The sequence below is a fragment of the Streptosporangium pseudovulgare genome, from assembly GCF_014648055.1.
Classification (GTDB): domain Bacteria; phylum Actinomycetota; class Actinomycetes; order Streptosporangiales; family Streptosporangiaceae; genus Streptosporangium; species Streptosporangium pseudovulgare.
Map to the genome: position 1 here is coordinate 225336 of NZ_BMQJ01000010.1, position 98960 is coordinate 324295.

Annotated in this window: 82 protein-coding genes and 1 tRNA gene (1 of these 83 only partly in view); 60 read left to right on the top strand and 23 right to left on the bottom strand. The window is 72.9% G+C overall.

Going from position 1 to position 98960, the window contains the following annotated elements:
- Both IEZ10_RS21055 and IEZ10_RS21060 read right to left on the bottom strand, forming a co-directional pair.
- Positions 1-222: the 5' end (the start) of an LVIVD repeat-containing protein gene (locus tag IEZ10_RS21055; RefSeq protein WP_189248204.1), read on the bottom strand. 1185 nt of this gene lie to the left of the window's left edge; the window shows 222 of its 1407 coding nt (coding positions 1-222); the start codon lies at positions 220-222; its stop codon lies beyond the left edge, outside the window.
- Between the two features lie 155 nt (positions 223-377).
- Positions 378-794 (bottom strand): SsgA family sporulation/cell division regulator, encoded by a 417-nt coding sequence (locus IEZ10_RS21060; protein WP_179827758.1) that lies wholly within the window; start codon positions 792-794, stop codon positions 378-380.
- A 460-nt stretch (positions 795-1254) separates the two neighbouring features.
- Between IEZ10_RS21060 and IEZ10_RS21065 the strand changes: the two genes are divergently transcribed.
- Positions 1255-1326: transfer RNA gene (locus IEZ10_RS21065), tRNA-Val, on the top strand.
- A 67-nt stretch (positions 1327-1393) separates the two neighbouring features.
- Here the strand turns inward: IEZ10_RS21065 and IEZ10_RS21070 are convergent.
- Positions 1394-1579 (bottom strand): site-specific integrase, encoded by a 186-nt coding sequence (locus tag IEZ10_RS21070; protein ID WP_189248205.1) that lies wholly within the window; start codon positions 1577-1579, stop codon positions 1394-1396.
- A gap of 174 nt (positions 1580-1753) precedes the next feature.
- Here IEZ10_RS21070 and IEZ10_RS21075 point away from each other — a divergent pair, with 174 nt between their 5' ends.
- A complete protein-coding gene (locus IEZ10_RS21075) occupies positions 1754-5284 on the top strand; it encodes a S8 family peptidase (protein ID WP_189248206.1) in 3531 nt (1176 codons plus the stop codon).
- Between the two features lie 4 nt (positions 5285-5288).
- Here the strand turns inward: IEZ10_RS21075 and IEZ10_RS21080 are convergent, their stop codons facing one another.
- Both IEZ10_RS21080 and IEZ10_RS21085 read right to left on the bottom strand, forming a co-directional pair.
- The gene (locus tag IEZ10_RS21080) at positions 5289-6251 is read right to left on the bottom strand and encodes a helix-turn-helix domain-containing protein (RefSeq protein ID WP_189248297.1); all 963 of its coding nucleotides are present in this window, start codon (positions 6249-6251) and stop codon (positions 5289-5291) included.
- Positions 6252-6276: 25 nt separating this feature from the next.
- Positions 6277-6441, bottom strand: coding sequence for a hypothetical protein (locus IEZ10_RS21085; RefSeq protein ID WP_189248207.1), 165 nt, complete (start codon positions 6439-6441; stop codon positions 6277-6279).
- A gap of 60 nt (positions 6442-6501) precedes the next feature.
- On the opposite strand from IEZ10_RS21085, the gene IEZ10_RS21090 reads away from it, so the two are divergent.
- A complete protein-coding gene (locus IEZ10_RS21090) occupies positions 6502-8763 on the top strand; it encodes a catalase (RefSeq protein ID WP_189248208.1) in 2262 nt (753 codons plus the stop codon).
- A 125-nt stretch (positions 8764-8888) separates the two neighbouring features.
- On the opposite strand, the gene IEZ10_RS21095 is transcribed toward IEZ10_RS21090, so the two are convergent.
- From IEZ10_RS21095 to IEZ10_RS21105, 3 genes are all read right to left on the bottom strand, one after another.
- On the bottom strand, positions 8889-9224 hold the full coding sequence (locus IEZ10_RS21095; RefSeq protein ID WP_189248209.1) for a hypothetical protein: 336 nt from the start codon (positions 9222-9224) through the stop codon (positions 8889-8891).
- Positions 9225-9431: 207 nt separating this feature from the next.
- Complete coding sequence (locus IEZ10_RS21100; protein ID WP_189248210.1) at positions 9432-10760, bottom strand: NAD(P)/FAD-dependent oxidoreductase; 1329 nt, start codon at positions 10758-10760, stop codon at positions 9432-9434.
- Positions 10761-11315: 555 nt separating this feature from the next.
- A complete protein-coding gene (locus IEZ10_RS21105) occupies positions 11316-14222 on the bottom strand; it encodes an AfsR/SARP family transcriptional regulator (protein ID WP_189248211.1) in 2907 nt (968 codons plus the stop codon).
- Between the two features lie 324 nt (positions 14223-14546).
- Here IEZ10_RS21105 and IEZ10_RS21110 point away from each other — a divergent pair, with 324 nt between their 5' ends.
- Positions 14547-15791: a serine hydrolase domain-containing protein gene (locus IEZ10_RS21110; RefSeq protein WP_189248212.1), complete on the top strand. Its 1245-nt coding sequence runs from the start codon at positions 14547-14549 to the stop codon at positions 15789-15791.
- Between the two features lie 48 nt (positions 15792-15839).
- On the opposite strand, the gene IEZ10_RS21115 is transcribed toward IEZ10_RS21110, so the two are convergent.
- Complete coding sequence (locus IEZ10_RS21115; RefSeq protein ID WP_189248213.1) at positions 15840-16838, bottom strand: LacI family DNA-binding transcriptional regulator; 999 nt, start codon at positions 16836-16838, stop codon at positions 15840-15842.
- A 165-nt stretch (positions 16839-17003) separates the two neighbouring features.
- Positions 17004-18530, bottom strand: coding sequence for an alpha-N-arabinofuranosidase (locus IEZ10_RS21120; protein WP_189248214.1), 1527 nt, complete (start codon positions 18528-18530; stop codon positions 17004-17006).
- A 328-nt stretch (positions 18531-18858) separates the two neighbouring features.
- Here IEZ10_RS21120 and IEZ10_RS21125 point away from each other — a divergent pair, with 328 nt between their 5' ends.
- Together IEZ10_RS21125 and IEZ10_RS21130 are read left to right on the top strand one after the other, a co-directional pair.
- Positions 18859-19500: a ThuA domain-containing protein gene (locus tag IEZ10_RS21125; RefSeq protein ID WP_229811477.1), complete on the top strand. Its 642-nt coding sequence runs from the start codon at positions 18859-18861 to the stop codon at positions 19498-19500.
- Between the two features lie 162 nt (positions 19501-19662).
- Positions 19663-20562 carry a TIGR03564 family F420-dependent LLM class oxidoreductase gene (locus tag IEZ10_RS21130; protein WP_189248216.1) on the top strand — a complete coding sequence of 300 codons (900 nt, stop codon included), beginning with the start codon at positions 19663-19665 and terminating at the stop codon, positions 20560-20562.
- Positions 20563-20679: 117 nt separating this feature from the next.
- Here IEZ10_RS21130 and IEZ10_RS21135 read toward each other — a convergent pair whose 3' ends face one another.
- On the bottom strand, positions 20680-23193 hold the full coding sequence (locus IEZ10_RS21135; RefSeq protein ID WP_189248217.1) for an FtsX family ABC transporter permease: 2514 nt from the start codon (positions 23191-23193) through the stop codon (positions 20680-20682).
- Positions 23187-24011: an ABC transporter ATP-binding protein gene (locus tag IEZ10_RS21140; RefSeq protein ID WP_189248218.1), complete on the bottom strand. Its 825-nt coding sequence runs from the start codon at positions 24009-24011 to the stop codon at positions 23187-23189. Before IEZ10_RS21140 ends, IEZ10_RS21135 begins: the two co-directional genes overlap by 7 nt.
- Before the next feature lie 108 nt (positions 24012-24119).
- Between IEZ10_RS21140 and IEZ10_RS21145 the strand changes: the two genes are divergently transcribed.
- Both IEZ10_RS21145 and IEZ10_RS21150 read left to right on the top strand, forming a co-directional pair.
- Entirely contained in the window at positions 24120-25451 is a 1332-nt protein-coding gene (locus IEZ10_RS21145) for a sensor histidine kinase (RefSeq protein ID WP_229811478.1), read from the top strand.
- Between the two features lie 172 nt (positions 25452-25623).
- The gene (locus tag IEZ10_RS21150) at positions 25624-26253 is read left to right on the top strand and encodes a response regulator (protein ID WP_189248219.1); all 630 of its coding nucleotides are present in this window, start codon (positions 25624-25626) and stop codon (positions 26251-26253) included.
- 129 nt (positions 26254-26382) lie between these two features.
- Here the strand turns inward: IEZ10_RS21150 and IEZ10_RS21155 are convergent, their stop codons facing one another.
- Complete coding sequence (locus IEZ10_RS21155) at positions 26383-26976, bottom strand: phosphatase PAP2 family protein (RefSeq protein WP_229811479.1); 594 nt, start codon at positions 26974-26976, stop codon at positions 26383-26385.
- Positions 26977-26981: 5 nt separating this feature from the next.
- Positions 26982-27959 (bottom strand): 2,3,4,5-tetrahydropyridine-2,6-dicarboxylate N-succinyltransferase, encoded by a 978-nt coding sequence (dapD, locus tag IEZ10_RS21160; protein WP_189248220.1) that lies wholly within the window; start codon positions 27957-27959, stop codon positions 26982-26984.
- 256 nt (positions 27960-28215) lie between these two features.
- Between dapD and thrS the strand changes: the two genes are divergently transcribed.
- The gene (gene thrS / locus IEZ10_RS21165) at positions 28216-30189 is read left to right on the top strand and encodes a threonine--tRNA ligase (RefSeq protein ID WP_189248221.1); all 1974 of its coding nucleotides are present in this window, start codon (positions 28216-28218) and stop codon (positions 30187-30189) included.
- 176 nt (positions 30190-30365) lie between these two features.
- Positions 30366-30917, top strand: a complete 552-nt coding sequence (locus tag IEZ10_RS21170) for an HIT family protein (protein WP_229811480.1) — start codon at positions 30366-30368, stop codon at positions 30915-30917.
- Here the strand turns inward: IEZ10_RS21170 and IEZ10_RS21175 are convergent.
- The 3 genes from IEZ10_RS21175 to IEZ10_RS21185 form a co-directional block, all read right to left on the bottom strand.
- Entirely contained in the window at positions 30860-32983 is a 2124-nt protein-coding gene (locus IEZ10_RS21175) for a hypothetical protein (RefSeq protein ID WP_189248222.1), read from the bottom strand. The two genes, IEZ10_RS21170 and IEZ10_RS21175, sit on opposite strands and share 58 nt — an antisense overlap.
- 96 nt (positions 32984-33079) lie before the next feature.
- Entirely contained in the window at positions 33080-34711 is a 1632-nt protein-coding gene (locus IEZ10_RS21180; RefSeq protein WP_189248223.1) for a glycoside hydrolase family 10-like protein, read from the bottom strand.
- 234 nt (positions 34712-34945) lie between these two features.
- A complete protein-coding gene (locus tag IEZ10_RS21185; protein WP_189248224.1) occupies positions 34946-37078 on the bottom strand; it encodes an elongation factor G-like protein EF-G2 in 2133 nt (710 codons plus the stop codon).
- A gap of 196 nt (positions 37079-37274) precedes the next feature.
- On the opposite strand from IEZ10_RS21185, the gene pgsA reads away from it, so the two are divergent.
- From pgsA to IEZ10_RS21290, 21 genes are all read left to right on the top strand, one after another.
- Positions 37275-37892: a phosphatidylinositol phosphate synthase gene (gene pgsA, locus IEZ10_RS21190; protein ID WP_189248225.1), complete on the top strand. Its 618-nt coding sequence runs from the start codon at positions 37275-37277 to the stop codon at positions 37890-37892.
- Between the two features lie 10 nt (positions 37893-37902).
- Positions 37903-38817 carry a phosphatidylinositol mannoside acyltransferase gene (locus IEZ10_RS21195; protein WP_189248226.1) on the top strand — a complete coding sequence of 305 codons (915 nt, stop codon included), beginning with the start codon at positions 37903-37905 and terminating at the stop codon, positions 38815-38817.
- Between the two features lie 103 nt (positions 38818-38920).
- Positions 38921-40048, top strand: coding sequence for a glycosyltransferase family 4 protein (locus tag IEZ10_RS21200; RefSeq protein ID WP_189248227.1), 1128 nt, complete (start codon positions 38921-38923; stop codon positions 40046-40048).
- Entirely contained in the window at positions 40045-40584 is a 540-nt protein-coding gene (locus tag IEZ10_RS21205) for a LemA family protein (protein ID WP_189248228.1), read from the top strand. The genes IEZ10_RS21200 and IEZ10_RS21205 overlap by 4 nt, the downstream gene beginning before the upstream one ends.
- A 175-nt stretch (positions 40585-40759) precedes the next feature.
- Positions 40760-41776, top strand: a complete 1017-nt coding sequence (locus IEZ10_RS21210) for a DUF3048 domain-containing protein (protein WP_189248229.1) — start codon at positions 40760-40762, stop codon at positions 41774-41776.
- Positions 41777-41948: 172 nt separating this feature from the next.
- Complete coding sequence (pdxS, locus tag IEZ10_RS21215) at positions 41949-42863, top strand: pyridoxal 5'-phosphate synthase lyase subunit PdxS (protein ID WP_179827788.1); 915 nt, start codon at positions 41949-41951, stop codon at positions 42861-42863.
- A 128-nt stretch (positions 42864-42991) separates the two neighbouring features.
- Complete coding sequence (locus IEZ10_RS21220; protein ID WP_189248230.1) at positions 42992-44692, top strand: alkaline phosphatase D family protein; 1701 nt, start codon at positions 42992-42994, stop codon at positions 44690-44692.
- A gap of 114 nt (positions 44693-44806) precedes the next feature.
- Positions 44807-45223: a MarR family winged helix-turn-helix transcriptional regulator gene (locus tag IEZ10_RS21225; protein ID WP_179827792.1), complete on the top strand. Its 417-nt coding sequence runs from the start codon at positions 44807-44809 to the stop codon at positions 45221-45223.
- A 138-nt stretch (positions 45224-45361) separates the two neighbouring features.
- A complete protein-coding gene (locus IEZ10_RS21230; RefSeq protein ID WP_189248231.1) occupies positions 45362-46579 on the top strand; it encodes an MFS transporter in 1218 nt (405 codons plus the stop codon).
- Between the two features lie 172 nt (positions 46580-46751).
- Positions 46752-47342 (top strand): pyridoxal 5'-phosphate synthase glutaminase subunit PdxT, encoded by a 591-nt coding sequence (gene pdxT / locus IEZ10_RS21235; protein ID WP_189248232.1) that lies wholly within the window; start codon positions 46752-46754, stop codon positions 47340-47342.
- Positions 47343-47345: 3 nt separating this feature from the next.
- Complete coding sequence (locus IEZ10_RS21240; protein ID WP_179827797.1) at positions 47346-48098, top strand: YebC/PmpR family DNA-binding transcriptional regulator; 753 nt, start codon at positions 47346-47348, stop codon at positions 48096-48098.
- A gap of 310 nt (positions 48099-48408) precedes the next feature.
- The gene (locus IEZ10_RS21245) at positions 48409-49770 is read left to right on the top strand and encodes a cation:proton antiporter (RefSeq protein ID WP_189248233.1); all 1362 of its coding nucleotides are present in this window, start codon (positions 48409-48411) and stop codon (positions 49768-49770) included.
- 68 nt (positions 49771-49838) lie between these two features.
- Complete coding sequence (locus IEZ10_RS21250) at positions 49839-50996, top strand: GNAT family N-acetyltransferase (protein ID WP_189248234.1); 1158 nt, start codon at positions 49839-49841, stop codon at positions 50994-50996.
- 158 nt (positions 50997-51154) lie between these two features.
- Positions 51155-51748 (top strand): crossover junction endodeoxyribonuclease RuvC, encoded by a 594-nt coding sequence (ruvC, locus tag IEZ10_RS21255; RefSeq protein ID WP_189248300.1) that lies wholly within the window; start codon positions 51155-51157, stop codon positions 51746-51748.
- Positions 51745-52365: a Holliday junction branch migration protein RuvA gene (gene ruvA, locus IEZ10_RS21260; RefSeq protein ID WP_189248235.1), complete on the top strand. Its 621-nt coding sequence runs from the start codon at positions 51745-51747 to the stop codon at positions 52363-52365. The genes ruvC and ruvA overlap by 4 nt, the downstream gene beginning before the upstream one ends.
- A gap of 13 nt (positions 52366-52378) precedes the next feature.
- A complete protein-coding gene (ruvB, locus tag IEZ10_RS21265) occupies positions 52379-53443 on the top strand; it encodes a Holliday junction branch migration DNA helicase RuvB (protein WP_189248236.1) in 1065 nt (354 codons plus the stop codon).
- Between the two features lie 227 nt (positions 53444-53670).
- Complete coding sequence (yajC, locus tag IEZ10_RS21270) at positions 53671-54045, top strand: preprotein translocase subunit YajC (RefSeq protein WP_189248237.1); 375 nt, start codon at positions 53671-53673, stop codon at positions 54043-54045.
- An 84-nt stretch (positions 54046-54129) separates the two neighbouring features.
- A complete protein-coding gene (gene secD / locus IEZ10_RS21275) occupies positions 54130-55956 on the top strand; it encodes a protein translocase subunit SecD (RefSeq protein WP_189248238.1) in 1827 nt (608 codons plus the stop codon).
- Positions 55956-57011: a protein translocase subunit SecF gene (secF, locus tag IEZ10_RS21280; RefSeq protein ID WP_189248239.1), complete on the top strand. Its 1056-nt coding sequence runs from the start codon at positions 55956-55958 to the stop codon at positions 57009-57011. Before secD ends, secF begins: the two co-directional genes overlap by 1 nt.
- A gap of 65 nt (positions 57012-57076) precedes the next feature.
- Entirely contained in the window at positions 57077-57595 is a 519-nt protein-coding gene (locus tag IEZ10_RS21285; RefSeq protein WP_189248240.1) for an adenine phosphoribosyltransferase, read from the top strand.
- A gap of 238 nt (positions 57596-57833) precedes the next feature.
- On the top strand, positions 57834-60032 hold the full coding sequence (locus IEZ10_RS21290) for a RelA/SpoT family protein (protein ID WP_189248241.1): 2199 nt from the start codon (positions 57834-57836) through the stop codon (positions 60030-60032).
- A gap of 194 nt (positions 60033-60226) precedes the next feature.
- Here IEZ10_RS21290 and IEZ10_RS21295 read toward each other — a convergent pair whose 3' ends face one another.
- Both IEZ10_RS21295 and IEZ10_RS21300 read right to left on the bottom strand, forming a co-directional pair.
- Positions 60227-61477, bottom strand: coding sequence for a DUF349 domain-containing protein (locus IEZ10_RS21295; protein ID WP_189248242.1), 1251 nt, complete (start codon positions 61475-61477; stop codon positions 60227-60229).
- Positions 61478-61515: 38 nt separating this feature from the next.
- Positions 61516-62379, bottom strand: a complete 864-nt coding sequence (locus IEZ10_RS21300; protein WP_189248243.1) for a peptidylprolyl isomerase — start codon at positions 62377-62379, stop codon at positions 61516-61518.
- 148 nt (positions 62380-62527) lie between these two features.
- Here IEZ10_RS21300 and IEZ10_RS21305 point away from each other — a divergent pair, with 148 nt between their 5' ends.
- Genes IEZ10_RS21305 through aspS form a run of 3 tightly spaced genes read left to right on the top strand, consistent with a single transcriptional unit; the run spans position 62528 to position 66243 of the window.
- Entirely contained in the window at positions 62528-63241 is a 714-nt protein-coding gene (locus tag IEZ10_RS21305; RefSeq protein WP_189248244.1) for an MBL fold metallo-hydrolase, read from the top strand.
- 3 nt (positions 63242-63244) lie between these two features.
- Complete coding sequence (gene hisS / locus IEZ10_RS21310; RefSeq protein ID WP_189248245.1) at positions 63245-64510, top strand: histidine--tRNA ligase; 1266 nt, start codon at positions 63245-63247, stop codon at positions 64508-64510.
- Positions 64507-66243, top strand: a complete 1737-nt coding sequence (aspS, locus tag IEZ10_RS21315) for an aspartate--tRNA ligase (protein WP_189248246.1) — start codon at positions 64507-64509, stop codon at positions 66241-66243. The genes hisS and aspS overlap by 4 nt, the downstream gene beginning before the upstream one ends.
- A 407-nt stretch (positions 66244-66650) precedes the next feature.
- Here the strand turns inward: aspS and IEZ10_RS21320 are convergent, their stop codons facing one another.
- Positions 66651-67520, bottom strand: a complete 870-nt coding sequence (locus IEZ10_RS21320; RefSeq protein ID WP_189248247.1) for a peptidylprolyl isomerase — start codon at positions 67518-67520, stop codon at positions 66651-66653.
- A 249-nt stretch (positions 67521-67769) separates the two neighbouring features.
- On the opposite strand from IEZ10_RS21320, the gene IEZ10_RS21325 reads away from it, so the two are divergent.
- The 17 genes from IEZ10_RS21325 to IEZ10_RS21405 all read left to right on the top strand — a co-directional run bounded on the left by IEZ10_RS21325 (position 67770) and on the right by IEZ10_RS21405 (position 84622).
- Positions 67770-68264 carry a DUF2231 domain-containing protein gene (locus IEZ10_RS21325; protein WP_189248248.1) on the top strand — a complete coding sequence of 165 codons (495 nt, stop codon included), beginning with the start codon at positions 67770-67772 and terminating at the stop codon, positions 68262-68264.
- A gap of 89 nt (positions 68265-68353) precedes the next feature.
- Positions 68354-69664 carry a replication-associated recombination protein A gene (locus IEZ10_RS21330; RefSeq protein WP_189248249.1) on the top strand — a complete coding sequence of 437 codons (1311 nt, stop codon included), beginning with the start codon at positions 68354-68356 and terminating at the stop codon, positions 69662-69664.
- Positions 69665-69788: 124 nt separating this feature from the next.
- Positions 69789-70184, top strand: coding sequence for a DUF948 domain-containing protein (locus tag IEZ10_RS21335; RefSeq protein ID WP_189248250.1), 396 nt, complete (start codon positions 69789-69791; stop codon positions 70182-70184).
- Entirely contained in the window at positions 70181-70435 is a 255-nt protein-coding gene (locus IEZ10_RS21340; RefSeq protein ID WP_179827830.1) for a hypothetical protein, read from the top strand. Before IEZ10_RS21335 ends, IEZ10_RS21340 begins: the two co-directional genes overlap by 4 nt.
- Position 70436: 1 nt before the next feature.
- The gene (alaS, locus tag IEZ10_RS21345) at positions 70437-73109 is read left to right on the top strand and encodes an alanine--tRNA ligase (RefSeq protein ID WP_189248251.1); all 2673 of its coding nucleotides are present in this window, start codon (positions 70437-70439) and stop codon (positions 73107-73109) included.
- Between the two features lie 51 nt (positions 73110-73160).
- Entirely contained in the window at positions 73161-73658 is a 498-nt protein-coding gene (gene ruvX, locus IEZ10_RS21350) for a Holliday junction resolvase RuvX (protein ID WP_189248252.1), read from the top strand.
- A complete protein-coding gene (mltG, locus tag IEZ10_RS21355) occupies positions 73655-74689 on the top strand; it encodes an endolytic transglycosylase MltG (protein ID WP_229811482.1) in 1035 nt (344 codons plus the stop codon). Before ruvX ends, mltG (IEZ10_RS21355) begins: the two co-directional genes overlap by 4 nt.
- 163 nt (positions 74690-74852) lie before the next feature.
- Positions 74853-75998 carry an endolytic transglycosylase MltG gene (mltG, locus tag IEZ10_RS21360; RefSeq protein ID WP_189248253.1) on the top strand — a complete coding sequence of 382 codons (1146 nt, stop codon included), beginning with the start codon at positions 74853-74855 and terminating at the stop codon, positions 75996-75998.
- A complete protein-coding gene (locus IEZ10_RS21365; protein ID WP_189248254.1) occupies positions 75995-76837 on the top strand; it encodes a shikimate dehydrogenase in 843 nt (280 codons plus the stop codon). The genes mltG (IEZ10_RS21360) and IEZ10_RS21365 overlap by 4 nt, the downstream gene beginning before the upstream one ends.
- Before the next feature lie 311 nt (positions 76838-77148).
- Complete coding sequence (gene infC / locus IEZ10_RS21370) at positions 77149-77790, top strand: translation initiation factor IF-3 (protein WP_229811483.1); 642 nt, start codon at positions 77149-77151, stop codon at positions 77788-77790.
- Between the two features lie 130 nt (positions 77791-77920).
- The gene (rpmI, locus tag IEZ10_RS21375) at positions 77921-78115 is read left to right on the top strand and encodes a 50S ribosomal protein L35 (RefSeq protein ID WP_068924211.1); all 195 of its coding nucleotides are present in this window, start codon (positions 77921-77923) and stop codon (positions 78113-78115) included.
- Between the two features lie 24 nt (positions 78116-78139).
- Entirely contained in the window at positions 78140-78523 is a 384-nt protein-coding gene (rplT, locus tag IEZ10_RS21380; RefSeq protein ID WP_189248256.1) for a 50S ribosomal protein L20, read from the top strand.
- Positions 78524-78641: 118 nt separating this feature from the next.
- Positions 78642-79472: a TrmH family RNA methyltransferase gene (locus IEZ10_RS21385; protein WP_189248257.1), complete on the top strand. Its 831-nt coding sequence runs from the start codon at positions 78642-78644 to the stop codon at positions 79470-79472.
- Positions 79473-79523: 51 nt separating this feature from the next.
- Positions 79524-80606 (top strand): sensor histidine kinase, encoded by a 1083-nt coding sequence (locus IEZ10_RS21390; protein ID WP_189248258.1) that lies wholly within the window; start codon positions 79524-79526, stop codon positions 80604-80606.
- A 71-nt stretch (positions 80607-80677) separates the two neighbouring features.
- Positions 80678-81775, top strand: coding sequence for a phenylalanine--tRNA ligase subunit alpha (pheS, locus tag IEZ10_RS21395; protein ID WP_179827843.1), 1098 nt, complete (start codon positions 80678-80680; stop codon positions 81773-81775).
- Entirely contained in the window at positions 81775-84291 is a 2517-nt protein-coding gene (gene pheT, locus IEZ10_RS21400; protein ID WP_189248259.1) for a phenylalanine--tRNA ligase subunit beta, read from the top strand. Before pheS ends, pheT begins: the two co-directional genes overlap by 1 nt.
- An 85-nt stretch (positions 84292-84376) precedes the next feature.
- Positions 84377-84622: a hypothetical protein gene (locus tag IEZ10_RS21405; protein ID WP_189248260.1), complete on the top strand. Its 246-nt coding sequence runs from the start codon at positions 84377-84379 to the stop codon at positions 84620-84622.
- 151 nt (positions 84623-84773) lie between these two features.
- Here the strand turns inward: IEZ10_RS21405 and IEZ10_RS21410 are convergent, their stop codons facing one another.
- The 3 genes from IEZ10_RS21410 to IEZ10_RS21420 all read right to left on the bottom strand — a co-directional run bounded on the left by IEZ10_RS21410 (position 84774) and on the right by IEZ10_RS21420 (position 88483).
- Positions 84774-85352 carry a Uma2 family endonuclease gene (locus IEZ10_RS21410; protein WP_189248302.1) on the bottom strand — a complete coding sequence of 193 codons (579 nt, stop codon included), beginning with the start codon at positions 85350-85352 and terminating at the stop codon, positions 84774-84776.
- Positions 85353-85449: 97 nt separating this feature from the next.
- Entirely contained in the window at positions 85450-86703 is a 1254-nt protein-coding gene (locus IEZ10_RS21415; RefSeq protein ID WP_189248261.1) for an MFS transporter, read from the bottom strand.
- Positions 86704-86824: 121 nt separating this feature from the next.
- On the bottom strand, positions 86825-88483 hold the full coding sequence (locus IEZ10_RS21420) for a class I adenylate-forming enzyme family protein (RefSeq protein WP_189248262.1): 1659 nt from the start codon (positions 88481-88483) through the stop codon (positions 86825-86827).
- Positions 88484-88728: 245 nt separating this feature from the next.
- Here IEZ10_RS21420 and argC point away from each other — a divergent pair, with 245 nt between their 5' ends.
- The 9 genes from argC to tyrS all read left to right on the top strand — a co-directional run bounded on the left by argC (position 88729) and on the right by tyrS (position 98371).
- Positions 88729-89751, top strand: coding sequence for an N-acetyl-gamma-glutamyl-phosphate reductase (gene argC / locus IEZ10_RS21425; RefSeq protein WP_189248263.1), 1023 nt, complete (start codon positions 88729-88731; stop codon positions 89749-89751).
- Complete coding sequence (argJ, locus tag IEZ10_RS21430) at positions 89748-90902, top strand: bifunctional glutamate N-acetyltransferase/amino-acid acetyltransferase ArgJ (protein WP_189248264.1); 1155 nt, start codon at positions 89748-89750, stop codon at positions 90900-90902. Before argC ends, argJ begins: the two co-directional genes overlap by 4 nt.
- Positions 90899-91846, top strand: coding sequence for an acetylglutamate kinase (argB, locus tag IEZ10_RS21435; protein WP_189248265.1), 948 nt, complete (start codon positions 90899-90901; stop codon positions 91844-91846). Before argJ ends, argB begins: the two co-directional genes overlap by 4 nt.
- 56 nt (positions 91847-91902) lie before the next feature.
- Positions 91903-93048, top strand: coding sequence for an acetylornithine transaminase (locus tag IEZ10_RS21440; RefSeq protein WP_189248303.1), 1146 nt, complete (start codon positions 91903-91905; stop codon positions 93046-93048).
- Positions 93045-94064, top strand: a complete 1020-nt coding sequence (gene argF, locus IEZ10_RS21445) for an ornithine carbamoyltransferase (protein WP_189248266.1) — start codon at positions 93045-93047, stop codon at positions 94062-94064. Before IEZ10_RS21440 ends, argF begins: the two co-directional genes overlap by 4 nt.
- Positions 94061-94567 (top strand): arginine repressor, encoded by a 507-nt coding sequence (locus IEZ10_RS21450; protein WP_189248267.1) that lies wholly within the window; start codon positions 94061-94063, stop codon positions 94565-94567. Before argF ends, IEZ10_RS21450 begins: the two co-directional genes overlap by 4 nt.
- 294 nt (positions 94568-94861) lie before the next feature.
- A complete protein-coding gene (argH, locus tag IEZ10_RS21455) occupies positions 94862-96280 on the top strand; it encodes an argininosuccinate lyase (protein WP_229811484.1) in 1419 nt (472 codons plus the stop codon).
- Positions 96280-96927 (top strand): DNA-3-methyladenine glycosylase, encoded by a 648-nt coding sequence (locus IEZ10_RS21460; protein WP_189248268.1) that lies wholly within the window; start codon positions 96280-96282, stop codon positions 96925-96927. Before argH ends, IEZ10_RS21460 begins: the two co-directional genes overlap by 1 nt.
- 172 nt (positions 96928-97099) lie before the next feature.
- Positions 97100-98371, top strand: a complete 1272-nt coding sequence (tyrS, locus tag IEZ10_RS21465; protein WP_189248269.1) for a tyrosine--tRNA ligase — start codon at positions 97100-97102, stop codon at positions 98369-98371.
- Positions 98372-98960 lie beyond the last annotated feature (589 nt).

The following is a 98960-nucleotide window of genomic DNA, read 5'->3' on the forward strand; positions in this document are numbered from 1 at the left end:
GGGGCCGTCGAACGGCGCCGCGGGCGGGACGTTGGCCACGTGGGTGACGTTGGGACTGTGCGCCACATCCTCGGCCGCCGGGCCGCCGGGGGTCCGCGCCGGCGAGGCGGCCCGGGATCCCCCGGGAGTCGCGGACTCCGCGTGTTCCGCGGGTTCGGGGCCGGCGGCGCATCCCGCCGCGAGCAGGAGGGCGGTCAGTCCCAGTACCACGGTCGATCGCACGGGGTCCCCATCATGTCGGCGGCCTTCGCCCCATTATGGGAGCAGCACGCCGTACGTGGAGATCGCAACGGAAGCCGTACGTCGCATGCCGTACGCGGGGCCCGACGCGCCCGCCGTCGTTGCGGCGGGCGTCGGACGGCGTCGGGTGAAGAGGTTCAGGAACTCCAGAGCATGTTGCTGAGCTCGGCGTCGAGATCCATGAAGTCGGCCTCCCGGCCGGCCGGCACGAGTTCGTAGGTGCGGTGCAGGAACTCCGTCAGCGGAGCCAGCGGCACCTCGAACAGGGCCTGTCCGAACGGGGAGGTGAGGCTGATGTGCAGGGTGCGCTCGCCGTCGGCGCGCGCGGGCCACACCTGGACGTCGCCGTCGCCGACGCGCCTTACGATGCCCACGGTCAGCAACTCGCGGGCGAAGATCCACTCGACCGGTTCGTCGTTTCCCACATGGAATGCCATTCTGATCGCGTACGGGTCATCGGCTGTGTAGCTGAGACCGGCGAGCAGGGGGACGGTGGTACGGTCGGGGACCACAAGCCGAAGGCCAAGCTCGGCGGAGACGGTGGAGCTGTTCATCGTCAGCCAAACCTTTTTCGTCGTAGGTCCCCTCTGCGGGGCTTTCACTGCTCTGGCGGACTGTGTCCCGAGCTATGACGCGGAACAAAGAAACCTGTAGGAAAGATTCCGCCTCCAGGCCCTTCTGTAACACACATCACAGCGCGACATTTGGGCCTCTACCTGGCTAAACATCTCCAACAGGGCCATATTTACAAGGGTTTTGCGTATCGTTTTGGTCACCGTCGACTCCCTGGACGGGGCGTCTCGGGCATAGGGGGTCAGCCTGGGCTGGTTCAGTGCTTCTTCGGACTAGGACGATGCTATGACACCGTAGCCCCCCGGTGGACGCATCCTCCGATCTTTGGGCGGTCATCGTGTCGCCCTCGCGATCACCCGGCGCCCCCGGGGCTCGCTTCGCGAGAACGCCGGGAGTGCTGTATGGTTTTCCACGTCGGCACCGCAAGGCGCCGGACAGGGCGGGCGATTAGCTCAGCGGGAGAGCGCTTCGTTCACACCGAAGAGGTCACTGGTTCGATCCCAGTATCGCCCACCGGCTCAGAGGCCGCTTCCCAATCGGGAAGCGGCCTTTTTGATCTTCTGCGTGACCGACCGGGTGACTACGTCCCGCCGTCACCCCTCGGGAAGACGCGATCCATCGCCTCGGCGCCCTCCGGCGGCACCGGCCGGAGCTGCCTGCGATAGACCGTCTCGGTCACGGTCGTGCTCCCGTGGCCGACCAGGCGCGAGATGCTCTCCAGGGGCACCCCGCCGTCGAGCGGCGGCGACAGGAAGCCGTGCCGCATCTCCCGGGAACCCACTCGCCCGCCGGGATCACGAGTCGCTGACGCGCGGGCGGATCCGCCCGGTGTCGCAATCGCGACATGGCGGACAAACGGCACGTGTGACACCTGGCGCACCAGGCATCCCATCACCCACTCTCGTGCTCACTAGTTGTTGCTACGAGAGGTTTCACCCCCATGCACTGGTCCGCCCATGTGACGGTGGCAGGAGTCACCACCGCCGCCCTGTTGAGCCCTCCGTTACCCGCGGCCGCGGCCGAGCCCGCCGGCGGGAGCGTCCACCGGGTCACGCTGATCACCGGGGACGTGGTGACCGTCAGGCAGGCCGAACAGGGCAGGCACACGGTCGAGGTGAAGCCGGGGCCGGGCCGTGAGCGGATGGCGTTCCACACCACCGAGGAGAACGGCGAGCTGCGGGTCCTGCCCAAGGACATCATCCCCTTCCTGGCGGCCAAGCGGCTGGACCCGAGCCTGTTCTCGGTCACCCGGCTGATCGCCCAGGGGTACGACGACGCGAAGACGGACAAGCTGCCGCTGCTGTTCCTCTACGACGGCTCCGCGCCGAAGAGCGCGACCGCGCCCGAGCTGGAGAGCGTGAACGGCCGGGTCGTCGCCGCCGACAAGCGCACGATCGGTCAGCTGTGGAAGTCGCTCGACGAGCAGCGGGCCACGCTGTCGCAGGGCGTGACGCAGATCTGGCTGGACGCCAAGGTCAAGGCCACGCTCGACCACAGCGTGCCGCAGGTGGGTGCGCCGGAGGCGTGGCGGGCCGGGTTCGACGGCAAGGGCGTCAAGGTCGCCGTGCTGGACAGCGGCGTCGACGCCACCCACCCCGACCTGGCCGGACGCGTCAAGCAGACCAAGGCGTTCACCGGCGAGCCGAGCGTCCAGGACGGCAACGGGCACGGCACCCACGTGGCCGCCACCATCGCGGGCGGCGACGGCAGGAAGGGCGTCGCCCCCGGTGTCGAGCTGATGGTCGGCAAGGTGCTCGGCGACGACGGCTCGGGCACCCTGTCCAGCGCCATCGAGGGCATGGAGTGGGCCGTCGCCGAAGGCGCGTCGGTGATCAACATGAGCTTCGGCGGCGGCGCCACGGACGGCACCGACCCGCTCAGCGTCGCCGTCGACACCCTCACCGAGCGCACCGGCGCCCTGTTCGTGGTCGCGGCGGGGAACGACGGCTCGGCCTACTCCATCGGCACTCCCGGCGCGGCGACCTCGGCGCTGACCGTCGGCGCGGTCGACGGCAAGGACGCGCTCGCGGAGTTCTCCAGCCGGGGCCCGCGCCTGGACGACGCGCCCAAGCCCGACCTCACCGCCCCTGGCGTGGCCATCGTCGCGGCCCGCGCCACGGGCACCGCCATGGGCGATCCGGTCGACGAGCGCTACACGGCCGCGTCCGGCACCTCGATGGCCACACCGCACGTGGCCGGGGCCGCCGCGATCGTCAAGCAGCGCCACCCCGACTGGACGGCGAAGCAGATCAAGGACGCGCTGGTCGGCTCGGCCAAGCCCATCGCCGGTCAGCAGATCGACGACGCCGGCGCGGGCCGCCTGGACGTGGCCCGCGCGGTGCGCCAGGGCGTGACCGCGACCGGCGTGGTCGACCTCGGCAAGCACCAGCAGGGCGAGGGCCCGGCCACGGCCGAGGGCACGATCACCTACACCAACGGCACGGCCGCCCCGGTCACGCTGGAGCTGGCCGGCACGCTCGACGGGGCCGAGCTCAGCGCCAAGACCGTGACGGTCGCGGCGGGCGGCACCGCCGACGTCAAGGTCACGGTGGACCTGGCCACGCTCTCCTTCGGCCGGTACGGCGGGCTGGTCACCGCCACGGCGGGCGCGGAGCAGGTGCACACCACGCTGGCGCTGACCTGGAAGGGACCGCAGCACACGGTCCGCTTCACCGCCATCGACGCCGCGGGCGAGCCGACCGGCGCCGACACGCTGTCGATGTTCGGCGCGTCGCAGCAGGACGACGTCTTCACCTGGCTGCCCGAGGAAGGGCTGACCGTGGAGGTGTCCGAGGGCACCTACATGACGCAGTCGCTCAACCTGGGCGGCGGCTGGGGCCGGATGCACCCGCGTGACGGCATGGTCGTCATCCCCGAGCTCAAGGTCGACCGCGACCTGGACGTGGTGCTCGACTTCCGCAAGACCACCCCGGTGACCATCAAGACCAGGGAACCCGCCGAGCAGGTGGGCATCTACACCTACTTCACCTATCGCGCGTTCGGCTCGCGCAAGATCTCCCAGGGCGTCATGAACTTCGACGTCATCGAGGGGCTCAACGTCTCACCGACCCAGCCGGTGCGTGACGGCTCGTTCGAGTTCGCGTCGCGCTGGCAGCTCGTCGCGCCGAAGCTCACCGCCCGCGTGCCCGGTACGGCGCAGCCGTACCCGATGGGGTTCCTGGGCGGGTCGCCGGGCGTGGAGGGGCGGCACATGTGGCGGCTCGCCGACGGGGCGGCCGGGTCCAAGGGCAAGGCCGCGGTCATCCGCAGCGAGGACATCGACTGGGCCGACCCGTCCGCGGCCGCGATCAAGGCGGGAGCGGTCGCCGTGATCCTGGTGCTGTCCCCTGACGACGCATTCGGGCGTGGCTGGAAGCCGGTCGGCGCCGACCTGCCGATCCCGGCGCTGGTGGTCGCCGGCGACGACGGTCAGCGCATGCTGGAGCGGATGAAGAAGGGCAACGCGAAGCTCGAGGTCACGGGGATGATGAACTCGCCCTACCTCTACGACGTCATGCAGGTCTCCGATGGCCGCGTGCCGGACAAGATCGTGTACGAGGTGAACGACAGCAACACCGCACGTGTTGACACGACATATGCCGACAACGGGGGCTTCGCCTGGGCCAAGGAACAGCGCTTCGGCTGGCGTCCGTGGCAGTCGTACTCGCTCGGCCAGCAGATGGAGACCCAGCGGATCGTCAAGACCCCGCTGCGCCGCACCGAGTACGTCAGCGCCAACGGCTCCTTCTGGCAGCACCTCGTCAACCACCAGTACGTCTGGGACGAGATGGGCCGGCTGCTCGACGGTATGACCGAGCAGCCGCGCACCTACCGGCCCGGCGCGCGGACCAGCGAGAGCTGGCACGCCCCGGTGGTCCGCCCGGCGATCCCCGCCTGGATCACGCCCTCCACCCGGGAGGGCGACACGATGGAGATCCGGATCCCCGAGTTCGTGGACTCCTCCGGCCACGTCTCCCGCGCGGGCGTCGACAACGACACCGCGTCGGCCCGGTTCTTCCGCGACGGCACGCTGGTGGCGGAGCGCGACGCGGCCTGGGGCGCGTTCCCCGCGTCGCCGCGGGAGGCCGCCTACCGGCTGGAGCTGTCCACCAAGCGCACCTCGGACGAGTGGACCACGGCGACCGCGACCGAGACGGCCTGGACGTTCCGCTCCAAGCCCGGCGATCGGGTGCTGCCGCTGCTGCAGGTCGACTATGACGTGCGCCCGGAACGCCCTGGTCTGGTGGGCTTCGCCGTACGGCATCAGGAGGGCGTGAGCGGGGCGCGCGCGAAGGACCTGAAGCTGGAGCTGTCGTACGACGACGGCGCGACGTGGCGCGAGCAGCCGGTGATCGCGCTCGGCGGCGGACGCTACAACGCGATCGTCCTGCGCCCGCACCCGTCGCTGCGGGTCACCGCCACCGACTCGGCCGGCAACACGGTCAAGCAGACGGTGATCAGGGCCTACTGATCGGTCAGAGCCAGTTCTCGCGGGCGGCGTGCCAGGCCAGTTGCATCCGGGTCTGCGCACCCGCCCGCTCCATCAGGTAGGCGATCCTGCGCTGCACCGTACGGTGCGAGATCTTGAGCTGGGTGGCGATCGACTTGTCCGGGACACCCGCGACCAGCAGCGACAGCAGGTAGAGATGGTCGGCGTCGAGCGAACTGCCCGGGCTGGTGAGGCTGATCGGGGTGGCCCGCTCCCACAGGCTCTCGAACAGCGCCTTGAGGGCGTCGAGCAGGCTGCTGGGCCTGATCAGCGCGGCGGTGAGCTGGGTCAGGCCGTCGGTGTGCTGGATGAGCGGGAGCACCCCGAGCTCGCCGTCCGCGATGATCATCCGCACCGGCAGGGCGGGCAGCGCGCGAGCCTGCTCTCCCAGCGTGATGCCGTCGGCGAGGTTGACCAGCATGCCGGGCTCCTCCAGCAACGCCCCTTCGTAGATGACGCGGTAGCCGACGCCGCGCCGCAGCGCCGCGAGCTCCTCGCTGTTCTCCTGCGAGGTCATCGCCACGTGCCCGGCCCGGCAGAAGCTGAGCACCTCGTGCCGGGCGCCGTCCTGCAGCAGCCGGAGCTGCTCGCGCAGCGCCGTGCGGCTGGTGATCACCTCGATGAGCTGCGCCGCCTCGCGGCGCCGCGCGTGTGCGAGATACTCCCCCGTGAGCTGCTCCATGGCCTGCCGCGCCCGGTCGACCTCGGCCTGCCGCCGGTGCAGCCGGGCCGCGAGCGCGACGTCGGGAGCGACCGCCGTGAACCGGCCGGGATCTCCCGGCACGGCTCGCGCCAGCCCCTTGGCCAGCAACGAGCCGAGCGCCTGCCGCGCGACCTCGGCTGCCACGCCCAGTTCCTCGGCCAGGGCGTCGGGCTCGACCTCGGTGGTTCTGACCAGCAGCCGGTAGGCGGCTTCCTCCTCCGCGCCCAGCCCCGCCGCGCTCAGCATGTGCCGCACACGACCCGATCCAGATTCACCCGGCCATTGTAGAGAGGAGCCGCCAGGTGATGATCGGGTCGGTGATGGCGGCGTCCCCGGCCGGCGGGAACGCCTCGCCGAGGATGAGCGCCGGCGTGCAGTCCTCCTCGAACGGAGGATCTCCGGCCGGGCGCCTCGCGGCCCCGCCCGGACGTTTCACTCGCTTACCCGCGGGTAAGGCGCGCTGACCTGCTCTTATAGCTCGGGGAGGAACTGTCGCATGGATGCCAGCAAGCCCGCCAAGGCGGTCAAGGATGTTGTGAAGAACGCCGCCGAGAAGGTGGCCGACGCTCTGATGCCGGATGTCCCCGGCTCGCCGGGCAGCGCCCCGCCGACCGTGGAGGAGCCGACGACGCCGCGCGACCCGTTGCCGCCGAAGAAGGAACAGGGGGCTCCCGCGACCGTCACGCCGACCGGGGCGGAGACCGGCGCGCCCACCACGTCGAAGGGTCAGCAGGGCGCCTACCTCACCACCGCGCAGGGCGCGCGGCTGCGCGACACCGACCACTCGCTGAAGGCCGGTGAGCGCGGCCCGACCCTGCTGCAGGACCACCATCTGCGCGAGAAGATCACCCACTTCGACCACGAGCGCATCCCCGAGCGCGTCGTCCACGCCCGGGGCGCCGGCGCCCACGGCGTGTTCGAGGCCTACGGCACCGCCGAGGCGGTGACCAGGGCCGGTTTCCTCAAGAAGGGGCGGAAGACCGACGTCTTCGTACGGTTCTCCACCGTCCTCGGCTCGCGCGGATCGGCCGACACCGTCCGCGACACCCGCGGCTTCGCGACGAAGTTCTACACCGACGAGGGCACCTTCGACCTCGTCGCCAACAACATCCCGGTCTTCTTCATCCAGGACGGCATCAAGTTCCCCGACGTCATCCACGCCGGCAAGCCGCACCCGGACCGGGAGATCCCGCAGGCGCAGAGCGCGCACGACACGTTCTGGGACTTCGTCTCCCTGCACACCGAGGCGCAGCACCACACCATGTGGAACATGTCCGACCGCGGTATCCCGCGCTCCTTCCGGATGATGGAGGGCTTCGGCGTCCACACCTTCCGGCTGGTCAACGACGCCGGGGAGACGGTGCTGGTCAAGTTCCACTGGAAGCCCAAGCTCGGCGTGCACTCCCTGACCTGGGAGGAGGCGCAGATGCTCGGCGGCATGGACCCCGACTTCCACCGCCGCGACCTCTACGACGCGATCGAGGCCGGCGCCCACCCCGAGTGGGAGCTCGGCATCCAGGTGTTCCCCGACACCCCGGACGAGACCTTCGAGGGCATCGACCTGCTCGACCCGACCAAGATCGTGCCGGAGGAGCTCGCGCCGGTGCAGCCGATCGGGAGGATGACGCTCAACCGGACGCCCACGAACTTCTTCGCCGAGGTCGAGCAGGTCGCCTTCCACGTCGGCCATCTGCCGCCGGGCATCGACGTCACCAACGACCCGCTGCTGCAGGTGCGGCTGTTCTCCTACGTCGACACGCAGATCACGCGGCTGGGCGGTCCGAACTTCGCGCAGATCCCGGTCAACCGGCCGCGCTGCCCGGTCAACGACATGCTCCGGGACGGCTTCCACCAGCACGCCGTCCACGCCGGGGTCGCGCCGTACCGGCCGAACTCCCTCGACGGCGGCAACCCGTTCGTCGCGAGCGACGGTGAGCACGCGTTCGTCGACGTGCCGGTCCAGGTCGCCCAGGCGCGCAAGGTCCGCGCCAACCCCGTGTCCTTCGACGACCACTTCAGCCAGGTCCGCCTGTTCTGGCGGAGCATGTCGCCGGTGGAGAAGGAGCACATCATCCGCGCCTACACCTTCGAGCTGGGCAAGTGCTACGAGCAGGCGATCAAGGAGCGCCAGCTCCAGTGCCTGGCGAACATCGACCCGGTTCTCTGCCGGGAGGTCGCCACCGGGCTGGGCCTGCCCGCGCCGGAGCCGACGCTGCCGATCACCGACCCGGCGCCCAGCCCCGCGCTCTCGCAGGTGGGCGGGGAGTGGCCGGCCGACGGCCGCATCGTCGGCGTCGTCGTCGACGACGACGCCGACCTCGACGGCGTGCGCGAGCTGCGCGCGGCCGTGTTCGCCGCCGGCATGGTGCCGCTGCTGATCGCCCCGCACGGCGGCATGGTGGGGGACATGCCCGTGCAGCGGACCTTCGCCACCGCCCGGTCGATCGAGTTCGACGCGCTGCTGCTGGCCGCCGCGCCGGCGCCGGCGCCGGACGCCGTACCCGCGCGTGACGCCAAGGCGGGCGCGGGCGGCTCCGCCGCGGTGGACCCGCGCGTGACTCTCATGATCGACGAGTGCTGGCGGCACGCCAAGGCGATCGGCGCCTGGGGCGCCGGCGTGGCCGCGCTGGAGAGCGCCGGGATCACCGGCACGCCGGGCATCGTCCGCGGTGACTCCGCCACGGAGGTCCTCGACGGCGTGCGCGGGCTGATGGCCGCCCACCGGATCTGGGAGCGGTTCCCCGCCTCGGTCTCCTGACGTCCCGCACCCGGCGACGAGGGCGTGACGGCCCCCGGCCGTCCGCCGGACGTCACCGGGAACGCGCAGACGGGGCCGCGGCCCGCCGCCGGACGCGACGGCGGGCCGCGGCCCCGTGGAGCGGGTCAGCTCGTGCAGGACGCCTTGGCCGAGACGTACACGCGGACGGCGCTCCCGTTGGCGGCCGTCACCGTGAGCCTGTCGCGGCTGAAGGCGTCGGAGTCGGTGTCCAGGCTGGTGGTGACCGACACCCCGGTACCGGCGGTGATGCTGATCGTGCCGGTCAGCATCGTGGGCGCGTACGAGGGGCACATGACGAGGAACGACCTGGTGGCGCCGGGTTCGACCCAGACCGCGTTGGCCGCGGAGCCCGTCTGCGCGGAGGCCGGGGCCGCGATGGCCGTCCCGCCCGCCACGACGGCGGCCGCCAGCACGACTCCGGTCACGATGTTCTTGATCATGGTGATGTCCTTTCGCGTGAGGTTCCACTGGGTTCTCCGGTCCCTTCCGGGACCGCCTCTCCGGGGAGGTGAGGTACGGTGCCCGGCCCAGACGGGCCGGGGAGGCGCCGCTCCCGCCCCGGTGGGCCGGGGGAGGCGCGGTATCGGCTCCGACGGGTCTCGCCGGGCCGCCGGGGCCGTCGGCGGGTTCGCGCCGGGCGGGAGCCGTCAGCGGCCGGTCGGAATCCCCTCCCGGGCGGCGGGCCGGGGACCGGCCGGGACACCGCCGGGCCGCGGCCGGAGCACCCGGGCCAGGACGCCCGGCGACAGCAGCAGCCGCGGCGGTTCCTGCAGGTTGGCGACGCTCAGGAAGGCGTTCCCGACCACCGGGTCCGACTCGGCGGCCACGTGGAGGCGGGCGAGGTAGCCGTTCAGCAGCCGCAGGCGCGCGGTGCGGCGGCCCTCGACGGACGGGAACCGCAGGTCGCCGCCGGCCGACATGTCCCACGGCACGTCGATGATCCGCGCGGCGTGCCGGAAGAAGCGGCGGGCCAGGCCGTCGAGCCCGCCGTCCGCCAGGCATTCGCGCAGCGCCACGGCCTCGCAGGCCGCCACGGTCATGCCCTGCCCGTAGGTGGGGTTGAACTGGCACAGGGCGTCGCCGAACACCACGTAGCCCTCGGGGAAGCGGCCCAGCCGCTCGTACCGGCGGCGGACGCTCACCGGGACGCGCATCGGCCGCGGCGCCCCGAGCGGTTCCAGCCGCCGCAGCAGGTCGTGCAGGTCGGGGACCGGGAGCCGGGCGGCGAACCGGTGGTATCCCTCCGGGTCGGCGGGAGGGACGTCGTCGCCCATGCCGTACAGGGTGACCAGCCAGCGGTCGCCCTCCGCGCTGAGCGCGACCCCGCCCCTGGGGACGGCCGCGCCGTGCCCCACGATGAGGGCGACGGCGTCGGAGTCGCCCGGCCGGCGGCGGTACTCGCGCGAGACGTACATCAGCCGGGAGTCGACGCGCTCCTCCGGCACCGGCCCGTACCCCAGCCGGCGCAGCCACTCGGCGCCCCGGTTGCCCCGGCCGGTGGCGTTCACCACGAGGTCCGCCGGCATGTCCTGCGGCCGGTGGCCGGGGCGCAGCAGCCGTACCCCGGTGACCGCGCCACCGGAGCCGGTGATCGGCTCGACCACCTCGCAGCCGTCGAGGACCGTCACGCCCGGAAGGGCCTCGACCCGGGACCGCAGGGACCGTTCGAGCCGCGGCCGGCTCACCGACAGCCCGTGCAGCCGCGAGGGCGCGGGGCGCAGCAGCCGGCCGTCGTTGTACCAGCGGACGTCGCCCTGGAGGTCACAGGCGACGGCGCCCGCCGCGACCAGGTCCGCGGTCAGCCCGGGGAACAGCTCCTCCAGCACCTCGCGGCCCCGGGACAGCATCCCGTGCGCGTGACGGCCCTGGGGCACGCCCCGCCGCGGGACGCCCTCGCCGGGCAGCGCGTCCCGGTCGACCACCGTGACCCGGCCGAACGTCTCGCTCAGCACCCGGGCCGCCAGCAGCCCGCCCATCCCCGCTCCGGCGACGACGGCGTGCCCGGAGCGTCCGGAGCGTTCGGGGAGTCCGGGGAGTCCAGGGCGTCCCGGGCGCTCAGAGCGCCCGCCGTGCCCGTCATGCCCGTCATGCCCGCCGTGCCCGTCGTATTCGGGAAGCTCCGCGCGTCCGGCATACCCGGCGTGTCCGTTGTCCCCGGTGCGTTCGGACGGCCGGTGACCGGTGTCCTCCATGGTGTCCCACCCCTCGTCGTCCGGCCGCCCCGCGGGGCGGCGCCGTGCTCATGACAACGAGGATGTGCGGGACCGCTGGGAGGCCACCGGGAGACGGCTTCCCCGGCGATCACCCAGCGGCCGCCCAGCGGTTTCCCAGCGGTTTCCCAGCGACGGCGGCCCCGATGGGAGGACCCCGGCCCGTGGTCACGCCTTCGGAGAGGATCCCGGCCGGCGGCCGCGGCCCCGGAGAAGGCCCCGGAGAAGGCCCCGGAGAAGGCCCCGGAGAAGGCCCCCGGCCGTACGGACCCCCGGCCGTCCGCGCGGGGCCGTACGGACGAAGCCGTACGGCCGGCCGCGTCACGGGGAGTGGCGGCCGGTCAGGTCGGCGATCAGGGCGGTGAGCAGGGCGCTCGCCTCCTGCCGGGACAGCGCGCGGCCGCGGGCCGCGTGACGTTCGTACTCCTCCGGAGGCAGCGCCTCGCGGACCGCGGCGGCCTCACGCGGCCCGTCCAGCGGGTCCATCAGCTCCGGGGAGACGCCGGCCCGGGCTCCGATGGCCTGCACCGCGCCCATCAGCAGGGCCGCCTGCCCGGCCCGCCCGGTCAGCGCCAGCGCGCGGGCCGCGCTGTGCGCCGTCACCAGCCAGAAGGAGATGTCCCCGTAGCGGTCCATCGCGGCCAGCACGTCCCCCGCGACGGCCAGGGCCCGGAGGCCGTCCCCGCGGTCGCAGGCGGTCTTCATGTCGCACCAGGCGGCGCCGTCCGCGACCCAGTCGTGGCCGCTGGTCCGGGCGGCGGCGATGGCCTCCCGGAAGGCCGCGTCGGCGCCCGGCAGGTCTCCCAGGACCCGCAGCACCATGCCCTGGATCATGAGCGTCTCGGCCTCCAGCCAGACCAGGGCGGTGCCCCGGGCCATCCCGACGGCCGCGCGGGCCGACGACGCGGCGTCGAGCGGAACCCCGGTCAGCAGGCCCAGGTAGGCGGCGTAGGAGGCGGCGCCCGCCTCCGTCACCGGGTCACCGGCCTCGCGGGCCTCCTCCACGGCCCTGCTCGCCGACCGGTGCCCCGCCCCCGGATGCCCGGCCAGGTAGTTCAGCGCCGCCTCGGCGAACCGGGCCCGCGCCCGGAGGCCCGCGCCCGCCCAGGGGGCCCGGGTGAACCCCTCCGTCAGCCAGGCCAGCCCCTCCGCGACATGGCCCCGGCGGAACCAGAACCAGAAGAGCGCGCTGCCCAGCCGGAGCACGTATTCGCCCTCACCGCCCGCCAGCGCCGACGTGAACGCGGCCCGGAACTCCGGCTGGTCGCGGCTCAGCCCGTCGAGCAGCTCCGCCCCTTGCGGGCCGCGGAGGTGGCGTTCGGCGTTCTCGGCCCGGGCCAGGACCCAGGCGCGGTGGCGCTCCTCGGCATCGCCCAGCTCGGCGGGTGAGAGCGCGCCCGTGGCGTACCGGCGCAGCGTCTCCAGCATCCGGTAACGGCGCGGCGCCGTTCCGGGTACGGCGATGACCAGCGACTTGCGGACCAGCGCCGACAGCGGCCCCAGGACGGGGGCGACCTCCCCGACGGCGGCGGCCGCGTCGAGGTCGAAGCCGGAGGCGAACACGCCGAGCCGGTAGAACAGCCGGCGTTCGTCCGGCTCCAGCAGCTGGTCGCTCCAGGCGACCGTGTCCAGCAGCGTCCGGTGGCGGTCCGGGCGGTCGGCCGAGCCGCCCACCAGCAGGGTGAAGCGGTCCTCCAGGGCGTCGGCGATCTGGCCGACGGACAGCATCCGGCACTGCGCGGCGGCGAGCTCGACGGCCAGCGGGATGCCGTCGAGCCCCTCGCACAGGGCGGCGATCCGCTCCCGGTCGCCCGGCTCGGGCGTCCAGCCGGGCTGGGCGGCGGTCGCGCGGTGCAGGAACAGCTCCACGGCCTCCGTGGCGGCGGGCAGGGGCGGCACCTCGTAGATCGCCTCACCGGTGATGCCCAGCGGCTCGCGGCCGGTGCACAGGATCCGTACGGCACCGCAGCGGGTCAGCAGGGTGTGGACCAGCTCGGCGGCGGGGGCCAGCAGATGCTCGCAGTTGTCCAGGACGAGCAGCGTGTCGCGCTCGACGAGCGTCGCGGCGAGCCGGTCGGGGGAGGAGACGGCGGGCAGACCCAGGGCGGTGGAGACGGTCGCGGTCAGCAGCTCGGTCGCGGTCAGCGGCTCGGGCACGTGCAGCCCGCCCAGCTCCACGAGCCAGGGTCCGTCGGCGTCGGCGCGGGCGCGGGCGACCTCCAGGGCCAGCCGGGTCTTGCCGACACCGCCCGGGCCGGTGAGCGTGACGAGCCGGTGCCCGCCCAGCAGGCCGGCGACGGCCGCGAGGTCGCCGCCGCGGCCGACGAAGCTGGACAGCGAGAACGGCAGGTTGCCCGGGGGCGGCGCCGGGACCGCGGTCCGCGGGGAGGGGACGCGACCGGGCGGTCCGGGCGCGGGGGCCGGCCGCGGGCTCCGCCGTTCGGGCGGCGGGGCCAGCCGCGGGTCCTGGGCGAGCACCGCCGCCTCCAGGTCGCGCAGGCCGGGGCCGGGGTCGATGCCCAGCTCGTCCGCCAGCCGCCTGCGCACCCTGCGCAGCGCGGTGAGGGCGTCGGCCTGCCGCCCCGACCGGTACAGGGCGAGGGCCAGCAGCTCCCAGCCACGCTCCCGCAGCGGCTGCTCGGCGACCAGGATCTCCAGTTCGCCCACGGCGGCGGCGTGCCGCCCCGCCGCGATGAGGGCGGCGAGCCGGTCCTCGCGCACCGCGGCCCGCAGCTCCTCCAGCCGGGTCGCGTCCGGCGTCGCGAACGCCACCCCGTCGAAGTCGGCGTAGGCCGGGCCCCGCCAGAGCGCGAGCGCCCGCCCAAGGAGGTCGGCGGCCTCTTCCGGCTCGCCGTCCTCCAGCGCGTGCCGGCCGCGGGCGGCCAGCTCCGTGAAGCGCTCGGCGTCGACCGCGTCCGGGGCGGCGCGCAGGGCGTATCCCGGCCCCTCGCGCACCAGCAGCCGGGCCGGGGCGCCGGGAGCCCGCTCCGGTTCCAGCGTCCTGCGCAGGTCGGCGACGTACCCGTGGAGCGTCGTGACGGAGGGCGGCGGGGAACCCTCCCACGCCTCGGACAGGATCCGCTCCGCCGGGATGCTCCTGCCCCGCGCGATCAGCAGCAGCGCCAGCACGGCCCGCTGGCGGGACCCGCCCAGCGCCGCCGGCCGGCCGCCCACCTCGGCCCGGAGAGGCCCGAGCACCCCGAAGCGCACGTCCTCGGCCAGGTTCACCGGCGGCCCTCCCGTGATCCGCCGGCCGTACGGAGGTCCGGCCGCCCGGGTCCCCGCGCGGCGCGGGAGACGGAGAGGACGAAGCGGGGGACGGGAGAGCGGACGCCTGACGGCACCGGTTCGGCCATGCGGCAATGATGCTCCCGTTTCCGGCCGGGCGCAGCGGTCCTGGCGCCGCCTTCCGGAGAGAATTCCGTGCCCCGCGGGGATCCGGCTCCTTCCAGACTCCGTCCGCGCGGAACGTTCCACGCGTCGGCGGAGGTCGCCGCAGGTCCGGGCCGTGATAGTAAAGACCCTCGAAGTTTTCCGTACACGGGGGGCAAAGTGACGACGATCAGCCGGCGACGGCTTCTCCAGGCGGGCGCGGGGGTCGTGCCCGCGCTCGCGCTGGGCGCCCGGCCCGCCGAGGCCGCGACCCTCACCACGGGCGTCGTGCCGAGCGCGCTCGCCGGGTTCGACAGTGCGATGAAGACCTACATCGCGGAACGCGGCATCGGGTGCGCCCAGCTCGCGGTCGCCCGCAAGGGGAAGATCCTCCTCGCCCGCGGCTACGGCGTCTACGGGCGGTCGGGGACCCTGCGGAAGGTGCAGCCCACCTCCCTCTTCCGGGTCGCCAGCCTGAGCAAGAACATCACGGGGGCCGCGATCGCCCGGCTGGCCCAGGACGGCAAGCTGAACCTCGGGGCGTCGGTGGCGTCCCTGCTGGGACTGTCCACCACGGCCGACCCGCGCCTGGCGAAGGTCACCGTGTGGCGGCTGCTGCAGCACACCGGAGGCTGGGACCGCGGCGCGTCGCCGGACCCGCTCTGGGCGGACCACGCGATCTCCGCGTCGCTCGACGTGCCGCTGCCGATCGGCCACGCCGACATCATGAAGTGGACGACCGCCAGGAAGCTCGACTTCGACCCCGGTTCCAAGCACGTCTACAGCAACTACGGGTACATGCTGCTCGGCCGGATCATCGAGAAGGTCTCCGGCATGAGCTACGAGTCGTACGTCAGGCAGAGGCTCCTGACGCCCCTCGGGATCACCCGGCCGATGCTGGGCGGCAGCCTCGCGTCGGAGGCCGCCTCCATCGAGGTGCCCTACACCTCGAAGTACACCAACAAGACCGTCCTCAACGACTCGGGCACGGTCGTGCCGTACCCCTACGGCGGCTTCAACATGCCGAACCAGGACGCCAACGGCGGCTGGCTCGCCTCGGCCGTCGACATGGTCAGGTGGGGATTCGCCTTCGACGCCGCCGGGCCGGTGCTGAACTCGACGTCGATCTCCCGGGTGTTCGCCAAGCCCGAGACGGGCGTGAACTCAGGCGGCTCGTGGTACGGCTTCGGCTGGTACGTCCGCAACAACAACGAGGGCGGGCTCAACACCTGGCACAACGGTTCCATGCCCGGCACGTTCGCCTTCCTGGCGAGGATCCAGAACGGCGTCAGCTACTGCGCGATCTTCAACCGCCGGGAGGAGGAGGGCACCCCGGACTTCGACTCGATCGACCCGATCCTGGGCAAGGCCGCCTCCGGCGTGAAGACGTGGCCGACGACGGACCTCGCGCCGCGGTACTTCTGACCCGCCCCGCGTGGTTCTGACCCGCCCCGCCCGACGCCGGCGACCCGCTCAGCGCGTCGACTCGCGGATCACGAGCTCGAAAGGGGCGACGTGCTCCTCGGCCGGGCGGAGGGGGGCGCGGACGCGCTGGACCGCCAGTTCGACGGCCTTCTCCGCCATCCACCGGTGATCCGGCGCCACCGAGGACAGCGAGGGCACGAGGAAGCGGGACTCGGGAACGTCGTCGAAGCCGATGAGGCGGATGTCGTCAGGAACCCGCAGACCGCGGTCGGCCAGCCCCCGCAGGACGCCGAGGGCGACGGTGTCGGTGACCGCCACCACCCCGTCGACCTCCCGGCCGGAGTCGACCATGCGGTGGGCCGCGTCCCGGCCGGCCTCCATGGTCATGCCGTCCAGCGGGAAGAGCAGGGGAGGATCGGCGGACAGGCCGCGTTCGGCGAGCCCGTCGAGGTAGCCGCGGTAGCGGCGCGTCATCACGTTCACGCCCTCGCGGGGGACGCCGGAGACGATGCCGATCCTCCGGCACCCCTGGTCGGCCAGGTGGACGGTCGCAGCCTTCATGCCTTCCTCGTTGGGCATGGCGACGTGGTCGAAGCGGCCGCCGAAGTCCCGCTCGCCGAGCATGACGACGGGGCAGCCGGCTCCGGTCAGCCGCTCGTCCAGCCCGTCGAGGACGACGGCGCTGAGGATCAGGGCGTCGAACTGCAGGACGCGGGAGTGGGCGAGCGCGTCGGCCTCTCCGGCCTCCGCCGCGCCGGTCCGTTCGATCGCGACGTGGTGGCCCCGGCGCCGGGCCGCGTCGATGACGAGGGTGGCGAGGTGGCTGAAGTAGGGGAGGTCCACCTCGGGGACGGCCAGGCCGATGACGCCGGTCCGCCCGGACCTCAGGGAACGGGCGGAGACGTTGAGGCGGTAGCCCGACTGCCGGATGGCCTCCAGCACCCGCCGGCGGACCAGGTCGCTGACCCCCTCGCGGTTGTTGACGACGTTGGAGACGGTCATCTTCGACACCCCGGCGAGCCGGGCGACGTCCTCCATGGTCACCATGCCGCGCCCCGCGTTTCGCCGTCCGGTCCGGATCCGGCCTCATCGTCCTCGACCGGGCCGTCATCGGTGCCGAGTTTATCGCGGGGGATTCCGTGGACCCGGTCACCGCGGTGACCGAAGGTCACGGGGGCGGACTCTGCGTGATCGCGGCGAGCCCGCGGCCGGTCACGCGAGGCGCCCCTCCACGGTGACGAAGGAGTGGGCGGGCAGGGGCACGCGCAGCCCGGAGCCCGTGGCGGAGACCTCGTGCGGACGGGGGGCGACGACGTCGGGCGCAGCGGGCGTGTTGTGGTCCTGCAGCCTGCCGGCGGTGAGGACGCGGGCGCGGACGTCGGCCACGGCACCGCCGCGCAGGTCCAGCTCGACGTCGACGGCCTCGGCGGCGTCGAGGTTCGACAGCGAGACGAGCACGCGGCCGTCCCTGCGGCTGGCCGAGAGCGAGACGGTCGTCAGGCTCGCCCGCCCGACCTCGCGGGAGGGCAGGCCGGCGGGGAGGTCGACGCGCAGCGACGCGGCGTCCTGGTGGCCCTTGTTCATCTCGAACACGTGGTAGGTGGGGGTCAGCACGAGGGCCCCGGTGTCGGGGTCGGTGAGGATCACGGCCTGCAGGACGTTCACGGTCTGGGCGATGTTGGCCATGACGAGCCGGTCGGCGTGGCGGTGGAAGACGTCGAAGTGCAGGGCGGCGACCAGCGCGTCGCGCAGGGTGTTCTGCTGGTACAGGAAGCCGGGGTTCGTGCCCGGCTCGACGTTCCACCAGGTGCCCCACTCGTCCAGCACCAGACCGACGTTCCTGCCCGGGTCGTAGCAGTCCATGACGTTGGAGTGGCCGGTGAGGAGCTCGTCGACGCGGGCGGCCGCGACCATCGTGCGGTAGTGGTCGTCGGTGTCGAAGACGGTGGCGTCGCCCTTGTCCTCCCAGGAGCCCGGGACCGTGTAGTGGTGGAACGACAGCGCCTGCATGAACGGCGCGGGCCGGTGGGCGCAGCCGAGATCGCCGAGCTGCTTCATCAGCGTCTCGGTCCAGGCGTAGTCGTCGCCGTTCGCACCGGCGGCGACGCGGTAGAGCCTGTTGCCGCCGTGGTCGCGGCAGTAGGTTCCGAACCGGCGGGCCTCGGCGGCGTACTGCTCGGCGCGCATGTGCCCGCCGCATCCCCACGCCTCGTTGCCCAGCCCCCAGAACTTCACCCGCCACGGCTCCTCGCGGCCGTTGGCCCTGCGCAGGCGCACCATGGGCGAGTCGCCGTCGCGGGTGAGGTACTCGACCCAGTCGCTCATCTCCCTGACCGTGCCGGACCCGACGTTGCCGCTGATGTACGGCTCGGCGCCGAGCAGCTCGCACAGGGCCATGAACTCGTGCGTGCCGAAGTGGTTGCTCTCCTCGACGCCGCCCCAGTGGGTGTTGACCATCACCGGGCGCCGGTCCCTGGGCCCGACGCCGTCCATCCAGTGGTACTCGTCGGCGAAGCAGCCGCCCGGCCAGCGCAGGTTCGGGACGTCCAGCGCGCGCAGCGCCTCCACCACGTCCAGCCGGATGCCGCCCGCGTTCGGCAGGTCGCTGTCCTCTCCCACGTAGAGGCCGCCGTAGACGCAGCGGCCCAGGTGCTCGGCGAAGTGACCGTACAGGTGCCGGCTGATCACCGGGCCGGGGACATCGAGGTTGATGACGGCGGGCACGACGAGGTCGGTCATGGAGGTGAACCCTGCTTTCGGTCGGGGGACGATCGGCGCCGGGCCCGCCGTCCGGCGGCGCGCGGCGCTCCGGTTCCGGCTCCGGGCACCGCGCGGCCGGCGGGGGACGGCGAGCGCCCGGAGGTTCCGTGCGGGTCGTCTCACGCGGGTCTCGCCTCGACGGCCGGCAGAGGGTGAGGTGCCTTGCCTCATCGATCCATGTATCGATAAAGTAAGGGGGACTTTATCGATACAGCCCCTCCTGTCAAGCCCCCTCCCGGTGCGAGGCGCGGAGCCTCGTACCCGGCGGCGACCCGGCGGGCGACGAGGGGAAGAGGGAGGGCGTCGCGTGAGCCGGATTCTGGTCTTCTCCCGCACGACCGGGTTCCGGCACGACTCCATCCCCGCCGGGGTGGAGGCGATCCGGCGGCTCAACGCCGGGACGGAGGCCACCGAGGACCCCGGCGTCTTCACCCCGGACGGTCTCGCCGGCTTCGCCGCGGTCGTGTTCATGAACACCAACGGCGAGGTGCTCACCGACGCCGGCCGGGCCGCCCTGGAGGCGTACGTGCGGGGCGGCGGCGGCTTCCTCGGCGTGCACTCCGCGGCGGCCACCGAGTACGGGTGGCCGTTCTACGGCGACCTGGTCGGCGCGTGGTTCGACCGGCACCCGGAGGTGCAGCCGGCCACGGTCACGGTCTGCGACCGGGGCCACCCGGCCACGGCCCACCTGCCGGCCGCCTGGACGCGCGTCGACGAATGGTACGACTTCCGCTCCCGCCCCGACGCGCGCGTGCTGCTGCGGGTGGACGAGCCGACCTACGAGGGCGGAGCCATGGGCGCCGACCACCCCGTCGCCTGGTGCCACGAGCGGTTCGGCGGCCGGTCCTTCTACACCGCTCTCGGCCACACGATCGAGTCGTACGCCGAGCCGGCCTTCCGCGAACACCTGGCCCGGGCGCTGGAATGGGTGGCCCGGGACGGCGGATAGGAGGCGGCCGGCCGGCGATCCCGGCGCGCCGGGCCGCCGACGGGCCGGACCGGCGGCGGCCCCGCCGGTCGGCGCGCGGCCCGTGACGGCGCCGAGCGGCGGGACCGGCGGGCGAACATCGTTCTAGACTGGCCGCACCCACCAGAACGGAGTTCGGTAACGATGCGAGTCGGACTGTTCATCACCGAGCCCAAGGGGCCGGACGCGCTGGGCAAGCTGAGGGACCGGATCGCCCGCGGCGCCGACGACGGCTTCTCCTCGGCGTGGATCTCCAACATCTTCGGCCTCGACGCGCTGACCGCCCTGGCCGTCGCCGGAGGCGCGGTGCCCGGCATCGAGCTCGGCACCGCGGTCGTGCCCAGCTACCCCCGCCACCCCGCGGCGCTCGCCCAGCAGGCGCTCACCGTCAACGCCGCCCTGGACGGGCGTCTCGCGCTCGGCATCGGGTTGTCGCACCGGATCGTGATCGAGGACATGTACGGCTACGGCTTCGACAGGCCCGCCCGCCACATGCGCGAGTACCTGTCGGTCCTGCTGCCCCTGGTCCGGGGCGAGCGGGCGGACGTCGACGGCGAGACGCTCAAGGCACACGTGCAGCTGTCCACCCCGGGCGCGGGGGACATGCCCGTCCTCATCGCCGCGCTGGCGCCCCGCATGCTCAAGCTCGCGGGGGAGAAGGCCGACGGCACCGTACTGTGGATGACCGGCCCCAAGACCGTCGCCGGGCACGTGGCGCCCGCCGTGACCGAGGCGGCGCGGGCCGCCGGGCGGCCCGCGCCGAGGATCGTGTGCGCCCTGCCGGTCTGCGTCACCGACGACGCCGAGGCCGCCCGGGCCCGCGCGGGGGAGGTGTTCGCCGGCTACGGCGACCTGCCCTCCTACCGGGCGATGCTCGACCGCGAGGGGGCCGCGGGCCCGGCCGACGTGGCGATCGCCGGAAACGAGGACGAGGTCGCGGCGCAGCTCGCCGCGCTCGCCGAGGCCGGGGTCACCGACTTCGTCGCCGCCGAGTACGTCCGGGACGACGACCGCACCCGCCGCTTCCTCAAGACGCTCCTCTGAGCGGCCGCCCGCCCCGGGAGCCGCCCGCCCCTGAGCGTCCGCCCGATCCTTGAGGGCCCCGCCCGGTCCCTAGAGAGCCCGCCCCGCCGCCCGGCCCCTCGCCGGGCGGCGGGCGGATCAGCGGGCCCGCCGGGCGGCTCCCAGGGCGGGAAGCACCCCGGCGGCCACGGCCAGCACCAGGCAGGCGCCCACCACGCCCAGCACGGCCGGCCAGGGGACGACCAGCGGGACGGACGCGCCGACCTGCCGGCTCAGCCCGGAACGGATCCCGAGCAGCGCGGGCAGCGCGACCGCCGCGCCCAGCAGGCTTCCCATCGCCGTCACGAGCACCGACTCGGCGGCCACCACGCCCAGCACCTGCCGGGGGGTGGCCCCCGACGCGCGCAGCACCCGGAACTCGCGGACGCGGCCGGACGCGGCCATGAACAGCGTGTTGGCGACCGCGACGCCGGTGTACCCGACCGCCGTGCCGACCAGGACCAGCGTGAAGAGCCACACGAGGCGGTCGTCCTCGTCCCGGGAGCTCGCGGCGTAGGCGGCCGGGCCGAGCGCCCCGGCCCCGAGCGGCCCGAGGCGGTCCGCACCCGGGGCGGGCCCGGGGAGCAGGATCTCCGGGGTCAGCGCCGAGGGGTCGTGCGCTCGCACGACGTCGCGCGGCAGCAGGAAGGCCGTCGGCGCGTCGCCGGCCACGGCCACCACCCGCAGCGACTCGGCGCGGCCGTCCTCGAAGACCAGCCGGATCGTGTCGCCCGCCCGCCAGCCCCGCTCCGCCGCGACCCGCCGGGCGACGACCACGGTCCCGGGGCCGCCGGAGCCCTCGCGGCCCTCCGGGAGATCACCCGATCCCCGCGCCCGGTCCGCCCCGCCCGGGGAATCCGTTCCGGTACGCGGGGCGCCACCGGAACGGCCCGTCTCCCACGCGGCGGCCCCCAGCGCCGTCTGGGGCGGCATGCCGTCGGGGTGGACGGTGGTGGGCAGCGGGGCACCGCCCGCCGCGCCCCTCGCGCCGCCGCCCGCCGTCCCTCCTGCCGGGCGGCCCGCCGTCCCCTCGACCGCCGTGACCACGGCGTCCGACAGGCCCGGAACGCCGTCGGCGGGCACCACCACCGCCTCCGCCCGCACGACCGCGGTCCGGCCCAGCGCGAACGCGCCCGCCGTCGTCTGCACCATGCCGGTGACCAGTACGGCGAAGCCCACGGTGATCAGGACCGGCGCGGTCGTCGACGCGGTGCGGCGGATCGCGGTCAGCGAACCCTCCCGCACCAGCGTCCAGGTGGCCCCACGGGTCCGGGACGACGGCCACAGCAGCGCCCGCACGACCGGCGGCAGCACGGCGGGCGCGAGCAGGGCGATCCCCGCGATCAGCGCCATCGCGGCGAGGAGGGAGAGGGTCACGATCTCCTCCGGCCGGGTGCCGGCCACGGCGACCGCGACGGCGATCCCGGCGGCGGTGAGCGCCGAACCCAGGACCGAGCGCGTGCGGGTCATCGGCCGCCGGTCGGCCGCGGCCTCGCGCAGCGCCTCCAGCGGGGACACCCGGGCCGCGCGCCGCGCCGCCGACCAGGTCCCGAGCAGGGCCACGACCAGCCCGCCGCCGAACGCCGCGGCCGGCGGCCACAGCGTGATCCGTACCGAGAAGCCCGGCGGCTCGAACCCGGCCGCCACCAGCAGACCGCCGAACACCGGCGCCAGGGCTGCGCCGGCCGCCACGCCCGCCAGGGCGGCCACCGCGCCGACCGTCAGGGCCTCACCGTGCACCATCCTCCGGACCTGCCGGGGCGTGGCCCCGACGGCGCGCAGCAGGCCGAGGTCGCGCCGCCGCCGCATGACGCCGAACGCGAACGTCGACGCCACCACGAAGACCACCGCGAACCCGGACAGGCTCGCCACGGCCGTCAGGACCTGCGTGCCGATCCACCGGGTCCGCGCGTCCGCCTTCGCCTCCAGCGCCGCCCGCGCGTCGCCCGAGAGCACCTCGCCGAGGCTTCCCGCGGCCGTCCGGGCCGCCGCCTCGACCGCGGCGAGGTCCGCGCCCGGCGCGGTGCGCAGCCCGATCACCCGCACCCCGCCGGACAGCCGTGCCGCCGCGGCGTCGCCGAGGTAGAGGTCCGGCCCGTCGGCGGTGCCGGAGACGACGTACGGCACGGGCCCGGCGGCGGTCAGCAGGGTGACCGCCGACCCCGGCGCCAGGCCCAGGGCGTGGTCCACCACGACCTCGTGGTCTCCGGCGGGCGGTGACCCGGACACCAGCCGGTGGGGCGCGAGGGCGGCGCTCGACCAGGGACGCCCCTCCGTCCGGGCGGGGTCGGGGCGGCCGCCGGTGACGGGCTGGGCGTAGAAAGAGCGGTCCGGGACGGCGGCCGCCACCCCGGGGACGGCCTCCAGCCGGTCCGTCAGCAGACGGACCGTCTCCGGCGGCCAGGGCCGGTCCGCCAGGAAGGAGCCGTCGGCCTGGACGGCCGCGGGAGCGCGCACGAGCACGGCCGTCCCGGCGTACCGGGCGGGGACACGAGGACCGGCCGAGGCGAACACCAGCGCCGTCATCGACACCAGCGTCACGCCCAGGAAGAGGGCGACGAACGCGCCGGCGAAACCGGCCCGGCCGCCCCGGACCATGTCCAGGCTCAGCATGACCCCTCCAGCGCGGCCATGCGGACGGCGATCGCCTCGGCCCGCAGGCGCGACCCGGCCGGGCCGGCCCCGCCCACGTCTCCCCGGCCGCCCGGAGCGGTCAGCTCGTCGGCGATCCGGCCGTCGGCCATCAGCACCACCCGGTCGGCGTGCGCGGCGGCGACGGGGTCGTGGGTCACCATGACCACGGTCTGCCCCCGCCGGTCCACCACGTCGCGGAGCAGCGCCAGCACCTCCAGCGAGGTCCGGGTGTCGAGCGCCCCGGTGGGCTCGTCGGCGAAGATCACCGCGGGCCGGGTGACCAGCGCCCTTGCGACGGCGACGCGCTGCCGCTCCCCGCCGGACAGCTCGTCCGGCCGGTGACCGGCGCGCCCGGCCAGGCCCACCTCGGCCAGCGCCGCGCGGATCTCCGCCCCCGGGGGCCGGACCCCGGCCAGCCGCAGCGGCAGCGCCACGTTCTGCTCGGCGGTGAGCGCCGGGACCAGGTTGAACGACTGGAACACGAAGCCCACCCGCCCGCGGCGCAGCAGCGTCAGCGCGGTCTCGTCCAGCGGGCCGAGGTCGGTCCCGTCGACGACCACCCGCCCCCGGGTGGGCCGGTCCAGCCCTGCGGCGCAGTGCAGCAGGGTGGACTTCCCCGAGCCGGAGGGGCCCATCACCGCCGTGAACGTCCCGGCGCGGAAGCCGATCGTCATGTCGTCCAGCGCGGTCACCGCGTGGGGGGCGGCGCCGTACACCTTGCTCACCGACCGCAGCCGTACCACCTCGGCCGCGGGCTCCGACGCCTTCGTCGCGTCCGTCGTCGTCTCGCTCGTCATGGTCCAAGCCAAGGACGGCGGAGCCGCCGACGCACTGGTGGAGGCAGGAGAGGCGATACTCCACCTGGCACTACCGTCGCCGCGCGCCGGAATCTGTAGCGTCGAACCGTGCATCACCCCTCCGGCCGCCCCCCTGACGTGCCCGGCGTTCCCGGTCGCGGCCCGGACACCCTCGACGTCCCGATCCTCCTGCCGGGAGACGGGCCGCAGGCGCCCCGGACCGCGCTGCGGGCCCTCACCGACCACCCCCTGGGCTTCCTGCGGACGGCCTGGCCGTGGCGGTCCCTGGCGTACCTGCTGTCGGGCGCGGTGTTCGGCGCGGTCCCCGCCCTGGTGGTCTGGCTCGCGATCGCCGCCGGGCCCGCGGCGGCGGTGGCGGCGGTGACGGTCGCCGCCGTGCCGGGCGCGCTGCTGGCCGGCCGCTACGAGCGGTGGCTGCTGCGGCTGGTGGAGACCGCGCCCATCGCCGACCCGCACGCCGCGCCCCCCGCCCCGGGCCCGCGCGCCTGGCTCCGCACCCGGCTGGGGGAGCAGGCCACCTGGCGCGAGGCCGGCCACACGCTGCTGGCGGTCATCGCGCTGTGGTGGATCGACCTGGGCTTCGTCGGAGTCGGCGTCTGGATACCGGGCCTGCTGCTGTCGGCGCCGCTCCAGCCGAGCTCCCCCCTCGGCCCCGCCCTCGGCCTGCTCGTGTCCCTGGGCGGGGTCGCGCTGCTGCCACTGGCCGCCTACCCGGTGACCATCTGGGCGGGCGCCCGCGCCACCCTGGTCAGGACGCTCCTGTCCGACCCCGGCGCCGAGCTGGCCGAGATCACCCGCTCCCGGGCCCGCCTGGCCGACGCCTTCGAGGCCGAGCGGCGCCGGATCGAGCGGGACCTGCACGACGGCGCCCAGCAGCGGCTGGTCGCGCTGACGCTCGCGCTCGGCATGGCCCGGCTCGACCTCCCGGCCGGATCGCCCGCCGCGGACCGGGTCGCCGAGGCGCACGAGCACGCCCTGCTGGCCCTGGCCGAGCTGCGCGAGCTGATCCGCGGCATCCACCCGCGCGTCCTCACCGACCTCGGCCTGCCGGACGCGGTGCTCGACCTCGCCGGGCGCTCACCCGTCCCGGTCGAGACGGACGTCGTGCTGCCCCGGCGGCCACCGCCGGCGGTCGAGATCACCGCGTACTTCACGGTCAGTGAGGCGCTGACCAACGTCGCCCGGCACAGCGGGGCGAGCCGCTGCCTGGTCCGGGGCCGCCTCGTCCGCGAGGACCCGCGGTCCGGCGGGATACTCGTGCTGGAGGTGCGCGACGACGGCTGCGGCGGGGCGGACCCGTCCGCCGGCACCGGGCTGGCGGGGCTCGCCGACCGGCTCGCCGTGGTCGGCGGCGTGATGTCGCTGTCCAGCCCGGCCGGAGGCCCTACCCTGCTGCGAGTGGAGATCCCGTGCCCCTGACCGCCCGCCGGGAAGATCGCCCGCGCCCCCGCCGAACCGCCGCGAGTGGAGATCCCGTGCCCCTGACCGCCCGCCGGGAGGACCGCCCGCGCCCCCGCCGAACCGCCGCGGGCGGAGATCCCATGCCGCCGGCCGTCCGCCCGCGGGCCCGCCGATCCCGGAAGGAGGCGTCGTGCGCGTAGTCCTGGCCGAGGACTCGGTCCTGCTCCGGGAGGGGCTGGCCGGACTGCTGGAGCGGTTCGGCCACACCGTGGCCGCGGCCGTCGGGGACGCCCCGGCGCTCACCGCCGCCGTCACCGAGCACGAACCCGACATCGTGGTGACCGACGTGCGGATGCCGCCCGGCTTCACCGACGAGGGCCTGCGCGCCGCCTTCGCCCTGCGCGCCGTACGGCCCGGCCTGCCGGTGCTGATCCTCAGCCAGTACGTCCAGCAGGCGTATGTCGCCGAGATCATGGGTCCCGGGGTCGGCTACCTGCTCAAGGACCGGATCGGGCACGTCCGGGAGTTCGCCGACGCCGTGGAGGGGGTCGCCGCGGGCGGCACCGTCGTCGACCCCGAGGTGGTCAGGCAGTTGCTGGCGCACCGCCGCGACCCGCTGCTCCGGCTCACCCCGCGCGAGCGCGAGGTGCTGGCCCTGATCGCGGAGGGCCGCTCCAACGCCGCCGTCGCCCGGTCCCTGGTGGTCACCGAGGCGGCGGTGGCCAAGCACATCGCGAACATCTTCGCCAAGCTCGACCTCCCCCCGGCCGGGGACGACCACCGCCGGGTCCTCGCCGTCCTCGCCTACCTCCGGGGCTGAGGGGCGGCCGGGGCGTCCCAGCCGCCGGAACCGGCGGACGGCCGATCCCGGCCTGGTCCGGCCCAGTCCGGTCCGATCCCGGCCCGATCCCGGTCCCGGTTCCGCTCCGCCGGACCGGGACCGGGCCCGTCACACTCCGAAGGCGCTCAGCGTCGGCCAGGCCGAGCCCACCCCCGCCAGGACCCCGGCGGCGACCTGGGCCGGGGTGTGGTGGGCCAGCCGTACCCGCGCCCAGCAGACCACCGCGGTGACCGGCGCGCCGGCCACGAGCGTCGGCATAGCGGGCAGCACGTGGGCCAGCACCACCACGGTGCCCGCCGACACGGCCGCGTGGAAGGAGATCTTCCACCGCAGCGTGACCGGGACCGTCACCGCCAGCGCGGCCAGCATCGCGGTCACCGTGGCCACCAGCAGCCGGGGCGCCCCCAGGCCCGCCAGCAGCACCAGCGCCGCCAGCACCGCGGCGACCGCCACCAGCAGCGGCCCCGTACGGCGGGCCCGATCGACCAGGTGGTGGGAGTCCAGCCGCCCCGACCGGACCCCCGCGTAGATCACCCCCGCCGGGACGCCCCCGCACAGCGCCGAGGCGACCAGCCCCCAGGCGGCGGCGGACGGGCCGCCGGCGAGCAGACCGACGACCGGCGGGAGCGCGATGACCAGCACCTGCGGCGCGAACAGCCCGGTGATCCACCGCGCCGCCGCGGTGGCCCTGTCCGGCGTCACCGCCGTCAGTCGTTGGCGTGCAGCGCGCTGTTGAGCTCGATGCCGGTGCCCCGCCGGGGGACGACCTCGACGGCACCGGAGGTGGAGTTGCGGCGGAACAGCAGTCCCGGCTCCCCCGACAGCTCGGCGGCCTTGACCACCCGGCCGTCCGGGAGGGCGACCTTGGTCCCGGCGGTGACGTACAGGCCCGCCTCCACGACGCAGTCGTCGCCGAGGGAGACGCCGATGCCGGCGTTGGCGCCGAGCAGGCAGCGCCGCCCGACGGAGATGACCTCCTTGCCGCCGCCGGAGAGGGTGCCCATGATCGAGGCGCCGCCGCCGACGTCGGAACCGTCGCCCACGACCACGCCCGCCGAGATGCGGCCCTCGACCATGGAGGCGCCGAGCGTGCCGGCGTTGTAGTTGACGAAGCCCTCGTGCATCACGGTCGTGCCGGACGCCAGGTGCGCGCCGAGGCGGACACGGTCGGCGTCGGCGATCCGGACCCCGGCCGGGACGACGTAGTCGACCATCCGCGGGAACTTGTCGACGCCGTACACGGCCACCGGGCCGCGGGCGCGCAGCCGCAGCCGCGTCCGCTCGAAGCCCTCCACCGCGCACGGGCCCTGGCTCGTCCACACCACGTTGCCGAGCAGGCCGAACACGCCGTCGAGGTTCAGCCCGTGCGGCGCGACGAGGCGGGACGACAGCAGGTGCAGGCGAAGGTAGACGTCGTGGGTGTCGGCCGGGGCCTCCGACAGCTTGGCGATGCCGGTTCGCACCGCGACCACCTCCACGCCGCGGGCCTCGTCCGGGCCGAGCAGCGCGGCGACGTCCGGGCCGAGCGCCTCGGCGGCCTCCTCCGCCGACAGCCGCTCGGTGCCGGAGAGGGGCGGATCTCCCAGCTCGGGGGCGGGGAACCAGGTGTCGAGGACGGTCCCGCCCGCGGTGATGGTCGCGATGCCGGCGCCGTACGCGCCGGAGGTCTGGGCTGCTGCGTTCACCCTCCCAAGGGTAGTCAAACCCGCCGCCGCGACGTGCCCGGGCCGATCTTGGCGCGCCGGTGCGCGCGCCGGTGCGCCGCCGTGGCGCCATCGGGACGACACCGGGCGCCACCGGGGAGCCGAGGCCGGACACGGCGGCGGCACGGTCACGGCGCGGTCGCGATGTCCCCGAGGCCGGGACGCCCGGGATATCGCCCGTCCGGCACCGGTAGCATCGGTGGGACAGACCGATGTCGTCGTCTCCCAGGGAGCAACCGTGTCCGCCGTGCCAGAACTTCGTGTCACCCTCGCCGGAGCCGAGCGCGTGGTGGCGGAGGGCACGACGTACGGCGACGTGCTCGAGGCCGACGGCCGCTCGGTGGTCGCCGCCCGCGCCGGTGGCGAGCTGAAGGACCTCGCCGCCCGCGTCGCCGACGGCGACGTGATCGAGCCGGTGGCGGTCGACAGCCCCGACGGCCGGGCGATCGTGCGCCACTCCACCGCCCACGTCATGGCCCAGGCCGTCCAGGAGATCTTCCCCGAGGCGAAGCTCGGCATCGGCCCGCCCGTCGAGAACGGCTTCTACTACGACTTCGACGTCAAGGACCCGTTCACCCCCGACGACCTCAAGCGCATCGAGAAGCGCATGCGCGAGATCGTCAAGCAGGGGCAGACCTTCTCCCGCCGCCCCGTCTCCGACGACGAGGCCCGCGAGGAGCTGGCCGCCGAGCCGTACAAGCTGGAGCTGATCGGCCTGAAGGGCGGCGCCTCCGCCGAGGACGGCGCGAACGTCGAGGTGGGCGCCGGCGAGCTGACGATCTACGACAACCACGACCCCAAGACCGGGAAGCTGTGCTGGAAGGACCTGTGCCGCGGCCCGCACGTGCCGACCACCCGGTCCATCCCGGCCTTCAAGCTCATGCGCTCCGGCGGCGCCTACTGGCGGGGCAGCGAGAAGAACCCGCAGCTCCAGCGGATCTACGGCACCGCCTGGGAGTCGCGCGAGAAGCAGGACGAGTACCTCCACCTGCTGGAGGAGGCCGAGAAGCGCGACCACCGCAAGCTGGGCGCCGAGCTCGACCTGTTCTCCTTCCCCGACGAGCTGGGCTCGGGCCTGCCGGTCTTCCACCCCAAGGGCGGCGTGATCCGCCGCGTCATGGAGGACTACTCCCGCAAGCGGCACGAGGAGGCGGGTTACTCCTTCGTCAACACCCCGCACATCACCAAGGGCCACCTGTACGAGGTCTCCGGCCACCTCGACTGGTACCGCGACGGCATGTTCCCGCCCATGGAGCTGGAGGGCGCGGAGTACTACCTCAAGCCGATGAACTGCCCGATGCACAACCTGATCTTCGGTGCGCGCGGGCGGTCCTACCGCGAGCTGCCGCTGCGGCTGTTCGAGTTCGGCACCGTCTACCGCTACGAGAAGTCCGGCGTCATCCACGGCCTGACCCGGGTGCGCGGCATGACGCAGGACGACGCGCACATCTACTGCACCCGCGAGCAGATGCGCGACGAGCTGACCTCGCTGCTGCGCTTCGTGCTCGACCTGCTGCGCGACTACGGCCTGGAGGACTTCTACCTGGAGCTGTCCACCAAGGACCCGGAGAAGTTCGTCGGCTCCGACGAGGTGTGGGAGGAGGCGACCGCGACGCTGCGCGAGGTCGCCGAGGCGGAGAAGCTGGAGCTGGTCCTCGACCCGGGCGGCGCCGCCTTCTACGGTCCCAAGATCTCCGTGCAGGCGCGTGACGCGATCGGCCGCTCCTGGCAGATGTCGACCATCCAGCTCGACTTCAACCTGCCGGAGCGGTTCGGGCTGGAGTACCAGGCGGCCGACGGCACCCGCAAGCGGCCCGTCATGATCCACCGGGCGCTGTTCGGCTCGATCGAGCGGTTCTTCGGCGTGCTGGTCGAGCACTACGCCGGCGCCTTCCCCGCCTGGCTGGCCCCGGTGCAGGTCGTCGGCATCCCGATCGCCGAGGCCCACGCGCCCTACCTGCAGGACGTCGCCAAGAAGGCCCGCGAGCGGGGCGTCCGCATCGAGGTGGACGCCTCCGACGACCGGATGCAGAAGAAGATCCGCAACGCCCAGAAGTCGAAGGTGCCGTTCATGCTGCTGGCCGGCGACGACGACATCGCGGCCGGCGCGGTCTCCTTCCGGTTCCGCAACGGCGAGCAGAAGAACGGCGTCCCGATCGACCAGGCCATCGACGAGATCGTCGACGCGATCGAGCGCCGCGTCCAGGTCTGACGTCCCATCTGACCCGTTTCCGGCCGCGGCGGGCATCCGCCGCGGCCGGCACGCGTCCCGGCGGGCGTACGGCCGGCGCGACCGGGAAACGCGCGCCCGCCGTCCCCGCTCCGGAGGCCCGCCGCGGCCGGGAGGCGCCGGTCCGCCGAAGGTCGCGGGGCAATATGCTGAACGCCATGAGCGAAGAGCCGCAGGCGCAGCACGGGGCAGGCACGCCGGACGCGTTCGAGAGGCTGTGGACTCCGCACCGGATGGCCTACATCAAGGGCGCCAACAAGCCGACCGGCGCGGGGCCCGACGACGGCTGCCCGTTCTGCGACATCCCCCGGATGAGCGACGAGGACGGCCTGGTCGTCGCCCGCGGCACGTCGGTCTTCGCGGTGCTCAACCTCTACCCGTACAACTCCGGACACATGATGGTCTGTCCCTACCGGCACGTGTCCGACTACGCCGACCTCGACGCCGGGGAGACCGCCGAGCTCGCCGACTTCACCAAGCGCGCGCTGACCGCCCTGCGCAAGGCCAGCGGCGCGCAGGGCTTCAACGTCGGCATGAACCTCGGCGCGGTGGCCGGCGCGGGCATCGCCGCGCACCTGCACCAGCACGTGGTGCCCCGCTGGGGCGGCGACACCAACTTCATGCCGGTGGTCGGCCACACCAGGGTGCTGCCTCAGCTCCTGCGCGACACCCGCGAGCTCCTCGCGGGCTGCTGGCCCGCCTCCGCGTAGGCGGGTGCCGCGCCGTCCCGCAGCGCCTGGACGCCCGCCGACAGCACCAGCGGCAGCCCCAGGGCGAGCGCCATGGACAGCACGGCCGCGCCCGAGTCGTTGACCAGCATGCCCACCACCCCGCTGACGAGGGTGCCGATCAGGCCGGCCTTCAGCGCGGGGGAATGGGCGAACGCCGCCGGCAGCACCCCGGCGCTCGCCGTCCCCGGCCGCAGCAGCCCGTAGACCAGGAACGCCGCCGCGGCCAGCACGATCGGCATCAGGTTGGGGCTGAGCAGGGTGTTCAGCATCGCGCCGAGCTTGCGGCCGATCACCTCCAGCGCCTCGCCGGTGATCACCTGGCCGACGAACCTCCCCAGGTGCGTCTGCGACCCGGGCGGGCGCAGGTGGTCGAGGAAGGCGATGGCCATCACGGTGACGCCGCCGGCCACGCAGAACGAGCCCAGCTTGACGATCGACACCCTCCGGCCGGCCAGCAGCAGGGAGGCGACCGCGATGCCCGGCACGAAGGCGATCACCCCGCCGAAGTCGCTGCCCACCCCCGGCCAGCCGCCCAGGATCATCGCCGCGCAGCCCGGGACCGCCACGGCGGCGACCGCGGCCGTCCGCCGGCCGTGCGCGGCGAGCCGGTGGGCGAGCGCGGTGGCCAGCAGCAGCACCGAGGTGGCGAAGAGCGCGAACGGGATGTTGCCCAGGCCGTAGTAGCGGGCGCCGACCACCGCGGTGTAGCCCATCACGCTGTTCAGCTGCAGCGGGGTGCCGGTGAGCAGGTCGCCGGCGAGCACCGCGGCGGTGACCCCGGCGACGACGGCCAGCGGCCCGAGCGGGTCGCGCCGCCACGGACCGGCCAGCGCCACCGCGGCCAGCGCCGCCGCGATCGCGGCGATCCCGCCGGTCAGCGCGAGCGCCGGCGCCCCGGCGTGCCGCCAGGGCAGCAGGTTGACGAGGTACGTCGACACGGGCAGCGCGGCCAGCGCCAGGGCGGCCACCCGGATCGCCCCCGTCCCGCGCCTGCGGCGCATCAGCAGGAACGCCACCAGGTAGAAGGCCACCTGCAGCACGGCGACGGAGGTGAAGAACACCCCGCTCATGTTCCTGATCGTCTGGCCGGCCCGGTCGGCGCCGGCCAGCTCGTCCCGCGCCGCCCCGACCCCGCCGGTACGGCCGCCGGCCCGCCAGGGCACGCCGATCACCGTGTCCGGGACGGGGACGCCCGCCGCGGTGAGGACCGTGGCGGTGACGTCGGGGAGGATCGTGACGTCCTCGCGATGGGTGGAGGCCGCCCCGAGGAAGCGGCCCGCGACGTCCGCGCCGCGCATCATGGCCACCCGCAGGTGCGGGATGTCCCCGTGGTCGGACAGGCCGGCCAGCAGCACCCGGGTGTCCGGCGGCAGCGCGGCCAGCACCGCGCCGACCGCGGCGTCGGCGTCCCGCAGCGCCCGCGCCCGCCGGTCCGGGCCGAGCGCGTCCTCGGCGCCGGGCAGCCGGTCGCCGGCCAGGTAGGGGCGGATCAGGTCGTCCACGGCCACGGCGGCCACCGGGCACCGGGTGAAGGCGTCCGCGGGCAGGTCCGGCAGGTTCGCGGGGGAGGGGGCGTAGACGTCGACCGCGCCCCGCCGGTCGGCCAGGGCCAGCGCCGCGCCCGGCCCGACGGCGAGCGTGCACGCGCCGGCGGCGTGGACGGCCTCGCCGAGCGCGCCGGAGTTCCGCTGCCGGGCGACCCGGAACAGGTAGTCGTAGCCGGGGACGACCGCGCCGGCGCCGGAGGGCTCGGGCGTGGGCGGCAGCCCGCATCCGTAGCCGACCGCCGACCGGACCCCGGCCGACACGGTCAGCCACCCGTCGTAGGGGCAGGTCACCTTGCCGACGGTGCGGACCGACAGCGAGCCGACCGCGCTCTGGCCGGCCAGCCGCCACAGGTTCGGGGTGGCGTCCGGCCCGAGGTCGCTCCACTGCAGGCCGGGGACGCCGATCAGCGCCACCCGCCCGGCGGGCTGGGCCGCCTGCGCCGTTCCCGGCCACAGCGCGCTCACCAACATCGCAAACGCGACGAGCGTCCGCTTCACCGACGACCTCCCATGCGGCGGGCAACGCTGGAACCGTAGGGGAAGATCATGGTGCCGGTCCACCCACCGGCGTGACGGCGGGTCGCGGCCCCGGGATCAGGGCGTGGTGACCCGGGCGGGGTCGCTCTCGTGGCCGAGGCGGTCCACGGCGGTGACGAGGTAGGCGCCGCCGCCGGGCGCGGTGAACGCCTGGCGCGGGCCGCCGCCGGCCGGCACGACCGCGACCAGGTGGCGGGCGTCGGCGGTGGCGCACTCGCCGACCTTGCCGGACGGGATCCGGTAGACGGCGTAGGTGCGGGCCCCGGCCGAGGAGTTCCAGCTCAGCGACCTTCCCTGGATTCCCAGGCCGCTGGGCTGGGCGGGGGCCCGGCCGCCGAGGTCCTTCATCAGGGGGAGCAGCGCCGGGCGGTCGTAGTAGCTCTTCGAGATCCGGTTCAGCGCGCCCAGCGGGTTGCTGAGAAGCTGCTTGGCGCTGAAGTACACCTCGCCGCGGATCTGGTCGTGCTCACGGTTGACGGCCAGCTGCGAGGCCAGCTCGCCGGGGCTCCGCCAGGCGCCGCCGGTGCCGACCTGGTAGAGCGCCATGCCGATGTACAGGTGCACCCCGGTGCCCTTGACCTCGTTCGCCCACCACGGCGCCAGCGCGTCGTAGTCGGCGGCCTGGAAGCCGCGCGGCCAGTACAGCTGGGGGATGACGTAGTCGACCGTGCCCTTGCGGATCCAGTGGCGGGCGTCGGCGTAGATCGAGTCGTAGGCGGACATGCCGGAGGTGGCCGACCCGGTGCGGTCCTGGGCCTTGTTGCGCCAGATCCCGAACGGGCTGACGCCGAACTTCACGTAGCTCTTCGTCTCGTGGACGGTCTTGTCGACCTGCGCGATCAGCTTGTCGACGTTGGCGCGGCGCCACTCGGCCAGGTTCTGGCCCTTGCCGTACTTCCGGTGGGACGCCTGGTCGCCGAAGCGCCCGCCCGCGCCGGGGTAGGGGTAGAAGTAGTCGTCGAAGTGGACCCCGTCCACGTCGTAGCGCGACACCACGTCCTTGACGACGGCGGTGACGTGGTCGCGCACCTGGGGGAGCCCCGGGTCGTAGTACAGGCGGCCCTCGTAGGGGATGGTCCAGTCGGGGTGCAGCCGGGCCGGGTGGTTCGCCGGCAGCCGGTTCGCCCCGCCCTCGAAGGAGGCGCGGTAGGGGTTGAGCCAGGCGTGGAACTCCAGCCCCCGCCGGTGGGCCTCGGCGGTCAGGAAGGTCAGCGGGTCCCAGCCGGGGTCCTTGCCGGCCTTGCCGGTGAGGTATTTCGACCAGGGCTCCAGGCTGGACCTGTAGAGGGCGTCGGAGGCGGGCCGGATCTGGACGAACACCGCGTTGAGCCGGCGCTTGACGGCCTCGTCGAGGATCCTGGTGTACTCCGCCTGCTGCCGGGCCACGGGCAGGCCGGCCCGTGACGGCCAGTCGAGGTTGTCCACCGTGGCGATCCACACGCCGCGCAGCTCCCGCTTGGGGTGCTCCGGGTCGGGGGTGCAGGCCGCCGTGGAGCCCCCGGCGCCGCTGCTCCCCGCTGTCTCGGAGCCGGTCTTGGCGCCGGTCCCCGAGGTGGCCTTCCCGCCGTCGGCGGCCCGCTTCAGGGCGGGGGGCCTGGCGGCCGGCGCGTCGGGGCCGAACGCATAGGCGGCGCCGTTGGCGGCGACGGCGAGGGCGGCTGCGGCGAGCAAAGGGCGTCCGGTTCGCATGGTTCCTCAGTCTGACACCGCGAACGATCTGCTTTGGCCCGATAAAAGAAATCGTTTCGTGATGCCGGTGTGATGCTTGCCCGAGTCTTGGGAGAGGCGTGGACGTGCGGCCCGCGCCTCCCCCCGGTCGGCGGCCGGCGATCCCGGGTCCGCGGCCGGTCGGCGGCCGGCGTTCCCGGACCTGAGGCCGGTCGGCGGCTTCCGGTCCGTCCCCGGTGCGTTTCCGGTCCGTGGTCAGCCGGCGACCTTCTCCACCAGGTGCGGCGGAAGCGGCTCGTAACGCAGGAACGACCGCTGGAACGTACCGGTGCCGTGGGACATCGACCGCAGGTCGATGGCGTAGCGGGTGATCTCCAGCTCGGGGATCTCGGCGCGGACCAGCGTGCGCCCGACGCCGACCGGCTCGGTGCCCAGCACCCGGCCCCGGCGCGACGACAGGTCGGACATCACCGCGCCGACGTAGTCGTCGGCGACCAGCACCGACACCTCGTCGACCGGCTCCAGCAGCAGGGTCGGCACCTTGGCCGCCGCCTCCTTCAGGGCCAGCGCCCCGGCGATCTGGAACGCCATGTCGGAGGAGTCGACCGGGTGCGCCTTGCCGTCGTAGAGCGTGACCCGCACGTCCACCATGGGGTAGCCGGCCACCACGCCGCGCTGCATCTGCGTGCGCACGCCCTTCTCCACCGACGGGATGAACTGGCGCGGCACCACACCGCCGACGATCTTGTCAACGAACTCGAACCCGCCACCGGAGGGCAGCGGCTCGACCTCCAGGTGGCAGATGGCGAACTGCCCGTGGCCGCCGGTCTGCTTGACGTTGCGGCCCATCGCCTGGCACCTGCCGCCGAAGGTCTCCCGCAGCGGCACCCGCAGGTCCACCTTCTCCACCTCGACGCCGTGCCGCCGGCTCAGCCGGTCCAGCAGCACGTCGGCGTGGGCCTCGCCCATGCACCACAGCACGAGCTGGCGGGTCTCGGCGTTGTTCTCCAGCCGGAGCGTCGGGTCCTCGGCGACCAGCCGCTGCAGCGCCTGGCCGAGCTTGTCGTCGTCGGCCTTCGACCTCGGCTGGATCGCCACCGGCAGCAGCGGGTCGGGCATCGTCCAGGACCGCATCAGCAGCGGCCGCTCCTTGTCGGAGAGGGTGTCGCCGGTCTCGGCCCGCGACAGCTTGGCCACCGCGACGATGTCGCCGGCCACGCACCTGCCCACCGTGCGCTGCTGCTTGCCCAGCGGCGACGACAGCGCGCCGATCCGCTCGTCCACGTCGTGGTCCTCGTGGCCCCGGTCGCCCAGGCCGTGCCCGGAGACGTGCACGGCCATGTCGGGCCGCAGCGTCCCGGAGAACACCCGCACCAGGCTGATCCGGCCCACGTAGGGGTCACTGGTGGTCTTGACGACCTCGGCCACCAGCGGCCCCTCGGGGTCGCAGGAGACGCCGGGGACCGGCCTGCCGTCCACCGAGGTGATCTCCGGCAGCGGGTGCTCCAGCGGGGAGGGGAAGCCCTGCACGATGAGGTCGAGCACCTCCTTGGCGCCCACGCCGCCACCGGTGGCCAGCACGGGGTAGAAACCACCGCGCGCGACCGCCTTCTCCAGGTCCTCGATGAGGACCTTGGGGTCGATCTCCTCGCCGGAGAGGTAGCGGTCCATCAGGGACTCGTCCTCGCTCTCCTGGATGATCCCCTCGATCAGCGGGCCGCGGTGCTGCTCGATCCGCTCCTGGTAGTCGGGGCCGGGGGCGTTCTCGGTCCGGGAGCCGGTGGCGTAGTTGCAGAACCTCTGGGTGATCAGGCCGATCAGGCCGTTCAGGCGGCCGTTGGTGACCACCGGCAGGTACAGCGGCGCCACGCCCTCGCCGAACGCCTCCTGGCAGGTGGCCAGGACCTCCTCGAAGTCGGCCCGCTGGTGGTCGTTCTTCGTGATCACCACGGCCCTGGGCATGCCGACCGCGGCGCACTCGTCCCAGATCATGCGGGTCAGGCCGTCCATGCTCTCCGCCGCCGAGACCACGAACAGCGCCGCGTCGGCGGCGCGCAGCCCGGCGCGCAGGTCGCCGACGAAGTCGGCGTAGCCGGGGGTGTCCAGCAGGTTGATCTTTATGCCGTTGTGCACCAGCGGCGCCACGGCGAGGTTCACCGAGCGCTGCTGGCGGACCTCGACCTCGTCGAAGTCGCTGACCGTGGTGCCGTCCTCGACCCGGCCGGCCCGCTGTACGGTGCCGGTCGCCGTGAGCAGCGCCTCCACCAGGGTCGTCTTGCCCGATCCGGAATGGCCGACCAGCGCGACATTGCGCACCATGTCGGGACGGTCGGCCTCGGGTGCCCTGCCCGCGGCTCCCGCTGCTCCGCCTCCAGCCTTATCTGCCACGTCGCCTCCCGCGTCGTTGCCGAAGGGGCGCGGCCAGGCGCGGCCACACCCCGTCCGCCGCCGCGTCCGTACACCGCAAGGACGCGGTGTGTTCACCAAATACCCATGTGGCGAATATCACAAGAGCTCCGCGCCGATCCGCTTGCGGAGCGTTGGATGCGCGCCCCAAGGCGGTGTGGCCTACGATCGGACCGCGATGCTGAAACTTCTGCGCCCCGTCGTGACCCGCGTGCTGACCCCCCTGGGCAGAGCCCTCATCCGCCGTGGGATCAGCCCCGACATGGTCACTGCCGCCGGAACGCTCGGCACGGTCGCCGCAGCACTCTTCTTCTATCCCCGGGGTGAGTTGTTCCCCGGCTCGCTCGTGATCACGTTTTTCGTCCTGGCAGATCTTCTCGACGGGGTCATGGCCCGGATGACGGGCCCGGGGAGCGTCTGGGGGGCCTTCCTCGACTCCACCCTCGACCGCGTGGGCGACGCCGGGATCTTCTCCGGGCTGGTGATGTGGTTCGTGGTGAGCGGCCAGCGGACGCTGGCCGGGGTCGCCCTGTTCTGCCTCGTCGCCGGGGCCGTCGTCTCCTACGTCAAGGCCCGGGCCGAGGGCCTGGGCCTGTCGTGCGACGTCGGGCTCGCCGAACGGCCCGAGCGCCTGGTCATGGTCCTGGTCTCGGCCGGGCTCGGCGGCCTCGGCGTGCCGTACATCCTGGCGGCGGGACTGTGGCTGCTCGCCGCCGCCAGCGCGTTCACCGTCGTCCAGCGCCTGCTCCACGTCCGCCGCCAGGCCGTCTCCACCTCCCCACGCCCCCTCCGCTGAGGAAAGAACGATGAACGACAAGCCGTCACCGCAGGATCGTCTCGTGGCGGCCGGCTTCGGCGCCGGCTGGGCGGTCGTGCCCCGCCTGCCCGAGCCCCTGACCGCCTGGGCCTTCAGGACGGCCGCCGACCGGCTGTGGAAGCGCCGCGGCAAGCAGGTGCTCCGGCTGGAGGCCAACCTCGCACGGGTCAAGGGCACCTCCCCGGACGACCCGGCGATCCGGGAGCTGAGCCGCGCGGGCATGCGTTCCTACTTCCGCTACTTCCACGAGGTGTTCCGGCTGCCCTCGATGCGCCCCGAGGAGATCCTGGCGCGCACCCACGTCCACAACGCCGAGCGGGTCTACGAGATCCTCGGCGGCGGCCGGGCCGCGGTGTTCGCCCTGCCGCACATGGGCAACTGGGACCAGGCCGGCGCCTGGTTCGTGCAGAAGGGCCACCCGTTCACCACCGTCGCCGAGCGGCTGCGGCCCGAGTCGTTGTTCCACCGCTACACCGCCTTCCGCGAGAGCCTGGGCATGGAGGTGCTGCCGCTCACCGGCGGGGACAACCAGGTCTTCGCCGTACTGGCGCAGCGGCTGCGGGCCGGCCGGCCGGTCGCGCTGCCCGCCGAGCGCGACCTGACCGCGCGGGGGGTGGAGGTGAAGTTCTTCGGCGCGGCCACCCGCATGCCCGCCGGGCCCGCCATGCTCGCCCTGCACACCGGGGTCCCGCTGATCCCGACGATCCTGTCCTTCCGGGGCCGCGACTGGACGGTGCGGTTCTGCGACGAGATCCCCAAGCCCGCCGAGGGCACCCGCCAGGAGAAGGTCGCGGCCCTCACCCAGGACCTCGCCACCGCCTTCGAGAAGGGCATCGCCGAGCACCCCGAGGACTGGCACATGCTGCAGCGGCTGTGGCTCGAGGACCTGGAGCCCCGCGGATGACCGCGGGCTCCGCGCGGGGCGCGCGGGAGACAGAGGAGACGGCGGGTACGGCGGGCACGGCCCGCACCCGGGAGACGCGGCGGACGCGGGAGACGGTGGGGCGATGAGGATCGGCATCGTCTGCCCCTACATGTGGGACGTGCCGGGCGGGGTCCAGGTGCACATCCGCGACCTCGCCGAGGCGCTCATGGACGACGGCCACCAGGTCCAGGTGATCGCCCCGGCGGGTGACGACGCGGCGCTGCCGCCGTACGTGACCTCGGTGGGCCGGGCGGTCCCGGTCCCCTTCAACGGCTCGGTCGCCCGGCTGTCGTTCGGGTTCCTGTCGGCGGGGCGGGTGCGCCGCTGGCTGCGCGAGGGCCGCTTCGACGTGCTGCACGTGCACGAGCCGTTCATCCCCTCGGTGGGCCTGCTGGCCTGCTGGGTGGCCAGGGGGCCGATCGTGGCCACCTTCCACGCCTCCTACGGTCGTTCGCGGGCCTTCTCGGTGGCCTCGCCGGTGATCACGAGTGTGCTGGAGAAGATCACCGCGCGGATCGCGGTGTCCGACGCGGCGCGCAAGACCCTGGTCGAGTTCATCGGCGGCGACGCGGTGCTCATCCCCAACGGGGTGACCGTCGGCCGCTACAGCCACGCCGAGCCGCTGCCCGGCTGGGACGACGGCGAGGTGATCGGCTTCCTCGGCCGGATGGACGAACCCCGCAAGGGCCTGCCGGTGCTGCTGGAGGCGTTCTCCCTGCTGGCCGCCGAGTGGCCGCGGCTGCGCCTGCTCGTCGCCGGGCCCGGCGACGCCGGCGAGGTGCTCGGCAGGGTCCCGGCCCGCTTCCACGACCGGATCGGCCTGCTCGGCATGGTCAGCGAGGAGGACAAGGTCCGCGCCTACCACTCGGTGGACGTCTTCTGCGCCCCCAACCTCGGCGGGGAGAGCTTCGGCATCGTGCTCACCGAGGCGATGTCGGCCGGGGCGGCGATCCTCGCCAGCGACATCCCGGCCTTCCGCAAGGTGCTCGGCGACGGCGAGGCGGGCGCGCTGTTCGCCACCGGCGACGCCGCCTCCCTCGCCCGCGAGGCCGCCGCCCTGCTCGACGACCCCGGGCGGCGGGCCGGCCTGTCGGAGGAGGCGCGCCGGGCCGTCCGCAAGTACGACTGGTCCACGGTCGCCCGCGACGTGCTGCGCGTCTACGAGACCGTGGCGATCCCCGCCGGGGTGGAGGAGGACGAGGAGTCGTGAGCACCACGCTGATCGCCGTGGTCGGCGCGGTCGTCGTGCTGGTCGCCGTCTACGTCTCCTGGCGGGCCGGCCGGCTGGACCGGCTGCACATCCGCCTGGAGCTGGCCCGCGAGTCCCTGGACGCCGCGCTGGTACGGCGGACCGCCGTCTGCCTGGAGCTCGCGGCCTCGCGCGTGCTGGATCCGGCGACGAGCCTGGTGCTGGCCGCCGCGGCCCACGAGGCCCGTACGGCCGGCACCGAGGAGCGCGAGCACGCCGAGAGCGACCTGTCGCGCACGCTGCGAGCGGTGGTCGACCAGGACCGCTTCCGTGACCGGCTGTCCGCCGACCCGGCCGGTCGCGAGCTGCTGGCCGAGCTCGACACCGCGGTGGCGAAGGTGGTCTACTCCCGGCGCTTCTACAACAACGCGGTCGGCGTGACCCGGGTCGCCCAGCGCCGCTGGCTGGCCCGCACGCTCCGCCTGGCCGGGCACACCGAGTACCCCGGCTTCTTCGAGATCGACGACGACCCCCCGAAGGTCCTCGCCGCCGGGTGATGCGGGCCGCCTCCGCGCGCGCTCCCCGGCGGTGCGCCGGGGGCCGTCCACCGGATACGCCGGCGGCTCCCGAACGCCCCGATGCCGAACAAGACTCACGAAAGCGGGATAACCGGCAACTGGGACACCGGTAAGCTCATGCTGGTTTTCAGGCCCGACTTGGAGGAGATGAGCCGTGCGGGTGTCCCGGAAGATCGCCGTCACGCTGGCGGGGGCGGCCGTCCTCGCCCAGGCCGCGGCCTGTTCCTCCGACGAGCCGGCGGCGGGCAAGCAGCCGCAGGCGGCGGCGGAGGCCACGACGCCCGCCGAGACCCCGTCCCCGGAGCCCACCCACCCCTTCACCGGCCTGCCCGGCGCCGCGCGCAGGCCGGTGCTCGCGGCGAAGATCGAGAACACCTCGGCCGGCAAGCCGCAGCTCGGCCTGAAAAGCGCCGACATCGTCTATGTCGAGCAGGTCGAGGCTGGCCTGACCCGCCTCATGGCGATCTTCTCCTCGAAGCTCCCGCCCAAGATCGGCCCGGTGCGCAGCGCCCGCATCTCCGACCTGCACATCCTGCCGCAGTTCGGCAAGCCCGCCCTGGCCTACTCGGGCGTGCAGACCAAGATGATCCCCAAGGTCCAGCAGGCGTCCCTCGTCGACGTCTCCGACAGCAGGGCCCCGGGCGCCTACTTCCGCCAGCCCGGCCGCTACGCGCCCTACAACCTGTTCGCCGAGCCCAGGAAGCTCCTGGCCGAGGCGCCCGGGGCGAGCAAGGCCAAGGACATCGGCTTCACCTTCGGCGACGCCCCCGGGGACGGGACGCCGAGGAAGTCGTTCAGCGTGCGGTACCCGGCGGCCCGCTTCACCTTCACCTGGTCGGACGCGGCCAAGAAGTGGCTGGTCTGGCAGGACGGCAAGAAGGACATGGCCGCCGAGGGCGGCCAGCTCGGCGCCCCGACCATCGTCGTGCAGTACGCCAAGACCGAGCGCTCGGAATTTCACGACCTCAACCAGAGTTATACCCCCCTGGTGCACTCCACCGGCACGGGCAGGGCCGTCGTGCTCCGGGACGGGCAGGCGTTCAAGGCCAGGTGGTCGCGCGAGTCGGAGCGGGACGGCACCGTCTTCACCACCGAGAACGGGGAGCCGATGAACTTCGCCCCCGGACAGGTGTGGGTCGTCCTGGCCGCGCCCAAGCCCGTGATCCCCTAGGCCGACTCCCTCCGGGGGCGGCCGGCCGTACAGGATGGCCAAGAAGATCCCCCGAAGGCGACAGATCGGCGTGTGAGGGCATACGCCGATCAACGCCTACCATGAAGAAGTGGCGGCCGTCCCGGCGAGGGACGCCCGTGATCCGCAACCAGCCGTCGTGAGGTAGAGCCCCGTGTCCAGCAGCACGCCCGAAGTCACCGAGACCGCCGTCACCGGAACCGCCCGGGTCAAGCGCGGCATGGCAGAGATGCTCAAGGGCGGCGTCATCATGGACGTCGTCACCCCCGAGCAGGCCAAGATCGCCGAGGACGCCGGCGCGGTCGCCGTCATGGCCCTTGAGCGGGTCCCCGCCGACATCCGCGCCCAGGGCGGCGTGTCCCGGATGAGCGACCCCGACATGGTCGAGGGCATCATCTCCGCCGTCTCGATCCCCGTCATGGCCAAGGCCCGCATCGGCCACTTCGTCGAGGCCCAGGTCCTGCAGTCGCTCGGCGTCGACTACATCGACGAGTCCGAGGTGCTGACCCCCGCCGACTACGCCAACCACATCGACAAGTGGCGCTTCACCGTCCCCTTCGTCTGCGGCGCCACCAACCTCGGTGAGGCGCTGCGCCGCATCACCGAGGGCGCGGCGATGATCCGCTCCAAGGGCGAGGCCGGCACCGGTGACGTCTCCAACGCCGTCACCCACATGCGCACGATCCGCGCCGAGATCAAGCGGCTCACCTCGCTGCCGGAGGACGAGCTGTACGTCGCGGCCAAGGAGCTGCAGGCGCCTTACGAGCTGGTCGCCGAGGTCGCCAGGACCGGCAAGCTGCCCGTGGTGCTCTTCACCGCCGGCGGCATCGCCACTCCCGCCGACGCCGCGATGATGATGCAGCTCGGCGCCGAGGGCGTGTTCGTCGGCTCGGGCATCTTCAAGTCCGGCAACCCGGCGCAGCGCGCCGCCGCGATCGTCAAGGCCACCACCTTCTACGACGACCCGGACGTCATCGCCAAGGTCTCCCGCGGCCTGGGCGAGGCCATGGTCGGCATCAACGTCGACGACATCCCCGTCCCGCACCGCCTCGCCGAGCGCGGCTGGTAGGAAATTTCAGAAAAGGCGGCATCTGTGAAGGATGCCGCCTTTTCGGTTTCCTGAACCGTTCACCTCGCCGTCACGATCCTCCGGGAGGCTGACGGGCGTTCGTGCCCGACACCCCCCGGAGGACTGCCTTGTCCGAATTCACCCGCCGCTCCTTCCTCGTCACCGGGATCGCGGCCGGAGCCGTGGCCGCCGTCCCCGGCGCGGCGCACGCCGACCCCGGCGCGGAGGGCGCCGGCGCGGAGAGCGCCGCCTCCCTCGCCTCCCGGGGCCTGCGGACCGACCCCTTCACGCTCGGCGTGGCCTCGGGCGACCCGGACGCCGAGGGCTTCGTGATCTGGACCCGGCTGGCGCAGCGGCCGCTCGCCGAGGACGGCATGGGAGGCATGCCCGCCCTGCCGTTCCCGGTCCAGTGGCAGATCTACGCCGACGAGGGCGGCCGCCGGGTGGTACGGCGCGGCACGGCCCTGGCCAGGCCCGACTGGGGCCACAGCGTCCACGTGGAGGTGGGCGGCCTGTCCGCCGACCGCGACTACTGGTACCGCTTCAGGGTCGGCCCGTACCTGTCGCCCATCGGCCGGGCCCGCACCGCCCCGCACCCGATGTCGTTGGGCTCGCCGCTGGCCATGGCCTTCGTCTCCTGCGCCCAGTACGAGCACGGCTACTTCACCGCCTACCGCCGCCTGGCCGAGGACCACCCCGACCTGGTCCTGCACCTCGGCGACTACCAGTACGAGTACACGCGCGACACCTACACCATCCCCGGCGGCAACATCCGCGACCACGAGGGCCCCGAGACCGAGACGCTCGCGAACTACCGGCAGCGGCACGCCCAGTACAAGACCGACCCCGACCTGCAGGCCGCGCACGCCGCCGCCCCCTGGCTGGTGGTCTGGGACGACCACGAGCTGGACAACAACTGGGCCGACGAGATCCCGGAGAAGCCGGAGGTCCCGCAGCCGAACTTCCTCGCCCGGCGCGAGGCGGCCTTCCGCGCCTACTACGAGAACATGCCGCTGCGCCGCACCTCCGTCCCGCGCGGCGTCGACATGCAGCTCTACCGGCGGATCCGCTGGGGCGCGCTGGCCACCTTCCACATGCTCGACACCCGCCAGTACCGCGACGACCAGGGCTGCGGCGACGGCTACAGCGCCTGCCCCGAGGCGAGCGACCCGGCGCGCTCCATCACCGGCGAGGAGCAGGAGCGCTGGCTGATCGACGGCTTCCGCCGGTCGCGGGCGCGCTGGGACGTCATCGGGCAGCAGGTCTTCTTCGCCCAGCGCGACAACAACGCCGGCCCGCTCAAGGTCACCAGCCAGGACGCCTGGGACGGTTACGTCGCCTCCCGGCAGCGGATCACCCAGGGCTGGGTGGACGCCGGGGTGCGCAACCCGGTGGTGCTCACCGGCGACGTGCACGCCCACTGGGCCAGCGACCTCAAGCTCGACTACGACGATCCCACCGGCCGCACGGTCGGCTCCGAGCTGGTCGCCACCTCGATCTCCACCACCGGAGACGGCAAGGACTCCGACCCCGCGACCCACCCGTACCTGAAGATCAACCCGCACCTGAAGTTCTACAACAACCAGCGCGGTTACGTGCTCACCCGGATCGAGCCGGGCGCGCTCACCGCCGACTTCAGGGTGGTGCCCAAGGTGACCGAGGCCGGGGCCGAGGCGTACACCAGGGCGACCTTCGTCGTGGAGGACCGGGTCCCGGGCGTCCAGCAGACCTATCTGCGCCCGCTGGACCCGTCCCTGGCCAGGCGGGCCGAGCAGTCGGACGCCGAGCGGATCCAGGAGGTCGTGGACGCCGAGACCAGGCGTCCCTGACCGGCCGCGGCCCGGCGGGGCCGCGTGAGGGCAGCGGGGGAGGGCGGCGTCCCGGCGGGGCGCCGCCCTCCCCTCGGAATAATGCTTAGCCTGACTAAGTTAGACTGGCTAACCATGACGACGGACGAACTCGCGGAGAACCTCTCCAAAGAGCTGCGCCACCTGGTGCTGCTCCTGCGTCGCGTGGCGGCGGGACAGCCGATCACCAGCCAGCAGTACGCCGTGCTGGGGTCGCTGGAGAGCGGCCCGCGCCGGATGACGGAGCTGGCCGAGGAGCACGGGGTCCAGCTCCCCACCATGACGGTGCAGATCAACCGGCTGGAGGAACCCGGCCTGGTGACCCGCTCCGCCGACCCCTCCGACGCCCGGGTCCGCACGGTCGGGCTGACCGAGGAGGGCCGCGCCCGCCTGGCGGCCGTACGCCGGGCCCGCGTCTCCTACCTCGTCTCCCAGCTCGGCCTGCTCACCCCGGAGGAACGCGACGCCGTCGCCGCCGCCCTGCCCGCGCTGGCCAAGCTGGGCCGCGCGTAGAACGGCGGGACCCGGCGCGGTCCCGCCGTCCCCCACAGCCCCCCACCGTCCCGCTGCCCCACCGTCCCGGAAGCGATCCCACATCCCCGACCGGCCGCCACCCCGGCCGGTCCGCTTTTCCCGCAAGGAGCCACTCCCATGTCCTCGCAGAGTTCGGGCGGAATCCTCCGTCAGCCGATGTCGGTGTGGGCCACCGCCTTCGCCGCGGTGGTCGCCTTCATGGGCATCGGCCTGGTCGACCCGATCCTGCCCTCCATCGCCAAGAACCTGAACGCCGGGCCCAGCCAGGTCTCCCTGCTGTTCACCAGCTACTTCCTGGTCACCGCGGTGGCGATGCTCGTCACCGGCTGGGTCTCCAGCCGGATCGGCGGCAAGCGCACCCTGCTGCTCGGCCTGTTCCTGGTCGTCGTCTTCGCCGGCCTGTCCGGCACCTCGGACAGCGTCGGCGCGCTCATCGGCTTCCGCGCCGGCTGGGGTCTGGGCAACGCCCTGTTCGTCGCCACCGCCCTGGCGGTCATCGTCGGCGCGGCCAGCGGCGGCGCCGAGGCCGCCATCATCCTGTACGAGGCAGCCCTGGGCCTGGGCATCTCGATGGGCCCGCTGGTCGGCGCCATCCTCGGCGACTGGAACTGGCGCGGCCCCTTCTTCGGCACCGCGACCCTGATGGCCGTCGGGTTCATCGCCATCGCGGTCCTGCTGAGGGCCACGCCCCGGCCCGCGGTGAAGACCCGCCTCAGCGACCCGCTGCGCGCCCTGGCCCACGGCGGCCTGTCCACCACCGCCTTCACCGCGTTCTTCTACAACTTCGCCTTCTTCACCATCCTGGCCTTCACCCCGTTCATCCTCGGCATGTCGGCCTACGGCATCGGCGCGGTGTTCTTCGGCTGGGGCGTCCTCGTGGCGCTCGCCTCGGTCTTCGCCGCCCCGGCCATGAGCCGCAGGATCGGCTCGGTGCGGGTGCTGTACCTGTCCCTGGGGACGCTGGCCGTCCTGCAGGCGGGCATCGCCCTGTTCAGCGCGGTCGATCTGCGCGCGGGCGTCGTCGTCTGCGTCGTGCTGTGCGGCATCCCGGCCGGCCTGAACAACACCGTGTTCACCGAGGCCGCCATGGAGGTCTCCGACGCGCCCCGGCCCGTCGCCTCGGCCGGTTACAACTTCGTCCGCTGGATGGGCGGGGCCATCGCGCCCTACGTCGTGACCAAGCTGGGCGAGGAGATCGGCGCGCCCGTGCCGTACTGCCTGGGCGCGGTCTGCTGCCTGGTCGGCGTGGCCTTCCTGTACGGCAGGCGCCACCACCTGGCGGGCCTCGCGCGGGTGGACGCCGACCACGCCGCCCACGACCTGTCGGCCGCCTGACCACGGTTGCGCGGCCGCCCGGCCCCGGTCGTCCGATCACGGAGGCCCGGCCGCCCACCCCGTCGGCCGCCCTGCCGGCCGGTCCCCGCCCCGCGGGACCGGCCGGTTTGGGGCGGTCCGCGGGGTGGCCATACGCTTGAACCGCATCACGAGCCCCTTGAAAGGACCACCGGTGACCATCGCCCCGACGATCGGTGTCTTCGCCCTGCAGGGAGACGTCCGCGAGCACGCGCGCTGCCTGGAGCAGGCGGGCGCCAAGGCCGTGGCCGTACGGCGCCCCGAGGAGCTGGAGGCGGTCGACGCGCTGGTCGTCCCGGGCGGGGAGTCCACCACGATGTGGAAGCTCGCCGACGCCTTCGAACTGCTGGAGCCGCTCCGGGCGAGGATCAAGGACGGCATGCCCGCCTACGGCTCCTGCGCAGGCATGATCATGCTGGCCGACCGGATCGAGGGCGGCATCGAGGGCCAGCAGACCATCGGCGGCATCGACATGGTGGTCCGGCGCAACGCCTTCGGCCGCCAGGTCGACTCCTTCGAGTCCGACATCGACTTCGCGGGCATGGGCCCGCTGCGGGCGGTCTTCATCCGCGCCCCCTGGGTGGAATCGGTCGGTTCCGACGTCGACGTGCTGGCCCGAGCCGAAGCTGGGGATAGGATCGTCGCGGTCCGTCAGGGGCCTCTGCTGGCCACGTCCTTCCACCCGGAGCTCACCGGGGGCTGCGACGTGCATTCATACTTCGTTGAGATGGTGAGGGAGCTCTAGTCGATGTCCGGCCACTCCAAATGGGCGACGACCAAGCACAAGAAGGCCGCGCTCGACTCCAAGCGCGGCAAGCTGTTCGCCAAGCTCATCAAGAACATCGAGGTCGCGGCCCGGACCGGTGGCCCCGACCCGGACGGCAACCCGACGCTGTACGACGCCATCACCAAGGCGCGTAAGAGCTCGGTCCCGCTGGACAACATCGAGCGCGCCCGCAAGCGCGGCGGCGGCCTGGAGGCCGGCGGCGCCGACTGGCAGACCATCATGTACGAGGGCTACGCCCCCGGTGGCGTCGCCGTGCTGATCGAGTGCCTGACCGACAACCGCAACCGCGCCGCCTCCGAGGTCCGCGTGGCGCTGACCCGTAACGGCGGCTCCCTGGCCGACCCCGGCTCGGTGTCCTACATGTTCAACCGCAAGGGTGTCGTGCTCGTCCCCAAGGGCTCGCTCACCGAGGACGACGTGCTGGTCGCCGTCCTCGACGCGGGCGCCGAGGAGGTCAACGACCTGGGCGACCAGTTCGAGGTCGTCTCCGAGGCCGGTGACCTCGTCCCGGTCCGCAAGGCCCTTCAGGACGCCGGGATCGACTACGACTCGGCCGAGTCGAGCTTCCTGCCGACGATGAACGTCCCGCTCGACGAGGAGGGCGCGCGCAAGGTCTTCCGGCTGATCGACGCCCTGGAGGACAGCGACGACGTGCAGAACGTCTGGGCCAACTTCGACGTCTCCGACGAGGTCATGGAGAAGCTGGAGGCCTGACCGGCCGCCCGCCGCCTCGCCGTACGCCCGCCCCGCCGTGCCGCGGAGGCGGGCGTACGGCTGCCCGGGGACCCTCCCGTGTACGGCCCCGCGCCGCGGGGACGGATCCCGGGTGACGCCTGCCCGCAACCTCCGGGCAGGCACCCGGGAGACCTCCACGGCGGATGCCCGGAACCCTTCGGGCGGGCGCCCGGGAGACCTCCCCGGCGGACGGCCGTCCGGAGGCGGTTTGCTGGGGCTTTCGTGACGTTCGCCGGAAAAGTATGACCTGCGGTTTGCCTAAATAAATGAGGGCATATGCCGCCGTACGATGCCGAACCCTGATCTGATCTTCGCCGTGGCCGGCGTCGCCGCCCTGCTCGCGGCGATCCTGCCCCGCCTGCTCAACCGGCGCGCCTTCTCGCTGCCGCTGGCCTGTCTGATCGGCGGCGCGCTGCTCTACCTCCTGCCCCTGGACCTGCCCGACCCCGACCCGGTGGCCCACCGGGCGCTGCTGGAGCACGCCACCGAGGTCTGCGTCCTCATCTCGCTGATGGGCGCCGGGCTGGCGATCAACCGGCCCTTCGAGCCGCGCCGCTGGACCTCCACCTGGCGGCTGCTGGGCTGGACGCTCCCGCTGACCGTCGGCGCCGTCGCCCTGGCCGTCCACGGCCTGCTGGGCTGGCCGTGGGCCGCGGCGCTGCTGCTGGGCGCGGTGCTCGCGCCGACCGACCCGGTGCTCGCCTCCGACGTGCAGGTCGGCCAGCCCGTCGACTCCGAGACCGACGACGACGAGGTCCGCTTCACCCTCACCTCCGAGGCCGGGCTCAACGACGGCCTGGCCTTCCCCCTGGTGTTCGCCGCGATCGCGCTGGCGTCGGCGGGCGGCGGCCTGGAATGGGCCGGGCACTGGGCGCTGGTGGACCTGCTCTACAGGTGCGGGGCGGGCGTCGTGGCCGGCCTGCTGGCAGGCAGGGCGCTGGGCCGGCTGTTCTTCCGCGCCCAGGTCTCCGACCTGCGGCTGGCCGAGCACCGCGACGGCTTCGTGGCGCTGGCCGCGACCTTCCTCGCCTACGGCCTCACCGAGCTGGTGCACGGCTACGGCTTCATCGCGGTGTTCGTGACCGCGTGCACGATCAGGGCCGCCGAGCGCACGCACGGCTACAACGCCGTCCTGCACGGTTTCATCGAGCAGATCGAGCGGTTGTTCACCGCCTGGCTGATCCTGCTGCTCGGCGGATTCGTGATCACCGGCGGCCTGGCCGCGCTCACCTGGCGGGGGGCGGCGGTCGGCCTGCTCCTGCTGCTGGTGATCCGTCCGCTGACCGGTTGGCTCGCCACGCTCGGCGGCCGGCCGGGACCGCGCGAGCGCGGCGTGCTGGCCTTCTTCGGCATCCGGGGCATCGGCTCGCTGTTCTACCTCGCCTACGCCCTCGGCCAGGCCGATTTCGGCGTGCCCGCGGAGGAGCTGTGGGCGGTGGTGGCCTTCACCGTGCTGGCCTCCCTGGTGCTGCACGGCGTCACGGCGACCCCGGTGATGACGCGCCTGGACCGCCTGCGCGGCCGGACCGACGCGGACCGCCCCGCCGCCGGGGGCGCCGAGGACTCCGGGGAGACGCGGGGGGACGGAGCCGCCGGGAACGGCGGAGGCCTCGGCGACCCGGGGAACGCCGAGCCGGTCCGCCACCCCTGACCCCGCCCGGCGGGGCGGTCCGGGGCCGGTTCACACCCATCGGGGGGTACGCCCTAGGTTGGGGGACCGTGGAAATACGTGAGCTGACGGCCGGTGACCTCGACGCGGCGCTGGACAACCGCGTCCGCGCCTTCGGGCCCGTCCCGGAGGACGAGGCGGAGACCTGGCGGCGCAACGCCCTGCCCGCCGTCGAGGGCGGCAGATACCTCGGGGCGTTCGACGGCGCCCGCCTCGTCGCCACGACCCGCATCGAGGACTTCACCCAGTGGTGGCACGGCAGGCCGCTGCCCATGGGCGGCATCGCCTCGGTCACCGTCGCCCCCGAGGACCGGGGCCGCGGCGTCGGACGGACGATCATGCGGACCGCCCTGGACCGCTGCGCCGCCCTGGGGCTGCCGATCTCGGCGCTGTACCCCGCCACCACCCGCCTCTACCGCTCGCTCGGCTGGGAGCACGCCGGAGCCCTGCACCGGGCCGTGCTGTCCACCGAGGCGCTGCGCACGATCCGCACCGCAGGCGACGTCCCGCTCCGCCGTACCGGCCCCGGCGACGCCCGCGCGCTGGGCGAGGTCATCGGCCGCGTCCACGCCGCCACCCGCGCCTCCGGGCCGGTCCGCCGGAGCGAGGCGGCCGTGCGCCGGTGGCTGGAGAGCACCCGCGACTTCGTCTACCTGGCCGAGGACGGCTTCGTGGCCTACGGCTGGGACGGCCACGACATCTCGGTCAGCCATCTGCTCGCCGGCTCGGAGGCCACGGCCCGGGCGCTGTGGGCGCTGGTCGGCTCCTCGTCCTCCATCGCGAAGAAGGTCCGCGCGGCCGTCGCCCCCGACGACCCGGTGTTCTGGCTGCTCGGCGACCGGGTGAACGACGAGGTCGCGCAGACCCGCTGGATGTTCCGCGTGGTGGACCCGGCGGCGGCCGTCGCCGGGCGCGGGTTCCCGGCCGGCGTCACCCTCGACGCCGTGGTCCACGTCGACGACCCCGAGCGGCCCGCCTCCTCCGGCCCCTGGCACCTGTCGGTCTCCGGCGGCTCCGGTACGGCCCAGCCCGCCGGGGCCCTCCCGAAGACGGCCCCCGCCCTCACCGCCGGAGGATTCTCCGCGCTGTTCGCGGGCGTGCCGACCACCACCCTGCGCCGCGCGGGAGCCCTCACCGGACCGGCGGACTCCGACGACGCCCTCGACGCCGCCTTCCACGCCCGGCCGTACATGACCGACGCGTTCTGACCGCGCCGGACATCGGACGGGACGGCCAGGGCGGTGAGGGCTCCGGAGGCCGCCCCGCGGGCGGTGCGATGGCCGTGCGCGCCATGCGCGCAGGCGGTAGAGTCGGGCACCGAACAGGTGTTCGGCGAGCGGAAGGCGTGCCGGTGCGGTTGCCCGAACTGCGGGTGATGGGGGTCGATCCGGGCCTGACCCGGTGCGGCCTCGGAGCGGTCGAGGGGCGCCCCGGGGCGCCGCTCCACCTGGTCAAGGTCGGGGTGGTGCGCACCCCCGCCGACGACGAGATCGGGGCCCGGCTGGTGGCGATCGAGGCCGGCATCGAGCAATGGCTCGACGAGGTCCGGCCCGACGCGGTGGCCGTGGAGCGCGTCTTCGCCCAGCACAACCTGCGCACCGTCATGGGCACCGCCCAGGCGTCGGCGGTGGCGATCCTGTGCGCCTCCCGCCGGGGGCTGCCGGTGGCGCTGCACACGCCGTCGGAGGTCAAGGCCGCGATCACCGGCAGCGGCACGGCCGACAAGCGACAGGTCGGCACCATGGTGACCAGGCTGCTGCGGCTCGACGCCATGCCCAAGCCCGCCGACGCCGCCGACGCGCTCGCCCTGGCCATCTGCCACATCTGGCGGGGCGGCGCCCAGAACCGGCTGGCCGAGGCGGCCGCCCGGGCCACCGGCGCCGGCGGCGGAGTGACGGCCGCCGCGTACTTCCGCGGGCGGGGCAGGCCCGCCGGATACTCGAGAGGAACGACGAAGTGATCGCCTCGGTGCGAGGACGGGTGGCCGCGATCGCCCCCGACGGAGCGGTGGTCGAGGTCGGCGGCGTCGGCGTGCTGGTGCACTGCACGCCCGGCACGCTGGCGGCGCTGCGCGTGGGGGAGGAGACCCGGCTGGCCACCTCGCTGGTGGTGCGCGAGGAGTCCCTCACGCTGTACGGCTTCGCCGACGACGACGAGCGCAGGATCTTCGAGCTGCTCCAGACCGCCAGCGGGGTCGGCCCCAAGGTCGCCCTGGCGATGCTCGCCGTGCACACGCCCAACGCGCTGCGGATGGCCGTGGCCACCGCCGACGTCAAGGCCCTGACCCGGGTCCCCGGGGTGGGCCCCAAGGGCGCCCAGCGGATCATCGTCGACCTCAAGGACAAGCTCGGCACCCCCGAGGAGGCCGTCAGCGCCGCCCTCAACGGCGGCTCGGCCACCCCCGTCTGGCGCGAGCAGGTCCACTCCGGCCTGGTCGGCCTGGGATACTCGGCCAAGGACGCCGACGAGGCCGTCGCGGCCGTCGCGCCCCAGGCCGACGCCGAGGCGGCCGAGGGCCGCGCGCCCCAGGTCGCGGCGCTGCTCAAGGCCGCGCTGCGCGTGCTGAGCGTGCGGTGAGGGGGGAGACGCCGTGAGCTTCGAGCGGGATCTGGTCTCGGCCGACGCCGACGCCGAGGGTGACGAGCGGCTGGTCGAGGCCGCGCTGCGGCCCAAGCGGCTGGAGGAGTTCATCGGCCAGGCGCGGGTGCGCGAGCAGCTGTCGCTGGTGCTGCAGAGCGCGCTGCGGCGCAACCGGCCGCCCGACCACGTGCTGATGAGCGGCGGCCCCGGCCTCGGCAAGACCACCCTCGCCCTGATCATCGCCACCGAGCTGTCGGCGCCCATCCGGATCACCTCCGGGCCGGCGCTGGAGCGGGCCGGCGACCTCGCGGCCATCCTCTCCACGCTGTCGGAGGGCGAGGTGCTGTTCATCGACGAGATCCACCGGATGGCCCGCCCCGCCGAGGAGATGCTCTACCTCGCGATGGAGGACTTCCGGGTCGACATCGTGGTCGGCAAGGGGCCCGGCGCCACCGCGATCCCGCTGGAGGTCGCCCCGTTCACCCTGGTCGGCGCCACCACCAGGGCCGGCCTGCTGCCCGCGCCGCTGCGCGACCGGTTCGGGTTCGTCGCCCACATGGACTTCTACGACGCCGGCGAGCTGGAGCGGGTGCTGCACCGCTCGGCGGCGCTGCTCGGCCTGGAGCTGCCCGGCGACGCCGCCCGCGAGATCGCCGGGCGCTCCCGCGGCACGCCCCGCATCGCCAACCGCCTGCTGCGCCGGGTCCGCGACTTCGCCGAGGTGCGGTCCGACGGCGTCGTCACCCGCGACGTCGCCGCGGCGGCGCTGAACCTCTACGAGGTCGACGCCGAGGGGCTCGACCGGCTCGACCGGGCGGTCCTGTCGGCGCTGCTGGGCAAGTTCGGCGGCGGCCCGGTCGGTCTGTCCACCCTCGCGGTCGCGATCGGCGAGGAGCCCGAGACGGTCGAGGTGGTGGCCGAGCCGTTCCTGGTGCGCCAGGGGCTGCTGGCCCGCACCCCCCGGGGCCGGGTGGCGACCGCCGCGGCGTGGGTCCACCTGGGGCTGACCCCGCCGCCGGACGCCTTCGGCGCCCAGGCGCCCGTCGATCTCGGGGATGACTCCGGCCCCGCATGACGTTGCCTTACAAAAGGGAAGCCCCGCGAGGGCAATCACAGATCGATGACAACGATATCGAAATGGGAACTTCCCCCGGGGCCCGTTCGTGGGTTCGTTGCCGCGCTCCTAACAGCTCGCCTAAACTCCGTGGCTTGGCTGGCTGTGTAGGCTGACGTGCTGAGCGGCGTGCCCGTTATACGACGTCCGGCGCCACGCCGGTCATTCCCAAAGTAAGGAGCGGCCCCATGGGCGGCAGCAGCGGTTACTCAAGCCTCATCATGATCGTTCTGATGGTCGTGGTGTTCTACTTCCTGCTCATCCGGCCGCAGCGCAAGCGGCAGCAGGAGCAGGCCCAGATGCAGAACTCCCTGGCCCCGGGAGCCCGCATCATGACGACGACCGGCCTGTTCGCGACCGTCACGGCCATCGACGGCGACGACGTGATCCTGGAACTCGCCCCCGGCGTCGAGACCCGCTGGGTCAAGGCCGCGATCGGCCGCGTCCTGACCCCGGTCGACGACACCGCCTCCGATGACGTCGAGTCCGCGGGCGTCGTGGAGGACAATGAGGTGGAGACCGTTCAGCCGAAGGGCGACAACCAGGACTCGCAGCAGAAGTGAGCAGGCTCGCCAACCATCCCCTATAGCCGAAAGAACTGACGACCAGTGGCCCGACCGACCAGCGGCCAGAGCAAGCCGGGGCGCATGCTCCTGGCGCTTCTGGCGCTCATTCTCGCCATGGGCGGGGTGATGGCCCTCAACAAGGCGTTCACCCCCGAGTATGGCCTCGACCTCGCAGGCGGCACCACGGTGACGCTGACGCCCGTCACGCCCAACGGCGGGGCTCCCTCCCAGGAGAGCCTCGACCTGGCCGTGAACATCATCCGTGACCGGGTGAACGGCAACGGCATCTCCGACGCCGAGGTCGTCAAGTCCGGTGACAACATCGTCATCTCCGTCCCCGGAGCAGGCCAGGAGGAAGTCGTAAAGCTGGTCGGCACCACCGCGGAGCTGCGTTTCCGCCAGGTGCTGGCGGTGGGGGAGGGCTCGCCCGCGCCCCCCGGACAGATGCCCACCCAGGCGCCGACGCCGTCCGCCGTCCCGTCGAACGGCAAGGCCACCGACGGCGGCGAGGGCGCGACGACGCCGGCCCCGAGGAGCACCGCCCAGTCCAGCCCGAGCGCCTCGCCCACCGGCCGGGCGCTGTCCTCGGCGCTGACCGCCCCGGACCCGTCGGCCACCCCTTCCACCGAGGCGGAGACGGGGACGAAGAAGGACGCGACGGACCGGCGGGCCGCACGTGAGCCCAAGACCGAGGCCAAGGACGGTGAGGACGCCCCAGCGGACCGGTCGGCGCGCCGGGCGGCCAAGAACGCCGCGGCCCCGTCCGCCACCCCGAGCCCCAGCGCGACCCCGTCCGCCCCGGCGAACGACCCGCTGGCCGGCGTCGACACCACCGGCGTCGACCCCAAGGCCCTTGAGCGGTTCAAGACGCTCGACTGCGCCAAGGACAAGGGCCAGGGCGCCCAGGACGCGCCGGACCAGCAGTACGTCGGCTGCAGCCAGGACGGCTCGGCCAAGTACATCCTCGACAAGGCGGCCGTCACCGGCACCTCGATCGACAAGGCCACCTCCGGCGTCGACCAGACCACCGGCGAGTGGCTCGTCCAGCTGTCCTTCAAGGGCCAGGGCCCGCAGCAGTGGTCGAAGGTCACCACCACCGCCTTCAACTCCCAGCCGCCGCGCAACCAGGTCGCCATGGTGTTGGACGGCGTGGTGATCTCCGCGCCGGTCATCCAGGAGCCCATCACCGGCGGCCGGGCCCAGATCTCCGGCAACTTCACCCAGGTGACCGCCGACGAGCTGGCCAACCAGCTCAAGTACGGCGCGCTGCCGCTGAAGTTCAAGACGGACTCCATCGAGGAGGTCTCCTCCACCCTGGGCGCCGACCAGCTGCGCGGCGGCCTGATCGCCGGAGCGATCGGCCTCGGGCTCGTGGTGATCTACTCGCTGCTCTACTACCGCGGCCTGGGCATCGTCTCGGTGCTGAGCCTCGTGGTCGCCACGGTCCTGACCTACGAGTCGGTGGTCGTCCTCGGCGCCACCGCGGGCTTCCGCCTGTCGCTGCCGCACATCATCGGTCTCATCGTCTCGATCGGCATCACCGCGGACTCGTTCATCGTCTACTTCGAACGCATCCGCGACGAGATGAAGGAGGGCCGCCGCTCGTTGCGGGCGGCCGTCGAGGTCGCCTGGGCCCGCGCCCGGCGCACGATCCTGATCGCCGACGCGGTCATGTTCATCGCCGCCGTGGTGCTGTACTTCCTGGCCGTCGGCGGCGTGGCCGGCTTCGCGTTCGCGATGGGCCTGACCACGCTCATCGACATCGTGGTGGTGTTCATGTTCACCAAGCCGTTCGTCGCGCTCCTCGCCAGGAGGAAGTTCTTCGCCAAGGGCCACAAGCTCTCCGGTCTCGACGCCGAGCGCATGAGCCAGAGCTCCGCCGCCCCGACCGTTCCGCAGGAGGCCTGATGTCCGGCATCGTGAGCCGGCTGTACCGCGGCGAGGTCAACGTCGACTTCGTCGGCCGCAGAAAGCTCTGGTACGGCCTGTCAGCCCTCCTCCTGGCGGTCTCCATCGTCGGTCTGATCGTCAACGGCCTGAACCTCGGCGTGGAGTTCAAGGGCGGCTCGGTCTTCTCCTTCAAGGCCCCCTCGGCGAGCATCGAGCAGGTGCGCGGCACCTTCGAGGAGGCCGGGGCGCACCAGGTCATCGTCCAGGAGACCAACAACGGCTGGCGGGTCACCACCGAGAGCCTGCCGGCCCAGGAGGTCACCAAGACCCAGAAGGCCACGGCGGACGACTACGGCCTGCGGCAGAACGACGTCACCGTCCAGGTGATCGGCGGCTCGTGGGGCGGCCAGGTGGCCAACAAGGCCGTCATCGGCCTGATCGTCTTCATGCTGGCGATCATCCTGTACCTGACGGTGGCCTTCGAGTGGAAGATGGCGCTGTCGGCCATCGTGGCGCTCTTCCACGACCTGGTCATCACCGCCGGCGTGTACGCCTGGTCCGGCTTCGAGGTCACCCCGGCGACCCTGCTGGGCTTCCTGACCATCCTCGGATACTCGCTGTACGACGCGGTCGTCGTCTTCGACATGATCAAGGAGGTCACCGCCAAGCTCGGCACGACCTCCAAGATGACCTACACCGAGGCGGCCAACAACGCCCTGAACCACACGCTGATCCGGTCGCTGAACACCACGCTGGTGGCGATCCTGCCGGTCGCGGCGATCCTGTTCATCGGCACCACGCTGTTCGGCGCGGGCACGCTGAAGGACCTGTCGCTGGCCCTGTTCGTCGGCATGATCGTCGGCACCTACTCCTCGCTGTGCGTGGCGACGCCGATGCTGGTGACGCTGAAGGAGCGCGAGCCGCGCTACCAGGCGCTCGCCCGCCGGGTCGCGAGCCGCGGCGCCGGGTCCGCCCCCGACAAGGGCGCCAGGCAGCCGGTCGCCGCGGCGGCGGCCAACGGCTCCGCGCCGGCCGGCTCCGTGGCCGACGGCGACAAGCGCAAGAAGAAGTAACCCCACCAAGATGGCGCCTCCGCTCCCGTCCCCCGGGGGCGGAGGCGTTTTCGTAAGGAAGTGAAATGAGCGACCTGCGCACCCTCATCCTCGACCGGATCCGCGACGTGCCCGACTATCCGCAGCCCGGCGTGGTCTTCAAGGACATCACCCCCCTGCTCGCCGATCCCAAGGCGTTCGCCGCCGTGGTGGACGAGCTGGCCGGCGCGTACCGGGTGGACAAGATCGTCGGCATCGAGGCCCGCGGGTTCATCCTGGCCGCCCCAGTGGCGCACAAGGCCGCCGCGGGATTCGTCCCGGTACGGAAGAAAGGCAAACTGCCTGCCGAGACGCTTGAGGAGTCCTACGATCTGGAGTACGGCTCCGCCGTCATCGAGGTGCACAGGGACGCCTTCGCCCCCGGAGAGCGGGTCCTGATCGTCGACGACGTGCTCGCCACCGGCGGCACGGCGCGCGCGACGGTGGAGCTGGTCCGCAGGGCGGGCGCCGAGGTCGTCGCCATCGCCGTGCTCATGGAACTGGCCTTCCTCAACGGGCGGGAACGACTCGACGACGTCGAAGTTCGTTCCCTGGTGATCGTCTGATCTCACCCCGATGGGGCAGGGTTCCTGACATGTCTGGATACACTGGAGGATCTGGACTCGAACGTGAGGAGTCTGAGTGCCCCGTGATGTGGTCGTTCCCGACGTGACCGCCGATGGAGGCGGGCCCGAGGAGGCCGCGCCGCCAGGCGGTGCGGGTTCCCCCATGTCCGGAGCCACCGAGGAGAAGCCTGCCGTACGCCGCAGGATCGCACGCTTTGGGGGGCAATGGAGTGGCGCCATGAACCCGGTGCTGGAGCCGTTGTTCCGCACGGTCCGCGCGACGCACCCGAAGGCGGACCTGCGGCTCATCGAGCGTGCCTACGACGTGGCGGCCTACCACCACCGTGATCAGAAGCGCAAGAGCGGGGACCCCTACATCACCCACCCCCTGGCGGTGGCGACGATCCTGGCCGAGCTGGGCACCGACGACGAGACCCTGTGCGCCGCGCTGCTGCACGACACCGTCGAGGACACCGCCTACGGCCTGGACGAACTGCGGGCCGACTTCGGCGACAACATCGCGCTGCTGGTCGACGGCGTCACCAAACTCGACAAGGTCAAGTTCGGTGACGCCGCCCAGGCCGAGACCGTCCGCAAGATGGTCGTGGCGATGTCGCGTGACATCCGGGTCCTGGTGATCAAGCTCGCCGACCGGCTGCACAACATGCGCACCATGCGCTACCTGCCCGAGCACAAGCGGCAGCAGAAGTCCCGCGAGACCCTGGAGATCTTCGCCCCGCTGGCGCACCGGCTGGGCATGAACACGATCAAGTGGGAGCTGGAGGACCTCGCGTTCGCCATGCTCTACCCCAAGCGCTACGACGAGATCGCCCGCATGGTGTCGGAGCGGGCCCCGCGCCGAGACCTGTTCCTGCAGGAGGTCATCGAGAGCGTCTCCAAGGACCTGCGCGAGGCCAAGATCCGCGCGGTGGTCAAGGGGCGGCCCAAGCACTACTACTCGGTCTACCAGAAGATGATCGCGCGCGACGTCGCCTTCGACGACATCTACGACCTGGTGGGCATCCGGGTGCTGGTCGACACGGTCCGCGACTGCTACGCCGCCCTCGGAACGATCCACGCGCGATGGAACCCGGTGCCCGGCCGGTTCAAGGACTACATCGCGATGCCCAAGTTCAACATGTACCAGTCGCTGCACACCACGGTCATCGGCCCCGAGGGCAAGCCGGTGGAGCTGCAGATCCGCACCCACTCCATGCACCACCGGGCCGAGTACGGCGTGGCCGCGCACTGGAAGTACAAGGAGGACATGACGGCCTCCGGCGCCCCGGGGACGAAGCTGAAGCCCGCCAGCGACATGGCCTGGCTGCGTCAGCTCCTCGACTGGCAGAAGGAGACCGCCGACCCCGGCGAGTTCCTGGAGTCGCTCAGGTTCGACCTGTCGGTCTCGGAGGTGTACGTCTTCACCCCGCGGGGCCAGGTGATCGCCCTGCCCGAGGGCGCGACGCCGGTCGACTTCGCCTACGCCGTGCACACCGAGGTCGGCCACCGCTGCATCGGCGCCCGGGTCAACGGCCGCCTGGTGCCGCTGGAGTCGCGGCTGGGCAACGGCGACACGGTGGAGATCTTCACCTCCAAGTCGCCGGACGCCGGCCCCTCACGTGACTGGCTGAAGTTCGTCAAGTCGGGCCGGGCCCGTAACAAGATCCGGCAGTGGTTCTCCAAGGAGCGCCGCGAGACCGCGATCGAGGCGGGCAAGGAGGCCATCGGCCGGGCCATGCGCAAGCAGGGTCTGCCGCTGCAGCGTCTGATGTCGGGGGAGTCGCTGCTGACCCTCGCCAGGGACCTGCGCTACCCGGACGTCTCCGCCCTGTACGCGGCCGTCGGCGAGGGCCACATCGCCGCCCAGGCGGTCGTGCAGAAGCTGGTGCACTCCGTCGGGGGAGTGGACGGCGCCGAGGAGGACATCGCCGAGGTTTCGGTGCCGACGAAGCTGCGGGGCCGTCCCCGCGGCGGCAGCGGCGGCGCCGGCGTGGTGGTCGCGGGCGACTCCGACGTGTGGGTGCGCCTGTCGCGCTGCTGCACCCCGGTGCCCGGCGACGAGATCCTCGGCTTCGTGACCCGCGGGCACGGCGTGTCGGTGCACCGCACCAACTGTCCCAACGGGGAGCAGCTGAAGACCCAGCCGGACCGGCTGGTGGAGGTGTCCTGGGCGTCGGGGACCGACTCGGTCTTCCTGGTGGCGCTCCAGGTCGAGGCGCTCGACCGGCCGCGGCTGCTGTCGGACGTCACCCGCACCCTGTCGGACCAGCACGTGAACATCCTGTCGGCGTCGGTCACGACGTCCCGCGACCGGGTGGCGATCAGCAAGTTCACCTTCGAGATGGCCGACCCCAAGCACCTCGGGCACGTCCTGAAGGCCGTGCGCAACATCCCGGGTGTCTACGACGTCTACCGGGTGAGCGGCGCCGGCTCCTGACCGCCGCCCCGGGGCCCGGCCGTGCCCGCCCCGGGCTCCGCGGAGGAGAGTCCGGCCCCGGGACCGAGGCGCCGACGTGGGGACGAGCCCGCCCCGGGCTCTGCCACGGGGCGCCGTCACGCGGATGAGGGCCGCACCCCGAACCGGGCGCCCGCGAGGGGACGCCCGGCCGCGTATCTTCGGGAGGACCCGCCTCAGGAGAACTCGGCGAGCGTGCGCTCGGCCTCCTCCAGCCAGGAACGGCGGGCTTCCAGGGACTCCTCGGCGTCCTTGACGTCCTTGTCCCGGCCGGCCGCCCTGGCCTTGGCCAGGCGGGCCTCAAGCTGCTCGATCGACCGGTGGAGCTGGTCGACCGTGTTCTGGGCGCGGGCGCGGGCCTCGGGGTTGGAGCGCTTCCACTCCGCCTCCTCGGCCTTGCGGACCGCCTCGTCGATCCGGCGCAGGCCACCCTCCAGGCGGTCGCGCTGCTCCCGCGGGACCGGGCCGGCCGCCTCCCAGCGCTCCAGGACGCCCCGCAGGGCCGCCCTGGCGGACCGGGCGTCGGAGACCGGCAGGATCTTCTCCGCCTCGGCCAGGAGCTGCTCCTTGACCTCGGCGTTGGCCGCGAGCGAGGCGTCGCGTTCGGCGAAGACCGCCGAGCGGGCCTGGAAGAACTGGTCCTGGGCGGCCTTGAACCGGCCCCACAGCTCGTCCTCCACCTCGCGGGAGGCCCGGCCCGCGGCCTTCCACTCCCGCATCAGCTCGCGGTAGGCGGCGGCCGTGGCGCCCCAGTCGGTGGAGGAGGCCATCTCCTCCGCCTCGGCGACGATGCGCTCCTTGGTGGCGCGCACGCCCTCCCGCTGCTCGTCCAGCCCGGCGAAGTACGCCTTGCGCCGCTTGGCGAAGGCCGTACGGGCGGCCGACAGCCGCTTCCAGAGCGCGGCCTCGGTCACCCGGTCGATGCGCTCGGCGGCCTTCCACTCCTCGATGAGCTGGCGCAGCCGCTCGCCCCCGCTCTTCCAGTGGGTGGTGTCCTCGGCGATCCGCTCGGCCTCGCCGACGATGCGCTCCTTGACGGCCCTGGCCTCGGCCCGGGCCACGTCGCGCGCCGCCTTGACCTCCTCGCGGCGCTGGGCGACCGTCTCCGTGAGGGCGTTCAGGCGGCCCAGCAGCGCGTCGAGGTCACCGACGGCGTGCGCGCCGGTGATCGCCTCACGCAGCTTGACGATCGTCGCCTCCGCCTGGGCCGGCGGCAGGTCGGTGCCGCGGACCCGCTGTTCCAGCAGGGTGACCTGCCCGGCCAGCTCGTCGAACTTGCGATGGAAGTAGGCGAGTGCCTCTTCCGGCTCGCCGGCCTGCCAGGACCCGACGGCCCGTTCTCCCTCAGCCGTACGCACGTAGACGGTGCCGTCGTCGTCTACCCGGCCCCACGGGTCGGTGCTCACCGTGTCCTCCCGCACTTTCATCAGCCTTTCGAGGCTAACCGCATCTTGGTTGTATTACGTCAGCTCTTGCCGGACATTGTCACGTTTTTGATTTCGACGGTTTCCTTCGGAGCCCCGGTGCCGTCGGGTCCCGGCGTGATGACGCCTCCCTTGTTCACCTCATCGATGATCTCCATCCCCTTCGTGACCGTACCGAACGGGGTGTAGTTCGGGGGGAGCTGGGTGTCGCCGTACACGAGGAAGAACTGACTGCCGTTGGTGTCGGGACCACTGTTGGCCATGGCCACGACGCCGCGGGTGTACTTGGCGCCGTCGAGGTTCTCGTTGACGAAACGGTACCCCGGCCCGCCCTGGCCGTCGGTCTCGCTCTTGCCGTCGGCCTTGGCGAGCGGGTCGCCGCACTGCAGGACCGGGAACTGGTCGGAGCCCAGCCGATGGCACTTGGAGCCGTCGAAGTAGTTCTTCTTCGCCAGGAAGGCGAAGGAGTTGACCGTGCACGGGGTCTTCTCCGCCGACACCTTGATCACGATGTCGCCATGGTTCGTCTTCAGCGTCATCGTCGCCGGCGAGGTGTCCACCTTGGCCGGCGGCATGCCGACGTTCTTCGCCGCCCCCTCGGTGTCGGGGACGTAGCCGCAGGTGCCGGTCGCCGGGTCGAACGCGGCGGGCTTGGGCCCCTCGCTCGCGCTCGCGCTCGCGGCCGGGCCGGGGCTCCCCGACGCCGACGCGGTGGAGGTGGCGTCGGAGTCACCGCCGCCGAGCAGGGCGGTCGCGGCGACCACACCGCCCACCACCAGCACGACCCCGGCGGTGGTGCCGATGACCGCGGTGCGCTTCGCCCTGGCCTCACGCTCGACGCGCCGCTTCGTCTGCCGCTCGTAGTGCTCGCGCGCCAGCTGCTTCTGGCGGTCCTTGCCGCTCACCGCTTCGCCCTCCCGAGTGCCGGAGTGTTACTTATTGAGGTGGGCGAATCGTATCGGCCAAAGGGTGATGGTTCGCAGCCCGGCGACCCGCACCGGTACCCTTCGGTTACATTCCCATCCGTATTCTTGACGAGATCGGCTGAGGCAGATGCTCATCGCCGGCTTTCCCGCCGGGTCGTTCCAGACCAACTGCTACGTCGTCGCTCCCGCCGCCGGCGAGGAGTGCGTCGTCGTCGACCCCGGGCAGAACGCGGTCGCCGACCTCGACGACGTGCTGCGCGAGCACCGGCTGCGGCCGGTCGCGGTGCTGGTCACCCACGGGCACGTCGACCACATGTGGTCGGTCGCCCCCGTCTGCGGCGCCCGCGACGTCCCCGCGTGGATCCATTCCGAGGACCGCGATCTGCTGTCCGACCCCGGCAAGGGGCTGCCGCTCGCGGCCAGGCAGCAGTTCTTCGGCGGGCTGACCTTCACCGAGCCCGACGACGTCCGCGAGCTGGCCGACGGCCAGGTGCTGGAGCTGGCGGGCATGGAGATCACCGTCGACCACGCCCCCGGCCATACCAGGGGGTCGGTGACCTTCAGGCTGCCCGCATCCGAGGAGATCCCGGATGTGATGTTCTCGGGCGACCTGCTGTTCGCCGGCTCCATCGGCCGCACCGACCTCCCGGGCGGCGACCATCCGACCATCCTGCGCAGCCTGGCGGCCAAGTGCCTGCCGCTGCCGGACGAGACGGTGGTCCTGCCCGGCCACGGACCACAGACCACGATCGGCCGCGAACGCGCCACCAACCCGTACCTCGCCGAACTCGCCGGGCGAGTGGAGTCGGCGCCGGGAGCGGGACCCACCAGGGGACTATAAGAGATGACTCTGCAGGCGCCCAAGGGCACCTTTGACTGGCTTCCACCCCGTTCGGAGGTGGCGCTCGCCGTACGTGAGGCGCTGACCGCTCCGGTCCGCCGCGCCGGCTACGGCTACGTCGAGACCCCCGTCTTCGAGGACACCGCACTGTTCGTCCGCGGGGTGGGCGAGTCCACCGACATCGTCTCCAAGGAGATGTACACCTTCACCGACAAGGGCGGCCGCTCCCTCACGCTGCGGCCGGAGGGCACCGCCTCGGTCGTGCGGGCGGTCCTCCAGCACGGCCTGCACAACGGCCAGCTGCCCGTGAAGCTCTGGTACTCCGGCAGCCAGTTCCGCTACGAGCGGGCCCAGAAGGGCCGCTACCGCCACTTCTGGCAGGTCGGCGCGGAGGCGCTGGGCGCCGAGGACCCGGCACTCGACGCGGAGCTGATCGTGATGGCCGCCGACGGCTACGCCGGTCTCGGGCTGACGGGTGTGCGGCTGCTGCTGAACACGCTGGGCTGCCGGGAGTGCCGTCCCGCCTACCGCGCGGCGCTGCAGGACTTCCTGCGCGCGCTCGACCTCGACGAGGCCACCCGGCAGCGTGTCGAGATCAACCCGCTGCGCGTGCTCGACGACAAGCGGCCCGAGGTGCAGGCGCAGCTCGCCGGCGCGCCCCTGGTCGTCGACCACCTGTGCGAGGCGTGCAAGACCTACCACGAGGAGGTCCGCGCGCTGCTGACCGCCTCCGGCGTGACCTACACCGACGACCCGAGGCTGGTCCGCGGGCTCGACTACTACACGCGCACCACGTTCGAGTTCGTCCACGGCGGGCTGGGCTCGCAGTCGGCGGTGGGCGGCGGCGGTCGCTACGACGGCCTGAGCGAGATGCTCGGCGGCCCGGCCCTGCCCAGCGTCGGCTGGGCGCTGGGCGTCGACCGCACCGTCCTGGCCATGGAGGCCGAGGGGCTGCTCGGAGCCGAGGAGGCCGCCTCCCGCGTGCAGGTGTACGGTGTGCCGCTGGGTGAGGAGGCGCGCCGCCGGATGTTCCTGCTCATCACCGAGCTGCGCCGCGCGGGCCTCGACGCCGACATGTCGTTCGGCGGCAAGGGTCTCAAGGGCGCGATGAAGGGCGCCGACCGGTCGGGCGCGGACTACGCCGTGATCCTCGGCGAGCGTGACCTCGCCGCCGGGTCCGCCCAGGTCAAGAATCTGGCCAGCGGTGACCAGACCGCCGTGCCGCTCGCTGAGATCGTCGAGACTCTGAAGGAGAGACTGAGGAAATGATCCGCACGCACGAAGCGGGATCACTGCGCAAGGAGCACGCGGGCGAGCAGGTGACGCTGGCCGGATGGGTGGCGCGCCGCCGCGACCACGGAGGCGTGGTCTTCATCGACCTGCGCGACGCCTCCGGCTCCTCCCAGGTGGTCTTCCGCGAGGAGGACGACGCGCACGGCCTGCGCGCCGAGTACTGCGTCAAGGTCGTCGGCGAGGTGCGGGTCCGTCCCGAGGGCAACGAGAACCCCGACCTGCCGACCGGCGAAATCGAGGTCGTCGCCTCCCGGGTCGAGGTGCTCAGCGAGGCCGCGCCGCTGCCGTTCCCGGTCGAGGGCGCCGCGGGCGTCTCGGAGGAGGCCCGGCTCAGGCACCGCTACCTCGACATCCGCCGCCCGCAGGTCGCGCAGGCCCTGCGGATCCGCTCCAAGGCCACCTACCTCGCCCACGAGGTGATGCACGAGCACGGGTTCAACTACATCGAGACCCCGACGCTCACCCGCTCCACGCCCGAGGGCGCCCGCGACTTCCTGGTCCCGGTCCGCCTGCAGCCGGGCAGCTGGTACGCCCTGCCGCAGTCGCCGCAGCTGTTCAAGCAGCTCCTCATGGTCGCCGGCATGGAGCGCTACTACCAGCTCGCCCGCTGCTTCCGCGACGAGGACCTGCGCGCCGACCGCCAGCCGGAGTTCACCCAGATCGACGTTGAGATGTCCTTCGTGGACCAGGACGACGTCATCGCGCTGGGCGAGGCGCTGGTCGGCCGCGTCTGGAAGGAGATCGTCGGCTACGAGCTGCCGTCGCCGCTGCCCCGGATGACCTACGCCGAGGCCATGGCGCGCTACGGCTCCGACAAGCCGGACCTGCGCTTCGGCCAGGAGCTCGTCGAGATGACGGAGTACTTCTCCGGCACCTCCTTCCGGGTCTTCCAGGCCCCGTACGTCGGCGCCGTGGTCATGCCGGGCGGCGGTTCCCAGACCCGCCGGGAGCTCGACGCCTGGCAGGAGTGGGCCCGGTCGCGCGGCGCCAAGGGCCTCGCCTACGTCCTCGTCGGCGAGGACGGCACGCTCGGCGGCCCGGTGGCCAAGAACCTCTCGGAGAGCGAGAGCGCCGGCCTGGCCGAGAAGGTCGGCGCCGCCCCCGGCGACGCCGTCTTCTTCGCGGCGGGGAAGCCCTCGGAGGCCCGCGACCTGCTCGGCGCGGCCCGGCTGGAGATCGGCCGCCGCTGCGGGCTGATCGACGAGTCGCAGTGGAGCTTCCTGTGGGTCGTCGACGCCCCGATGTTCGAGGAGGACGGCGAGGGCGGCTGGACCGCGGTGCACCACCCGTTCACCGGCCCCAAGCCCGAGTGGGCCGACAACTTCCAGGACCACCCGGCCGAGGCCCTGGCCTACGCCTACGACATGGTCTGCAACGGCATGGAGATCGGCGGCGGCTCCATCCGAATCCACCGCGCCGAGATGCAGCAGCGCGTCTTCGACGTGCTGGGCATCTCCAAGGAGGAGGCCGAGAGCAAGTTCGGCTTCCTGCTGGAGGCGTTCAAGTACGGCCCGCCGCCGCACGGCGGCATCGCCTACGGCTGGGACCGCATCTGCATGCTGCTGGCGGGCGGAGACTCCATCCGCGACGTCATCGCCTTCCCGAAGACGGCCTCCGGGTTCGACCCGCTGACCGGCGCGCCCACCCCGATCACGGGTGAGCAGCGCAAGGAGGCCGGGGTGGACGCCAAGCCCAAGAGCGAGGCGTAAACCCCGCGCGGCGTGCGGCCGGGCCCCGGACGGATCCTCCCGTCCGGGGCCCGGCCCGTGTGCGGGGCCGTACGGGTTCCTCCCGCGGGCTCCGGCGCCGTGGGCCCGGCCGGGCCCTCACGGGCTGCTCCGGCGGCCTCAGCGGTCCTTCCGCCGGATCCCCGTCCCCATCGCCCGCGAGGCGGGACGGGCCCCGTGGCCGCGTTCGGGGCCGTGCGCGGGGGAGCCTCCGCGGCGCGCCCGGGGCCGGGACCGGCCGCCGGGCGCGGGGGAGGGCCGTACCCGGCTCCGGACGCGGGAGGACGAGCCGCCGGGAGGTCCCGGCGCGGACGACCCCGGACACGCGGAAGGCCGGTGTTCCGGCGGGCCCGCGCGGACCGCCGGAACACCGGCCTTCCAAGAGCCCTCTAGGAGAGCTTCACGTCCTTGACGATCACCGGGATCTTGGGCGCGGTGGAGCCGCCGTCACCGGTGATGTCATCGGGGTTGGTGATCCACCCGCCCTGGGAGATCTTCTCCAGGATGTCCATGCCCTTGGAGACCATGCCGAACGGCGTGTAGGCGGTCTCCAGCTGGGTGTTCTCCTCGCCCAGCGAGAACCAGAACTGGCTGCCGTTCTGGTTCGAGGCGTCCGCCGGCTGGGCCAGCGACACCACGCCCTTGGCGTACGGCATGCCGAGGTTCTCGTCGTCGAAGACGTAACCCGAGGTGCCCTGGCCGTCGGTGGGGTTCTTGCCGTCGGCCTTGGCCTGCGGGTCGCCGCACTGCAGCAGGGACACGCCGGAGTTCTCCGGGGTGGCCAGACGGTGGCACTTGGTGCCGTCGTAGAAGTTCTTCTTGGCCAGGAACGCCAGGGAGTTCACGGCGCAGGGAGCCTGCTGCGTCATCAGGTCGATCACGATGTCACCGTGGTTGGTGGTGACCGTCATGGTCTTGAGCTTGAGGTTGGGCTTGCTCGGTGGCATGCCCACCTTCTTGGCGGGCGCGCCGCTGGTGTCCTTGCGGTAGGAGCAGGTCACCTTGCCGGGGGCGGCCGGGATGGTCGGGGTCGCCTGGGGCGCCGCGGTCGAGGGGGCCGGGGAGGAGGCGGCCGCGGGCTTGGGGTCGTCTCCCCCCGTGAAGGCCGTGATGGCGACCGCGCCCGCGGCGACGACGGCCACGGCGACGCCGGCACCGATGAAGGTGTTCCGCTTCGCCTTGCCCGCCTGCTCGGCACGCTGAGCCTGCCGCTCCTTGTGCTCTCGCGCCAGCTGGCTCTGGCGGTCCTCGCCGCTCACCGCTATGTCCTCCAGGTATGCCGTCGGGTTTGCCGTCTCATTACTTTCGACTGGCCGAAAGCGTACCGGCCCCCAGGTGTGCTGAACGTAAGTGACGAGTGTCAACGGCGGAGGTACGTGGATATTTACGTGCTTTGTCCTGCTGTGTTGTGAAGCTTCCACGCGATAGATTCCGATCTCCGGCGCCGGCGGCCGGCAACGGCGCCCGGCGCCGGCGAGAGCGGCGACCCCCATCGACCGGAGCACCACATGTTCGACGAGATCCTCGGCCTGCCCGCCCACCCCCTGATCGTCCACGCCGCCGTGATCGCGGTCCCGGCCCTCGCGGCCCTGGCCGCCGTCTACGGGCTGGCGCCCCGCACGCGCCCCGCGCTCGGCTGGGCGGTGGCGGGGCTGGCGGTGGCCGCCCCGATCGCCGCCTTCGCCGCCAAGGAGAGCGGCGAGTCGCTGGAGCACCGGAACTTCGCCTCGGCGACCGGGACGCTGGCCCGGCGCATCGCCGAGCACGAGGAGTTCGCCGATCCCCTGCTGATCGCCGCCCTCGTGCTGGGCGTGCTCTCGCTCGTCCTGCTCCACCTCGTGCGCCGCGGCCGGGACGGCGGTGAGGGCGGTGGCCGGGAGGGTGGTGGCGGCCGCGCGGTGACGACGTCCGTCGCGGTGCTCACCGCGGTCGTGGCCGTCGTGGCGGGCTACTACGCGGTGCGGGCCGGCCACAGCGGCGCCGTGGCCGTCTGGGGAGGCTGATCCGGGGCGCCCCGCCCCGCGGCCCCGGACGGTCCCGGCCCCTGCGGTCCCCGGCCGCCGCCCGCGCGCCCTGGCGGTACTGTCGAGACGTGGACAGCCTGTTCGACGCGGTGGCGGAGGAAACCCATCGGGGCCACGAGCCCCTGGCGGTGCGGATGCGCCCGCGCGGCCTGGACGAGGTGATCGGCCAGCGTCACCTGCTGGGCCCCGGCACGCCGCTGCGCCGGCTCGTCGAGTCCGAGGCCCCGATGTCGCTGTTCCTGTGGGGTCCGCCCGGCACGGGCAAGACCACCCTCGCCTACGTCGTCGCCGGCGCCACCGAGCGCCGGTTCGTCGAGGTCTCCGCGGTGTCGGCGGGCGTAAAGGAGGTCCGCGCGGCCATCGAGTCGGCCCGGCGGGAGCTGGGCATGTCCGGCCGGCAGACGGTCCTGTTCGTGGACGAGGTGCACCGCTTCAACAAGGCCCAGCAGGACGCCCTGCTGCCCGCGGTGGAGAACCGCTGGGTCACCTTCATCGGCGCGACCACCGAGAACCCGTTCTTCTCCGTCATCTCGCCGCTGCTGTCGCGCTCGCTGCTGCTGACGCTGGAACCCCTGTCCGACGACGACGTCAGGAAGGTGCTGGAGCGCGCCGTCACCGACCCGCGCGGCCTGGACGGGAAGGTGACGCTGGCGCCGGAGGCCGCCGACCACCTTGTACGGCTGGCCGGCGGCGACGCCCGCCGCTCCCTCACCTACCTGGAGGCCGCCGCGCTGATCGCCGACGGCGAGATCACCGTCGAGACGGTCGAGCGCGCGGTGGACAAGGCGGCCGTGCGCTACGACCGCCAGGGCGACCAGCACTACGACGTGATCAGCGGCTTCATCAAGAGCATGCGGGGCTCCGACGCGGACGCCGCGCTGCACTACCTCGCCCGCATGGTCGAGGCGGGCGAGGACCCCCGGTTCATCGCCCGCAGGATCGTCATCTTCGCCTCCGAGGACGTCGGCATGGCCGATCCCACCTGCCTGCAGGTCGCGGTGGCCGCGGCCCAGGCGGTGGAGTTCGTCGGTCTGCCCGAGGGACGGCTCAACCTCGCCCAGGCGGTGATCCACTGCGCGCTGGCCCCCAAGTCCAACGCCGTGATCACCGCCGTCGACGCCGCCGCCGCGGACGTGCGGCGCGGCGACATCGGCCAGGTCCCCGCCCACCTGCGCGACTCCCACTACGCCGGGGCCGGCAAGCTCGGCCACGGCGAGGGCTACAAGTACCCCCACGACTTCGAGCACGGCCTGGTCCGCCAGGACTACGCCCCGGCCGAGATCCGTGACCGCCGCTACTACCGGCCCACCCGGCACGGCGCCGAGGCCGGCTTCGCCGACCGCTGGACGCGGATCCGCGCTTTCCTGCGCGGCCGCTGACCACCACCGCCCGGGCCGTTTCCCCCGGTCCCTCCTCGTCGTTCGCGGGACGCGTGCCGGGAACGGGCGGTGAGACGCGATAGGGTCTTGCCGTTCCAGCCGGGTGAAGTAGGGAGATCGGCGCATGCTCACCGCCGGAGAGGTCGCGGGCCTGATAGTCGCCATGTTCTGGGCGATCCTGGTCTGCTTTCTTGCCGTGGTCCTGGTCAGGCTGGCACGCCTGCTGACCCAGACGTCCAAGATGGTCTCCGATCTGGGCGACCGCGTGGTGCCGCTGCTGGAGGACGTGACGGCAACCGTCAGCGAGGCCAACCGCCAGCTCGTCGCCGTCGAGGCCATCGCCAAGGACGTCAAGCAGGTCAGCGGGCACGTCGCCAAGGTCAGCGACGTCACGCAGACCCTCGTCACCGGGCCGCTGATCAAGGTGGCGGCGCTGGGCCACGGCGTCCGGCAGGCCCTGGGCGCCCGCCGCTCCCGCGGCCGGTCCGCCCCCCGGGTGCTGGAGGGGCGCAGGTCATGATCCGCCGGCTGTTCTACATGTCCCTCGGCGCGTTCTGCGCGGTGTGGACAATGCGTAAGCTGCAGGCATTGCATCCGAACCACGTGGCCCGGCGCACCCTTCACGGCGCCGCCGGGATGCTGGAGCAGGCGCGGGAGTTCGCGGGCGACGCCCTGGACGGCGCCGCCCGGCGGGAAACCGAGTTGCGCTCCCGGTTCGGGCTGGACAGTGTTGACGACACCAACCACTACGACGTAAAGGACGGCCGCTGAAATGGAGTCGGCAGAGATCGCGCGCCGCTTCCTGCGCTTCTTCGAGGAGCGTGGGCACACCGTCGTGCCCTCGGCCAGCCTGATCGCCGAGGACCCGACGCTGCTGCTGGTGCCCGCGGGCATGGTGCCTTTCAAGCCCTACTTCCTCGGGCAGCAGAAGCCCCCGTTCAAGCGGGCCACCAGCGTCCAGAAGTGCGTGCGCACCCCTGACATCGACGAGGTCGGCAGGACCACCAGGCACGCCACGTTCTTCCAGATGCTCGGCAACTTCTCCTTCGGCGACTACTTCAAGGAGCAGGCGATCCCGCTCGCCTGGGAGCTGCTGACCAAGCCCGAGTCCGAGGGCGGTTTCGGCTTCCCCGCCGACCGCCTGTGGGTCACCGTCTACCAGGACGACGACGAGGCCTACGGCATCTGGCACGAGAAGGTCGGCGTCCCGGCCGAGCGCATCCAGCGCCGCGGCCTGGAGGACAACTACTGGCACATGGGCGTGCCCGGCCCGGGCGGCCCCTGCACCGAGATCTACTACGACCGCGGCCCCGAGTACGGCAGGGACGGCGGTCCCGTCGCCGACGAGAACCGCTACCTCGAGGTCTGGAACAACGTCTTCATGCAGTTCCAGCTCGGCGCGGTCCGCAGCAAGACCGACTTCGACGTCGCCGGCGAGCTGCCCGCCCGGAGCGTCGACACCGGCATGGGCCTGGAGCGCATGGCGGCGATCCTGCAGGGTGTCGACAACATCTACGAGATCGACACCACCTACAAGATCCTCGACCGGGCCGCCGAGCTCACCAGGACGCGCTACGGCCGCGACGAGCGCGCCGACGTCTCGCTGCGGGTCGTCGCCGACCACGTCCGCACCAGCGTGATGCTGGTGGCCGACGGCGTGCTGCCCTCCAACGAGGGCCGCGGCTACGTGCTGCGGCGCATCCTGCGCCGCGCCGTCCGCAACCTGCGCCTGCTGGGCGCGGGCGAGGAGCGCTACATGCACGAGCTCACCGCGGTGACCATCGCCGTGATGGGCGAGCTGTACCCCGAGCTCAGGGCCGACGCCCCGCAGATCCACGCCGTGATCGACGCCGAGGAGGCGTCCTTCCTGGGCACCCTCCGCACCGGCACCGCGATCTTCGACGCGGCGGTGGAGGAGACCAAGCGCAAGGGGCGGGGCACCCTCGGCGGTGACCAGGCCTTCCAGCTCCACGACACCTACGGCTTCCCGATCGACCTGACCCTGGAGATGGCCTCCGAGCAGGGCCTCAAGGTCGACGAGGAGGGCTTCCGCCGGCTGATGAAGGAGCAGCGCGACCGCGCCAAGGCCGACGCCGCCGCCAAGAAGACCGGCAACGCCGACATCTCGGTGTTCGGCCGGATCCTGGAGAAGACCGGCAAGGTCGACTTCCTCGGCTACGACCAGGTGACGGCCGAGGCGCAGGTCATCGGCCTGCTGGTGGACGGCGCCCCGGTCCCTGCGGCCGGAGCGGGCACCACGGTGGAGGTCGTGCTGAGCCGTACCCCCTTCTACGCGGAGGGCGGCGGCCAGCTCGCCGACCAGGGCGTCATCCGCACCGACGGCGCCGAGGTCGAGATCGTGGACGTGCAGTCCCCGGTCGCGGGCGTCATCGTGCACCGCGGCAAGGTCCGCGGCGGGGAGATCCGGGTGGGCGACCAGGCCCAGGCCGAGATCGACGTCGAGCGGCGCCGCGCCATCTCCCGCAGCCACACCGCCACCCACCTGGTGCACCGCGGCTTCCGCAACGCGCTGGGCGAGACGGCGGCGCAGGCCGGCTCGGAGAACTCGCCCGGCCGCTTCCGCTTCGACTTCACCGCCGCCGGCGCCGTGCCGCCCAGCGTGCTGCGCGACGTCGAGGACGAGGTCAACGCCGTCCTGATCAACGACCTCACGGTCAACGCCTTCCACACCTCCCAGGCCGAGGCCCGGGCGATGGGCGCGCTGGCCCTGTTCGGCGAGAAGTACGGCGAGACCGTCCGCATCGTCGAGGTCGGCGACTACTCCCGGGAGCTGTGCGGCGGCACCCACGTCGCCAGCTCCGGCCAGCTCGGCCTGGTCAAGGTGCTGGGCGAGTCCTCGATCGGCGCCGGTGTGCGCCGCGTGGAGGCCCTGGTCGGCCTGGACGCCTTCCGGTTCCTGGCCCGCGAGAGCGTGCTGGTGGCCCAGCTGTCCGAGCAGCTCAAGGCCCGCCGCGAGGAGCTTCCCGAGCGGATCGAGGGCATCGTCACCCGGCTGCGCACCGCCGAGAAGGAGCTGGAGCGGCTCCGCTCGGCCCAGGTGCTCGCGGTGGCCGGTGAGCTGGCCGCCGGTGCCCGCGACCTGGACGGCGTCTCGGTCGTGACGCACCGGGCGCCCGACGGCACCTCCCCGGACGACCTGCGCAAGCTGGCGCTCGACGTGCGCGGCCGGTTCCCCGCCGACCGCGCCGCCGTGGTCGTCGTCGCCGGCGTGCCCGGTGACCGGCCCGTCGTCGTCGCGGCCGTCAACGATGCCGGGCGTGCCCGGGGCCTGAAGGCCGGCCGGCTCGTCGGCGTCGCGGCCAAGGCGCTCGGTGGCGGCGGTGGCGGCAAGGACGACGTCGCGCAGGGTGGCGGGGCCCGTCCCGAGGCGATCGGCGACGCGCTCGGCGCCGTGCAGCAGGCGATCGTGCAGGCGGCCTCCTGACGCCGGGTGTCCGAGGGTCTGACGAGGCCCGGAGGCGGGGACGATGACCACATGAGAAACGGCATTCGCCTGGGCGTCGACGTCGGCTCGGTCCGCATCGGCGTGGCCCGCAGCGACCCCTCGGGGCTGCTGGCCACGCCGGTGGAGACCGTACGGCGCGGCAGAGGAGACCTGGAACGGCTCGCGGAGATCGCGGCAGAGTACGACGTCGTCGAGATCGTGGTCGGGCTGCCGACCTCGCTGTCGGGCCGGGAGGGGCAGGCGGCGGCGCTCGCCCGCGACTTCGCGGCCCGGGTCGCCCACCGGCTGGCGCCCGTCCCGGTGCGGCTGTTCGACGAACGGCTGACCACGGTCACCGCCCAGCAGGGCCTGCGGGCCAGCGGGGTGAAGGCCAGAAACCAGCGCGGCGTGGTGGACCAGGCGGCGGCCATCGTGCTGCTGCAGGCCGCCCTGGACGCCGAGCGCGCCACCGGGAGGCCGCCGGGCAGCGCGCTGGCGCCGCCGGGCGGGCCGCCCGTCGCGGGGTCGGGTGACGGGACACCGCGGTGATCCCCCGGCCCGCGTGGCTGCTGGCGGGCGGGGCGGCCGCGGTCGTCCTCGCGGCGGCCGCCGGGAGTTACGTGGTGGTCGGGCCGCGGCTGATGCCCGACGACTTCGCCGGGCCCGGCTCGGGCTCGGTCGTCGTGCGGATCCCCTCGGGCGCGAGCGCCGGGGAGGTCGCCGAGACGCTGGCCGACGCGGGGGTCGTCGCGAGCGCCGGGGCGTTCGTCAAGGCGGCCGAGGCGCGGGCCAAGACCGGCAGCCTGCGGCCCGGCCACTACCGCCTGCGGAAGGGCATGGCCGCCGCCTCGGCCCTCGACCTGCTGCTCGCCCCGGGGGCGCGGGTGGTGCGCAGGGTCACGATCCCCGAGGGGTTGCGCCTGACGGAGCTGTTCGACAGGCTGGCAGCCAAGACCGGGATGCCCAGGGATGCCTTCGTCCGGGCCTCCCAGGACCGTGAGGAGCTGGAGCTGCCGCCCTACGCCAAGGGACCCGAGGGCTTCATGTTCCCGGCCACCTACGAGGTCGAGCCGGACATGACCCCCGCCGACGTGCTCGGTCTCATGGTGGAACGGTACAAAAGCGCCGCGGCCAAGCTGGAGCTGGAGAACCGCGCGGCCGAGCGCGGCCTGACGCCGCTGGAGGCGGTCACGGTGGCCAGCCTCGTCCAGGCGGAGGGCGGGCGCGACTCCGACTACCCGAAGATCGCTAGAGTGATCTACAACCGGATCAAGGCGGGCGTGCCGCTGCAGATCGACAGCACGGTGCTCTACGCGCAGAACCGCCGGACACTCAGGGTGACGGAGAAGGACACGAAGGTGAAGTCGCCCTACAACACCTACGCTCATCCCGGCCTGCCTCCGGGACCGATCGCGAACCCGGGGGAGAAGGCGATGATCGCAGCTCTCCGTCCGGATCGGGGCGATTGGTTCTGGTTTGTCACAACCGATCCAAAGCATAGAATCACGAAATTCACTGACAAAGAGAGTGAGTTCGTGAGATACCGGGAAGAGCTGAACAGATACCTCGGGACGCATTGATGTCCGGCGGAACACCCCCGGTTCCGCCGCAAGCGGCGATGCCCACTGCGCGGCCGAGGCGCGGATCCCGGGACACCGGGCCGCTCGACCCCGTGTCCCCCCTCGGTTTGGCATGCCCGCTTGACGCCAGGCCGTCCCACCCGGGAGATTGGCCAGCGCACCTATGAACGATCTCGATATGGACTTCCTGGTCGGCGCCGACGACGATCCCTCGCGCCGCCCCCGCCGGACCGGCCGCGGGCGCCGCAGGCGCCGGCGCCGTAACCGCGGCGGGTTCCTCGCCCCGATGCTCGCGGTCATCATCCTGGTCGGCGGCCTCGGCGCCGGCGGCTACTACGGCTACCTGTGGGTACGCGACGCGATGACCGTCGAGGACTACAAGGGCCCGGGCAGCGGCGAGGTCGTCGTGGAGATCAAGGAGGGCGAGAGCGCCTCCCAGATCGCCCAGACCCTCCAGGAGAAGGACGTCGTCAAGAGCTCCGAGGCGTTCACCGACGCCATCACCGACGCCGGCAAGAGCTCCTCCCTGCAGCCCGGCGAGTACCGGATGCGCAAGCAGATGGCCGCCGCCGAGGCCGTGAAGCTGCTCGACCCGGACAAGCGGCTGCACGAGCGGGTGACCATCAAGGAGGGCCTGCGCCTGACGGCCGTACTGGAGGAACTCGCCAAGCAGACCGGCAAGCCGCTGAAGGAGTTCCAGCGAGCCGCCAAGAACGTCAAGGCGCTGGACCTGCCCTCCTACGCCAAGGGCAACCCGGAGGGCTACGTCTTCCCGGCGACCTACGAGATCACCCCCAAGATGACCGCCTCCGACATCCTGACCGCGATGGTCGACCGCTTCAAGGAGACCGCCGAGAAGGAGAGCCTGGCCAGGGAGGCCAAGGCCCTGGGCTACACCCCGCACCAGATCGTGACGATCGCCAGCATCGTCCAGGCCGAGGCCGGCAGCCTCGACGACATGGCCAAGATGTCCCGCGTCATCTACAACCGGCTCCACTCCAGCCCGCCGATGAACCTCGGGATGGACAGCACGGTCATGTACGCGCTCAACAAGTACGGCATCGAGGCCAGCCACGCCGAGACGGAGACCGCCTCGCCCTACAACACCTACAAGCATCCCGGCCTGCCGCCCGGGCCGATCTCCAACCCGGGCGACGACGCCATCCAGGCGGCGCTCAACCCGGCCAAGGGCGACTGGAAGTTCTTCGTCACCGTCGACCCCAAGCGCCGCATCACCAAGTTCGCCACCAACGAGGCCGACTTCTTCAAGATCAAGGCGGAGTACGAGCGGAACAAGGCGGGCGGATGACCGGCGTTCCCCAGGCCGCCAGGGCCGCCGTCCTCGGGTCGCCCATCGCCCACTCGCTGTCGCCGGTCCTGCACCGCGCGGCCTACGCGGCCATGGGCCTGGACGGGTGGCGCTACGAGGCGATCGAGTGCGACGAGGCCGCCCTGCCCGGCCTCGTCGCCGGGCTCGGCCCCGAATGGGTCGGCCTGTCGCTGACCATGCCGCTCAAGCGCGCGGTGCTGCCGCTGCTGGACACGGTCTCCGAGCTCGCCGTACAGGTGGGCGGGGCCAACACCGTGGTCTTCGCCGGCGGCGCCCGCCACGGCCACAACACCGACGTCCACGGCATCGTCCGGGCGCTCGCCGAGGCCGGGGTGGCGCCGCCCCGGTCGGCGACGATCCTCGGCGGCGGGGCCACGGCCGCCTCGGCACTGGCCGCGCTGCGCGAGCTGGGCCTGGCCGAGGCGACCCTCGTGGTGCGCGACCCGGAGCGGGCCCGGCCGACCGCCGAGACCGCCGAGCGGCTGGAGACGGCCCTGCAGGTGCTGACCTTCGACAAGATCGGCACGGCCCTGGAGGCGGACCTGGTGGTCTCGACGATGCCCGCGGGCGCCGCCGACGGCCTGGCGGACCTGGTGGCCGGGGTGCCCGCGCTCTTCGACGTCGTCTACGCCCCGTGGCCCACCCGCCTGGCCGCGGCCGTGGCCGCCCGGGGCGGCATCGTGGTCGGCGGCTTCCCCATGCTGCTGCACCAGGCGGTCCGTCAGGTCGAGCTGATGACCGGCCGGTCCGACGTGCCGGTCGAGGCGATGCGCGCGGCGGGCGAGGCCGAGATCGCCCGGCGGGCCGCCACGGGCTGACCGGCCCCGGCCGCTCCCGGGAAGGTTCGGGCGGTTCCGGGTGTTGTGATAGAGTGACTACTCGATCGGTCCGGCATGCCTGCTGGACGCGCAAGCGGAGGTTCACCTCCCACCTGGTCGGCCGAAAGGCCGGCAGGTCAAGGATCACACCGGTTGACTCCGGAGAGAGCCCACGGCGGCGAAGTCGATGAGCTCATGTGGCCCCGCATGCGCGACGTGCGGGGCATTTCGCGTTCCGGGCCCTCGGGGCCCCGGGGGGTGACTTCCCGGCACGATCGAGTATGTGGCAGACGCCGCCGGACAAGCCGGCGGTGGATCGCGACCTAGGAGGCCCCATCAGCGCCGAGCCCCGCATCAACGACCGTATTCGTGTCCCCGAGGTCCGCCTCGTCGGCCCGAACGGCGAGCAGGTCGGCATCGTCTCCATCGGCGATGCCCTGAAGCTGGCTCAGGAGTCCGACCTCGACCTCGTGGAGGTCGCGGCTACGGCTCGCCCGCCCGTGTGCAAGCTCATGGACTACGGCAAGTTCAAGTACGAGTCCGCGATGAAGGCACGCGAGGCGCGGCGCAACCAGGCGTACACGATCATCAAGGAGATCAAGCTCCGTCCGAAGATCGACCCGCACGACTACGAGACCAAGAAGGGTCACGTGGTGCGGTTCCTCAAGGCCGGGGACAAGGTCAAGGTCACGATCATGTTCCGCGGGCGGGAGCAGTCCCGGCCCGAGCTGGGTTTCCGGCTCCTGCAGCGGCTGGCGGAGGACGTCTCGGAGCTCGGCTTCGTGGAGTCCCAGCCCAAGCAGGACGGCCGAAACATGATCATGGTGATCGGTCCGCACAAGAAGAAGGCCGAGGCCAAGGCCGAGAAGGCGGCGGCCAAGGCGCGACGTGACGAGACCTCCGAAGAGGTTCCGGCGCCCGTCGAAGACGGCGCGGCCGTCCCGCAGGAGTGACTCGCACGGCCCGGACCGCCGGGCAGTCGCGGGACTAAGCCGAGACCGGGTCCGGTCTCGCAGTCAGGCATGCCCTTGACTCGGGTTACCGGCCCGGGACATCGGCACGATCGAGGGAGAGACGGCTGAGATGCCGAAGATGAAGACGCACAGCGGTGCGAAGAAGCGGTTCCGGCTCACCGGCACCGGCAAGATCAAGCGGCGCCGCGCCAACCGCGCGCACTACAACGAGTGGAAGTCCTCCACCCTTACGCGTCGTCTCAAGCCCGAGGTCGTGCTGTCCGACGCCGACACCAAGAAGATCAAGAAGCTGCTCGCCAAGTAACGACCCCCGGGGAGATAGATAGACATGGCACGCGTGAAGCGGGCGATCAACGCCAAGAAGAAGCGCAGGGTCGTTCTCGAGCGGGCGAGCGGCTACCGGGGCCAGCGGTCGCGTCTGTACCGCAAGGCCAAGGAGCAGATGCTCCACTCGATGACCTACGCCTACCGCGACCGCAAGGACCGCAAGGGCACCTTCCGCCGTCTCTGGATCCAGCGCATCAACGCCGCTGCCCGCCAGAACGGCATCACCTACAACCGGCTCATCCAGGGTCTGCGCCTGGCCTCCATCGAGGTCGACCGCAAGATCCTCGCCGACCTCGCGGTCAACGACGCCGCCACGTTCGCGACGCTGGTCGAGGCCGCCAAGAAGGCGCTCCCGGCCGACGTGAACGCGCCGGTCGCCGGCTGAGCAACGCGCCTGCCGCCGGGCCCGCGGCCCGGTGCCGGCGAGGGTGCGGCCCACAGCGATCACGCTGTGGGCCGCGTTCGCATTCTTGGGGGATTCGAACATGGCGGGACCTTCGAACATGGCGGGATCTGAGCTGACCAACATCAAGTCGCCGCGGGTCAAGGCCGTGCGGCGGCTGACCAAGCGCGCCTTCCGGGACCGCGACCGGTCCTTCATCGCCGAGGGGCCGCAGGCCGTACGCGAGGCCCTGGCGCTGGACGGCGTCGTGACGCAGCTGTTCGCCACCGCCGAGGCCGAGGTCCGGCACGCCGACATCGTCGCCGCCGCCGCGGCGGCCGGTGTGCCGTCGCAGCGCGCCAGCGGCGAGGTCATGGCCGAGCTCGCCCAGACCGTCACCCCGCAGGGCCTGCTGGCCGTCTGCCGGTTCGTGCACGTCCCCCTGGACGACGCCGTCACGGCCGACGCCCGGCTGGTGGCCGTGCTGGCGCACGTCCGCGACCCGGGCAACGCCGGCACCGTGCTGCGCACCGCCGACGCCGCCGGCGCCGACGCGGTCGTCTTCACCGACGCCTCGGTCGACCCCTACAACGGCAAGTGCGTCCGGGCCAGCGCCGGCAGCCTGTTCCACCTCCCGGTGGTCACGGGGACCCCCGTGGCGCGGGCCGTGGGGCGGCTGAAGGAGCGGGGCCTGCGGGTCCTGGCGGCCGACGGCGCCGGCGAGCACACCCTCGACGACGTCGACCTGTCCGGGCCGATCGCCTGGGTCTTCGGCAACGAGGCGTGGGGGCTGCCGGAGGAGATCCTGAAACTGGCCGACGACGTCGTCCGCGTCCCGATCTACGGCGGGGCCGAGAGCCTCAACCTCGCGACCGCCGCCGCGGTCTGTCTGTACGCATCTGCCCGATCTCAGCGGGCCGGTTCCCGGAGCAGCGTCCCGAGGCTGCCGTAGGACGCGGGAAACCCGCTATTGTCGGCGGTGTAGCGTCGAGGAGGCGGGGTCGTGCACGGCGAACACACCGACGAACGGAGCGCTGACTCCGCCTGTGTGATCGACGTGGACGACCTCCCCGACGGCCTCGTCGTGACCGACCGGGACGGCCACGTGCTGGCCGTCAACCGCGCCGCCACCCGCCTCACCGGCGTCACCCGCGACCGGGCCGTCGGACGGCACCTGCGGGACGTGTTCTCCTTCCGGGACCACGACGGGCGCGACTGGTGGAAGTGGTTCGACCCCTACGGCGGCCTGCCCGGCCGGGCCCGCCAGCCGGAGCTGCCGCTGCGCGTCCCGGGCGGGCAGGAGATGCTCGTGGCCGCCCGCCTGGTGCGCCGGCCCGAGCGGGGCGGACCGGTCGTCCGGGTGGTGATCACCCTGCGCGACGCGGGCGCCCGCGCCCGGCTGGAACGCAGCCGCGCCGACCTGGTCTCCACGGTCGCCCACGAGCTGCGTTCCCCGCTGACCAGCGTCAAGGGCTTCACCGCGACGCTGCTGGCCAAGTGGACCCGCTTCACCGACGACCAGAAGCTCGTCATGCTGGAGACGGTCAACGCCGACGCCGACCGGGTGACCCGGCTGATCACCGAGCTGCTCGACGTCTCCCGCATCGAGTCGGGCCGCCTGGAGATCCACCGCCAGGTGGTCGACGTCCCGGCCAGGGCCCGGAAGATCATCGCCGGGCGGGTGGCGGCGGGGGAGCCGGAGGACCGCTTCCGGCTGGAGGTCCGCGGCGAACTCCCCGAGACCTGGCTCGATCAGGACAAAATCGACCAGGTTCTGGCCAACCTGCTGGAAAACGCGGTGCGCCACGGTCGCGGTACGGTGACAATAACCATCGAGCCGAACGACTGGGGAGTCACCGTGTCCGTCCGCGACCAGGGTGAGGGCATCCCGCCCGAGCTGGTCACACGCGTGTTCCGGCAGTTCTGGCGGGGCAACGCCCGCCGCCGGGGAGGCACCGGGCTCGGCCTGTTCATCGTCAAGGGCCTGATCGAGGCGCACGGCGGCACCATCTCCGTGCGGCGGGGCCCCGAGGGCGGCGCCGAGTTCCGATTTACCGTGCCCACCGGCACCCCTGACTTCGCCTGAGCGTCGATGCAGGCCCGGTGGGCTCTCCCGACTAGACTCATGGCCGCCTAAGCCCTGGATTCGGAGCTCCCTTGTCTAACTACGACCCGGTCGAGGTGACACCGCTGCACGCCGACGAGCTCGCGCGCATGCGGGACGACGCGCTCGACGCCATCAAGGCGGCGCGCGACCTCGACGAACTCAAGCAGGTACGGCTCGCGCACGCCGGAGACCGCTCACCCATCGCCCTCGCCAACCGCGAGATCGGCGCGCTGCCCCCGGCGGCCCGCGCCGACGCCGGCAAGCGGATCGGCGGCGCGCGCAAGGCCGTCGCCGAGGCCCTCGCCGAGCGCCAGGCCCAGCTGGAGGCCGAGCGTGACGAGCGGGTCCTCGTCGAGGAGACCGTCGACGTCACCCTTCCCTGGGACCGCGCCCCGCGCGGCGCCCGCCACCCGCTGACCACGCTGCAGGAGCGCGTCGCCGACGCGTTCGTCGCGATGGGCTACGAGGTGGCCGAGGGGCCCGAGCTGGAAGGCGAGTGGTTCAACTTCGACGCGCTGAACATCTCGCCCGACCACCCGGCCCGCTCGGAGCACGACACGTTCTTCGTCGAGTCCGTCGAATCCGGCAAGGTGCTGCGCACCCAGACCTCGCCGGTGCAGATCCGGGCGCTGCTCGGCCGGAGCCTGCCGGTCTACGTGGTCTCGCCCGGCAAGGTGTTCCGCACCGACGAGCTCGACGCGACCCACACCCCGGTCTTCCACCAGGTCGAGGGGCTGGCGATCGACGAGGGCCTGACCATGGCCCACCTCAAGGGCACCCTCGACCGGTTCGCCGAGGTCATGTTCGGCGAGGGCATCACCACCCGGTTCCGGCCCAACTACTTCCCGTTCACCGAGCCGTCCGCCGAGATGGACCTCAAGTGCTTCGTCTGCCGCGGCGCCTCGGCGACGCCCGGCAACCCGCCCTGCCGCACCTGCAAGTCGGAGGGCTGGATCGAGTGGGGCGGCTGCGGCATGGTCAACCCGCGGGTCCTCGTCGCCTGCGGCGTCGACCCGGCCCGCTACAGCGGTTTCGCTTTCGGCATGGGCATCGAGCGCACGCTGATGTTCCGCCACAACGTCGAGGACATGCGCGACATGGTCGAGGGAGACGTCCGCTTCACGCTCCCGTTCGGTATGGAGGTCTGATGAAGGTCCCGCTCTCATGGCTGCGGGAGTACGTCGATCTCCCCGCCGTCACCGCCCACGAGGTCGCCGACGCGCTCACCCGCGCCGGCCTCAAGCTGGAGGCGATCACCTCCTACGGCCACGACATCAAGAACGTCGTGGTCGGTGAGGTGCTCTCCATCGAGGAGCTCTCCGGCTTCAAGAAGCCCATCCGGCACTGCCAGGTCGAGGTGGGGGAGGCCGCGCCGCGCGAGATCGTGTGCGGCGCGACCAATTTCCAGGCCGGCGACCGTGTTCCGGTCGCGCTGCCCGGCGCGGTGCTGCCCGGGGGCTTCGAGATCGCCTCCCGCAAGACTTACGGCCGTCTCTCCGACGGCATGATCTGCTCGGAGGCCGAGCTCGGCGTGGCCGAGTCCTCGCCCGGCATCCTCGTGCTGTCGCCCGGCACCCCGATCGGCGTCGACGTGGTCGAGCTGCTCGGCCTGCGCGACGACGTGATCGAGCTGGAGATCACCCCCGACGTCGGCTACGCGCTGTCCGTCCGGGGTGTGGCACGGGAGGCCGCGACCGCCTTCGGCGTGCCGTTCCGCGACCCGGCCGACATCACCCCGCCCGACGGCTCCGGCCCCGCCCACCCGGCCTCCATCGCCGACCCGTCCGCCTGTGACCGCTTCGTGCTGCGCGAGGTCCGCGGCTTCGACCCGGCGGCGGAGAGCCCGCTGTGGCTGCGGGTGCGCCTGGCCCGCGCCGGCGTGCGCCCGGTCTCGCTGGCCGTCGACGTCACCAACTACGTGATGCTGGAGCTCGGCCAGCCGCTGCACGCCTTCGACGCGGCGACGCTGACCGGTGAGATCGTGGTGCGCCGGGCCGAGCCGGGGGAGACCCTGGAGACCCTCGACCACGTCGTCCGCGCGCTCCACCCCGAGGACGTCCTGATCACCGACGGCTCGGGGGTGATCTCCATGGCCGGGACGATGGGCGGCCTGAAGACCGAGATCTCCGGTGAGACCACCGACATCGTGATCGAGGCCGCGCACTTCTCGCCCAGCGGCGTCGCGCGGATGTCGCGCCGCCACAACCTCGTCAGCGAGGCGTCCAAGCGCTTCGAGCGGGGCGTCGACCGCGAGCTGCCGCTGTACGCCTCCTGGAAGGCGGCGCGGCTGCTGGCCGAGCTGGGCGGCGGCACCATCCAGCCGGGCGTCACCCACGCCGAGGCCGAGGTCGAGCCGGTCCGCGTCGCCATGCCGAGCGGCCACCCCGGCCGGGTCGCCGGGATCCCCTACGACCGCGAGACGGTCGTCCGCCGCCTGGAGCAGGTGGGCTGCACGGTCCAGGCCGGCGGCGCCGCCCCGGCCGGCGGGATCGCCGCCAGGCTCGCCGTCACCGGCGACGACATGCTGACGGTCACCCCGCCCTCCTGGCGGCCCGACCTGACCGACCCCAACGACCTCGCCGAGGAGGTCATCCGGCTGGAGGGCTACGAGAAGCTGCCCTCCGTCCTGCCGGCCGCCCCGGCGGGCGCCGGCCTCACCGAGGGCCAGCGGCTGCGCCGCAGGGTCGGCCGGGCGCTGGCCGGCGCGGGATACGTCGAGGTCCTCGCCTACCCCTTCATGGGGGAGCGCGACCTGGACGCCCTGCAGCTGCCCGCGGGCGACGAGCGCCGCCTGGCCGTACGGCTGGCCAACCCGCTCAGCGAGGACGAGCCGCTGATGCGGACCACCCTGCTGCCGGGGCTGCTCAGGACGCTGGTGCGCAACGCGGGCCGGGGCTTCGCCGACCTCACGCTGTTCGAGACGGGTCTGGTCTACCGGCCTGACCGGGACGCCCCGGCGACCGCACCGGTCCTCGGCGTGGACCGCAGGCCCACCGCCGAGGAGCTCGCCTCGATCGAGTCCGCGCTGCCCGCCCAGCCGGTCCGGGTCGCCGCGGTGCTGGCCGGGGAGTTCGAGCGGTCCGGCTGGTGGGGCGGCGGGCGCACCGCGAGCTGGGCCGACGCCATCGAGGCGGCCCGCGTGGTGGCCCGCGAGGCCGGGGTCGAGCTGAGCGTGCGCGCCGACCGGCACGAGCCCTGGCACCCGGGCCGCTGCGCCGCCCTGTACGCCGGGGACGTCCTCGTCGGCCACGCCGGAGAGCTGCACCCGCGCGTCATCGAGGCGTACGGCCTGCCGCCGCGCACCGCCGCGATGGAGCTGGAGCTCACCCGGCTGGAGCCGCTGTCGGCCGGTCCGGTCCAGGTGTCGTCGATCTCCGCCTACCCGGTCGCCACCCAGGACGTCGCGCTCGTCGTCGCCTCCGCCACCCCGGTGGCCGAGGTGGAGGCGGCGCTGCGCGAGGGCGCGGGCGACCTGCTGGAGTCGATCCGCCTGTTCGACGTCTACACCGGCGCCCAGGCCGGCGAGGGCAACAAGTCCCTCGCCTACACGCTGCGCTTCCGGGCGGCGGACCGGACGCTGACCGCCGAGGAGACCACCGCCGCCCGCGACGCCGCCGTGGCGCTGGCGGCCGAGCGCACCGGGGCACGGCTCCGCGGCGCCTGATCCGCGTGTCCGGGGTCCCGGCGGAGCCTTCCGCCGGGACCCCGTCTTCGGATTCGGATCCGATCCATCCGGTTCGGGAGGGACGATGAGGCACCTGCTGGTGTTCGCCGACCGCGACGACGCCGAGGAGGTCGCAGAGCTCGTCGAGGAGGGGCTGCCGCGGGCGGGCACGCCCGCCGTCGTCCGGGAGACCCTGGCCGGCGAGGACGACGCCGAGGACGCCCAGTGGGTCGTGGTCGTCGAGGTCGCGGCCGGCGGCCTGACCGCGGACGAACTGGCCCGCCTGGACACGCTCGCCGACGAGTACGGCGGCTGGCGCGAGACGGACTGAGCGGGTCCCGGCCGGACCGCCGGTCGATCCCGCCGGGGCCGGCCTCAGAGAAGCCGGCCCCGGAAGAGCCGGCCTCAGCGGGGCCGGTGCCGGCCGAGGCCGCGGGCGCCCGGCCGTCGCGGTCCCGGCCGGTCCGAGGCGGGGCGGGCTCTCAGATGCCGTCGATCTCCGTCAGGTCTATGTCGACCTCGAAGGGCGCCGACAGCTTGAGCCGGTCGTGGTGGACACCGGTGACGACGTACGCGCCGGTGACGTGGTCGAGCTCGTAGGTGTGGACGACGGGCCGGCCCGCGTCGTTCTCCACGAGCCAGAAGTGCCGGATGCCGGCCTCGGCGTACAGCGACGGCTTGCGCTTGCGGTCACGCTCCTTGGACTCGGGTGAGACCACCTCGGCCACGAGCATGACGTCCTCACCCCGGTAGAAGGTCTGCTCGGGGCTCTGCTCGGCGGAGGCCCGGATGACGCTGACGTCCGGCTCCGGCCGCTGCTTCGCGCCCAGGACGACGCTCATCTCACGCCGCACGCGCAGCTCCCGGGGGGCATGTTGCCGCAGGGCGACGACCAGGAGATCAACCGCCCGAGTGTGGAAAGAAGCCTGAGGACTCACGAACACCAGACTTCCATCAATCAACTCTGTGTGTTCGGGCAGATGCGGAATGCGATCGAGGTCTTCTGCGGTGAACCCTCCGGGGGGAGGGAACGCCCAGTCGGGCAGCGACGAATCCGTCATCTTGGGGCTCCCCGTCTCAGGGCTCCGAACGTCGACCGTCATGTCTCCACCGTAGCAGCGGGACTCCGTTCGGTGAGGGGAGTCGCCCGCCGCGACGTCAGGTTCCGCTGAGGGCCTCCCGGCGGGCCCGCTCCCGGAGCGCGTGCTCGTCGGTGCGGGCGTCGTATCTCCGGAACCCGGGCAGCAGCCCGGCCATCGCGACGACCGCGCCGACGCAGAGCAGGCCGCCCGCCCCCAAGGAGAAGCGGGTCCCGCCGAGCTGGCCCATCAGGCTCGCCCTGGCGTTGCCGAGCATCGGACCGCTGGTGTAGGAGAGCAGCTCGATGCCGGCCAGCCGGCCGCGGAACTCGTCGGGGATGGTCTGGTTCCAGATGGTGGACCGGAAGACACCGCTGATCATGTCGGCCGCGCCGGCCAGGGCCAGGCAGGCGAAGATGCCCCAGACGGTCGGCATGACGGCCGCCAGCGCCACCGCGGCTCCCCACACGATCGCCGCGGCGACGACGCCCAGGCCGTGCCGGTGGACGTGGCCGGTCCAGCCGGAGGTGACGGAGGCGATCAGCGATCCGACCGCCGAGGCGGAGAAGAACAGGCCCTGCAGCTCGGGAACGCCGAGCTCGTCGGCGAGGAACGGGTACAGCGCGGTGGAGAAGGCGAAGATCATCGCGGCGACGTCCACCAGGTAGGTGCCCATCAGGTCCGGGCGGCCCACGGCGTAGCGGACGCCCTCCACCAGCGCCCTGATCGACGCCTGGGGAGCGTCCTCGGACCGCGGGGGAGTCCTCACCGGCCAGAGCAGGGCCAGCGAGCCCAGGTAGGTCGCCACGTTGATGCCGTAGGCGACGGCGAATCCGGACCAGGTGACGAGCAGGCCGCTGAGACCGGGGGCGACGATGGCGCCGAGGTTCCAGCGGAAGCTGGTCAGCGCGGCGGCCGCGGTGAGCTGGTCGTGCCTGACCACGCGGGGCGTCAGCGACTCCAGGCTGGGGCGCTGCAGGCTGCCGAGGCCCGCCGAGAGCGCGCCGACCACGTACAGCACCCAGGGGTGCGGGGCGGGCAGCATCGCGTTGACCATCAGCAGCAGCACCGTGACGCAGAGCCCCGCCTCGGTGTAGAGGATGATCTTCCGCCGGTTCAGCGCGTCCGCGATCGCCCCGCCCCACAGGCCGCACACCACCATCGGCACGAACTCGGCCACGCTGACCAGGCCGACCGCCAGGTAGGAGCCGGTGAGCGCCTTCATCTGCAGCGGCACCGCGACCAGGGTGAGGAAGGAGCCGAACATCGTGACCGCCCCCGAGCCGAAGAGCAGCCGGAAGTCGCGGGAGTCACGCAGGGGCCCCAGATCCATACTGAGGCGGCGGAGCAGCGTTCTGAGCGGTCGGTCGGGAGTCTCGGGCACGGGCACCCAGTCTCGGCGGCGACCCGCGTTCCGGCAAACCGTTTTCGCGCGGGTCGCCGCCGGACGGCCGTCAGGAGCCGAGGACCTCCTGGCGCAGGCGGGTCTTGAGGATCTTGCCGCCGGGGTTGCGGGGCAGCTCGCCCTCGCGGACCCAGAACCGGACGGGCACCTTGAACGCCGCGATCCGCCCGAGCAGGAACTCCCGCAGTTCCTCGGCGCTCGCCGGGGAGGCCAGCCGTACCACCGCGCCGACCTCCTCGCCCAGCTCTTCGTGGGGGATGCCGATCACCGCGACGTCGTCCACCGCGGGGTGCTCGAACAGCGCGGCCTCGACCTCGGCGCAGTAGACGTTCTCGCCGCCGCGGATCACCATGTCCTTGGCCCGGTCCACGATGTAGACGAACCCCTCCGCGTCCACCCGGGCCATGTCGCCGGTGTGCAGCCAGCCGTCGACGAAGGTCTCGGCGGTGGCCTCGGGGCGGTTCCAGTAGCCGAGGATGACGTTGGGGCCGCGCAGGCACAGCTCCCCGACCTCGCCGGCCGGCAGCTCCCGGCCCAGCGGGTCGGCGATCCTCACCTCGACCACGGGCATCGGCAGGCCGATGCTGTCGGGTTTGGCGAGGTAGTCCGGGCCGCTGTTGTAGATCGCCAGCGCGGTGGTCTCGGTCATGCCGTACCCGTTGGAGGGGGCGCGGCTCGGCAGCCGCTCGGTGATGCGTTCCAGCAGTTTGGGCGGGGCGGGGGCGCCGCCGTAGCCCAGTGAGGTGAGGCTGGAGATGTCGTGCTTGCCCAGGTCGGGGTGGGCCAGCAGCTGCCACACGTTGGTGGGCACCCCGCTGAGGGTGGTGATCCGCTCGCGCTCGATCAGCTCCAGGGCCCGCCCGGCGTCCCACCTGTACATCAGCACCAGGCCGCCGCCGGTGAACATGGTGGTGGTCATGACCGCGAAGCAGCCGGTGACGTGGAAGAGCGGCACCGTCAGGAGGGTGACGCGGCGCCTGCCGGCGGCCTCGGCCGGGTCCTTGCCGGCCCTGGCGAGGCTGCGCATCATGCCGTAGGCCACCGTCATCGGCGACTGGCCGAGGTTGCGGTGGCTCCCGAGGGCGCCCTTGGGGCGGCCGGTCGTGCCGGAGGTGTAGAAGATGGTCGCCGGGTCCTCCGGGGACACCTCCACCTCCGGCAGCGTCACGTCCGCCGCGACCTCGCCCAGCACCTCCTCGAACGGGCGCGCCCCCTCGGGCGCCTCGCCGCGGACCACGATCAGCGGCGCGCGGCCCGCGAGCCGCGCGGCACGCTCGGCGTCGGCGATCACCACCTTCGCGCCGGAGTCCGACACGCCGAACTCCAGTTCCTGGGCGGTCCACCAGGCGTTGAGCGGCACGGCGACCGCCCCGGCGGCCAGCGCCGCGGAGAAGGCGACGACCCATTCGGGGTAGTTGCGCATGGCGATGGCCACCCGGTCGCCCTTGGCCACGCCGTACTCCGCGACCAGGCGGTGGGCCAGCGTGGCGGCCCGGCGGAAGTGCTCCTCGTAGGTGAGGCTCTCGTCCTCGTAGGTGAGGAAGACCTGCTCGCCGTGGAGCCTGCTGCCCTCCAGCAACGCGCGGAAGTGGGCGGGGGCGTGCTTCCAGGTCCTGACGGCGCCGCCGTGGCCGGGAACATCCACCATCTCGAACAGCTGTCCCGGACCGGTGAGCCGGGCCTGGACCTCGTCATGGGCGACAGTCATGCGTTCACATCTCCCGGGGGCGAAGGGAACCGGACAGGCCACGATACCGACCGGTAGGTACGTGCAACAGTGCCGAAACGCGCCGCGCATGCCCATGCGTCGAGGGAGTCGTGTTTCTCCTGGTCAAGGCGTTCCTGTAGTGGCGCGCCCGCCCGCCCCGCTTGCATGGCGATTACAGAAGATGCATAATCTCTCTAGTAAATCCATGAGCTACAGTGCATGAACATGCAGAGAGCGGGGGGCGGATGAGAGCGGCCATCGCCGGTGCCAGCGGCTACGCCGGAGGTGAGATCCTGCGCCTGCTGCTGTCGCACCCGGACATCGAGATCGGCGCGCTCACCGCCGCCTCCAGTGCCGGTACCCCGCTCGGCGCCCACCATCCCCACCTGGCCCCGCTGGCCGGCCGAGTCCTCCTCGACACCACTCCCGGCACCCTCGCCGGTCACGACGTGGTCTTCCTGGCCCTGCCGCACGGCCAGTCCGCCGCCGTCGCCGCCGGGCTCGGTGACGGCACGCTCGTCGTCGACTGCGGCGCCGACTTCCGCCTCGCCGACCCCACCGCCTGGGAGCACTTCTACGGCGGCGCCCACGCCGGCACCTGGCCCTACGGCCTGCCCGAGCTGCCGGGCCACCGTGACCCGCTCCGCACGGCCACCAGGATCGCCGTCCCCGGCTGCTACCCGACGGCCGTCACCCTGGCGATGTTCCCCGCCTTCGCCGCGGGCCTCGCCGAACCCGACCTCGTCGTGGTGGCCGCCAGCGGCACCAGCGGAGCGGGCCGGTCACCCAAGCCCAACCTCCTGGGCAGCGAGGTGATGGGCTCGGCCACCGCCTACGCCGCCGGAGGCGTCCACCGGCACACCCCCGAGATGGAACAGAACCTCTCGCCGCTGGCCGGCGCGCCGGTGCGGGTCTCCTTCACCCCCGTGCTCGCCCCGATGAGCCGCGGCATCCTCGCCACCTGCACCGCGCCGGCGAAACCCGGCGTCACCCCGCGGGCGCTGCGCGAGACCTACGAGGCGGCCGTCAAGGACGAGCCGTTCCTGCGGCTGCTGCCCGAGGGCCAGTGGCCCGCCACCTCGATGACCCTGGGCGCCAACACCGCCGCCCTGCAGGTCGCCCTGGACGAACGCGCCGGGCGCGTCGTCGCCGTCGTCGCCATCGACAACCTCACCAAGGGCACCGCGGGCGGCGCGATCCAGAGCGCCAACCTCGCCCTCGGCCTGCCCGAAGAGACCGGCCTTCCTCTCAACGGAGTCGCCCCATGAGCGTGACCGCACCCCTCGGCTTCCGCGCCGCCGGCGTCGCCGCCGGAATCAAGTCCGGCGGCGCCCGGGACCTGGCGCTGATCGTCAACGACGGCCCCTCCCGCGCCGCGGCGGGCGTCTTCACCGCCAACCGCGTCCAGGCCGCGCCGGTGCTGTGGTCCCGGCAGGTGCTGGCCGGCGGCCGGGTCCACGCCGTCGTCCTCAACTCCGGAGGCGCCAACGCCTGCACCGGCCCGCTCGGCTTCCAGGACACCCACGCCACCGCCGAGAAGGTCGCCGCCGCGCTCGGCGACTCCGCCGGCGAGATCGCCGTCTGCTCCACCGGCCTGATCGGCGAGCGGCTGCCGATGGACGCACTGCTGGGAGGGGTCGACCTCGCCGTCTCCCAGGTCAGCAGGGACGGCGGCCTGGCCGCCGCCGACGCCATCCGCACCACCGACACCGTCTCGAAGATCTCCTTCAAGCGGGGCGAGGGCGGCTACATGGTCGGCGGCATGGCCAAGGGCGCGGGCATGCTCGCCCCGGGCCTGGCCACCATGCTCTGCGTGATCACCACCGACGCCGACCTGCCCGCCGAGCAGCTCGACGCGACGCTCCGCGAGGCGACCCGGCTCACCTTCGACCGGCTCGACACCGACGGCTGCATGTCCACCAACGACACCGTCCTGCTGCTGGCCAGCGGAGCATCCGGCGTCACCCCCGACCTCGCGGAGTTCGGCCGCCTGGTCCAGGGCGTCTGCGCCGACCTCGCCCGCCAGCTCCTCATCGACGCCGAGGGCGCCACCAAGGCGATCGCCGTCGAGGTCGTCGGCGCCGCCTCCGAGGACAACGCGCTCGCCGTCGCCCGCGCGGTCTGCCGTTCCAACCTGCTCAAGTGCGCCATCCACGGCGAGGACCCCAACTGGGGCCGCGTGCTGTCGGCCGTCGGCACCACCGACGCCGCCTTCGAGCCCGACCGGATCAACGTCGCCATCAACGGCGTCTGGATCTGCCGGGGCGGCGCGGCCGGCGACGACCGCGCCAAGGTGGACCTGCGCCCCCGCGACGTGACGATCACCATCGACCTGTCGGCGGGCCCGCACTCGGCCACGGTCCACACCACCGACCTCACCGCCGCCTACGTCCACGAGAACTCGGCGTACTCCTCATGACGACCGGCGACGCGCCGGCCAAGGCGCACACCCTGATCGAGGCCCTGCCGTGGCTCGCCCGCTTCCACGGCGCGACCGTCGTCATCAAGTACGGCGGCAACGCCATGACCGAGGAGCACCTGCGGGAGAAGTTCGCCGCCGACGTGGTCTTCCTGCGCTACGCCGGGCTCAGGCCGGTCGTCGTGCACGGCGGCGGCCCGCAGATCAACGCCCACCTCGACCTGCTCGGCATCGAGTCCACCTTCACCGCCGGGCTCCGCGTCACCAGCCCCGAGGCCATGCGGGTCGTCCGGATGGTCCTGGTCGGCCAGGTCAACCGCGACGTCGTCGGCCTGATCAACCGGCACGGGCCGTTCGCCGTCGGCATGTCCGGCGAGGACGCCCACCTGTTCACCGCGGCGCGCAAACACGCCGTCGTCGACGGGGCCCCGGTGGACATCGGCCAGGTCGGCGACATCGTCGCCGTCGAGCCCGGCGCGGTGCGGGCGCTTCTGGACGACGGGCGCATCCCGGTGATCTCATCCGTCGCGCGCGGCGAGGACGGCACCGTCTACAACGTCAACGCCGACACCGCCGCCGCGGCCCTGGCCGTGGCGCTCGGCGCCGCCAAGCTGATCGTCCTCACCGACGTCGAGGGCCTCTACCGCGACTGGGACCCCGAGACCCGGGACGGAAAGGTCATCGACCGGCTGTCGGCCTCGGAACTGCGGGAACTGCTGCCCGCCCTGTCCAGCGGCATGGTGCCCAAGATGGAGGCGTGCCTGACCGCCGTCGACGGAGACGTCCCCCAGGCGCATGTCCTCGACGGCAGGGTGCCGCACGCCGTACTGCTGGAGATCTTCACCGACGAGGGGGTCGGCACCATGGTGCTGCCCGACACCGCGCCGGCCGTACCCGGCGCCGCGCGGCCCACCGCCACGAGCCTGAACGGGAGTGAGCAGTGAACACCAACGGCCGGCCCGCCGGGGACGACCTCGCGAAGCGCTTCGAGACCGCCTTCATGCCCACCTACGGCGTGCCGCCGGTCGCGCTGGCCCGCGGTGAGGGCGCCCGGGTCTGGGACGCCGACGGCGGCGAGTACCTCGACCTGATCGGCGGCATCGCGGTCAGCTCCCTCGGCCACGCCCACCCGGCGCTGGTGGAGGCGGTGTCCCGCCAGGTCGCCACCCTCGCCCACACCAGCAACCTGTTCCTCAACGAACCCGAGGTGCTGCTCGCCGAACGGCTGATCGGCCTGCTCGGCGCCCCGGCCAAGGTCTTCCTCACCAACTCCGGCACCGAGGCCAACGAGGCCGCTCTCAAGATGGCCCTCAAGTACGGCAGGAGCACCGGCCGCACCTACGTGGTGGCCGCCGAGAACGCCTTCCACGGCCGGACCCTCGGCGCGCTGTCGCTGACCGGCAAACGCGCCATCCGCGACCAGTTCGGCCCGTTCCCGGCGGACGTCAGGTTCGTCCCGTACGGCGACGCCGACGCGCTGCGGGACGCCGTCACCGCCGAGTGCGCCGCCGTCTTCCTGGAGCCCACCCAGGGCGAGGCCGGCGTCGTCCCCCCGCCCGCCGGCTACTTCAGGGCCGCCCGGCGCATCTGCGACGCGACCGGCGCGCTCCTGGTCGCCGACGAGATCCAGTCGGCGATCGGCCGCACCGGCCACTGGTTCGCCCACCAGCACGAGGGCATCCTGCCCGACGTGCTCACCCTGGCCAAGGGCCTCGGCGGCGGCATGCCGATCGGCGCCTGCGTCGGCGTCGGCCCCGCCGGGACGATCTTCGCCAAGGGCGACCACGGCTCCACCTTCGGCGGCAACCCCGTCTCGGCCGCCGCCGCGCTCGCCGTACTCGACACCATCGACGCCGACGGCCTGCTGGAGCACGTCCAGACGGTCGGCGCCCAGCTCGCCGGCGGCATCGCCGCGATCGGCCACCCCCTGCTCGCGGGCGTCCGCGGCCGGGGCCTGTGGCTGGCGATCGTGCTGACCGCCGACCGCGCGGCCCAGGTCCAGGTCGCGGCCCAGCGGGCCGGCTTCCTGGTCAACGCCGTCCAGCCCGGCGCCGTACGGCTCGCGCCCCCACTGGTGATCACCCCCGGGCAGGCCGCCGCCTTCGTGGCGGCCCTCCCCGCCATCCTTGACGAGGCAGCAGAATGACCAGGCATTTCCTCCGCGACGACGACCTGACGCCCGCCGAGCAGACCGAGGTGCTCCAGCTCGCCGAGGCGATGAAGAAGGACCGCTACGGCTACCGTCCCCTCGCCGGCCCGAAGACCGTCGCCGTGCTGTTCGACAAGCCCTCCACCCGCACCCGGCTCTCCTTCGCCACCGGTGTCGGCGAGCTGGGCGGCCTGCCACTGGTCATCGACGCCGCGGCCTCCCAGCTGGGCCGGGGCGAGCCCGTCGAGGACACCGCCCGGGTCCTGGAACGCCAGGTCGCCGCCATCGTGTGGCGGACCGGCGGCCAGGAGCGGATCGAGACGATGGCCACCTGGTCCTCGGTGCCGGTGGTCAACGCCCTCACCGACGAGTTCCACCCCTGCCAGATCCTCGCCGACCTGCAGACCGTCCGGGAGTGCTTCGGCGCCACCGCCGGCCTCACCCTCGCCTACCTCGGCGACGGCGCCAACAACATGGCCCACTCCTACCTCCTCGGCGGAGCCGTCGCCGGGATGCACGTGCGGATCGGCGCCCCGGCCGGCTACCACCCCGACCCGGAGGTCCTGCGCCGTGCCCAGGAGATCGCCGCCACCACCGGCGGATCCGCCGCCGTGCTCACCGACCCCGCCGACGCGGTGGCCGGCGCCGACGTCGTCACCACCGACACCTGGGTCTCCATGGGACAGGACGGCAAGGAGCAGCGGGTCGCCGACCTGATGCCCTTCCAGGTCGGCGCCCGCCTGATGGACCTGGCCGCCCCGCACGCGATCTTCCTGCACTGCCTGCCCGCCTACCGAGGGCTGGAGGTGGCCGCCGACGTCATCGACGGCCCACGCAGCCTGGTGTGGGACCAGGCCGAGAACCGGCTGCACGCCCAGAAGGCCCTGCTGCACTGGCTGCTCACCGCCGGTGGGAACGGCGAGGCCGCCGCCGGGAACGGCGAGGCCGCCATCGGCGGGATCGGTGGGGCCGCCACCGCCCCCGCTACGATCCGGGCGGAGGAGGTCACATGAAGATCCCCATGACGAAGGCCGCCCGCCAGGCGCGGATCACCGAGCTGCTGCAGCGCCGGCCGATCCGCTCCCAGCCGGAGCTGGCCAAACTGCTGCTGGAGAGCGGCGTCGAGGTCACCCAGGCCACCCTCTCCAGAGACCTCGACGAGCTGGGCGCGCTCAAGCTGCGCGCCGAGGACGGCTCCCTGGTCTACGCCCTGCCCGGCGAGGGCGGCGGCCGGATCCCGCTGGCCCGGGTCGGAACGGGCGAGACCCCGGCCGCCCGGCTGAGCCGGATCGCCGAGGAACTGCTCGTCTCCGCCGACGCGTCCGCCAACCTGGTGATCGTCCGCACGCCGCCGGGCGCCGCGCAGTTCCTCGCCTCGGCCATCGACCACGCCGACTGGGAGTCCATCCTCGGCACGGTCGCCGGAGACGACACCATCCTCGTCATCAGCCGCGACCCGACGGGCGGCGCCGCGGTCGCCGAGGCGCTGCTCCGACATGCCGACCGCCGTGGCTAGACCGTGCGCCGCGACGGGTGACCGCGGTGGACGGAAAGATCCACGACACGTGTCCCGGCGCGGGATCACCCGCACCGGAAGACCATGAAGAAAACTTGATCATGCCTGACCGGGTCGTGCCCGCCTTCTCCGGCGACCTCGACGCCTCCGTCGCCGCGTCGCTCCCCGCCGGGGGCCCCGGCGCCGGGGCCGTCGCCGGGCCGCGGGGGCTTCCCCGGAGGGCCACCGCGGCCCGGAACACCCGAATGCCCAGGTTGGGCTAAGGTCGCGGAGTGGAAGGGGAGGAGAACAACGGTGACTGATGGTGGCAAGCCGATGCGGCTGTGGGGCGGCAGGTTCGAAGGAGGCCCGGCCGACGCGCTGACCAGGCTCTCGGTGAGCGTGCACTTCGACTGGCGGCTGGTGCCGTACGACCTGATGGCCTCCCGGGCGCACGCCCGGGTGCTGCACCGCGCCGGGCTGCTGACGGCCGAGGAACTGGAGCGCATGATCGGCGCGCTGGACGACCTCGAACGCGCCTGCAAGGCGGGCGAGTTCCGGCCCACCGTGGCCGACGAGGACGTCCACACCGCGCTGGAGCGCGGTCTGCTGGAACGCCTCGGCACGCTCGGCGGCAAGCTGCGCGCCGGACGCAGCCGCAACGACCAGATCGCCACCGACCTGCGGCTCTACCTCCGCGACCACGTCAGGAACATCGTGTCCCGCCTGGTCGAGCTGGAGACCGCGCTGATGAGCCAGGCCGAGGAGCACGCCGAGACGGCGGCCCCCGGCATGACCCACCTGCAGCACGCCCAGCCCGTGTCCTTCGGCCACCAGCTCCTGGCCCACGTGCACGCCTTCGCCCGCGACATCGACCGGCTGCGCGACTGGGACCGGCGCGCGGCCGTCTCGCCCCTGGGCTCGGGCGCGCTGGCCGGCTCGTCGCTGCCGCTCGACCCGCAGGCGGTGGCCCGCGAGCTCGGCTTCGACTCCGCCGCGCCCAACTCGATGGACGCCGTCGCCGACCGCGACTTCGCCGCCGAGTTCCTCTTCGACGCGGCGATGATCGGCGTGCACCTGTCGAGGCTGGGCGAGGAGATCGTCCTGTGGGCCTCCCAGGAGTTCCGCTGGATCGAGATGGACGACGCCTACTCCACCGGCTCGTCGATCATGCCGCAGAAGAAGAACCCCGACGTCGCCGAACTCGCCCGCGGCAAGAGCGGCCGGTTCATCGGCAACCTCACCGCCCTGCTGACCACGCTCAAGGGCCTGCCGCTGACCTACAACCGCGACCTGCAGGAGGACAAGGAGCCGGTCTTCGACTCCGTCGACACCCTCATGCTGGTCCTGCCCGCCATGGCCGGCCTGGTCTCCACCATGCGCGTCAACACCGCCAAGCTGGAGTCCTCCGCCCCCGACGGGTTCGCCCTGGCCACCGACCTGGCCGAACTGCTGGTCCGCAAGGGGGTGCCGTTCCGCGAGGCGCACGAGGCGGTCGGCCACCTGGTGGTCTGGTGCCAGGTCAACGACAAGGACTTCGGGGAGCTCACCGACGAGGAGCTCGCCAAGGTCTCCCCGCACCTGACGCCCGACTCCCGCGAGGTGCTCTCGGTGCCCGGCGCGCTGGCCGCCCGCAAGGCGCACGGCGGCACCGCGCCCGACCGGGTCCGCGACCAGCTCGCCGCGCTGCGCGAGACCGTCGACGCCCAGGCCGCCTGGGCGAACGGGGCCTGATGCCCGTGGGAGACTTCGCCCCGGCCGGGTCGGTCCCGCTGACCCGGGACTTCTTCGACCGTCCCGGCCCCGAGGTCGCCCCCGACCTGCTGGGAAGGGTGATCGCGCACGGACCGGTCTCGGTGCGCATCACCGAGGTCGAGGCGTACGGCGTGCCCGGCGAGGACCCGGCGTCCCACACCTACCGGGGCCGTACGGCGCGCAACGCGGTGATGTTCGGGCCGCCGGGCCACCTGTACGTCTACTTCACCTACGGCATGCACTTCTGCGCCAACCTCGTCTGCCTCCCCGAGGGGATCGGCTCCGGCGTGCTCCTGCGCGCCGGGGAGGTGGTCGCCGGCGCGGAGGTCGCCGTGGCCCGCCGTACGGCGGGCACGAGCCGGGCCGTCGCCCCGCACGACCTGGCCCGGGGACCGGCCCGGCTGGCGGTCGCGCTGGGCTTCACCCGGGAGCACGACGGGGTGGACGCCTGCCCGCCCGGCCCGGTAAACGTGCTGACGGGAGACCCTCCGGCGGCCGGGACCGTCCGCTCCGGGCCGCGCACCGGGGTGTCGGCCGCCAAGGACGTCCCCTGGCGGTTCTGGATCGACGGGGAGCGGACGGTCTCGCCGTACCGGCCTCACGTCCCGCGCCGGCGCGCCTCCTGAGGGAAGGCATCGACGGGGGATCTTCCGATTCGTTTCCTTTCGCTGCCTTTCATGTTGCCCGCCCCAGTTCAGGCCGGTCGCGGGGGAGGTTTCAAGTGGCGAAGCGGGGCCGTGATCGGGCAGGCTGTACGGAAGTGATACGTGTCCCTTCGAACATTGGAAAGCCAGGATCGTGACCGACATCCTCGATGAGCTCGAATGGCGCGACGTCGTCGCGCAGACCACCGATGCTGACGCGCTGCGCAGGGCACTCACCGAGGGGCCGATCACGGTTTATGCGGGCTTCGACCCGACCGCTCCTTCGCTGCACGCCGGAAACCTGGCCACGCTGCTGATCCTCACCAGGTTCCAGCGGGCGGGCCACCGGCCCATCGGCCTGGTGGGCGGCGCCACCGGCCTCATCGGCGACCCCAGCGGCCGCAGCACCGAGCGTTCGCTCAACTCCACCGACGTCGTCGCCGAGTGGGTGGCGCGGATCCGCGTCCAGGTGGAGAGGTTCCTTTCCTTCGACGAGGGGCCCACCGGCGCGACGCTGGTCAGCAACCTCGACTGGACCGGGCAGATGTCGGCGATCGACTTCCTGCGCGACATCGGCAAGCACTTCCCGGTGAACCGCATGCTCGCCCGCGAGTCGGTCTCCGCGCGCCTCGGCGGGGAAGGACTCAGCTACACCGAGTTCAGCTACCAGATCCTCCAGGCCAACGACTACCTGGAGCTCTACCGGCGCCACGGCTGCACGCTGCAGCTCGGCGGCAGCGACCAGTGGGGCAACATCACGGCCGGTGTCGACCTGATCCGCCGGGTGGAGGGCGCCCACGTCCACGCCCTGACCGGAAAGCTGATCACAAAGGCCGACGGCACCAAGTTCGGCAAGACCGCGGGCGGGGCCATCTGGCTCGACCCGGCGCTGACCTCGCCGTACGCGTTCTACCAGTACTGGCTGAACGCCGACGACCGCGACGTGATCCGTTTCCTGAAGGTGTTCACCTTCCGGGGCCGCGACGAGATCGCCGAGCTGGAGAAGGCGGTCGCCGACAGGCCCGCCGCCCGGGAGGCGCAGCGGACCCTGGCCGAGGACGTCACCACGCTCGTGCACGGTGAGGACGAGCTGCGGCGAGTGGTCACGGCGTCCCGGGCGCTGTTCGGTCAGGGCTCACTGGAGGAACTGGACGAGCGGACGCTCGGCTCGGCCCTGGCCGAGGTGCCGCGGGCCGAGGTGCCGGCCCTGGGTGCTCCGCTGGTGGACCTGCTCGCCCAGAGCGGCCTGGTCAAGTCCAAGTCCGAGGCCCGCCGCGCGGTGAACGAGGGCGGCGCGTACCTCAACAACGTCAAGGTCACCGACGACTCCTACGTGCCCACGACGGACGATCTGCTTCACGGTCGCTTCCTGGTGCTGCGGCGCGGTAAGCGGTCCATCGGGGGCGTCGAGGTCGTCGCCGGCTGACACCGGCCGGCGCCGACGTCGGCGAACGCCCCGGCTTCGGCCGGGGCGTTCGCTGTTTCCACAGGTCAACGCCCTGGTGTGTGCCACTGATGTCTCCGGCCCTCGTCCTGGGGGAGGGGCCGGTGGCGGGGAGGGACGCGGTCCCTCCGCTACCGCGGGTTAATTGATTTGACGGAGCCGGATGGGCGGCATAACCTTCTGCAGTGCTCGGGAGCGAGCCGGACGCCTGAGAGGCGGACGGGCCCCGAGACGGATCCCACCAGAACGAACCTGAGCGTTCAGTCTTCGCCAAGATCATTCGGATCATCCGAGCTTCTTGACGCGGTCTGAATGTCAGGGTATGTTTGGAGGGTTGCTCTCAAAAGAGAGCGGAAAAATCCTAGCTCGACCGGATTCTCCGAGGCAAGTCGTTCGAAAAAACGATTTGACACGAAAATCCGAGAAAAGCTAAGATGGAAACACGAAATGGAACGCCCCGGAGAAATGGGCCTGAGGGTCCGGATCGACGGTGAACGCGTCCGTTTCTTGAGAACTCAACAGTGTGTTAAAAGCCAGTGCATGATGCACAACCCCGTCCCACCCGCCTCGG

Coding starts and splice junctions, on each gene's coding strand:
- IEZ10_RS21060 (WP_179827758.1), bottom strand. CDS start 794: ATGAACAGCTCCACCGTCTCCGCCGAGCTTGGCCTTCGGCTTGTGGTC.
- IEZ10_RS21070 (WP_189248205.1), bottom strand. CDS start 1,579: ATGCGGCACGGCTTCCTGTCGCCGCCGCTCGACGGCGGGGTGCCCCTG.
- IEZ10_RS21075 (WP_189248206.1), top strand. CDS start 1,754: ATGCACTGGTCCGCCCATGTGACGGTGGCAGGAGTCACCACCGCCGCC.
- IEZ10_RS21080 (WP_189248297.1), bottom strand. CDS start 6,251: ATGCTGAGCGCGGCGGGGCTGGGCGCGGAGGAGGAAGCCGCCTACCGG.
- IEZ10_RS21090 (WP_189248208.1), top strand. CDS start 6,502: ATGGATGCCAGCAAGCCCGCCAAGGCGGTCAAGGATGTTGTGAAGAAC.
- IEZ10_RS21095 (WP_189248209.1), bottom strand. CDS start 9,224: ATGATCAAGAACATCGTGACCGGAGTCGTGCTGGCGGCCGCCGTCGTG.
- IEZ10_RS21100 (WP_189248210.1), bottom strand. CDS start 10,760: ATGGGCGGGCTGCTGGCGGCCCGGGTGCTGAGCGAGACGTTCGGCCGG.
- IEZ10_RS21115 (WP_189248213.1), bottom strand. CDS start 16,838: ATGGTGACCATGGAGGACGTCGCCCGGCTCGCCGGGGTGTCGAAGATG.
- IEZ10_RS21120 (WP_189248214.1), bottom strand. CDS start 18,530: ATGACCGACCTCGTCGTGCCCGCCGTCATCAACCTCGATGTCCCCGGC.
- IEZ10_RS21130 (WP_189248216.1), top strand. CDS start 19,663: ATGCGAGTCGGACTGTTCATCACCGAGCCCAAGGGGCCGGACGCGCTG.
- IEZ10_RS21135 (WP_189248217.1), bottom strand. CDS start 23,193: ATGCTGAGCCTGGACATGGTCCGGGGCGGCCGGGCCGGTTTCGCCGGC.
- IEZ10_RS21140 (WP_189248218.1), bottom strand. CDS start 24,011: ATGACGAGCGAGACGACGACGGACGCGACGAAGGCGTCGGAGCCCGCG.
- IEZ10_RS21170 (WP_229811480.1), top strand. CDS start 30,366: ATGAGCGAAGAGCCGCAGGCGCAGCACGGGGCAGGCACGCCGGACGCG.
- IEZ10_RS21180 (WP_189248223.1), bottom strand. CDS start 34,711: ATGCGAACCGGACGCCCTTTGCTCGCCGCAGCCGCCCTCGCCGTCGCC.
- pgsA (WP_189248225.1), top strand. CDS start 37,275: ATGCTGAAACTTCTGCGCCCCGTCGTGACCCGCGTGCTGACCCCCCTG.
- IEZ10_RS21195 (WP_189248226.1), top strand. CDS start 37,903: ATGAACGACAAGCCGTCACCGCAGGATCGTCTCGTGGCGGCCGGCTTC.
- IEZ10_RS21200 (WP_189248227.1), top strand. CDS start 38,921: ATGAGGATCGGCATCGTCTGCCCCTACATGTGGGACGTGCCGGGCGGG.
- IEZ10_RS21225 (WP_179827792.1), top strand. CDS start 44,807: ATGACGACGGACGAACTCGCGGAGAACCTCTCCAAAGAGCTGCGCCAC.
- IEZ10_RS21230 (WP_189248231.1), top strand. CDS start 45,362: ATGTCCTCGCAGAGTTCGGGCGGAATCCTCCGTCAGCCGATGTCGGTG.
- IEZ10_RS21240 (WP_179827797.1), top strand. CDS start 47,346: ATGTCCGGCCACTCCAAATGGGCGACGACCAAGCACAAGAAGGCCGCG.
- IEZ10_RS21245 (WP_189248233.1), top strand. CDS start 48,409: ATGCCGAACCCTGATCTGATCTTCGCCGTGGCCGGCGTCGCCGCCCTG.
- yajC (WP_189248237.1), top strand. CDS start 53,671: ATGGGCGGCAGCAGCGGTTACTCAAGCCTCATCATGATCGTTCTGATG.
- secD (WP_189248238.1), top strand. CDS start 54,130: ATGCTCCTGGCGCTTCTGGCGCTCATTCTCGCCATGGGCGGGGTGATG.
- secF (WP_189248239.1), top strand. CDS start 55,956: ATGTCCGGCATCGTGAGCCGGCTGTACCGCGGCGAGGTCAACGTCGAC.
- IEZ10_RS21285 (WP_189248240.1), top strand. CDS start 57,077: ATGAGCGACCTGCGCACCCTCATCCTCGACCGGATCCGCGACGTGCCC.
- IEZ10_RS21290 (WP_189248241.1), top strand. CDS start 57,834: ATGAACCCGGTGCTGGAGCCGTTGTTCCGCACGGTCCGCGCGACGCAC.
- IEZ10_RS21295 (WP_189248242.1), bottom strand. CDS start 61,477: ATGAAAGTGCGGGAGGACACGGTGAGCACCGACCCGTGGGGCCGGGTA.
- IEZ10_RS21305 (WP_189248244.1), top strand. CDS start 62,528: ATGCTCATCGCCGGCTTTCCCGCCGGGTCGTTCCAGACCAACTGCTAC.
- hisS (WP_189248245.1), top strand. CDS start 63,245: ATGACTCTGCAGGCGCCCAAGGGCACCTTTGACTGGCTTCCACCCCGT.
- aspS (WP_189248246.1), top strand. CDS start 64,507: ATGATCCGCACGCACGAAGCGGGATCACTGCGCAAGGAGCACGCGGGC.
- IEZ10_RS21325 (WP_189248248.1), top strand. CDS start 67,770: ATGTTCGACGAGATCCTCGGCCTGCCCGCCCACCCCCTGATCGTCCAC.
- IEZ10_RS21335 (WP_189248250.1), top strand. CDS start 69,789: ATGCTCACCGCCGGAGAGGTCGCGGGCCTGATAGTCGCCATGTTCTGG.
- IEZ10_RS21340 (WP_179827830.1), top strand. CDS start 70,181: ATGATCCGCCGGCTGTTCTACATGTCCCTCGGCGCGTTCTGCGCGGTG.
- alaS (WP_189248251.1), top strand. CDS start 70,437: ATGGAGTCGGCAGAGATCGCGCGCCGCTTCCTGCGCTTCTTCGAGGAG.
- ruvX (WP_189248252.1), top strand. CDS start 73,161: ATGAGAAACGGCATTCGCCTGGGCGTCGACGTCGGCTCGGTCCGCATC.
- mltG (WP_189248253.1), top strand. CDS start 74,853: ATGAACGATCTCGATATGGACTTCCTGGTCGGCGCCGACGACGATCCC.
- IEZ10_RS21365 (WP_189248254.1), top strand. CDS start 75,995: ATGACCGGCGTTCCCCAGGCCGCCAGGGCCGCCGTCCTCGGGTCGCCC.
- rpmI (WP_068924211.1), top strand. CDS start 77,921: ATGCCGAAGATGAAGACGCACAGCGGTGCGAAGAAGCGGTTCCGGCTC.
- rplT (WP_189248256.1), top strand. CDS start 78,140: ATGGCACGCGTGAAGCGGGCGATCAACGCCAAGAAGAAGCGCAGGGTC.
- IEZ10_RS21385 (WP_189248257.1), top strand. CDS start 78,642: ATGGCGGGATCTGAGCTGACCAACATCAAGTCGCCGCGGGTCAAGGCC.
- pheT (WP_189248259.1), top strand. CDS start 81,775: ATGAAGGTCCCGCTCTCATGGCTGCGGGAGTACGTCGATCTCCCCGCC.
- IEZ10_RS21405 (WP_189248260.1), top strand. CDS start 84,377: ATGAGGCACCTGCTGGTGTTCGCCGACCGCGACGACGCCGAGGAGGTC.
- IEZ10_RS21410 (WP_189248302.1), bottom strand. CDS start 85,352: ATGACGGATTCGTCGCTGCCCGACTGGGCGTTCCCTCCCCCCGGAGGG.
- IEZ10_RS21415 (WP_189248261.1), bottom strand. CDS start 86,703: ATGGATCTGGGGCCCCTGCGTGACTCCCGCGACTTCCGGCTGCTCTTC.
- IEZ10_RS21420 (WP_189248262.1), bottom strand. CDS start 88,483: ATGACTGTCGCCCATGACGAGGTCCAGGCCCGGCTCACCGGTCCGGGA.
- argC (WP_189248263.1), top strand. CDS start 88,729: ATGAGAGCGGCCATCGCCGGTGCCAGCGGCTACGCCGGAGGTGAGATC.
- argJ (WP_189248264.1), top strand. CDS start 89,748: ATGAGCGTGACCGCACCCCTCGGCTTCCGCGCCGCCGGCGTCGCCGCC.
- argB (WP_189248265.1), top strand. CDS start 90,899: ATGACGACCGGCGACGCGCCGGCCAAGGCGCACACCCTGATCGAGGCC.
- IEZ10_RS21440 (WP_189248303.1), top strand. CDS start 91,903: ATGCCCACCTACGGCGTGCCGCCGGTCGCGCTGGCCCGCGGTGAGGGC.
- argF (WP_189248266.1), top strand. CDS start 93,045: ATGACCAGGCATTTCCTCCGCGACGACGACCTGACGCCCGCCGAGCAG.
- IEZ10_RS21450 (WP_189248267.1), top strand. CDS start 94,061: ATGAAGATCCCCATGACGAAGGCCGCCCGCCAGGCGCGGATCACCGAG.
- IEZ10_RS21460 (WP_189248268.1), top strand. CDS start 96,280: ATGCCCGTGGGAGACTTCGCCCCGGCCGGGTCGGTCCCGCTGACCCGG.